Source organism: Streptomyces sp. NPDC047853 (assembly GCF_043204535.1).
Taxonomy (GTDB): domain Bacteria; phylum Actinomycetota; class Actinomycetes; order Streptomycetales; family Streptomycetaceae; genus Streptomyces.
Genome location: NZ_JBIDCI010000011.1, coordinates 1 through 115,027, shown reverse-complemented (window position 1 = coordinate 115,027; position 115,027 = coordinate 1). Strand labels below are relative to the sequence as shown.

At 73.1% G+C, this 115,027-nt stretch carries 96 protein-coding genes, 3 tRNA genes and 2 pseudogenes (1 of these 101 cut by a window edge); 55 read left to right on the top strand and 46 right to left on the bottom strand.

Annotation, left to right across the window (positions count from 1 at the left end; translation table 11 throughout):
• Both ACGF5T_RS21500 and ACGF5T_RS21495 read left to right on the top strand, forming a co-directional pair.
• Positions 1-687, top strand: the 3' portion of a protein-coding gene (locus ACGF5T_RS21500) for an iron chelate uptake ABC transporter family permease subunit (protein WP_361015876.1). 378 nt of this gene lie to the left of the window's left edge; only the last 687 of its 1,065 coding nucleotides appear in the window; its start codon lies off the left edge, out of view; it ends in the stop codon at positions 685-687.
• Positions 684-1,601, top strand: coding sequence for an ABC transporter ATP-binding protein (locus ACGF5T_RS21495; RefSeq protein WP_366766982.1), 918 nt, complete (start codon positions 684-686; stop codon positions 1,599-1,601). Before ACGF5T_RS21500 ends, ACGF5T_RS21495 begins: the two co-directional genes overlap by 4 nt.
• Before the next feature lie 49 nt (positions 1,602-1,650).
• On the opposite strand, the gene ACGF5T_RS21490 is transcribed toward ACGF5T_RS21495, so the two are convergent.
• Positions 1,651-2,307, bottom strand: a complete 657-nt coding sequence (locus ACGF5T_RS21490; protein WP_392888824.1) for a deoxynucleoside kinase — start codon at positions 2,305-2,307, stop codon at positions 1,651-1,653.
• Positions 2,308-2,857: 550 nt separating this feature from the next.
• Between ACGF5T_RS21490 and ACGF5T_RS21485 the strand changes: the two genes are divergently transcribed.
• Positions 2,858-4,363 (top strand): aldehyde dehydrogenase family protein, encoded by a 1,506-nt coding sequence (locus ACGF5T_RS21485; RefSeq protein WP_356605442.1) that lies wholly within the window; start codon positions 2,858-2,860, stop codon positions 4,361-4,363.
• 158 nt (positions 4,364-4,521) lie between these two features.
• Here ACGF5T_RS21485 and ACGF5T_RS21480 read toward each other — a convergent pair whose 3' ends face one another.
• Positions 4,522-5,148 carry a TetR/AcrR family transcriptional regulator gene (locus ACGF5T_RS21480; protein ID WP_356605444.1) on the bottom strand — a complete coding sequence of 209 codons (627 nt, stop codon included), beginning with the start codon at positions 5,146-5,148 and terminating at the stop codon, positions 4,522-4,524.
• A 127-nt stretch (positions 5,149-5,275) separates the two neighbouring features.
• On the opposite strand from ACGF5T_RS21480, the gene ACGF5T_RS21475 reads away from it, so the two are divergent.
• Positions 5,276-6,415, top strand: coding sequence for an acyl-CoA dehydrogenase family protein (locus ACGF5T_RS21475; RefSeq protein ID WP_366767000.1), 1,140 nt, complete (start codon positions 5,276-5,278; stop codon positions 6,413-6,415).
• Between the two features lie 99 nt (positions 6,416-6,514).
• Here the strand turns inward: ACGF5T_RS21475 and ACGF5T_RS21470 are convergent, their stop codons facing one another.
• From ACGF5T_RS21470 to ACGF5T_RS21445, 6 genes are all read right to left on the bottom strand, one after another.
• On the bottom strand, positions 6,515-8,335 hold the full coding sequence (locus ACGF5T_RS21470; protein WP_366766983.1) for an AMP-dependent synthetase/ligase: 1,821 nt from the start codon (positions 8,333-8,335) through the stop codon (positions 6,515-6,517).
• A 344-nt stretch (positions 8,336-8,679) separates the two neighbouring features.
• Positions 8,680-10,881 carry a 3-hydroxyacyl-CoA dehydrogenase NAD-binding domain-containing protein gene (locus ACGF5T_RS21465; protein WP_366766984.1) on the bottom strand — a complete coding sequence of 734 codons (2,202 nt, stop codon included), beginning with the start codon at positions 10,879-10,881 and terminating at the stop codon, positions 8,680-8,682.
• A gap of 48 nt (positions 10,882-10,929) precedes the next feature.
• Positions 10,930-12,144: an acetyl-CoA C-acetyltransferase gene (locus tag ACGF5T_RS21460; RefSeq protein ID WP_361015886.1), complete on the bottom strand. Its 1,215-nt coding sequence runs from the start codon at positions 12,142-12,144 to the stop codon at positions 10,930-10,932.
• A gap of 84 nt (positions 12,145-12,228) precedes the next feature.
• Positions 12,229-13,377, bottom strand: a complete 1,149-nt coding sequence (locus tag ACGF5T_RS21455; protein WP_392888817.1) for an acyl-CoA dehydrogenase family protein — start codon at positions 13,375-13,377, stop codon at positions 12,229-12,231.
• Positions 13,374-14,399, bottom strand: coding sequence for an LLM class F420-dependent oxidoreductase (locus ACGF5T_RS21450; RefSeq protein ID WP_356605452.1), 1,026 nt, complete (start codon positions 14,397-14,399; stop codon positions 13,374-13,376). The genes ACGF5T_RS21455 and ACGF5T_RS21450 overlap by 4 nt, the downstream gene beginning before the upstream one ends.
• Positions 14,399-15,553 (bottom strand): CaiB/BaiF CoA-transferase family protein, encoded by a 1,155-nt coding sequence (locus ACGF5T_RS21445; protein WP_356605454.1) that lies wholly within the window; start codon positions 15,551-15,553, stop codon positions 14,399-14,401. Before ACGF5T_RS21445 ends, ACGF5T_RS21450 begins: the two co-directional genes overlap by 1 nt.
• 263 nt (positions 15,554-15,816) lie before the next feature.
• Between ACGF5T_RS21445 and ACGF5T_RS21440 the strand changes: the two genes are divergently transcribed.
• From ACGF5T_RS21440 to ACGF5T_RS21425, 4 genes are all read left to right on the top strand, one after another.
• Positions 15,817-16,554 carry a TetR/AcrR family transcriptional regulator gene (locus ACGF5T_RS21440; protein ID WP_356605456.1) on the top strand — a complete coding sequence of 246 codons (738 nt, stop codon included), beginning with the start codon at positions 15,817-15,819 and terminating at the stop codon, positions 16,552-16,554.
• Between the two features lie 97 nt (positions 16,555-16,651).
• Positions 16,652-17,161, top strand: coding sequence for a DUF4334 domain-containing protein (locus ACGF5T_RS21435; protein WP_356605458.1), 510 nt, complete (start codon positions 16,652-16,654; stop codon positions 17,159-17,161).
• Complete coding sequence (locus ACGF5T_RS21430) at positions 17,158-18,249, top strand: NAD(P)-dependent alcohol dehydrogenase (protein ID WP_361015892.1); 1,092 nt, start codon at positions 17,158-17,160, stop codon at positions 18,247-18,249. Before ACGF5T_RS21435 ends, ACGF5T_RS21430 begins: the two co-directional genes overlap by 4 nt.
• A 262-nt stretch (positions 18,250-18,511) precedes the next feature.
• Entirely contained in the window at positions 18,512-19,708 is a 1,197-nt protein-coding gene (locus ACGF5T_RS21425; RefSeq protein ID WP_361015894.1) for a TetR/AcrR family transcriptional regulator, read from the top strand.
• Between the two features lie 156 nt (positions 19,709-19,864).
• Here the strand turns inward: ACGF5T_RS21425 and ACGF5T_RS21420 are convergent, their stop codons facing one another.
• A complete protein-coding gene (locus tag ACGF5T_RS21420) occupies positions 19,865-21,064 on the bottom strand; it encodes an oxygenase MpaB family protein (RefSeq protein WP_356605464.1) in 1,200 nt (399 codons plus the stop codon).
• 185 nt (positions 21,065-21,249) lie between these two features.
• Positions 21,250-23,148, bottom strand: coding sequence for an NAD-binding lipoprotein (locus ACGF5T_RS21415; RefSeq protein WP_366766985.1), 1,899 nt, complete (start codon positions 23,146-23,148; stop codon positions 21,250-21,252).
• Between the two features lie 289 nt (positions 23,149-23,437).
• On the opposite strand from ACGF5T_RS21415, the gene ACGF5T_RS21410 reads away from it, so the two are divergent.
• The 14 genes and pseudogenes from ACGF5T_RS21410 to ACGF5T_RS21345 all read left to right on the top strand — a co-directional run bounded on the left by ACGF5T_RS21410 (position 23,438) and on the right by ACGF5T_RS21345 (position 44,062).
• A complete protein-coding gene (locus ACGF5T_RS21410; protein WP_366766986.1) occupies positions 23,438-25,468 on the top strand; it encodes an FAD-dependent oxidoreductase in 2,031 nt (676 codons plus the stop codon).
• A gap of 151 nt (positions 25,469-25,619) precedes the next feature.
• Positions 25,620-26,513, top strand: coding sequence for an NAD-dependent protein deacetylase (locus ACGF5T_RS21405; protein WP_366766987.1), 894 nt, complete (start codon positions 25,620-25,622; stop codon positions 26,511-26,513).
• A gap of 265 nt (positions 26,514-26,778) precedes the next feature.
• Positions 26,779-27,423, top strand: a complete 645-nt coding sequence (locus ACGF5T_RS21400) for a bifunctional 4-hydroxy-2-oxoglutarate aldolase/2-dehydro-3-deoxy-phosphogluconate aldolase (protein ID WP_356605472.1) — start codon at positions 26,779-26,781, stop codon at positions 27,421-27,423.
• Positions 27,420-28,373 (top strand): sugar kinase, encoded by a 954-nt coding sequence (locus tag ACGF5T_RS21395; RefSeq protein ID WP_366766988.1) that lies wholly within the window; start codon positions 27,420-27,422, stop codon positions 28,371-28,373. Before ACGF5T_RS21400 ends, ACGF5T_RS21395 begins: the two co-directional genes overlap by 4 nt.
• A gap of 57 nt (positions 28,374-28,430) precedes the next feature.
• Positions 28,431-29,148: pseudogene (locus tag ACGF5T_RS21390) on the top strand (FadR/GntR family transcriptional regulator).
• 40 nt (positions 29,149-29,188) lie between these two features.
• Positions 29,189-30,142, top strand: a complete 954-nt coding sequence (locus tag ACGF5T_RS21385) for an endonuclease/exonuclease/phosphatase family protein (RefSeq protein WP_392888807.1) — start codon at positions 29,189-29,191, stop codon at positions 30,140-30,142.
• Positions 30,143-30,262: 120 nt separating this feature from the next.
• Complete coding sequence (locus ACGF5T_RS21380) at positions 30,263-31,273, top strand: LacI family DNA-binding transcriptional regulator (RefSeq protein WP_392888804.1); 1,011 nt, start codon at positions 30,263-30,265, stop codon at positions 31,271-31,273.
• A gap of 319 nt (positions 31,274-31,592) precedes the next feature.
• The gene (locus ACGF5T_RS21375) at positions 31,593-35,879 is read left to right on the top strand and encodes a discoidin domain-containing protein (RefSeq protein ID WP_366769440.1); all 4,287 of its coding nucleotides are present in this window, start codon (positions 31,593-31,595) and stop codon (positions 35,877-35,879) included.
• Between the two features lie 76 nt (positions 35,880-35,955).
• The gene (locus ACGF5T_RS21370; RefSeq protein ID WP_392888800.1) at positions 35,956-36,966 is read left to right on the top strand and encodes a LacI family DNA-binding transcriptional regulator; all 1,011 of its coding nucleotides are present in this window, start codon (positions 35,956-35,958) and stop codon (positions 36,964-36,966) included.
• 152 nt (positions 36,967-37,118) lie between these two features.
• Entirely contained in the window at positions 37,119-38,534 is a 1,416-nt protein-coding gene (locus ACGF5T_RS21365) for an extracellular solute-binding protein (protein ID WP_356611819.1), read from the top strand.
• A 67-nt stretch (positions 38,535-38,601) separates the two neighbouring features.
• Positions 38,602-39,558, top strand: a complete 957-nt coding sequence (locus tag ACGF5T_RS21360; protein WP_366768141.1) for a sugar ABC transporter permease — start codon at positions 38,602-38,604, stop codon at positions 39,556-39,558.
• Positions 39,559-39,574: 16 nt separating this feature from the next.
• Positions 39,575-40,450, top strand: a complete 876-nt coding sequence (locus ACGF5T_RS21355) for a carbohydrate ABC transporter permease (RefSeq protein ID WP_361018158.1) — start codon at positions 39,575-39,577, stop codon at positions 40,448-40,450.
• Positions 40,451-40,559: 109 nt separating this feature from the next.
• Positions 40,560-42,164 (top strand): glycoside hydrolase family 13 protein, encoded by a 1,605-nt coding sequence (locus ACGF5T_RS21350; RefSeq protein ID WP_356611825.1) that lies wholly within the window; start codon positions 40,560-40,562, stop codon positions 42,162-42,164.
• A gap of 116 nt (positions 42,165-42,280) precedes the next feature.
• The gene (locus tag ACGF5T_RS21345; protein ID WP_356611827.1) at positions 42,281-44,062 is read left to right on the top strand and encodes a SpoIIE family protein phosphatase; all 1,782 of its coding nucleotides are present in this window, start codon (positions 42,281-42,283) and stop codon (positions 44,060-44,062) included.
• A gap of 40 nt (positions 44,063-44,102) precedes the next feature.
• On the opposite strand, the gene ACGF5T_RS21340 is transcribed toward ACGF5T_RS21345, so the two are convergent.
• Positions 44,103-45,986, bottom strand: coding sequence for an ABC transporter ATP-binding protein (locus ACGF5T_RS21340; RefSeq protein WP_366768161.1), 1,884 nt, complete (start codon positions 45,984-45,986; stop codon positions 44,103-44,105).
• Positions 45,987-46,235: 249 nt separating this feature from the next.
• Here ACGF5T_RS21340 and ACGF5T_RS21335 point away from each other — a divergent pair, with 249 nt between their 5' ends.
• The 4 genes from ACGF5T_RS21335 (at position 46,236) to ACGF5T_RS21320 (ending at position 51,802) form a co-directional block, all read left to right on the top strand.
• Positions 46,236-47,135, top strand: coding sequence for a lysylphosphatidylglycerol synthase domain-containing protein (locus ACGF5T_RS21335; RefSeq protein WP_366768162.1), 900 nt, complete (start codon positions 46,236-46,238; stop codon positions 47,133-47,135).
• 297 nt (positions 47,136-47,432) lie between these two features.
• On the top strand, positions 47,433-48,512 hold the full coding sequence (locus ACGF5T_RS21330; protein WP_366768142.1) for a mechanosensitive ion channel family protein: 1,080 nt from the start codon (positions 47,433-47,435) through the stop codon (positions 48,510-48,512).
• A 142-nt stretch (positions 48,513-48,654) separates the two neighbouring features.
• A complete protein-coding gene (locus ACGF5T_RS21325) occupies positions 48,655-50,874 on the top strand; it encodes an NADP-dependent isocitrate dehydrogenase (protein ID WP_366768143.1) in 2,220 nt (739 codons plus the stop codon).
• 130 nt (positions 50,875-51,004) lie between these two features.
• The gene (locus ACGF5T_RS21320) at positions 51,005-51,802 is read left to right on the top strand and encodes an N-formylglutamate amidohydrolase (protein WP_366768144.1); all 798 of its coding nucleotides are present in this window, start codon (positions 51,005-51,007) and stop codon (positions 51,800-51,802) included.
• 10 nt (positions 51,803-51,812) lie between these two features.
• Here the strand turns inward: ACGF5T_RS21320 and ACGF5T_RS21315 are convergent, their stop codons facing one another.
• The 3 genes from ACGF5T_RS21315 to ACGF5T_RS21305 form a co-directional block, all read right to left on the bottom strand.
• Positions 51,813-52,334: a hypothetical protein gene (locus ACGF5T_RS21315; RefSeq protein ID WP_361018149.1), complete on the bottom strand. Its 522-nt coding sequence runs from the start codon at positions 52,332-52,334 to the stop codon at positions 51,813-51,815.
• Positions 52,331-52,906 carry an RNA polymerase sigma factor gene (locus ACGF5T_RS21310; RefSeq protein WP_053140199.1) on the bottom strand — a complete coding sequence of 192 codons (576 nt, stop codon included), beginning with the start codon at positions 52,904-52,906 and terminating at the stop codon, positions 52,331-52,333. Before ACGF5T_RS21310 ends, ACGF5T_RS21315 begins: the two co-directional genes overlap by 4 nt.
• Positions 52,907-52,977: 71 nt before the next feature.
• A complete protein-coding gene (locus ACGF5T_RS21305; protein WP_356611838.1) occupies positions 52,978-54,411 on the bottom strand; it encodes a S8/S53 family peptidase in 1,434 nt (477 codons plus the stop codon).
• Between the two features lie 178 nt (positions 54,412-54,589).
• Between ACGF5T_RS21305 and ACGF5T_RS21300 the strand changes: the two genes are divergently transcribed.
• On the top strand, positions 54,590-57,301 hold the full coding sequence (locus tag ACGF5T_RS21300) for a CHAT domain-containing tetratricopeptide repeat protein (RefSeq protein ID WP_366768163.1): 2,712 nt from the start codon (positions 54,590-54,592) through the stop codon (positions 57,299-57,301).
• A 10-nt stretch (positions 57,302-57,311) separates the two neighbouring features.
• Here the strand turns inward: ACGF5T_RS21300 and ACGF5T_RS21295 are convergent, their stop codons facing one another.
• The gene (locus ACGF5T_RS21295; RefSeq protein ID WP_361018146.1) at positions 57,312-59,129 is read right to left on the bottom strand and encodes a LuxR family transcriptional regulator; all 1,818 of its coding nucleotides are present in this window, start codon (positions 59,127-59,129) and stop codon (positions 57,312-57,314) included.
• A 72-nt stretch (positions 59,130-59,201) separates the two neighbouring features.
• Between ACGF5T_RS21295 and ACGF5T_RS21290 the strand changes: the two genes are divergently transcribed.
• Positions 59,202-60,281 carry a hypothetical protein gene (locus ACGF5T_RS21290; RefSeq protein ID WP_356611842.1) on the top strand — a complete coding sequence of 360 codons (1,080 nt, stop codon included), beginning with the start codon at positions 59,202-59,204 and terminating at the stop codon, positions 60,279-60,281.
• Positions 60,282-60,492: 211 nt separating this feature from the next.
• On the opposite strand, the gene ACGF5T_RS21285 is transcribed toward ACGF5T_RS21290, so the two are convergent.
• A tRNA-Pro gene (locus ACGF5T_RS21285) sits at positions 60,493-60,566 on the bottom strand.
• A gap of 190 nt (positions 60,567-60,756) precedes the next feature.
• Between ACGF5T_RS21285 and ACGF5T_RS21280 the strand changes: the two genes are divergently transcribed.
• Positions 60,757-61,725, top strand: coding sequence for a bile acid:sodium symporter family protein (locus ACGF5T_RS21280; RefSeq protein WP_356611844.1), 969 nt, complete (start codon positions 60,757-60,759; stop codon positions 61,723-61,725).
• A 39-nt stretch (positions 61,726-61,764) separates the two neighbouring features.
• On the opposite strand, the gene ACGF5T_RS21275 is transcribed toward ACGF5T_RS21280, so the two are convergent.
• Positions 61,765-62,211 carry a GNAT family N-acetyltransferase gene (locus ACGF5T_RS21275; protein WP_356611846.1) on the bottom strand — a complete coding sequence of 149 codons (447 nt, stop codon included), beginning with the start codon at positions 62,209-62,211 and terminating at the stop codon, positions 61,765-61,767.
• 230 nt (positions 62,212-62,441) lie between these two features.
• Here ACGF5T_RS21275 and ACGF5T_RS21270 point away from each other — a divergent pair, with 230 nt between their 5' ends.
• The 3 genes from ACGF5T_RS21270 (at position 62,442) to ACGF5T_RS21260 (ending at position 65,167) form a co-directional block, all read left to right on the top strand.
• Positions 62,442-62,789 (top strand): cupin domain-containing protein, encoded by a 348-nt coding sequence (locus tag ACGF5T_RS21270; protein ID WP_356611848.1) that lies wholly within the window; start codon positions 62,442-62,444, stop codon positions 62,787-62,789.
• Between the two features lie 106 nt (positions 62,790-62,895).
• On the top strand, positions 62,896-64,059 hold the full coding sequence (locus ACGF5T_RS21265; protein WP_356611850.1) for a Gfo/Idh/MocA family oxidoreductase: 1,164 nt from the start codon (positions 62,896-62,898) through the stop codon (positions 64,057-64,059).
• 103 nt (positions 64,060-64,162) lie between these two features.
• Positions 64,163-65,167: a Gfo/Idh/MocA family oxidoreductase gene (locus ACGF5T_RS21260; RefSeq protein WP_356611851.1), complete on the top strand. Its 1,005-nt coding sequence runs from the start codon at positions 64,163-64,165 to the stop codon at positions 65,165-65,167.
• Positions 65,168-65,195: 28 nt separating this feature from the next.
• Here the strand turns inward: ACGF5T_RS21260 and ACGF5T_RS21255 are convergent, their stop codons facing one another.
• The 5 genes from ACGF5T_RS21255 to ACGF5T_RS21235 all read right to left on the bottom strand — a co-directional run bounded on the left by ACGF5T_RS21255 (position 65,196) and on the right by ACGF5T_RS21235 (position 69,746).
• Positions 65,196-65,609 (bottom strand): VOC family protein, encoded by a 414-nt coding sequence (locus tag ACGF5T_RS21255; protein WP_356611853.1) that lies wholly within the window; start codon positions 65,607-65,609, stop codon positions 65,196-65,198.
• Positions 65,610-65,741: 132 nt separating this feature from the next.
• Positions 65,742-66,644, bottom strand: coding sequence for a sugar phosphate isomerase/epimerase (locus tag ACGF5T_RS21250; protein WP_356611854.1), 903 nt, complete (start codon positions 66,642-66,644; stop codon positions 65,742-65,744).
• 1 nt (position 66,645) lies between these two features.
• Positions 66,646-67,641: an ATP-binding cassette domain-containing protein gene (locus tag ACGF5T_RS21245; RefSeq protein WP_356611856.1), complete on the bottom strand. Its 996-nt coding sequence runs from the start codon at positions 67,639-67,641 to the stop codon at positions 66,646-66,648.
• A gap of 6 nt (positions 67,642-67,647) precedes the next feature.
• Positions 67,648-68,724, bottom strand: coding sequence for an ABC transporter permease (locus ACGF5T_RS21240; RefSeq protein ID WP_361018132.1), 1,077 nt, complete (start codon positions 68,722-68,724; stop codon positions 67,648-67,650).
• On the bottom strand, positions 68,724-69,746 hold the full coding sequence (locus tag ACGF5T_RS21235; RefSeq protein ID WP_356611859.1) for a sugar ABC transporter substrate-binding protein: 1,023 nt from the start codon (positions 69,744-69,746) through the stop codon (positions 68,724-68,726). Before ACGF5T_RS21235 ends, ACGF5T_RS21240 begins: the two co-directional genes overlap by 1 nt.
• Positions 69,747-70,001: 255 nt before the next feature.
• On the opposite strand from ACGF5T_RS21235, the gene iolC reads away from it, so the two are divergent.
• The 5 genes from iolC (at position 70,002) to ACGF5T_RS21210 (ending at position 75,579) form a co-directional block, all read left to right on the top strand.
• Positions 70,002-70,964 (top strand): 5-dehydro-2-deoxygluconokinase, encoded by a 963-nt coding sequence (gene iolC / locus ACGF5T_RS21230; protein ID WP_356611861.1) that lies wholly within the window; start codon positions 70,002-70,004, stop codon positions 70,962-70,964.
• 13 nt (positions 70,965-70,977) lie between these two features.
• Positions 70,978-71,865, top strand: a complete 888-nt coding sequence (locus ACGF5T_RS21225) for a deoxyribose-phosphate aldolase (protein WP_356611863.1) — start codon at positions 70,978-70,980, stop codon at positions 71,863-71,865.
• 110 nt (positions 71,866-71,975) lie between these two features.
• Positions 71,976-72,869: a 5-deoxy-glucuronate isomerase gene (gene iolB / locus ACGF5T_RS21220; RefSeq protein WP_366768145.1), complete on the top strand. Its 894-nt coding sequence runs from the start codon at positions 71,976-71,978 to the stop codon at positions 72,867-72,869.
• Positions 72,866-74,761 carry a 3D-(3,5/4)-trihydroxycyclohexane-1,2-dione acylhydrolase (decyclizing) gene (gene iolD / locus ACGF5T_RS21215; protein WP_356611866.1) on the top strand — a complete coding sequence of 632 codons (1,896 nt, stop codon included), beginning with the start codon at positions 72,866-72,868 and terminating at the stop codon, positions 74,759-74,761. The genes iolB and iolD overlap by 4 nt, the downstream gene beginning before the upstream one ends.
• A gap of 32 nt (positions 74,762-74,793) precedes the next feature.
• On the top strand, positions 74,794-75,579 hold the full coding sequence (locus ACGF5T_RS21210) for a GntR family transcriptional regulator (protein ID WP_356611868.1): 786 nt from the start codon (positions 74,794-74,796) through the stop codon (positions 75,577-75,579).
• 24 nt (positions 75,580-75,603) lie between these two features.
• Here ACGF5T_RS21210 and ACGF5T_RS21205 read toward each other — a convergent pair whose 3' ends face one another.
• Positions 75,604-76,158, bottom strand: a complete 555-nt coding sequence (locus ACGF5T_RS21205) for a quercetin 2,3-dioxygenase (RefSeq protein WP_356611869.1) — start codon at positions 76,156-76,158, stop codon at positions 75,604-75,606.
• A gap of 165 nt (positions 76,159-76,323) precedes the next feature.
• Here ACGF5T_RS21205 and ACGF5T_RS21200 point away from each other — a divergent pair, with 165 nt between their 5' ends.
• Positions 76,324-76,803, top strand: a complete 480-nt coding sequence (locus ACGF5T_RS21200) for a MarR family winged helix-turn-helix transcriptional regulator (protein WP_366768146.1) — start codon at positions 76,324-76,326, stop codon at positions 76,801-76,803.
• Positions 76,800-77,222, top strand: a complete 423-nt coding sequence (locus tag ACGF5T_RS21195) for an ankyrin repeat domain-containing protein (RefSeq protein WP_356611873.1) — start codon at positions 76,800-76,802, stop codon at positions 77,220-77,222. Before ACGF5T_RS21200 ends, ACGF5T_RS21195 begins: the two co-directional genes overlap by 4 nt.
• An 82-nt stretch (positions 77,223-77,304) precedes the next feature.
• On the opposite strand, the gene ACGF5T_RS21190 is transcribed toward ACGF5T_RS21195, so the two are convergent.
• A tRNA-Pro gene (locus tag ACGF5T_RS21190) sits at positions 77,305-77,378 on the bottom strand.
• A gap of 100 nt (positions 77,379-77,478) precedes the next feature.
• Between ACGF5T_RS21190 and ACGF5T_RS21185 the strand changes: the two genes are divergently transcribed.
• From ACGF5T_RS21185 to ACGF5T_RS21175, 3 genes are all read left to right on the top strand, one after another.
• Positions 77,479-78,018 (top strand): DUF309 domain-containing protein, encoded by a 540-nt coding sequence (locus ACGF5T_RS21185; RefSeq protein WP_366768147.1) that lies wholly within the window; start codon positions 77,479-77,481, stop codon positions 78,016-78,018.
• An 80-nt stretch (positions 78,019-78,098) separates the two neighbouring features.
• On the top strand, positions 78,099-78,872 hold the full coding sequence (gene cobF, locus ACGF5T_RS21180) for a precorrin-6A synthase (deacetylating) (protein WP_366768148.1): 774 nt from the start codon (positions 78,099-78,101) through the stop codon (positions 78,870-78,872).
• Between the two features lie 89 nt (positions 78,873-78,961).
• Complete coding sequence (locus tag ACGF5T_RS21175; RefSeq protein WP_356611879.1) at positions 78,962-81,040, top strand: MDR family MFS transporter; 2,079 nt, start codon at positions 78,962-78,964, stop codon at positions 81,038-81,040.
• Positions 81,041-81,109: 69 nt separating this feature from the next.
• On the opposite strand, the gene ACGF5T_RS21170 is transcribed toward ACGF5T_RS21175, so the two are convergent.
• A complete protein-coding gene (locus ACGF5T_RS21170) occupies positions 81,110-81,883 on the bottom strand; it encodes a sulfite exporter TauE/SafE family protein (RefSeq protein WP_356611881.1) in 774 nt (257 codons plus the stop codon).
• A 225-nt stretch (positions 81,884-82,108) separates the two neighbouring features.
• Here ACGF5T_RS21170 and ACGF5T_RS21165 point away from each other — a divergent pair, with 225 nt between their 5' ends.
• Positions 82,109-84,427 (top strand): FhaA domain-containing protein, encoded by a 2,319-nt coding sequence (locus ACGF5T_RS21165; RefSeq protein ID WP_366768150.1) that lies wholly within the window; start codon positions 82,109-82,111, stop codon positions 84,425-84,427.
• A gap of 69 nt (positions 84,428-84,496) precedes the next feature.
• Here the strand turns inward: ACGF5T_RS21165 and ACGF5T_RS21160 are convergent, their stop codons facing one another.
• Both ACGF5T_RS21160 and ACGF5T_RS21155 read right to left on the bottom strand, forming a co-directional pair.
• Positions 84,497-86,008, bottom strand: coding sequence for a long-chain fatty acid--CoA ligase (locus ACGF5T_RS21160; protein ID WP_361018122.1), 1,512 nt, complete (start codon positions 86,006-86,008; stop codon positions 84,497-84,499).
• Positions 86,009-86,116: 108 nt separating this feature from the next.
• Entirely contained in the window at positions 86,117-87,304 is a 1,188-nt protein-coding gene (locus tag ACGF5T_RS21155) for a thiolase family protein (protein ID WP_356611887.1), read from the bottom strand.
• Positions 87,305-87,494: 190 nt separating this feature from the next.
• Between ACGF5T_RS21155 and ACGF5T_RS21150 the strand changes: the two genes are divergently transcribed.
• The 6 genes and pseudogenes from ACGF5T_RS21150 to ACGF5T_RS21125 all read left to right on the top strand — a co-directional run bounded on the left by ACGF5T_RS21150 (position 87,495) and on the right by ACGF5T_RS21125 (position 91,994).
• Positions 87,495-88,304: a lysophospholipase gene (locus ACGF5T_RS21150; protein ID WP_361018119.1), complete on the top strand. Its 810-nt coding sequence runs from the start codon at positions 87,495-87,497 to the stop codon at positions 88,302-88,304.
• Between the two features lie 158 nt (positions 88,305-88,462).
• Positions 88,463-88,795 (top strand): DUF3140 domain-containing protein, encoded by a 333-nt coding sequence (locus tag ACGF5T_RS21145; protein WP_356611891.1) that lies wholly within the window; start codon positions 88,463-88,465, stop codon positions 88,793-88,795.
• Positions 88,796-88,797: 2 nt separating this feature from the next.
• On the top strand, positions 88,798-89,448 hold the full coding sequence (locus ACGF5T_RS21140) for an endonuclease (protein ID WP_366768151.1): 651 nt from the start codon (positions 88,798-88,800) through the stop codon (positions 89,446-89,448).
• 193 nt (positions 89,449-89,641) lie between these two features.
• Entirely contained in the window at positions 89,642-90,496 is an 855-nt protein-coding gene (locus tag ACGF5T_RS21135) for a hypothetical protein (protein ID WP_366768152.1), read from the top strand.
• Between the two features lie 167 nt (positions 90,497-90,663).
• Positions 90,664-91,386 (top strand): annotated as a pseudogene (locus tag ACGF5T_RS21130) (amidohydrolase family protein); the annotation flags it as partial.
• Positions 91,387-91,466: 80 nt separating this feature from the next.
• Entirely contained in the window at positions 91,467-91,994 is a 528-nt protein-coding gene (locus ACGF5T_RS21125) for an NUDIX hydrolase family protein (RefSeq protein ID WP_053140042.1), read from the top strand.
• A 13-nt stretch (positions 91,995-92,007) separates the two neighbouring features.
• On the opposite strand, the gene mnhG is transcribed toward ACGF5T_RS21125, so the two are convergent.
• The 19 genes from mnhG to ACGF5T_RS21030 form a co-directional block, all read right to left on the bottom strand.
• On the bottom strand, positions 92,008-92,373 hold the full coding sequence (gene mnhG / locus ACGF5T_RS21120) for a monovalent cation/H(+) antiporter subunit G (RefSeq protein WP_356611896.1): 366 nt from the start codon (positions 92,371-92,373) through the stop codon (positions 92,008-92,010).
• A complete protein-coding gene (locus ACGF5T_RS21115) occupies positions 92,370-92,657 on the bottom strand; it encodes a monovalent cation/H+ antiporter complex subunit F (RefSeq protein WP_392888920.1) in 288 nt (95 codons plus the stop codon). The genes mnhG and ACGF5T_RS21115 overlap by 4 nt, the downstream gene beginning before the upstream one ends.
• A gap of 26 nt (positions 92,658-92,683) precedes the next feature.
• Entirely contained in the window at positions 92,684-93,283 is a 600-nt protein-coding gene (locus ACGF5T_RS21110; RefSeq protein WP_356611899.1) for a Na+/H+ antiporter subunit E, read from the bottom strand.
• Complete coding sequence (locus ACGF5T_RS21105; RefSeq protein WP_366768153.1) at positions 93,280-94,959, bottom strand: Na+/H+ antiporter subunit D; 1,680 nt, start codon at positions 94,957-94,959, stop codon at positions 93,280-93,282. The genes ACGF5T_RS21110 and ACGF5T_RS21105 overlap by 4 nt, the downstream gene beginning before the upstream one ends.
• Positions 94,956-95,780 (bottom strand): Na(+)/H(+) antiporter subunit C, encoded by an 825-nt coding sequence (locus ACGF5T_RS21100; RefSeq protein WP_366768154.1) that lies wholly within the window; start codon positions 95,778-95,780, stop codon positions 94,956-94,958. The genes ACGF5T_RS21105 and ACGF5T_RS21100 overlap by 4 nt, the downstream gene beginning before the upstream one ends.
• Positions 95,777-98,692 carry a Na+/H+ antiporter subunit A gene (locus ACGF5T_RS21095; protein ID WP_366768155.1) on the bottom strand — a complete coding sequence of 972 codons (2,916 nt, stop codon included), beginning with the start codon at positions 98,690-98,692 and terminating at the stop codon, positions 95,777-95,779. Before ACGF5T_RS21095 ends, ACGF5T_RS21100 begins: the two co-directional genes overlap by 4 nt.
• 243 nt (positions 98,693-98,935) lie before the next feature.
• Positions 98,936-99,009 (bottom strand) — tRNA-Pro (locus ACGF5T_RS21090).
• A 133-nt stretch (positions 99,010-99,142) separates the two neighbouring features.
• Entirely contained in the window at positions 99,143-99,502 is a 360-nt protein-coding gene (locus ACGF5T_RS21085; RefSeq protein ID WP_356611906.1) for an MmcQ/YjbR family DNA-binding protein, read from the bottom strand.
• 30 nt (positions 99,503-99,532) lie between these two features.
• A complete protein-coding gene (locus tag ACGF5T_RS21080; protein ID WP_366768156.1) occupies positions 99,533-100,066 on the bottom strand; it encodes a GNAT family N-acetyltransferase in 534 nt (177 codons plus the stop codon).
• The gene (locus ACGF5T_RS21075) at positions 100,063-100,641 is read right to left on the bottom strand and encodes an XRE family transcriptional regulator (RefSeq protein ID WP_366768157.1); all 579 of its coding nucleotides are present in this window, start codon (positions 100,639-100,641) and stop codon (positions 100,063-100,065) included. The genes ACGF5T_RS21080 and ACGF5T_RS21075 overlap by 4 nt, the downstream gene beginning before the upstream one ends.
• A 46-nt stretch (positions 100,642-100,687) precedes the next feature.
• Positions 100,688-101,590 (bottom strand): LysR family transcriptional regulator, encoded by a 903-nt coding sequence (locus ACGF5T_RS21070; RefSeq protein WP_356611910.1) that lies wholly within the window; start codon positions 101,588-101,590, stop codon positions 100,688-100,690.
• A gap of 71 nt (positions 101,591-101,661) precedes the next feature.
• Positions 101,662-102,855, bottom strand: coding sequence for a glycine C-acetyltransferase (locus tag ACGF5T_RS21065; RefSeq protein ID WP_356611912.1), 1,194 nt, complete (start codon positions 102,853-102,855; stop codon positions 101,662-101,664).
• 39 nt (positions 102,856-102,894) lie between these two features.
• Positions 102,895-103,923, bottom strand: coding sequence for an L-threonine 3-dehydrogenase (tdh, locus tag ACGF5T_RS21060; RefSeq protein ID WP_356611914.1), 1,029 nt, complete (start codon positions 103,921-103,923; stop codon positions 102,895-102,897).
• A gap of 221 nt (positions 103,924-104,144) precedes the next feature.
• Complete coding sequence (locus ACGF5T_RS21055; RefSeq protein ID WP_356611915.1) at positions 104,145-104,720, bottom strand: GAF domain-containing protein; 576 nt, start codon at positions 104,718-104,720, stop codon at positions 104,145-104,147.
• A gap of 83 nt (positions 104,721-104,803) precedes the next feature.
• On the bottom strand, positions 104,804-105,427 hold the full coding sequence (locus ACGF5T_RS21050; protein ID WP_361018102.1) for an ATP/GTP-binding protein: 624 nt from the start codon (positions 105,425-105,427) through the stop codon (positions 104,804-104,806).
• A complete protein-coding gene (locus ACGF5T_RS21045; RefSeq protein ID WP_356611918.1) occupies positions 105,405-105,779 on the bottom strand; it encodes a DUF742 domain-containing protein in 375 nt (124 codons plus the stop codon). Before ACGF5T_RS21045 ends, ACGF5T_RS21050 begins: the two co-directional genes overlap by 23 nt.
• Before the next feature lie 2 nt (positions 105,780-105,781).
• Entirely contained in the window at positions 105,782-106,219 is a 438-nt protein-coding gene (locus ACGF5T_RS21040) for a roadblock/LC7 domain-containing protein (protein ID WP_356611920.1), read from the bottom strand.
• Positions 106,220-106,350: 131 nt separating this feature from the next.
• On the bottom strand, positions 106,351-108,249 hold the full coding sequence (locus ACGF5T_RS21035; protein ID WP_356611922.1) for an ATP-binding protein: 1,899 nt from the start codon (positions 108,247-108,249) through the stop codon (positions 106,351-106,353).
• 386 nt (positions 108,250-108,635) lie between these two features.
• Positions 108,636-109,697 (bottom strand): helix-turn-helix domain-containing protein, encoded by a 1,062-nt coding sequence (locus tag ACGF5T_RS21030; protein WP_366768158.1) that lies wholly within the window; start codon positions 109,695-109,697, stop codon positions 108,636-108,638.
• Positions 109,698-110,048: 351 nt separating this feature from the next.
• On the opposite strand from ACGF5T_RS21030, the gene ACGF5T_RS21025 reads away from it, so the two are divergent.
• The 6 genes from ACGF5T_RS21025 to ACGF5T_RS21000 form a co-directional block, all read left to right on the top strand.
• On the top strand, positions 110,049-110,354 hold the full coding sequence (locus ACGF5T_RS21025) for a hypothetical protein (protein ID WP_356611925.1): 306 nt from the start codon (positions 110,049-110,051) through the stop codon (positions 110,352-110,354).
• A 180-nt stretch (positions 110,355-110,534) separates the two neighbouring features.
• A complete protein-coding gene (locus tag ACGF5T_RS21020; RefSeq protein ID WP_356611927.1) occupies positions 110,535-110,702 on the top strand; it encodes a hypothetical protein in 168 nt (55 codons plus the stop codon).
• A 114-nt stretch (positions 110,703-110,816) separates the two neighbouring features.
• A complete protein-coding gene (locus tag ACGF5T_RS21015) occupies positions 110,817-111,995 on the top strand; it encodes a peptidase S1 and S6 (protein WP_392888758.1) in 1,179 nt (392 codons plus the stop codon).
• A gap of 155 nt (positions 111,996-112,150) precedes the next feature.
• Positions 112,151-113,437 carry a CHAP domain-containing protein gene (locus ACGF5T_RS21010; RefSeq protein ID WP_366768159.1) on the top strand — a complete coding sequence of 429 codons (1,287 nt, stop codon included), beginning with the start codon at positions 112,151-112,153 and terminating at the stop codon, positions 113,435-113,437.
• 245 nt (positions 113,438-113,682) lie between these two features.
• Positions 113,683-114,624, top strand: a complete 942-nt coding sequence (locus ACGF5T_RS21005) for a LysR family transcriptional regulator (protein WP_356611932.1) — start codon at positions 113,683-113,685, stop codon at positions 114,622-114,624.
• Positions 114,625-114,701: 77 nt separating this feature from the next.
• Positions 114,702-115,027: hypothetical protein (locus ACGF5T_RS21000; protein WP_392888754.1), on the top strand; the 326-nt coding region annotated here is incomplete at its 3' end.

The window sequence follows — 115,027 nt, the reverse complement described above, 5'->3', positions numbered from 1 at the left end:
GTCGTGATCGTCCTCGGCGCGGGCGGCGGCGCCCTGACCGTCTCCGGCGGCGCGTTCGTGGGTGCGCTCGGCTCGTTCGCGCTGGTGCTGCTGCTCAGCCACACGCTCGGCGGGACGACGGACCGCGTGGTGCTGTCCGGGGTGGCGGCGATGCAGCTGTTCGCCGCCCTGACGTCGTTCGTGGTGACGACGGCGGCCGACGCGGAGACCACCCGGGGTGTGCTGTTCTGGCTGCTGGGGTCCCTCAGCGGGGCCGACTGGACCGAGGTGGGGCTGTGCCTGGCCGTGCTGGTGCTCGCCCTGGCGCTGTGCCTCGGGTACGCCCGCACCCTGGACGCCTTCGCCTTCGGCCAGGATGCCGCGGCGACCCTGGGCGTCTCGGTCGCCCGGACCCGACTGGTGCTGCTGTGCGTGACCGCCCTGCTGACCGCCGCGCTGGTCAGTTCGGCCGGCGCGATCGGTTTCGTCGGCCTGGTCCTGCCGCACGGCGCGCGGGCCCTGGTCGGCCCGGGGCACGCCCGGCTGCTGCCCGTCACCGCGCTCGCCGGCGCGGTCTTCCTGGTCTGGGCCGACACCCTGGCCCGTACCGTCCTCGATCCCCAGGAAGTGCCGGTGGGCGTGGTGACCTCGCTGGTCGGCGTCCCGGCGTTCGTCCTGGTCCTCTACCGCACGAGGAGGACGCGATGACGGCCGGTACCGGGCAGGGGACCGACGGGCGGACGACCCACGGGCAAGCAGCCGACGGGCAAGCAGCCGACGGACAGGCGTCCTACGGACAGGCGTCCCACGGACGGGCGTCCGCGGGGCAGCCGCCCGCCGAGCCGTCCACCCTCGCCGCCGATCGTGTGAGCCGTGCCCTGGGCGGGCGGCTGGTCCTCGACGGCGTCGGCCTCGCCCCGCGACCCGGTTCCGTGACCGGGCTGCTCGGACCCAACGGCTCCGGCAAGTCGACGCTGCTGCGGCTGCTGTCCGGCGTCCTCGCCCCCACCTGCGGGGTCGTCACCCTCGACGGGCGTCCCCTCGGCGACTGGGGCCGCCGCGCCGTGGCCCGGCGGGTGGCCGTCGTCGAGCAGCATGCCGACACCCTCGTCGAGCTGACCGTCCTCGACGTCGTACGCCTCGGTCGCGTCCCGCACCGCCGCGCCTGGACCCCCGTGACCGCGGCGGACGAGCGGGCCGTACGCACCGCCCTGGAGCGCACCGGCCTCACCGACCGCGCCGACCGGCCCTGGCACACGCTCTCCGGCGGCGAGCGCCAGCGCGTGCAGATCGCCCGTGCCCTGGCCCAGGAGCCGCGCGAGCTACTGCTGGACGAGCCGACCAACCACCTCGACGTCCAGCACCAGCTCGACCTGCTGGCCCTGGTCGCCGAGCTGCCCGTCACCAGCGTGATCGCCCTCCACGACCTGAACCTCGCGGCCATGTACTGCGACCAGGTCGTGGTGCTGCGGCAGGGCCGGGTGGTGGCCGCCGGCACCCCCGGCGAGACCCTGACCGAGTCCCTGATCGCCGACGTCTACGGCGTGCGTGCCGCGGTCACCCGTCCCGGCCCCGGCGACCGGCCGCACATCCGCTTCCTGGGCACGGTGGCCGGGAAGTGACGGCGGGCGTGGTCCCGTGGCGCGGTGCCGGTGCCGGTGCCGGACGGCTTCAGAGACGGGACCTGGCCGCCGCCAGGGCCGTCTCGACCTCCCGCAGCACCCGGGCCGCGTCGTCGGGGTCGTTCACCACGTCGGTGTGGTTCATGTCGACGACGAGGACCTCACTGGCCGAGTAGTGCTCGTACACCCAGGCGTCGTAGCCGGACCACAACGTCCGGTAGTACTCGACGAGGCCTTCGTCCTGCTCGAAGTCGCGGCCCCGCAGCCCGATCCGACGCAGCACCGTCGCGAAGTCCGCCTTGAGGTAGACCATGAGATCGGGCGCCTTGCGGTACGGCAGGCCGTCGATCTCGCGCATCATCTCGTGGAGCAGCCCCTCGTACACCCGCATCTCGAGGGAGCTGATCCGCCCCAGATCGTGGTTGACCTTGGCGAAGTACCAGTCCTCGTGGAGGGAGCGGTCGAGGACGTTGTCGCGCTGCTTGTACGCCTCCTTGATCGAGGCGAACCGGGTCTGCAGGAAGTAGAGCTGAAGCAGGAAGGGGTAGCGCTTCGCCCGGATCTCCTCGGGGCTCGCCGTGTAGAAGAGCGGGAGGATCGGGTTGTCCTCGACGCTCTCGAGGAAGACCTGGCTGCCCAGGCCCTTGGCGAGCATTTCGGCCACGCTCGTCTTGCCGATGCCGATCATGCCGCCGACGCAGATCACGGACGTACCTCGCTTCTTTCTCGGAACCTCCCCGCCCGGGCCGTACCGGGCGTGTCCCGAGGGGCCGGAGCGACCGCTCCGACGGTGTCGCGCTGGGCGACGCGCCACCGCTCAGCAGGCGCACCGAAAGGATAGATGACGCCCTCGCCGCGCACCGGCCCGGGACCGTCACCGCGTCCCGGTGCCCCCGGGTGGCCGCCCGGCCGGGCGTCGTCGACGAGCTGACGCCGCCCTCTATGAAACAACGCGATGGTTTCGGTATCTTCGACTCACAGGGGCGCTCCCGTCAGGAGCGTCGTCACCGACCATCCGTGCGTGCCGCGTCACCCGGCTCGCCGGCGGTCTCGTCCGGTACCCCGTGGGCCGGGCGTCGCCGTGCCCGTGTGTTCCGCGCGCCGGGACGCCTGGCGTCCAGGGTGTCCGGGGCGGCAGCCGCGGGGCCTCGGGGCGCGCGGCTGCCACCCCTTCGGCAGGGTTCGCGCCCGCCGCACCGCCCCCGAAGGGTCCTTCGGCGCGTCTCTCCGCGCCACGCTCCCCGTCAGGAGACCCGATGACCGACACCACCCCGGCCACCGCACCGAGCGCCTCGACCTTCTCCACGTACTCCCCCGCGACCCGCGAGCCGATCGCCGCGCATCCGGTGGACGGGCCGGAAGAGGTCTCCCGCGCCGTCGACCGCGCCCGGGCCGTCCAGGCCGGGTGGGCGGCGCTGCCCGCGGCCCGGCGCCGAGACCATCTGCTGCGCTGGAAGAAGGCCCTCGCCACCGACCTGGACGCCGTGGCCCGCACCATCGCCGAGGAGACCGGCAAACCGGCCGGTGACGCCGCGCTGGAGATCGTCCTCACGCTGGAGCATCTGGGCTGGGCCGCCCGCAACGCCGAGCGCGTACTGCGGCGGCGGAGGGTCGGTACCGGCCTGTTCACCGTCCACCAGCGAGCCTCGCTGGTGCACCGGCCGCTGGGTGTGGTGGGGGTGATCGGGCCCTGGAACTATCCGCTGTACACCCCGATGGGCTCCATCGGCTACGCCCTGGCCGCGGGGAACGCCGTGGTCTTCAAGCCGTCCGAACTGACCCCGGGCACCGGCGTGCTGCTGGCCGGGCTCTTCGACGCCGCCGTGCCCGGGCACGCCGGGCTGCTCACCACCGTCACCGGCGCGGCCTCCACCGGGGACGCCCTGGCCCGGTCCGGGGTGGACAAGCTGGCGTTCACCGGGTCGCCGGGGACGGCCCGCGCCGTGATGGCGGTGTGCGCCGAGACGCTGACGCCGTTCCTCGCCGAGTGCGGCGGGAAGGACGCGGTGATCGTCACCGCGGACGCGGACCTGGACGCGGCCGCCGACGCGATCGTGTGGGGTGCGCTGAGCAACGCGGGGCAGACCTGCGCCGGGGTGGAGCGCGTCTACGCGGTGGACGAGATCCACGCGGCGCTGTGCGCACGGGTGGTCGAGCGGGCGGGGGCGCTGCGCCCCGGTGCCGGGCCGGACGCCTCCTACGGTCCGATGACCCTGCCGGGCCAGGTCTCGGTCGTCGAGCGGCATGTGACCGGCGCGGTCTCGGCGGGGGCGCGTGCGCTGCTGGGCGGGCCCGAGTCGGTGCGTGCCCCGTACGTCGCGCCGGTCGTGCTGACCGGTGTTCCGGAGGACGCGCCGGCCATGGCGGAGGAGACCTTCGGGCCGGTGGTGGCGATCAACGCGGTGGCCGACGTGGACGAGGCCGTGGAGCGGGCCAACGCCTCGCGCTACGCGCTGGGGGCCGCGGTGTTCTGCCGCGGCGGGCGCGCCGGTGCGGCGATCGCGGCGCGACTGCGGGCCGGGGCGGTGTCGGTGAACTCGGTGCTCGGCTTCGCGGCGGTGCCGGCCCTGCCGTTCGGGGGGTCGCGGGAGTCCGGCTTCGGACGGATCCACGGGGCGGAGGGGCTGCGGGCGTTCACGTCCGTGCAGTCGACGACGGTGCAGCGGTTCACCCCGCCGGTCGCCTTGACCTCCTTCGAGGTTCCGGCCGCCGCGCGGGAACGCGCGGTGCGGCTGGCCCGGGCCCTGCACCGGCGCCGCTGAGCGGCCGGACCGCGCACCGCCGACCGAGCGCCCCGACGGCCCCGACGGCCCCGACGGCCATGAGCGCCGCACCGCCCGGGCGGACGTCCGGCCGGTGCGGCCGGTGCGGCCGGTGCGGCCGGTGCGGCCGGTGCGGCCGGTGCGGCCGGTGCGGCCGGTCAGGCGTCCAGCAGCGGGGCCAGGTAGCGGCGGGCGAAGGACCGGGCCTGGTCCTCGTCCTCCATCTCGATGCAACTGGCCGGGTTGAGCAGGAAGGACACCGCGACCCGCACCATCAGTTCGGCGACCGGGCGCGCGTCCTCGTCGGGGCGGCCCTCGACCTGCTGCGCCCGGCGCAGGTGGACCGTGAGGTACTCGACGGTGGCGGAGAGCGAGGAGCTGCCCTGCACGGTCAGATAGGGCAGTACCACCTCGGGTTCCAGGCGCAGCAGGCCGCCGAAGAGCGGATGGGCGCGGGTGTGGCGCAGGGCGACCACGAAGCCCTCGACGACCCGCTCCTTCATCGTCGGCTGCGCCGCGACCGCCGAGTCCAGCCGCTGGAAGAACCTGCGCAGCTCACGCAGCAGCGTGTCCTCGACCAGCTTGTCCTTGGTCTGGAAGCGCCGGTAGACGGTGACCCGGGAGACGCCCGCCCGCTTGGCCACGTCGTCCACGGAGGAACGGCGCAGCCCCAGCAGGGTGAACTGCTCCAGCGCCGCGTCGAGGATCCGCTGCGCCGTGCCGTCCTCCGGCTCCGGCTGGGCGAGGGCTCGGCCGAGCCACGGGTCGTTCGTGTCAGTTGTCATGGTGCGTCTCACGATACCGGCGTACGTCTCCCGGTGAGACGCTGAAACACCTATCATTTCTTTGTAACTCACACCGTGTCCGCACGTGATCGAGCCGCCGACCGGCATCCGCACCCCGGAGGACCTGATGGGTAGTCGCCTCACCGAAGAACAGACCGCTTTCGCCGCGGCCGTACGCGATTTCGCCACACGCGAGTGCGGTACCCGGCAGCAGCGCGACGCGCTGACGGAGGGCGGCCGGGAGGCCCACCACCCGGGGTTGTACGGCCGGCTCGCCGACCTGGGCTGGCTCGGGGTGTGCCTGTCCGAGGAGTACGGGGGCTCCGGCGGCGGTCTGGCGGACGCCTGCCTCTTCCTGGAGGAGACCTCGTACGGGATGGTGCCGTGCGGAGGGTTCGTCACCACGGTCATCACCGCGAAGGCCTACGAGCGGTTCGGCACCGAGCGGCAGCGCAAGGAGGTGCTGCCCGGCGCCGTACGCGGTGACGTCCTGTCGATCGCCATGTCGGAGCCGGGTGCCGGGTCGGACGTGGGCGCCCTGCGCTGCCGGGCCCGTCAGGAGAAGGACGGCACGTGGGTGATCGACGGGCAGAAGACCTGGATCTCCAACGCGCACTGCGCACGGAGCATCCTGCTGGTGGCCCGCACCGGCGAGGACAAGCACGGCGGCCTGACCATGTTCCATCTGCCCGCCGCGACCCCGGGCGTGGAGGTGCGGGGCATCGACACCATGGGCGGCCGGGAGGTCAACGACGTCTTCCTCACCGGCGTACGGCTGCCCGCGGACGCCGTCGTCGGACAAGTGGACGAGGGTTGGCGGCAGTTGATGGCCGGTCTGAACTACGAGCGGCTCTTCCTGGCCGCGAACATGCTGGGCCTGGCACGCCGCGCCTTCGACGACGCCGTCGGCTACGTGCGCGAACGGGAGCAGTTCGGCCGGCCCGTCGGCTCCTTCCAGGCCCTGCGGCACCGGATCGCCGATCTCGCCACCGAGATCGAGTGCACCCGGCTGCTGGTGCGCGAGGTGGCCCTGGACTGCGACGCGCGGCCCGACGAGCTGTTCCCCCGCGAGGCGTCCATGGCCAAGCTGAAGGCCACCGAGGTCGCCAAGCGGGCCGCCCTGGAGGGCATGCAGATGATGGGCGGCTACGGCTACACCACGGAGTTCGACATGGAGCGCCACCTGCGGGCCGCGGTCGTCTCGACGGTCTACGGCGGGACCAGCGAGATCCAGCGGGACGTCATCGGCAGGACCTACGGGCTCTGAGCCCTCGCCCGGTGCGCGGCCGCCCACCCCTCGCCAGGGGTGGGCGGCCGTGACCCCGCGCGGTGGCCCGGGGGTCCACGGCCCGAGGGGGCCGCCCGCTCACTCCCGGTACAGCTCGGCCAACGCGTCGGCGTACTTGTCGCGGATGACGCGGCGCCGCATCTTCAGCGACGGGGTCAGCTCTCCGGTCGCCGGCCCCCACTCCTCGGTCAGCAGTTCGTACCGCTTGACCTGCTCGCTGCGGTTGAGCCGGGTGTTGGCGGCGGCCACCGCGCGCTCCACCTCCGCCCGGACGACGGGGTGCCGCGCCAGCCGGGCCGGGCCCCCCGCCGTCTCCACGCCGTGGGCCGCGGCCCAGGCCGGGGCGGTCTCCGCGTCGAGCACCAGCAGGGCGACCAGGTAGGAGTGCTCGTCGCCGTGCACCATCGCCTGTCCGATCAGCGGGTGTTCCTTGAGCGCGTTCTCCACCAGGGCCGGCGACACGTTCTTGCCGGTGGAGGTGATGATCATCTCCTTCTTCCGGTCGGTGAGCCAGAGGTAGCCGTCCTCGTCGATCCGGCCGATGTCGCCGGTGGCCAGCCAACCGTCGGCGTCCAGGGCGGAGCGCACCGAGCCGTCCGGCTGGAGGTAGCCGGAGAACACGGAGGTGCCCCGCACCAGGATCTCCCCGTCCTCGGCGACCCGGATCTCCACGGACTCCACCGGGCGCCCCACCGAACCGAGCCGGAAACCGGTCTTCGGGCTGTTGCTGGTGGCCACGCCGGTGGTCTCGGTCAGCCCCCAGGCATCCATGATGACGATGCCGAAACCGGCCCAGAACTCGACCACGTCGGCCGCCATCGGCGCCGACGCGCTGGCCGACCAGGTCACCCGGTCCAGCCCGCCCGCGGCCAGCATGGGCAGCAGCACGTCCTCGCGTACGCGGGTGTAGCGCTTCTCCAGCTCGGCGGGCGGCGTCTCGCCCCGCTCGCGGTACCCGACGTGCTCGCGGGCGACCTCGAAGGCCTCGTCGATGACCGCCCGCTGGTCGGCCGGCATCAGCGACAGCACGGCCCGCACGGCGGCGGACAGCTTCTCCCAGATCCTCGGCACCCCGAAGAACTGCGCGGGGCGCACCGTGCGCACCACCTCGCCGACGCGCGTCGGATCGGCGCAGAGGCGGACGTGCGAGGCCCGGTGACAGGGCAGGTAGATGCCCAGCATCCGCTCGGCGATGTGGGCGAACGGCAGGTAGCAGATGTGCTCGACGTGCGGGGGCAGTTCGACCACGGCGTCGAGGGCCAGGGAGTTGGACATCACCGCGCGGTGGGTGAGGACCACGCCCTTGGGTTCACCGGTGGTGCCGGAGGTGTACACGACGGTCAGCGGGTCCTCGGGGCGGGCTGTGTCCAGTTGCGCGTCGAAGCCCTCCGGCACCGGCTCGCGCAGTAGGCCGGCGTACGGGACGTGGGGTTCCCGCGCACCCGCCTGGGCCACCACCAGTCGCTCCAGCGGGGTGTCGGCGTCGGCCAGCAAGGGCTCCCACACCGCGACCTGGGCGGCCCCGTCCACCACGGCGAGGCGGGCCCGGCAGTTGCGGGCGATGTGGGTGATCTGCTCGGGGGCCGCGGTGTTGTAGACGCTGACCGGTACCGCGCCGAGGCGGACCAGCGCCAGGTCCGACAGCCAGTGCTCGGGCCGGTTGGTCATCATCATCAGCACGTGGTCGCCGCGGCGGACGCCGAGGGCGTGGTAGCCGGCGGCGAGGCGCCGGGTGTGCTCGTGGATCTCCGCCCAGCTGAACGTCGTCCAGTGGCCGTCCGCGTCCTCCGGCTGCCAGGAGAGGCCGGGGAGTCGCGGGTACTCGCGTGCGTTGCGGGCCAGCAGGTGCGGCAGGGTCCGGTCGGCCGGGTCGTCGGCGGTGCCGGGAGCTGATGTCATCGGGGCCTCCTTGCTGATCGGAAGGGAACGGCCGGCGGCGACCGGGGAGGGAGGGCCCCTGAGGGCGTGCCCGGTGAAGCCGGGGTGGAGCGGGGTGGAGCGCCCGCGGGCCCCCGAGGGGAGCGAGGGGCTGGAGGCGGGTCGGGGGCGAGGGGGGCGGGGCAAGGGCTGGGGGCGGGGCAAGAACCGGGAGCCAAGGGGCGGGAACCAGCAGCCGACCCCCGGGAACCACCCCACCCGACACCCGGGAACCCGCCCGACCCCCGGGAACCGCCCGACCTCCGAGAACCGGTCGGCAGCCGCGCTCCCCCGGCGGCGCCACCGGGCGGCCCCCTCCGTCGGGATCAGCGGTCGGTGAAGGTCTCTCCCCGCTCGGCCTTGCGCAGCAGCAGTTCGGGCGGGGCGAAGCGCTCGCCGTGTCGTGCGGCCAGCTCCCGCGCGCGGGCCACGCAGCCCGGCAGCCCGGTCCCGAACCGGGCGCCGCCGTCGTAGCCGTTGAGGTACTGCAGGACGCCGCCCGTCCACGGTGGGAATCCGATGCCGAGCAGCGAGCCGACGTTGGCGTCCGCGACCGAGGCCAGCACTCCCTCCTCCAGGCAGCGCACCGCGTCCAGGGCTTCGACGAGGAGCATCCGGTCCATCAGCTCGGTCAGGTCGGCCGGTTGCCCCGCCGGATCGGTGAAGTGTTCACGCAGCCCCGGCCAGAGCCCGGCGCGCCTGCCGTCGACGTAGTCGTAGAAGCCCGCGCCGCCGGACCGGCCGGGGCGGCCGAACTCGTCGATCATGCGGTCCACCACCGCGTCCGCGGGGTGCGGCTGCCACGTGCGGCCCGACGCCTCGGCCGCGCTGCGGTTCTCCTCGCGGATCCGGCGCGGGAGGGTGAGGGTGAGCTCGTCCATCAGGCCGAGGACCTTGGCCGGGTAGCCGGCCTGGGCGGCGGCCTGCTCGACGGAGGCCGGCTCGATGCCCTCCCCCACCATGGCGACGCCCTCGTCGAGGAAGCGGCCGATGACACGGGAGGTGAAGAACCCGCGCGAGTCGTCGACCACGATCGGCGTCTTGCCGAGCCGGCGCACCAGGTCGAAGGCCCGGGCCAGCGCCTCGTCCCCGGTCTCCTCACCCTTGACGATCTCCACCAGCGGCATCCTGTCGACCGGTGAGAAGAAGTGCAGGCCGACGAAGTCCCGCGGCCGCCGGACCCCCTCGGCGAGGACGGTGATGGGCAGGGTGGAGGTGTTCGAGGCCAGCAGCGCGTCCGGCGCGACGACCTCCTGCACCTCCTGGAACACCTTGTGCTTGACACCCGTGTCCTCGAAGACGGCCTCGATCACGGCGTCGCAGCCGGCCAGGTCCCGGAGGTCGGTGGTCGCGGTGATGCGGGCCAGCAGGGCGTCCGCCTGCTCCCGGGTGATCCGGCCGCTGGACACCGCTCGGGCGCACAGCCGCTCGGAGTGCGCCCGGCCCCGCGCCGCCGCCTCGGCGGAGACGTCCTTCAGTACGACGTCGAGCCCGGCCCGGGCACAGGAGTGGGCGATGCCCGCGCCCATCATGCCCGCGCCGAGCACGCCCACCCGGGTCACCCCGCGCGGTGCGACGCCCGCCGGCCGGCCGGCACCGGCGTCGACCGCCTGGAGATCGAAGAAGTACCCCTGGATCATGTTCTTGGTGATCTGCCCGGTGACCAGTTCCGTCAGGTACCGGGCCTCCACCACGAAGGCCGTGTCCAGGTCGACCTGGGAGCCCTCCACGGCCGCCGCGAGGATGCCGTGCGCGGCCGGGCACGGGGCGCCGCCCGTCTTCCTGGTCAGGAGCGCGGTCAGGGCGGGGAGCCGCGCGGCCAGCTCCGGGTCCGCGGGAGTGCCGCCGGGGATGCGGTGGCCGGGGGCGTCCCAGGGCTGCGTGGACCGCGGGTGCGCGTCGATGAAGGCCCGGGCCGCCGCGAGCAGTTCGCCCGGTCCGGTGGCGATCTCGTCGACCAGACCCGCCTCGAGGGCGTGCGCCGGACCGTACCGGGTGCCTTCCAGGAGCACCTTCCGCAGTGCGTCCACGACGCCGAACATACGGACCGTACGGGTCACTCCCCCGCCGCCGGGGAGCAGCCCGAAGGTGACCTCGGGGAGCCCGACCAGGGCGGCGGGGCTGTCCAGCACCACACGGTGGTGGCAGGCCAGGGCGATCTCGTAACCTCCGCCCAGCGCCGCGCCGTTGATCGCGGCCACCACGGGTGCGCCGAGGGTCTCCAGGACGCGCAGCGCGCGCTTGACGCGCATTCCGGCCTCGAAGGAGGCGCCCGCGGTCTCCGGTGTGACGGAGATCAGATCGCGCAGGTCGCCGCCGGCGAAGAAGCTCTTCTTGGCGGAGGTGACGATGACGCCCCGGACGGAGTCACGGCGTTCCGTCAGCCGCGCCGCGACGGCGTCCAGCGAGTCGATGAACGCGGCGTTCATGGTGTTGACGGACTGGTCCGGGTCGTCGAGGACGAGGGTGACGACGCGGTCGTCGCTCTCCTCCCAGCGGATGGTGGCGGGCCGTGCGGTGGTGTCCATGGCTGAGGTCTCCCGGGAAGGCGGACGACTACGGGTCCTGACGGCCGTTCAGAGGCGTTCGACGACGGTGGCGATGCCCATGCCGCCGCCGACGCACAGGGTGGCCAGCCCGTACCGCAGGTCGCGCCGCGCCAGTTCGTCGACGAGGGTGCCGAGGATCATCGCGCCGGTGGCGCCGAGGGGGTGCCCCATGGCGATCGCCCCGCCGTTGACGTTGACCTTGTCCGGACTCAGGCCCAGGTCCTTGACGTAGCGCAGGACGACGGCGGCGAAGGCCTCGTTGATCTCGACGAGGTCGATGTCGTCGATGGTCAGCCCGGCCCTGGCGAGCGCCTTGCGGGAGGCGGGCGCGGGTCCGGTCAGCATGATCGTGGGGTCGGCCCCGGACACGGCCGCGGAGACGATCCGGGCCCGTGGGGTCAGGCCGTGGCGCTCGCCGGCCTCCTTGCTGCCGAGGGCGACCAGAGCGGCGCCGTCGACGATGCCGGAGGAGTTGCCCGCGTGGTGGACGTGGTCGATCCGCTCCACCCAGTGGTACTTCTGCAGCGCCACCGCGTCGAAGCCGGCCGTTTCGCCCGGCCGCGCGAAGGAGGGGGTCAGCCCGGCCAGGCTCTCGGCGGTGGTGCCGGGCCGCATGTGCTCGTCCCGGTCGAGGACCAGCCGCCCGGTGCGGTCCCGCACGGGGACGACGGAGCGGTCGAAGCGCCCGTCCTTCCAGGCGGCGGCCGCCCGCTCCTGGGAGAGCGCGGCGTAGGAGTCCACGTCGTGCCGGGAGAAGCCCTCCAGCGTGGCGATCAGGTCGGCGCCGATGCCCTGCGGGACGAAGCCGGTGGCGTGCGCGGTTCGCGGGTCCAGGGCCCAGGCGCCGCCGTCACTACCCATCGGGACCCGTGACATGGACTCCACGCCGCCCGCCAGGACCAGGTCCTCCCAGCCCGAACGGATTTTCGCCGCCGCCAGGTTGACGGCTTCGAGTCCGGAGGCGCAGAAGCGGTTCTCCTGTACGCCCGCCACCGTGTCCGGCAGTCCCGCGAGGAGGGCGGCCGTCCGGGCGATGTCCGCGCCCTGGTCGCCCAGGGGGCTGACCACGCCGAGCACGATGTCGTCCACCGCCGCCGGGTCGAGGTCGGGGAAGCGGCGGAGGGTCTCGTGGATCAGGCCGACGACCAGGTCGACCGGTTTGGTGCCGTGCAGGGCCCCGCCGGCCTTGCCGCGTCCGCGCGGGGTGCGGATCGCGTCGTACACGTACGCATCGGTGCTCACCTTGGGTGCCTTCCGGGTCGGGTGGGTCACAGGTCGCGGACACCGCGTCCGGGTGACCGGCGGTGGTGCGGGTCCGGTGCGGACTCAGTGGAGCAGCGAGCGGCCGATGATCTCCTTCATGATCTCGGTGGTGCCGCCGTAGATGGTCTGGACCCGGCTGTCGAGGAACGCCCGGGCGACGCGGTACTCGCTCATGTAGCCGTAGCCGCCGTGCAGTTGGAGACAGCGGTCGACGACGCGCTTCTGCAGTTCGGTGGCCCACCACTTGGCCATCGAGGCGTGCACGGCGTCGAGCCGTCCCTGGCCGTGCTCGGTGACGCACCGGTCGACGAAGGTCCGGGTGACGGCGGTCTCGGTGGCCATCTCGGCGATCTCGAAACGGATGTGCTGGAGGCCGGACAGCGGTCTGCCGAAGGCCTCGCGTTCCTTGACGTACCGCGTGGTGACGTCGAGGATCTCCTCCGCCGCGGCGGCGGCGCCGATGGCGATGGCCAGGCGTTCCTGAGCCAGGTTGCCCATGAGGTAGGTGAAGGCCTGGTTCTCCTCCCCCAGCAGGTTCTCCTTGGGGACCCGCACGTCGTCGAAGAACAGTTCGGCGGTGTCCTGGGCCTTCTGGCCGATCTTGTCGAGGTTGCGGCCGCGTGCGAAGCCCTGCGTTCCGCGCTCGACGACCAGCAGGCTCTGGCCGCCGCTGCCGCCCTCGGGGGTGGTGCGGGCGACCACGACGACGAGGTCGGCGAGGATGCCGTTGGAGATGAAGGTCTTGGCTCCGTTGAGCAGGTAGTGGTCGCCCTCGTCGGTGGCGGTGGTGCGGATGCCCTGGAGGTCGGAGCCGGCGCCGGGTTCGGTCATGGCGATGGCGGTGACGAGGTCGCCGGAGGTGAAGCCGGGCAGCCAGCGGCGCTTCTGCTCCTCGTCGGCGAGCCGGGTCAGGTACGGGCCGACGATGTCGTTGTGCAGGCTCAGGGCCAGCCCGGAGGCTCCGGCGCGGGCGAACTCCTCGATGAGGACGGCGCTGTACCGGAAGTCGTCGGTGCCGCCGCCTCCGTACTCCTCCGCCACGGCCATGCCGAGCAGGCCCTGCCGGCCGGCCGAGCGCCAGACCTCGCGATCGACGACGCCTTCCCTCTCCCAGCGTTCGTGGTGCGGGGCCACCTCCTTGGTGAGGAAGGCCCGCACCGTCTCGCGGAATGCCTCGTGGTCAGGACCGTACAGACGGCGTTCCAGTGTCACAGCCAACTCCTCACGCGCTCGATCAGCCGAGCGGGGTCGGGACCGACGGGGGTGACGTTGAGCATCGTCACGCCCGCCTCGCGGAAGACCTCGACGCGGTCGCGGACATAGCCCTCCGGGCCGGCCAGGCACAGCCGCTCCAGCAGTTCGGCCGGGACGGCGGCCTCCGCGTCCTTCTTGCGGCCGGCGAGGTAGTGCTCCTGGACGGCGGCCGCGGCGGCCTCGTATCCGTAGGAGCAGACCAGGTCGTGATAGAAGTTGCGGCCCGGCGCGCCCATGCCGCCGACGTAGAGGGCGACGGTGGGACGCATCAGGTCGCGGACGGCCTCGGCGTCGTCGCCGACGGCGAGGAGCCCGCCCGCGACGACGGACAGCGGCCCGAGCGCGGGGTCGCGCCGCGCGGTGCCCTCGGCGAGTGGCCTGCCCCAGACCTCGGCGGCGTGCTCGGGGACGTAGAGGAAGGGCAGCCATCCGTCGGCGATCTCGGCGGTCATCCGGACGTTGGCCGGGCCGAGGGCGGCGACGTGTACGGGGACGGTGTCCCGGACCGGGTGGTTCAGCAGCTTGAGCGGCTTGCCGGCCGTGCCTCCCTTCTCCGGCGGCAGGGGCAGGTCGGTGATGCCGTGGTGCTCGATCACCTCGCGCCGCCAGATCCGCCGGGACAGCTCGATCACCTCGCGGGTGCGGCCCAGCGGGCGGTCGTAGCGGCGGCCGTGCCAGCCCTCGACGACCTGCGGCCCGGAGGCGCCGATGCCGAGCAGGGCGCGGCCGCCGGTGAGCGCGTCGAGTCCGGCGGCCGTCTGGGCGATCAGTGCGGGGGTGCGTGAGTAGACGTTGAGGATCGCCGAGCCGATCCGCATCCGCTCGGTCCGCGCGGCGAGGTACCCCATGACGGTCGGGGAGTCGAAGCCGTAGGCCTCGGCCACCCACACGGCGTCGAGGCCCGCGGACTCCAGGGCGGCGGCCCGGTCCGCGGCGGCGCGCGGATCGCCGGCGTAGGCGAGGGGGGAGGACAGTTCCATCAGCGGTGGTCCTTCAGCAGTTCGGGTACGTCCCAGTCGCGGGCCACGTCGGGGGTGTGGGCGCCGGGGACGGCCGGCGGGCGCCGGAGGGTGCCGGGGGTGCGGGAGAAGCGGGGGGCCGGGGCGGGCTGGGTGACGCCGAACGCCTCGGTGTAGGTACCGCGTCCGCTCAGGTGCGGGTGGCCGGCCGCCTCGTACAGCGAGAGCACGGGTGCGACACAGGCGTCGGTGCCTTCGAAGACGGCCGTCCACTCCTCTCGGGTGGCGGTCTTGAACCGCGCGGTGAACAGGGCCCGCAGCTCGGGCCAGTTGCGCGGGTCGGCGCGGTCGGGCAGCTTCTCGCCGTCCAGGCCCAGGAGGGTTACGTACACCGCGTAGAACTGCGGTTCCAGGGCGCCGACGGCCATCCAGCCGCCGTCGGCGGTCTCGTAGACGCCGTAGTGGGGGCAGCCTCCGTCCAGCAGGTTGCGGCCGCGCGCGTCGCGCCAGGTGCCCTCGGCGAGCATGCCCCAGAACATGGCGGTCAGGTGCGCGGCGCCGTCCACGATCGCGGCGTCCACCACCTGGCCGCGGCCGGTGGCACGGGCGGTGAGCAGCGCGGCGAGGACGCCGGTGGCCAGGTAGAGGGAGCCGCCCGCGTAGTCGCCCAGCAGGTTGACGGGGAGGGCGGGCGGCCCGTCCGGTGCGCCGATCATGGAGAGGGCTCCGGCGGTGGCGATGTACCCGACGTCGTGTCCGGCCCGGGGCGCGAGGGGCCCGTGCTGGCCCCAGCCGGTCATCCTGCCGTACACCAGCGCGGGGTTGACGGCCGTGCACTCCTCGGGCCCGATCCCGAGCCGCTCGGCGACACCGGGACGGTACCCCTCCAGCAGGATCTCGGCGCGTGCCGCCAGCGCCCGCACGGTCCGCGGGCCCTCGGGAGTCTTCAGGTCGACCACCACGGAGCGCTTGTTGCGGTTGGTCACGTCGTGGGAGGGAGCGCCGCCGAGCAGCGAGGGGCCGGGGCGGTCCACGCGCACCACGTCGGCGCCCAGGTCGGCGAGGAGCATCGCGGCGAACGGGCCGGGGCCGATCCCCGCCAGTTCGACCACGCGCACGCCGTCGAGCGGTCCCGCCGTGCGAGGGCCGGGAGGGTCGGGGCGGTGAGGGCTCATGGGTTCCTTTCCCGGAGCACGGCGGACGCACCGCCGACTCGACCGAGGACTTACTGAGCGTTCGCTAAAACGTAGGAGCGGGACGGCGACCGGTCAACTCCCCTGACAGATCGAGTTTTCGAGGGATCACGCCGGGGAAGTGACCTCAGGCGGAGGGAGGTTCGCCGGAGTTTCCTGATCGACCGCTAAGTAGCCTTGAGGGAGATTTTCCTGAGGAGCGGCCGTACCATGTGGCCGACCGCCGTCCGTCCCGAGGAGAGCCGTTGAACACCGAGCCGAGCCAGGACCCCACGCCCCCGGCGGCACACTGGCGCTCCTACGGACCGCTGGACCTGCACCCGATCCTGCTGCACGCCATGGAGGCCTTCAACGAGCAGGGCTACCACGGCACTTCGGTCCGGGACATCGCCGGCCGGGTCGGTGTCACCGTGCCCGCGCTGTACTACCACTACGCGAACAAGCAGGCCCTGCTGGCCACCTTGCTGGAGACCTCCATCAAGGACGTCCTGGACCGCTGCCGGTCCGCGGCCGGCGAGGGCGGGGACGACCCGCTGGCCCGCTTCAGCGGCATGGTCGAGTCGATCGTGCTGTACATGGCGCACCGACGGCGGCTGGCCTTCCTGGACACCGAGATCCGCAGCCTGGAGCCCGAGAACCGGGCACGCTACGTGGCCCTGCGCGACTACCTCGAGCACATGCTGCTGGACACGGTCGAGGCGGGCCGGGCGCAGGGCGTCTTCACCACGCCGATCCCGGCCGACGCCGTGCGTTCGGTGCTCATCATGTGCCAGGGCGTCGCCAACTGGTTCCGCGCCGACGGCCCCCTCAGTGCCGAGGAGGTCGCCGAACGCCACGTCCTGCTCAGCCTCGGCACCGTGGGCCACCCCGGCGTGGTCACCGGCGCCACGACGCTGCCGCTCCCCCGGCGCTCCTCGCCGCGCGCCCCCTCCCCCGCCCAGGCTCCCCCCGACCGGGACACCGCACCGCCCGTGCCGCGCTGAGGCACGGGACACCGCGCGTCCCGTCCCTCTTCCCCCCTTCCCCCCTTCCCGCCTTCCCCCCGAGACCCTCCGCGACTCCAGCCGAGAGGACACCCGCATGGACCTGCCCGAGGCCCGCGCCCGCTTCCAGCAGCTCAGGAGGGCGGACGGTCGCGTCGCCGCCGCCGAACTCGACGACATCTGGAAGGTGTTGCCCACCGCCCGCCCCGAGGAGATCCTCGGTGCGTGGAAGGGCGGCGAGTTCGACACCGGTCACCCGCTCAACGGCGTGCTGGCGCAGGCCGACTGGTACGGCAAGACGTTCACGTCCGTGCACGACGCCAAGCCGCTGATCTGCCGCGACGCGGAGGGCGCGCTGTACTCCAACCGCGAGCTGGGCCAGGGCGAGGCCAGCCTGTGGACCGTCGAGTTCCGCGGCGAGGCGACGGCCACCATGGTCTACGACGGCAGGCCGGTCCTCGACCACTTCAAGTGGGTGGACGACACCACGCTGATGGGCATCATGAACGCCAAGGGAGTTCCGGCCGAGGGCCCCTACTACTACTTCTTCCTCGAGCGCGCTCCGGAGCCCTCGCACGGGGGCGCACGGGCCGGCGCGGGCTCGTGAGACGCGTCCGCGCGGCGGTCACCGCGGCGCCGGGCGCCCCGTTCGCCGTCCGGGACGCGGACCTGGAGGACCCGCGGCCGGACGAGGTGCTGGTGAGGATGACCGCGGCGGGCGTCTGCCACACCGACCTGGGGATGCGGGACGCCTGGCCCCGCCGGCTCACCCCGATGGTCTTCGGACACGAGGGCGCGGGCCGGGTCGAAGCGGTGGGCACGGAGGTGACGGGGGTCGCACCCGGCGACCACGTCTGCCTCACCTTCGCCAGTTGCGGCGCCTGCGAGCAGTGCGCGGCCGACCAGCCGGCCTACTGCCACGACGCGCGGGCGAGGAACTTCTCCGGCGGCCGCCCGGACGGCACCACTCCGCTCTCCGTCGGCGGCGCACCGCTCCGCGCGGGCTTCTTCGGCCAGTCCAGCTTCGCGACCCACGCCGTCGTCCACGCCCGCGGCGTGGTCAAGGTGCCCGCCGATCTGCCCGCCTCGGTGGCCGCGCCGCTGGGCTGCGGAGGCCAGACGGGCGCGGGCACCGTACTCAACCGGCTGCGCCCCGAGCCGGGCTCCTCGCTGGTCGTCCTGGGCGCGGGCGGGGTCGGCCTCAGCGCGCTGATGGCCGCGGTGGCCGTGGGCTGCGACCCGGTGGTGGCCGTCGACCCGGTCGCCTCCCGCCGCGCCCTGGCCACCGGGCTCGGCGCCGCGGCGGCCCTGGCCCCCGGGGACGGTCTGGTGGCGGCCCTGCACGAGCTGACCGGCGGTGGCGCGCACCACGTCGTCGACACCACCGGCCGTCCCGAGACGGCCCGCCAGGCCGTCGGCGCGCTGCGCCCGCGCGGCGCACTGGCCCTCCTCGGCCTGGGTGGCGAGGTGGCGTTCGACGTGGGGACGCTGCTCGCCAAGGGTGTCCGGGTGCACGGGCTGATCGAGGGGGACTCCGACCCCCGCCGCTTCCTGCCCGAGCTGATCGGCCTGCACAGGCGTGGCCTCTTCCCCCTCGACCGGCTGGTCACCACGTTCCCGTTCGAGGACATCGGCGCGGCCGTGGCGGCCATGGAGGACGGGAGCGTGGTCAAGCCGGTCCTCACCTTCGCCTGAGGCACCGTCCGGTCGCCGGGAGCCGCGGTACCGGGGTGCGCGTCCCGGCCCGCCCTCGGACATCGGCACCGCGTCCTCCGGGCCCCGGACACCGCCCCCTCGCGGAGGCCACCGCCTTGCACCCCCCGCGGGCATCGACACACGCCCCGTAGCGGCCGGCACCGCACCTTCGTGACCGGCACGTGGTGGCCGTCGGGGCGTGCCCCGGGTGGTGCGTGCCGAGGGGGACGGGACGCTGACGGCGTGTGATTGACTGCTGCGCATGGCTCCCGCCTCCCCACCCGCCCGTCCCGGGGCGACCGCCGGTCCGGCCGCGGGCACGCGGCCCCGCAACCGCAAGCAGCTCATCGTCGACGCGGCGGGGCGGGCCTTCAGCGAGCGCGGCTATCACAAGGCGTCCATGGAGGAGGTCGCCGCCGGCGTGGGGATCACCGCGGCCGCTCTCTACCGGCACTTCCCCAACAAGTACGCGCTGTTCGCCGAGTGCGCCCACGTCATGGTGGACCGGCTGGTCGCCGCCCTCGACGAGGTGCCGGCCGAGGCGGCCCTGTCCGAGGTGCTCACCGCCATCACCCGGGTCGCCGTCGCGCACCGCGCTTCGGGCGGCGTGTACCGGTGGGAGGCCCGTTACCTCGACCGTGAGGACCGCCGGCGTCTCGGGGTGAAGTTCGCCCGCCTCGTCGGGCGGGTCGACGAGGCGGTCCAGCGCGAGCGCCCACTGCCCGACGAGCGGCTGCGGGCCATGGCGGCCCTCGGTGCGATCGGTTCCATCTCGATGCACCACACGTCCATCGCCGGGCGGCGGGCCGAGAGCCTGCTGCTGGCCTCCGCGCTGCGGGTGGCGGCGACCGATCCGGCGGCCGGCCGGCCGGCCGCGCAGTCCGTACGGCTGCCGGTCCGGCCGGTGCCGCGCACGCGCCGCGCGGAGATCCTCGCGGCGGCCATCCCGCTGTTCGCCCGGGACGGATTCGCCAACGTCACCAACGGGCAGATCGCCGAGGCGGTGGGGCTGACCCCCTCCGCGCTCTACCGCCACTACCCCGGCAAGGTCGACATCCTGGCCGAGGCCTGCCTCCAGGCGGCGGGACTGCTGGCCCAGGGGGTGGAGCAGAGCCTGCACGAGGTGACCGACCCGCACGACGCCGTCGTGGCGCTGGCGGCGACGTACGTGGCCTACTGCTTCGAGTGCACCGAGCTGAACAGCGTCGCCGAGGCCGAGCTGGCCGGCGTGCCGGCCGACCTGCGGCGGCCACTGGTCCTCGCGCAGCGCAACCACATCGCCGTCTGGGAGCAGCAGGTGCGGCTGACCCGGCCGGAACTGGATCCGCGCCAGGCCCGGGTGCTGGTGCACGCGGGGTTCGGGGTGGTGGTCGAGGCGGGGCGCAGACTGCGGTGGCGGGACAGCCCCGACCATCGTGCGGCCGTGACCGCCCTGGTCGTGGGCGCGCTGGGTCTGTGAACGCCCGTCGCGGCCAGGAGACGACAGGGCGGCGCGGGACGAGGACGGGGCGGCACGCGCGTGAGGCTCTCTCCCGCGCGAGCCACCCCGACGCCCGCCGCCGCCGCTGCCGCTGCCGCTGCACGGGTGCGGGTGCGGGTGGGTCGGACCGTCGGCTCAGCCCCGCCTGTTGCCGGTGGGGATCGTGATGGGGGTGGTCTTCCCCGAGGTCCCCTTGTTGAGGAACAGCATGGCCAGGGCGCGCACGAACTGGTCGAACATGTAGAAGGTGCCGGGCATCACGGGCGAGAGCCCTTCGCGGAAGAGGATGAACGCCGGCCACGCGGTGCGGACCAGGGCCGCCGACGCGTAGTCGCGCTTCAGCCCCAGCCAGTCGCCGACGTCGTCACTGAGGACGTAGCGCACGAACTCGTTCAGGAACCCGCGCGTGACACCGAGGTCGATCTGCGCGGTGAGTCCGAGCAGTTCCTCGGCCAGCGCGATGCCCTCGGTCGACGGCGAGAGGATCGGGGTGAGCAGCTGCGCCGACTGCTTCTCGGCGGCCGCCCAGGTCCGGGGGATGTGCTCGTAGGGCACCCCCAGCAGGTGGACCGCGACCTGCCACGAGTGCAGGAACGCCTCCTGGTCCGCCGCCGGGTACGGGATCCTCCAGTCGAGCAGCTTCCGGTGGACGTAGGTGCCGAGGCTGTGGAAGGTGACCAGGATGTCGGCGGCGCTGATCGGTATGGTCTCGTCGGCGACGGCCCGCCAGTGCGGCGACTGCGGCAGCAGGTGACGGACCGCGGCGTGCACCACGCGGGTCTTGTTGGCGGTGACGACGAACTGGCCCCTGGGCTCGAAGGCGCCCAACTCGGCCAGGTCGTAGCCGAAGGTGAACGTCTTGGCCGCCCGGTCCTGCATGTCGGCGCCGCCCGCCGACCAGTAGACGCTCTTGGCCTCGCGCGGGATCACGGTGCTCATGATGCCGCTGCCGAGGCCGTACAGCATGAAGAGGTACGTGTCCCTGCGCCGGTTGAAGTCGGCGGCGCGGGCCAGTTTGACGGGGTCCGCCCACGAGGGCAGCCGGTTGACCTGCCGCAGGTACGCGGTGAACTCGGCCGGCAGGCCCCCGGGCAGCGGGTCGTCGTTGTTGACCCAGGACGCCCACGCGGTGTTGATCGCCGGCACGTGTCCCTTGTCGAGCATCGAGGCCATCAGCGGATCCGCCGCCTCGTCCCAGATCCACTCCGGACCGGTCCCCGCGGCGGCTCTGCCCGCCGTCCCCGTCGACGCCCACGCCTGGACGGGGTTGGTCACGCCCACGATGCCGAGTGCGACGCCTAGCGACAGGGCCTTTCGCCTGCTGAGGTTCTCCATTGACTTACCTGCTTCCCTGAGGGGACAGATGGTTCCAGGTGCGCTCGCAGACCTGCGATATGCGCGTCCGAGGCGTGATGGCCCTCGCCGCACAGATGTGATTTCCGATTAACATAGCGAGGTGCGTTGCCGTCGGCAATGGTGATGACCGAGGGCTCCTCACCGGCGGTTCGCGCGGCCGTCCGTCAGTCCGCGCCGATGACGACCACTTCGTCCCCGGCCGCCCAGCGGCGCCTCTCGTCCTTGGGCGGATTGATCCGCACTCCGTAGCCGGGGCTCGTCGTCGAGCCGCCCCGGCTCCGGTAGCCGATGGCGCACTCGCCGCGGCGCCGTGCCGCGGCCACCACCGTGGCGAAGGTCGTCTCGCGCCCGGTCGGCACGTAGTCCTCGGCCGGCCGCAGCCGGACCCCCGCGCCGTCCGCGGAGAACAGTTCCTCGAACACCGCCGCCAGGTGCCGGTTCTGGGAGATCTGCGCCATGAGCAGGCCGATGAGCTTGCCGCTGATGATCACGTCGGCTCCCGGGCCGATGGGGGCCAGGGGCCGGTTGCGGTCATCGATCAGTTCGGTGACCACCGGCAGTTCACGCCCGCTGGTCTCCTCCAGCCGGCGCAGCAGCAGAAGGGTGACGAGCGTGCGGTTGTCGGGGTCCTCCGACGGCTGTCCGCGGTCGGGGTCCCGGCCGAGCACGATCACGCTGTCGTAGGAGTGGACGTCCAGGCGTCGCAGGGTCTCCGGGCGGGTGATGTCACCGTGGTGCAGCGTCAGGCTCAGGCCGGTGCCGCCCCCCTCGCCGGACTCCTCCACCTGACGGTCCGTCACCTCGCCGGGCTCCGCCACCACGTCGACGACGGATCCGGGCAGGGCGCGGCGGCGCAACTGGTCGACCATCAGCGGTGCCCGACGGTTCCAGCCGAGCAGGAGGACCCGCTCGGCCCGGGCCGGCGTCGGCGGTCCGGAGGCGATCGCCGCCTCCTCGACCAGCTCCGCGCAGTCGGCCGTCCAGGCCGTGTCGTCGTCCTCGGTGATGACGACGAGCAGGTCGCCCGGGGCGAGGGGCGTCTCGGGCGGCGGGCTCAGCAGCGGGGTACCCGCGCGCACCAGCCCGACCACGCTCGACGTGGGGTACGACAACAGCGCGTCACCGAACGGGCGGCCGGTCAGGGGCCCCGCGCCGACCAGGTAGAACTCGTCGCCGGCGAAGTCGAGGAGTTCCTGGTGGACGAGGGAGAGCCCGGGGCGGCGTGCGGCCTGGACGATCAGCCGGGCGGTGACGGTGTCGCTCTCCAGCACGATGCCGCCCGGCCCGGCGGCGAGACGGGCGGCCAGGCGGTACCGCTCGTCCCGGACGGCGGCGACGACGGGCGGCCGGTGCGCCACCCCCGCCAGGGCCGCCCTGAGCGCCAGCAGCGTCCTGACCACCTCGGCGTCGGCCTCGGGCTCGTCGTGCGGCAGGACCAGCACGACACCGGCCGTGGCCGGGCTGGTCAGGGGAAGCACGGTGGGGTCGGTGGGGGGACCGCTGCGGCAGATCAGCCGGGTACGGCCGGCGGAGCCCAGCTTCGTGCTCAGGGCCTCCTCCATGAGGGTCTTGTCGCGGTCGGCCAGCACCGCCACCGCGGCCCGCCGCTGGTTGGCGTTGGCGGCCACCAGTTCGCTCACCACGGTGAAGACCTGCTCCGACCAGCCCAGGACCACGGCGTGCCCGTGTTCGAGCACGGTGGAACGGCCCCGGCGCAACGCGGTGAGGCGCTCCGTGAGCGCCGTCGTGACCAGGCCGACGAGTGTCGAGACGTACAGCAGGGTGACCAGCGCGAGCAGCACCGACATCATCACCCGCAGCGGCGTGCCCGTCGCCCCGCCCAGCCGCAGGGTCTCCCCGGTGAGCTGCCACACCTCCGCCAGCCGGTCCGCCGGGGACGCCGGCGCGTCGGGGTCGGTCCACACCACCACCGCGCTGGCCGGTACGACGACGGCCAGGCACAGCAAGGCCATCCAGCCGACGAGAGCGGCGGCGCCGCGGGCCAGCGTGCTGTCGAACCAGTAGCGGGCTCTGTCGCCCAACGGAGTGCGCCGCTGCGCCACCCTTCCCCCTCCATCGCGTCGCCCTCCCGCGGGCCGCGTCGGCCTCGCGTACGCGATGTGCCGCGCAGGCCCGCCGGAGTGCACGGCCTCGGTCACACCCGTCGCAGTGTGCGGGACCGGCCACCGCGTCCGACGGCGTTCGCGCGGCGTTCATCCCTTCGGGTCTCCCGGGACCCCTCGCGGCGGCCGACCAGCCATGACGTCAGGGCCCGCCGCCGTTTAGCTCCTTCGTGTCAACGCCGGAGCGAAGGCCGGACGCCCTGGCACGGCCGCCGGTACAAAGGCCGCCATGACCGAAGATCACGCAGCGATGCGTTCAGACGGCGGCGTCTCCCGCAGGAGCTTCGCGGCGGTGGCCGGCGCGGCCACCGCGGCCACCGCCCTGACCGGCGGCGTCGCCGCGGCCCGGCCCGCACCGGCCGCACCGGCCGTCGGTGCCGCCCCCGCAGCGCCCGCCGTCCCTGCCGCCGGACGGGAGACCGACTTCGACCGGTGCCTGGCCGTCGCCCGCGCACTGCTCGTACTGGACGCCGACGACCGCCCGCTGGTCCCGCGCTACCGGAGCGTCCTCCAGAAGGGGCTGCCCGCTCAGCGGCGGACCCGACCGAAGAACGTCCTGGTCGTCGGCGCCGGCCCGGCCGGACTGGTGGCCGCCTGGCTGCTGCGGAACGCGGGCCACCGGGTGACGGTGCTGGAGGCCAACGGCAACCGGGCGGGCGGGCGCGTCAAGACCTTCCGCAGCGGGGGTCACGAGCGCGCCGAGCAGCCCTTCGCCGACCCCCGCCAGTACGCCGAGGCGGGTGCGATGCGCATCCCGGGCAGCCATCCCCTCGTGATGGAGCTGATCGACAGGTTCGGCCTGGAGAAGCGGCGCTTCCACTACGTCGACGTCGACAGCGAGGGACGTCCCGCCCACCGCACCTGGATCCACGTCAACGGCATCCGGGTCCGGCGCGCCGACTACGCCCGTGCGCCCCGGCGCGTGAACCGGTCCTTCGGCGTCCCCAAGGCGCACTGGGACACCCCCGCCGCCGCCATCCTGCGCTCCGCGCTGGACCCGGTGCGCGACGAGTTCAGTCACCTGGACCGCGACGGAAAGCGGGTCGACAAGCCGCTGCCGGAGCGGCTGCGGGGCTGGGCCCGGGTGGTGCAGCGGTTCGGCGACTGGTCGATGTTCCGCTTCCTGACCGAGGAGGCCGGCCTGGACGAGCGGACCATCGACCTGATCGGCACCCTGGAGAACCTCACCTCACGCCTCCCCCTGTCCTTCATCCACAGCTTCACCGGCTCCTCCCTCATCAGCCCCGACACCCCCTTCTACGAGCTGGAGGGCGGCACGGCCGTGCTGCCGGACGCCCTGCTGGAACGGGTGCGCAAGGACGTGCGCTTCGACCGCCGGGTCACGCGCATCCAGTACCACCACCCCGACCGCCCCTCGCCGGACGCCGGCCACGTCCGGGCCAAGGGACCGCACGTATGGGTGGACACGGTCTCAGAGGGCCGCGGCGGCCCCGTCGTGCGCGAGCAGTTCACCGCGGACGTCGCCGTGGTCACGGTGCCGTTCTCCGGGCTGCGCCACGTCCAGATCGACCCGCCGATGTCGTACGGCAAGCGGCGGGCGGTGTGCGAACTGCACTACGACAGCGCGACGAAGGTCCTGCTGGAGTTCAGCCGTCGCTGGTGGGAGTTCGACGAGGCCGACTGGAAAGGGGAGCTGCGGGCCGTCGACCCGGGGCTGTACGACGCCTACCGCACCGGTCGCGCCGCCGACGACGGCAGTCTGCTCGGCGCCCATCCGTCCGTGCCCTCGGGGCACATCACCGCGGGTCAGCGCACCCACTACGCCGCCAACCGCTCGATCACGCGCGAGCAGCCGGAGGCGGTCGACGTCGTGGGCGGCGGCTCGGTGTCGGACAACGCCAACCGGTTCATGTTCCACCCCTCCCATCCGGTTCCCGGCAGCGCGGGCGGCGTGGTCCTGGCCTCGTACAGCTGGGCGGACGACGCCCTGCGCTGGGACTCCCTGGACGACGACGCCCGGTACCCGCACGCGCTCTGCGGCCTCCAGCAGGTCTACGGCCGCCGCATCGAGGTCTTCTACACGGGCGCGGGCCGCACCCAGAGCTGGCTGCGCGACCCCTACGCCTACGGGGAGGCGTCCGTGCTCCTGCCCGGCCAGCACACGGAACTGCTGCCCGCCATCCCCGCCCGCGAAGGACCGCTGCACTTCGCCGGGGACCACACGTCGGTCAAGCCGGCGTGGATCGAGGGGGCCGTGGAGTCCGCCGTGCGCGCCGCGATGGAGATCCACACCGCATGAGCCGAGCGGCGTCCGTCCGGGGCCGCACGGCCGGACGCCGCCCGGGCCGCCCCGGCGACCGCCACCGGGCCGCGCGGGCGCCCCGCGCACCCCAGGGCGTCGGCAGGGCGACCGCGGAAGCGGGTCGCGGCCCGTTCCGTACCCTGGGTGCATGCGCATGCGTCCCACCTTGAGCTGGACCCCGACGGAGGGCCTGCCGCCGGGCACCGCGGACCTGGAACCGGTCGTCGAGGCACTGGGCGCCGGGGGCGTGCTCGTGCTCAGCGGGGCGGGGATCTCCACGGAGTCGGGCATTCCCGACTACCGCGGAGAGGGCGGCAGCCTGAGCAGGCACACCCCGATGACCTACCAGGACTTCACGGCCGGCGCCCAGGCCCGGCGCCGGTACTGGGCCCGCAGCCACCTCGGCTGGCGCACCTTCGGCCGCGCCCGCCCCAACGCCGGGCACCGGGCCGTGGCCGCGTTCGAGCGGCACGGCCTGCTCGGCGGGGTGATCACGCAGAACGTGGACGGTCTGCACCAGGCCGCCGGCGGCGAGGACGTCGTGGAACTGCACGGAAGCCTGGACCGGGTCGTCTGCCTCTCCTGCGACACCCTCAGCCCGCGCCGCGAACTGGCCCGGCGCCTGGAGGAGGCCAACGCCGGCTTCGCACCGGTGGCCGCCGGCATCAATCCCGACGGTGACGCCGACCTGACCGACGAGCAGGTCGGGGACTTCCGTGTGGTGCCCTGCGCGCGCTGCGGCGGCATCCTCAAGCCGGACGTGGTGTTCTTCGGCGAGGCCGTTCCCCCGGCGAGGGTCGAGCACTGCCGGGCGCTGGTCCGCCGGGCCACCTCGCTGCTGGTCCTGGGCTCCTCGCTGACGGTGATGTCCGGGCTCCGCTTCGTCCGCCAGGCGGCGCAGGCAGGGAAGCCCGTGCTGATCGTCAACCAGGACCCGACCCGGGGCGACGGCCACGCCCTCACCCGCGTCGCGCTCCCGCTGGGCGCAGCCCTCACCACCGTGGCCGACCGCCTGGGCGTCCCCGTCGACCCGGCGGCGTAGCCCGGGCCCGGGCGGCGGCAGGCGGCCCCTTGGCAAAACTCACTGATCAACATTTAATCGGGACGTTTGATCGTTCTTCTCCCGACCCGGTTCAGGACCCCCCATGAGGATCACCGCGTCGAGACCTTCGCCGTGCCGGGTCGAGACCGACGAGGGAAGGGCGGCACCCGGACGACTCGCTCGCCGAAGGGTGACGGCCTCGGTACGCCGACGCGCGCCCGGCCGTCCTCCCGCACCACACCGTCCCCTCGCACCGGAGCCCTTGATGGATCTCACCGACTTCACCACCCGTCTGAGCCGCGACCGGCTCGCCGCCATCGTGCGCGGTCGCTCGGCGGACGCCGCCCTGCGCACCGTGCTGACGCTCGTCGAGGAGGGGGTGGGCCTGGTCGAGGTCTCCCTCACCACCGAGGACGCCTGCGGCGTGATCGCCCGGGCGGCCCGCGCGGTGGGCGACGACGCGTTCGTCGGGGCCGGCACCGTCGTCACCCGGGACGACCTGCTGCGCGCCCGGGACGCCGGCGCGACCTGGGTGGTCACCCCCGCCGGCGGCGAGGCGGTCACCGCCGCCGTGCAGGAGCGGCTGCCCGTCCTGGCGGGCGCCCTGACCCCCACCGAGGCCGTCGCCGTCATGGCCGCCGGAGCCACCGCGGTGAAACTCTTCCCCGCCTCGGCCGGAGGGCCCGCCTACCTCAGGGCCCTGCGCGACCCGTTCCCCGACATGCCGCTGGTGCCCGTCGGCGGGGTCGACGCGGACCTCGCGGCGGAGTACCTCGCGGCCGGCGCCCTCGCGGTCGGCGTCGGGTCGCCGCTGGTCGGCGACGCCGCGCACGGCGGGGACCTGGACCTGCTCCGTGACCGGGCCCGCCGGTTCCGCGCGGTGTGCGGCGGACAGGAGCCGGGCGCATGAGGGCCGACGTCCTGACCTTCGGCGAGACGATGCTGTCCCTCCAGACCGAGGGCCCGCTGACCACCGGGAGCCCGGCCCGCACGGCGGTGGCCGGCGCGGAGTCCAACGTCGCCGTCGGCCTGGCCCGCCTGGGCCACCGCGTCTCCTGGGCGGGCCGGCTGGGCGCCGACGAACCGGCCCGCCTCGTCCTGCGCACCCTGCGCGGCGAGGGCGTCGACGTGCGGCACGCCACCACGGACCCCGAGGCGCCCACGGGCGCCCTGATGCGCGAGCGCCTCGCGGGGGACGTCACGCGCGTGCACTACTGGCGGGCCGGATCGGCCGCCTCGCGTCAGCGGCCCGAGCACCTGGCCGCCGCGCTGGCCGAGGGCGCGCGTGTCCTGCACGTCACCGGCATCACCTGCGCCCTGGGCCCCGGCCCGCTCGCGACGGTGGCCGACGCGGTCGCGTACGGGCGCGACCACGGCTGGACGGTGGTGCTGGACGTCAACCACCGGGCACGCCTGTGGGCGGCGGAGGAGGCGGCGCGGGTCCTGCGCCGGCTGCGCGGCGGCATCGACATCGTGATCGCCTCGGACGACGAACTCCCGCTGATCGCCGGCGACGACGACGCGGACGAGGCCGCGCGGGTGGCGGAACTGCTGGCCGCCGGAGCCCGCGAAGTGGTCGTCAAACGGGGCGGCGACGGCGCCGACGCGTACGGTGCCGACGGCCGGCACCTCCACCAGCCCGCCCACCGCGTGCCGGTCGTCGACACGGTCGGTGCCGGGGACGCCTTCTGCGCCGGGTACCTCTCCGGTCTCCTGGACGGCCTGGAACCGGCCGCCCGACTGCGACGCGCGGCCACGACCGGCGCTTTCGCGGTCACCGCACGGGGCGACTGGGAGGGGCTGCCGCACCGCGACGAACTCGCCCTGCTCAACGCCCCGCCCGGCAGCGCCCTACGCTGAGCCCCGGCGAGCACCCGCCGGCCCTCGTCGTCCCGAGTCCACCACCAGGAGATCCGCATGGCGTCCTCCTCCGGCCGGGGCGTGCACGGACAGGTCGTGCACCGGCTGGGCGCGCGCATCGTGGGGGGGCGCCTTCGCCGAGGGCGAGATCCTGGACGTCGGCGCCCTGGGGGCGGAGCTGGACGTGAGCCTGACCGTCATGCGGGAGGCGCTGAAGGTCCTGGCCGGCAAGGGGCTGACGGACGCGCGGCAGCAGCGCGGTACCCACGTCAGGGATCGGGCCCACCGGAACCTCCTGGACGCCGACGTGATCCGCTGGCGGACGGGGACCGGTGACGGCGCCCAGTTGCTGCGCGACCTCGCCGACGTGCGTTCCGTCGTGGAGCCCGCCGCGGCGCGTCGGGCCGCCCTGCACCGGACCGACGCGGACCTGACCGCCCTGCGGGCCGCCCTGGAGGCGCTGGGGCTGGCCCGGTCGGACTCCGCCGCGGTCGTCGAGGCGGACGCGGCCTTCCACCGGGCACTGCTCGCCGCCGGCGGCAACGAACTGCTCGGCCGGATGGGCCTCCTTCTCGAGCCCGGCCTCGGGGAACGCGACCGGCTGGTCCACGCGCACGGCGACGCCGACGACCCCGTGCCCAGTCACCGCGCGGTGCTCGACGCCGTCCGCGACCGGGACCCCGACCGCGCCGAGTCCGCCGTGCCGGCCCTGCTCGCCAAGTCCGCCGCGGACACCGACCAGCTCCTGCCGACCGCAACCCGACCCCCCGGATGACGCGTCCTGGGGACCAAGGACGAGCGGACGGGAACCGACGGTGCGGTGGAGACGGGTGCGGGACGGATCGCTCTGGTCGCGGGGGCGGGTGCCCGCCGGGTTCGCGGTGGTCACGGCGGCTGTGCTGCTGTGCCACGGGCTGGTTCCCAACGCGGTGCTGGGGCTGGGCAGTCTGCTGGAGTCGTTCCTGCCGTGGCTCGGCCTCGCGGTCGTGGTGCTGCTCGTCCTCGCGCTGCTGCGCCGGTCCGCGCTCGCGCTGGTCGCCGCACTGCTCCCCGCGGCCGCCTGGACGTACCTCTTCGGCGCGACGCTCCTGCCCGCGCCCGAGCCGGACGCCGCCGACCTCGTCGTGGTGCAGCACAACGTCAGCGACGAGAACACCGACCCCGCGGGCACGGCCCGGGCCCTGGCCGACGCGGGGCCCGACCTCATCGCCCTCCAGGAGCTGGTCTCCCCCGCCCTCGGTGTCTACACCGAGACCCTGGCCGCGCGCTACCCGTACCGGGCGGTGCGGGGCACGGTGGGCCTCTGGTCGAAGCACCCGCTCACCGACGTCCGGCCCCTGGACATCAAGCCGCGCGGCCTCACGCGGGAGTGGAACCGCGGACTGCGTACGGTGGTCCGAACGCCGCGCGCCGAGATCGCCGTGTACGTCGCGCACCTGCCCTCGGTCCGCGTCGGGGCCGGCGGCCTCGCGGCGTCCCTGCGCGACGAGAGCGCCGGTCTGCTGGGTGACGCCGTAGCGGCCGAGAGGCTGCGCCGGGTGGTTCTGCTGGGCGACCTCAACGGCACGGTGCACGACCGGGCGCTGAAGCCGCTGACCTCGCGGCTGGAGGTGGCCAGGCGGGGGACCGCCCTCAGCTTCCCGGCCTCCTTCCCGCTGGCCCGGATCGATCAGGTCATGGCCCGTTCCGCGACCGTCGGCCACATCCGGACCCTGCCCGCCACCGGCAGCGATCACCTCCCGGTGGTCGCCCGCGTCAGGATCGAGTGACCCCTCGTGACCCTTCGTCACCAGCCGGACCGCGGCGGCACACGCCGCACGACGGAACGTGGCGACCTCGCTCCGACCGACGAGCAAGCCGCTTGCGGGGCTTGCGTTAGCCTTGCGCCTGTGACGCGACGACTTGCTCAGGTGGCGAAGAAGGTCGGGGTCAGCGAGGCCACGGTCAGCCGGGTCCTCAATGGCAAGCCCGGGGTGTCCGAGGCGACCCGGCAGTCCGTGCTGAGCGCGCTGGACGTCCTCGGGTACGAGCGCCCGACGCAGCTGCGGGGCGAGCGGGCCAGGCTGGTGGGGCTGGTCCTGCCCGAGCTGCAGAACCCGATCTTCCCCGCGTTCGCCGAGGTCATCGGGGGCGCGCTGGCCCAGCAGGGGCTGACGCCGGTGCTGTGCACGCAGACCAAGGGCGGCGTCTCCGAGGCCGACTACGTCGAACTGCTCCTCCAGCAGCAGGTGTCGGGCGTCGTCTTCGCCGGCGGGCTCTTCGCCCAGGCCGACGCCCCGCACGACCACTACCGCCTCCTCGCCGAACGCAACATCCCGGTCGTACTCATCAACGCCTCCATCGAGAACCTCGACTTCCCGTGCATCGCCTGTGACGACGCGGTGGCCGTCGAGCAGTCCTGGCGGCACCTCACGTCGCTGGGCCACGAGCGCATCGGGCTGGTGCTCGGCCCCGGCGACCACATCCCCTCCCGCCGGAAGCTGGCTGCCGCGCGGGAGGCGGCGCAGGCCCTGGGCGCCGCACTGCCCGAGGAGTTCGTCGAGCGCTCGATGTTCTCCCTGGAGGGCGGGCAGGCAGCCGCCTCCCGCCTCCTGGAGCGCGGGGTCACCGGCATCATCTGCGCCAGCGACCCCCTCGCCCTCGGCGCCGTCCGCGCCGCCCGCCGACGCGGCCTGCACGTACCCCACGACGTCTCCGTCGTCGGCTACGACGACTCCGCCTTCATGACCTGCACCGAACCACCCCTCACCACCGTCCGCCAACCCATCGAGGCCATGGGACGCGCCGCCGTCGACCTCCTCTGCGCCCAGATCCAGGGCACCGAAGTCCCCCACGGCGAGCTGCTCTTCGAACCGGAACTCGTCGTCCGCGGCTCCACCGCCCAGGCCGCCCCCGAGTAACGGGTCCCTGCCCGCGATCTCCGCGCGTCGCAAATTTCTTGCAGGAACTGGCAGTGGCTTGCGGCCGTCCGACGCGGTCGGCGAAAGTCCCTGATCCAGGCCAGTGCCTGGGCACCCGCATGTCCTCACGCGGACCGACGCGCCCTGCTCGGCGCTGATTCTCCCTGCCCGTCCTGTGGACGACTGGACAGTTCTCTGCAACTCTCTGAGCGCTTTCGCGTAAATGCCGAAGAACTTCAAGTGTCCACCTGATGAGCGCATCCGACTGAGCCGTGCCTCGTGGCCCTGCGGCGCGAGGCGGAGATCGGGGACAGAACAGATGAGAATCCGGAACTGGAGATCGCGTGCCCTGTGCGCCGTGGTCGCCACCAGTCTCCTGGCGCTGGGAGGGCCGCTGCTGTCGGCCTCGGCGGCCGGGGGTCCCAACATCGCCGTGGGGGACCCCGCGTCGGCGAGCAGCTCGCACGGCGAGTACGGCGCGGCCAACGTCACCGACGGCAACCAGGGCACGTACTGGCAGAGCGGCGGCGGCAGCCTGCCCCAGTGGGTCCAGACCGACCTCGGCACCACCGAGCGGATCGACGAGGTCGTCCTGCGCCTGCCCGCCGGCTGGGAGAGCCGCTCCCAGACCCTCTCCGTGCAGGGCAGCGCCGACGGCACCAGCTTCGGCACGCTGAAGGGCTCGGCCGCCTACACCTTCAGTCCGGGGACGGGCAACACGGTCACCGTGTCCTTCCCCGCCACCCGGACGCGCTACGTGCGGGTCGAGATCACCGCGAACACCGGGTGGCAGGCGGCCCAGCTCTCCGAGCTGGAGGTCCGCGCGGCGGACGAGTCGTCCGCGAACCTCGCCGCGGGGCGCACCCTGACGGCCAGCAGTTCCAACGGCCCGTACACGACCGGCAACGGCAACGACGGGAACCGGGCCACCTACTGGGAGAGCGCCAACAACGCTTTGCCGCAGTGGCTCCAGGCCGACCTCGGCTCCTCCCGCCGCGTCGACCGCGTCGTGCTCCGGCTGCCGGACGGCTGGCCCTCCCGCAGCCAGACCCTGAAGCTCCAGGCCAGTGCGAACGGCTCCACGTTCACCGACCTCACCGCGGCCCAGGCCCACACCTTCAGCCCGGCCGGCGGCCAGTCCGCCACCCTCACCTTCGACGCGACGACCACCCGGTACCTGCGCGTCCTGGTGACGGCGAACACGGGGCACCCCGCGGCGCAGTTCTCCGAGCTGGAGGTGTACGGCCCGGCGACCGGTGACACCCAGGCACCCACCGCCCCCGCGAACCTCGCCCTCACCGAGCCCGCCACCGGCCAGATCAGGCTGACCTGGAACCGGGCGACCGACGACACCGCCGTCACCGGCTACGACGTCTACGCCGACGGCGAGCTGCTGACCTCGCTCGCCGGTGACGTGACCACGTACACCGACACGCGGCCGGCCGGGACGACGGTCACCTACTTCGTGCGGGCCAAGGACGCGGCAGGCAACCAGTCGGCCAACAGCAACTCGGTGACCCGGCGCGCCGACACCGGTGACACCCAGGCGCCCACCGCGCCCGCGAACCTCGCCCTCACCGAGCCCGCCGCCGACCGGATCAGGCTGACCTGGAGCGCCTCCACGGACGACCGGGGCGTCACCGGGTACGACGTCTACGCCGACAACCAGCTCCGCGGGAGCGTCGCCGGGGACGTCACCACCTACACCGACACCCAGCCCGCCTCCGCGAACGTGACCTACTTCGTACGGGCCAGGGACGCCGCCGGCAACCGGTCCGGCAACAGCAACTCCGTGACCCGCACCGGCAGCGGAAGCGGATCGAACCTGGCCGTCGGCAAGCCGATCAGCGCCTCGTCCGTCGTGCACACCTACGTCGCCCAGAACGCCAACGACAACAGCACGTCGACCTACTGGGAGGGAGCACCGGGCAGCTATCCGAACACGCTCACCCTGAAGCTCGGCGCCGACGCGGACGTCAGCCGCGTCGTGCTCAAGCTCAACCCGGACGCCGCCTGGTCGAAGCGCACCCAGACCGTCCAGGTCCTCGGCCGGGGACAGGACGCGTCCGGCTTCACCGGGCTGGTGGCCGCCAAGGACTACGTCTTCGACCCGGCGAACGGCGGCAACAGCGTGTCCATACCGGTCGAGGGCCGGGTGGCGGACGTCCAGCTCAGGTTCACCTCCAACACGGGATCGACGGCCGGGCAGGTCGCCGAGTTCCAGGTCATCGGCACCCCCGCGCCGGGCCCCGACCTGGAGGTGACGAAGCTGACCACCTCGCCCGCCTCCCCCGTGGAGTCGGACGCGATCACCGTGTCCGCCACCGTCCGCAACAGCGGTCCGGCCGACGCCCCGGCCGGCGAGGTCGCCCTGCGGCTGGGCGGCACGAAGGTCGCCACCGCCGAGGTGGGTGCCCTGCGGGCGGGCGCCGAGACCACGGTCGGCGCGTCCGTCGGGGCGCGCGAGGCGGGCTCCTACGAACTGAGCGCGGTCGCCGACGAGGCGAACGAGATCGTCGAGCAGAACGAGACCAACAACACCTACACCCGGCCCGAACCGCTGGTGGTCGCGCCGGTCCAGAGCTCCGACCTGGTGGCCGCGGTGACCACCTCGCCCTCCGGCCCGGCCGCCGGCGACGACGTGAGCTTCAAGGTCGCGCTGAGGAACCAGGGCACCCGGGACTCCGCGGGCGGTGGCCACGCGGTCACCCTCACCCTGGTCGGCTCCGACGGCACCACGGTCAGGACCCTGACCGGCACGCACACCGGTGTCATCGCCGCCGGCAGCACGGCCCCCGCCCTGACCCTCGGCCCCTGGAAGGCGTCCAACGGCTCCTACACCCTGAAGGTCTCGGTCGCCGCCGACGCCAACGAACTGCCGGTCAAGCGGGAGAACAACACCTCCACCCAACCCCTGTTCGTCGGGCGCGGCGCCAACATGCCGTACGACATGTACGAGGCGGAGGACGGCACGGCCGGCGGCGGCGCGAAGGTGGTGGGCCCCAACCGCACCGTCGGCGACCTCGCGGGCGAGGCCTCCGGACGCCGGGCCGTCCACCTCGACGCGACGGGCGAGTACGTCGAGTTCACCACGAAGGCCGCCACCAACACCCTGGTGACGCGCTTCTCCATCCCGGACGCTCCCGGCGGCGGGGGCATCGACTCCACGATCAACGTCTACGTCGACGGCGTCCTGAAGAAGGCGCTCCCGCTCACCTCGAAGTACGCCTGGCTGTACGGGAACGAGGCCGCGCCCGGCAACTCCCCCGGCGCCGGCGCGCCGCGCCACATCTACGACGAGGCGCACCTCATGCTCGGCGAGACCGTCCCGGCGGGCAGCCGGATCCGGTTGCAGAAGGACGCCGCGAACACCACCCACTACGCCATCGACTTCGTCAACCTGGAGCAGGTCGCGGCGGTTCCCAACCCCGACCCGGCGGCGTACACGGTGCCGGCCGGCTTCACGCACCAGGACGTGCAGAACGCGCTCGACCGGGTCCGCATGGACACCACCGGCAAGCTGGTCGGCGTGTATCTGCCGCCCGGCGACTACCAGACGTCGAGCAAGTTCCAGGTGTACGGCAAGGCGGTGAAGGTCGTGGGCGCGGGACCCTGGTTCACGAAGTTCCGCGCGCCCTCGACACAGGACAACACCGACATCGGCTTCCGGGCCGACGCGAGCGCGAAGGGCTCGTCGTTCGCGAACTTCGCCTACTTCGGCAACTACACCAGCCGCATCGACGGGCCGGGCAAGGTGTTCGACTTCTCCAACGTGTCGGACATCGTGATCGACAACATCTGGAACGAGCACATGGTGTGCCTCTACTGGGGCGCCAACACCGACCGGGTCACGATCAAGAACTCCCGGATCCGCAACATGTTCGCCGACGGCGTCAACATGACCAACGGTTCGACCGACAACCTCGTGTCCAACAACGACGCCCGGGCGACCGGTGACGACAGCTTCGCGCTGTTCTCGGCGATCGACGCGGGCGGCGCGGACATGAAGAACAACCTCTACGAGAACCTGACGACGACGCTGACCTGGCGCGCCGCGGGTCTGGCCGTCTACGGCGGCTACGCCAACACCTTCCGCAACATCCACATCGCGGACACCCTGGTCTACTCGGGCATCACGATCAGCTCCCTGGACTTCGGCTATCCGATGAACGGCTTCGGCACCGATCCGACGAGCTTCGAGAACATCTCGATCGTGCGGGCCGGCGGGCACTTCTGGGGCGGCCAGACCTTCCCCGGCATCTGGGTGTTCTCGGCGTCCAAGGTGTTCCAGGGCATCCGGGTCACCGACGTGGACATCGTCGACCCGACCTACAGCGGGATCATGTTCCAGACGAACTACGTGGGAGGCCAGCCGCAGTTCCCGATCAAGGACACGGTCTTCACCGACGTCTCCGTCACGGGCGCGCGCAAGAGCGGTGACGCGTTCGACGCCAAGTCCGGTTTCGGTCTCTGGGCCAACGAGATGCCCGAAGCGGGGCAGGGGCCGGCCGTCGGCGAGGTCACGTTCAACGGGCTGAGGCTCGAGGGCAACGCCGTGGACGTCCGGAACACGACGTCCACCTTCAAGATCATCCGCAATCCGTAGTCCGACGCGTTCTCCTGTCGGGCAGTTCAACGATTGGCGCAAGCTCCTTGCAGGAGCTTGCGCTAGTCTTGCATTCGTGACGCGACGACTTGCTCAGGTGGCGAAGAAGGTCGGGGTCAGCGAGGCCACGGTCAGCCGGGTCCTCAATGGCAAGCCCGGGGTGTCCGAGGCGACCCGGCAGTCCGTGCTGAGCGCGCTGGACGTCCTCGGGTACGAGCGCCCGACGCAGCTGCGGGGCGAGCGGGCCCGGCTGGTGGGGCTGGTCCTGCCCGAGCTGCAGAACCCGATCTTCCCCGCGTTCGCCGAGGTCATCGGGGGCGCGCTCGCCCAGCAGGGGCTGACGCCGGTGCTGTGCACCCAGACCAAGGGCGGCGTCTCCGAGGCCGACTACGTCGAACTGCTCCTCCAGCAGCAGGTGTCGGGCGTCGTCTTCGCCGGCGGGCTCTTCGCCCAGGCCGACGCCCCGCACGACCACTACCGCCTCCTCGCCGAACGCAACATCCCCGTCGTACTCATCAACGCCTCCATCGAGAACCTCGACTTCCCGTGCATCGCCTGTGACGACGCGGTGGCCGTCGAGCAGTCCTGGCGGCACCTGGTCTCCCTCGGGCACGAGCGCATCGGGCTGGTGCTCGGCCCCGGCGACCACATCCCCTCCCGCCGGAAGCTGGCTGCCGCGCGGGAGGCGGCGCAGGCCCTGGGCGCCGCACTGCCCGAGGAGTTCGTCGAGCGCTCGATGTTCTCCCTGGAGGGCGGGCAGGCAGCCGCCTCCCGCCTCCTGGAGCGCGGGGTCACCGGCATCATCTGCGCCAGCGACCCCCTCGCCCTCGGCGCCGTCCGCGCCGCCCGCCGACGCGGCCTGCACGTACCCCACGACGTCTCCGTCGTCGGCTACGACGACTCCGCCTTCATGACCTGCACCGAACCACCCCTCACCACCGTCCGCCAACCCATCGAGGCCATGGGACGCGCCGCCGTCGACCTCCTCTGCGCCCAGATCCAGGGCACCGAAGTCCCGCACAGGGAACTGCTCTTCGAACCGGAACTCGTCGTTCGGGGATCGACGGCACAGGTGGCCGCCCGATAGCGAGAACCTCAACATCTTCAACGGGCTGTCGAGCAATTACGAAATCAGCGCGAGATATTGCGTTCACTTGTTCACGGTGGTTGAGTGTGCGGCGCCCCACAACGCATCGGCGGTGGGGCGCCTTCCTCGTTCATGCCCGAAGGGGACCACCCATGAGAAGTGCTCGGTTCCGCCGTACCCGCCGTGCCGGCGCCATCACGCTCGTCTCCGCTCTCACCCTGACCGCTCTGGCCGCCTGCGGCACGAGCAGCAGTGATGACGGCGGCGGTTCCGAAGGCGGCAGCGGGTCCTCCGACCCGGCCGCTCCACTGGACCCGAAGACCAAGGTGACGATCACCATCGACTGCATGCCCCCGGCGGCGAAGGCGGCCGAGCTGAAGGAGTGGAAGGAGGACGTCAAGGCGTTCAACAAGATCTACCCGAACGTCACCATCGACGGCCGCTCCACCCCGGGCCAGTGTCTGGAACCGCCGCGCTTCACCGCGATGCTCAAGGCCAAGTCCCAGCCCGACGTCTTCTACACGTACTTCACCGACCTGCCCCAGGTACTGGACAACGACGGCGCCGAGGACATCACCGCGTACGTCAACGACAAGACGGTCCCCGCGCTCAAGGACATCGACCCGAACGTCATCGGTCAGCTCAAGCACGCCAACAAGCTCTACGGGCTCCCGGAGAGCAACTACACGATGGGACTGCTGGTCAACCGGGGGCTCTTCGAGAAGGCCGGCCTCGACCCGGACAGCCCGCCGCGTACCTGGGCCGAGGTGCGCACCGCAGCCGAGAAGATATCCGGCCTGGGCGACGGCATCGCCGGTTTCGGCGAGTACAGCGCCGGCAACACCGGCGGCTGGCACTTCACCGCGCAGATGTACAGCCTCGGCGGCGAGGTCGTCGACGAGAGCGGCAGGAAGGCGGCGTTCAACGACGCGATCGGCAAGCAGGTCGCCGAGAACCTCCACGCCATGCGCTGGGAGGACGAGAGCATGGGCAAGACCCAGCTGCTCAAGTGGGGCGACCTCCAGAAGCAGATCGCCACCGACAAGCTCGGCATGTTCCTCGCCGCGCCCGACGACATCACGTACATGGTGCAGCAGCTCGGCGCCGACTACGAGAACTTCGGCATGGGGCCGATCCCGGGCACGAAGAACACCCTCGCCGGCGGCAACGGCTACATGATCAAGAAGGGGATCTCCGCCGACAAGATCAAGGCGGCCGTCGCCTGGCTGAACTTCAAGAACCTCACCGTCGGCAAGGGCCAGTTCGACTGGGCCCGCAAGAAGGCCGACAAGCTGCCGGTCGGGCTCCCCCAGCCCAACTTCTGGCTGAACGGGTCGAAGACCGAGGACGACGCGGCCCGCATCGAGCACGCCACCATGCCGGTCGCGAACTTCAAGGCGTTCATGGACGCCCCGGTCCCGGGCAAGGCCGAGCCGCCGAAGGCCCAGGAGGTCTACAAGGTCCTGGACAACGTGATGTCCGGCCTCCTCACCAACGAGGACGCCGACATCGACAAGCTGCTCTCCACCGCCGAGCAGCAGGTCGACCAGGTCCTGGCCACGCAGTGACCGGCTCCCTCGGGGGGCGGGCCGCACCGCCCCCCGGGGCCCATGAGATCAGTCCCAAGGAGCGACGATGTCGGCCCCCAGCCTGACCCCGAGCAAGGTGGTGGGATCCCGCCACCCCCAGCCGCCGCCGGACCGCGCGCCCGCGCCCGGGTCCTTCACCAGGAGCCTGCGGCGCAACCTCACCGCGCACGGCTTCCTCATCGGCGCGGTCCTGTGCTTCGCGTTCTTCTCCTGGTACCCGATGGTCCGGGAGTTCCTCCTCGCCTTCCAGACGACGGACCAGGGCGAGGTCTCCTGGGTCGGCCTGGACAACCTGCGCACGGTCTTCGACGACCCGGCCTTCTGGCAGGCCTGGCGCAACACCCTGCTCTTCACCGTCCTGGCCCTCGTCCTCGGCTTCGCGGTGCCCTTCGTCGTCGCGCTGGTCATCAACGAACTCCGGCACGGCAAGGGCTACCTGCGGCTGCTGGTCTACCTGCCCGTGATGCTGCCGCCGGTCGCCGCCGTCCTGCTCTTCAAGTACCTGTACGACCCCGGCTACGGCCTGCTCAACGAGCTGCTCGGTTCCGTCGGCCTGCCGGAGCAGCAGTGGCTCCAGGACCCGGACCTGTCCATGCTCTCCGTCGTCGTCGCCTCGACGTGGATGAACATGGGCGGCGCGGCCCTCATCTACCTCGCCGCGCTCCAGGGCATCCCCGGCGAGCTGTACGAGGCGGCCGAACTCGACGGCGCCGGCCTGCTGCGCAAGATCTGGCACGTGACGATCCCGCAGACCCGGCTCATCCTCGCGCTGATGCTGCTCATGCAGGTCATCGCCACCATGCAGGTCTTCGTGGAACCCTTCCTGCTCACCGGCGGGGCCGGCCCCGAGGGCTCGACCACCACCGTCGTCTACCTGATCTACCAGTACGCCTTCAACTTCAACAACTACGGCGCCGCGGCCGCCCTCGGTCTGCTGCTTCTCGTACTCCTCGCCGGTGTCTCGGCGGTCTACGTGAGGCTGACCCGCGCCGAGGACGAGTAGGCCGGGGGAAGAACCGATGTCCACACGCACCCTCATCTCGCCGGCCGTGCTCGCCCGGCCACGCGGCAAGCGCCTGTACTGGCTCTCCTTCGGCCTGGTCGTCACGGTGTTCACCGTGGTCTTCCTCGGCCCGATGTACTGGATGGTGTCCAGCGGCTTCAAGGACACGCAGGAAGCGGTCCGCACCCCGCCGACGCTGATCCCCGAGTCCTTTGAGTCCGACAACTACACGCAGGCCTGGAACGTCATGGACCTGGCGGGCCTGCTCGGGAACACGCTGTACTACGCCTTCGGCGCGCTCGCCTTCCAGCTGGTGTTCGACGTGGCGGCGGCCTACTCGCTGTCCAAGCTGCGCCCGGTCCTCGGCAAGGCCATCCTCGGCATGATGCTGGCGACGCTGATGATCCCGGCGACAGTGCTGGTCGTACCGCAGTACCTCACGGTGCTCGACGTGCCGATCTTCGAGCGCAACCTGCTGAACACCCCGTGGGCGATCTGGCTGCCGTCGGTGACCAACGCCTTCAACATCTTCCTGCTGAAGCGCTTCTTCGACTCGATCCCGAGGGAGCTGCTGGACGCCGCGTCCATGGACGGCGCCTCGCCGCTGCGTACGCTCCGGTCGATCGTCCTGCCCATCTCGCGGCCGATCCTCGGCGTGGTCTCCATCTTCGCGGTCGTGGGCGTCTGGAAGGACTTCCTCTGGCCCATGCTGACGCTGCCCGACCCCGCCAAGCAGACGCTGAACGTCGGCATCTACTCCCTGTCCAACGGTGTGCCCGTCAACGTGCTGATCGCCGCGCTGACCATGGCCTCGCTGCCGACCCTGATCATCTTCCTGATCTTCCAGCGCAACATCATGAGCGGACTCACCGCCGGCGGACTCAAGGGCTGAGGCCCCACCCGTCCGGACCGTCCCCGTCAGCCTTCGCCGCCGGCCCGTCCGACGCCCCGCCCTGTCCGGGCCGGCGGCGAAGATCCACCCTGCCCGAAAGGACCGTCACGTGGCAGCCCCCAACCCGCCCCGCACCGCCGACTGGTGGCGCGACGCCGTCATCTACCAGGTGTACCCCCGCAGTTTCGCCGACGGCGACGGCGACGGCACCGGTGACCTCGCGGGCGTCCGGGCGAGACTGCCCTACCTCGCCGAACTCGGCGTGGACGCGGTGTGGTTCACCCCCTGGTACGTCTCCCCGCTCGTCGACGGCGGCTACGACGTCGCCGACTACCGCACCATCGACCCGGCCTTCGGCACCCTCGGCGAGGCCGAGAAGCTGATCGCCGAAGCCCGGGAGCTGGGCATCCGCACCATCGTCGACATCGTCCCCAACCACGTCTCGGACCAGCACGCCTGGTTCCGGGAGGCGCTGGCCGCCGGGCCCGGCAGCGCCGAGCGGGAGCGGTTCCACTTCCGGCCCGGCCGCGGCCCGGGCGGCGACCTGCCGCCCAACGACTGGCCCTCCCAGTTCTCCGGCCGCACCTGGACCAGGGTCCCGGACGGCGAGTGGTACCTGCACCTGTTCACCCCGGAGCAGCCCGACCTCAACTGGGCCCACCCCGAGGTGCGCCGGGAGCACGAGGACGTGCTGCGCTTCTGGTTCGAGCGCGGGGTCGCGGGGGTGCGCATCGACTCCGCCGCGCTGCTGGCGAAGGACCCCGCGCTCGCGGACTTCGAGGAGGGCGTCGACCCGCACCCGTACATCGACCAGGACGAACTCCACGACATCTACCGCTCCTGGCGGACCGTCGCCGACGCGTACGGGGCGGTCTTCGTGGGCGAGGTGTGGCTGCCCGACGCCGAGCGCTTCGCCCGCTACCTGCGCCCCGACGAACTGCACACGGCCTTCAACTTCAACTTCCTCTCCTGCCCCTGGGAGGCGGACCGGCTGCGCCGCACCATCGACGACACCCTGGCCGAGCACGCGCCGGTCGGCGCCCCCGCCACCTGGGTGCTCTGCAACCACGACGTCACCCGCACCGTGACCCGGTACGGCCGCGAGGACACCGGTTTCGACTTCGCGCGGAAGGCCTTCGGCACGCCCACCGACCTGTCCCTGGGCACCCGGCGGGCCAGGGCCGCCGCGCTGCTGACGCTGGCCCTGCCCGGGTCCGTCTACGTGTACCAGGGGGAGGAACTCGGTCTGCCCGAGGCCGACGTCCCGCTGGACCGCATCCAGGACCCCATGCACTTCCGCTCCGGCGGCGTCGATCCGGGCCGGGACGGCTGCCGGGTCCCGCTGCCGTGGTCGGCCGACGCACCGTACTGCGGCTTCGGCTCGGAGACGGAGCCGTGGCTGCCGCAGCCGGAGGGCTGGTCGGCGTACGCGGCCGACCGCCAGGAAGCCGATCCGGAGTCGATGCTGTCCCTCTACCGCCGGGCACTGCTCCTGCGGCGCTCCACCGACGGTTTCGGCGACGGCCCGCTGCACTGGCTGCCGGCGCCGCACGGCGTCCTCGCGTTCCGGCGGGCGGCGGGCCTGACCTGTGTCGTCAACCTGTCCGCCGAGCCGGTGGCGCTGCCCGCACACGGCGCGCTCCTGCTGGGCAGCGGACCCCTCGACGAGCACGGGCGGCTGCCGCGGGACACCGCGGTGTGGCTGCGCGACTGAGGTGCTGCCGGTGGGCCCTCCCGGGCGGGCGGGTCCACCGGGCCGGTCCTCGCCGTCGCCGGTCTTCCGCAAGCAGGGCAGAATCGGGGGGAGGAGGCCCTGGGAGGAGGCGACGCGTGCGGGAACGATCCTGGCTGCGCGGGGCCCGTCGGCCAGCCGAGCCCTTCTACGGCCGTCGCCGCGCGCTGAAGGCCGCGCTGCACCCGGTGACCGAGGCGGTGCGCGCCCGGCGCCGGCTGGCCTGGCTGAACGAGGCCGGCATGCGCATCGGGACCACCCTGGACCTGCGCCGGACGGCCGAGGAACTGGCCGGCTTCACCGTGCCGGAACTGGCCGACGGCTGCGCGGTGGACCTGCTGGAGTCCGTGCTCCGGTTCCAGGAGGTCGACCGCTTCGAGGGCTCGACCGGCACGCCCGAGCTGCGGGCCATGGCGGTCTCCGAGATCCCGGGGCTGGATCTCGCGCCGGACCTGGTCGGTGAGCTGTCCGTGTACACCGCCGACCGGCTGGTGCGTACGTGCCTGACCACGCGCAAACCCGTCCTGGTCGCGCGCATGCGGCCGTCGGACTTCGACGCGGTGGCGCCCAGCCGGAAGGCGGCCGACCTGATGCGCCGCGCCGGCGTGCACTCGTACCTGGCGGTGCCGCTGATCGCCCGGGGGGTGCTGCTGGGCCTGGCCGACTTCGTCCGGGCCGGCAGCCGGACACCGTTCACCCAGGCCGACGTGGCACTGGTCACGGAGCTGGCGTCGCGGGCCGCCCTGTACATCGACAACGCCCGGCTCTACGGGCGCGAGCACGAGCACGTGGTCACGCTCCAGCGGGCCCTCCTCCCCCGGTCCAGTCCGAGCACACCCGGACTCGACGTGTCCTCGTGCTACGACCCGGCCGGTGATCCGGCCGCCGTGGGCGGCGACTGGTTCGACGTCGTCGCCCTGCCCAGCGGCCGGACCGCGCTGATGGTGGGCGACGTCATGGGCCGCGGCCTGGCCGCCGCCGCGACGATGGGCAGGCTGCGCACGGTGGCCCGGACGCTGATGGCGCTCGACATCGCGCCCGAACGGCTGCTGGCCCGGCTGGACCTGGCCGCCCGCGACCTGGAGGAAGACCAGGTCGCCACCTGTCTGTGCGCGGTCTACGACCCGTACGGCAGCACGTTCCGCATCGCCAGCGCCGGTCACCCACCACCGCTGCTGACCGGGCCCGACGGCATCGCCTCGTTCCTGGACGTACCCGTCGGGGCGCCGCTGGGCGCGGGGGTGATCCCGTACGACCCGGTCGACTGCCCCGTGCCCGAGCGGGGCCGGCTGACGCTGTACACGGACGGTCTGATCAGGTCGCGCGCCGCCGATCTCGAGACGCGGCTGGACCGGCTGCGCGAGGCGGTCGGGGGTGGTGCGCCGGGGGACGGCACGACGGGCCGGTCGATCATCGAGCGGGTCGGCGGCGACCGGTCCGACGACGCGATCGTCCTGGTCGCCGGCGCCCGGCCGCTCGGCCCCGACGGCGCCGTGTACGTCCGGACGCTGCCGCCGGACGGCAAGGCCGCCGGGCAGGCCCGTACCGCGGTGCGGGAGCAGTTGGCGAAGTGGGGCCTGCACGACCTGGTCGACACGACGGAGCTGGTGGTCAGCGAGCTGGTCGGCAACGCCCTGCGGTACGGGAACGCCCCCGGTGAGCTGCGGCTGCTGCGCGACGAGCGTCTCTCGGTGGAGGTCTCCGACTCCGGGCCGGACCTGCCGCAGATCCAGCACGCCGACGTGGGCGACGAGAGCGGGCGCGGCCTCCAGCTGATCAACATGCTGTGCCGGCGCTGGGGCTCCTGCCGTACGCCCCAGGGGAAGGTCGTCTGGGCCGAACAGGACCTGCCGGTGCGGGCCGGGGCGGCCGGCTCCTGAGAGCGGCCGCCCCGGCCCGGGCCCGCGCGGGCCCGGCCCCTCAGGCCGCCTGCTCCGCCTCGTCCGGTGTCCGCCGTCCGAACTGGGTGCGGTGCAGCTGGGCGTAGCGGCCGCCGGCGGTGACGAGTTCGTCGTGGGTGCCGCGTTCCACGATGCGGCCGGCCTCGACCACCAGGATCTGGTCGGCCGCCCGGATCGTGGACAGCCGGTGGGCGATCACCACGGCGGTCCGGTCCGCCAGGGCTTCGGTCAGGGCCTCCTGGACGGCCGCCTCGGAGGTGTTGTCGAGGTGGGCGGTGGCCTCGTCGAGGATGACGACGCGCTGGCGGGCCAGCAGCAGCCGGGCGATCGTCATGCGCTGGCGCTCGCCTCCGGAGAGGCGGTAGCCGCGCTCGCCGACCACGGTGTCGAGGCCGCCGGGCAGGGACCGTACGAGATCGACCAGACGGGCGCGGCCCAGCGCGTCCCACAGCTCGGTGTCGGTGGCCCCGGGCCGGGCCAGCAGCAGGTTGGCGCGGACCGTGTCGTGGAAGAGGTGGCCGTCCTGGGTGACCATGCCCACGGTGTCGCGCAGGGAGCGCGCGCTCAGGTCGCGGACGTCGACGCCGCCGACGCGCACGGTTCCGCCGTCGGTGTCGTACAGGCGCGGCAGCAGCTGGGCGATGGTCGACTTGCCCGCGCCGGAGGAGCCGACGAGCGCGACGGTCTGGCCGGGCTCGGCGCGGAAGGAGAGGCCGTGCAGGACCTCGGCGCCGCCGCGGGTGTCCAGGGAGGCGACCTCCTCGAGGGAGGCCAGGGAGACCTTGTCGGCGGACGGGTAGCCGAAGCGGACGTCGTCGAACTCGACGGCGACCGGGCCCTCGGGGACCGGGCGGGCGTCGGGCTTCTCGTCGATGAGCGGGGTCAGGTCCAGTACCTCGAAGACCCGCTCGAAGCTGACGAGGGCGCTCATCACCTCGACGCGGGCGCCGGCCAGCGCGGTGAGCGGCGCGTACAGCCGGGTCAGGAGCAGCGCCAGCGCCACGACGGCGCCGGCGTCCAGGGTGCCGCGCAGGGCGAGGAAACCGCCGAGTCCGTAGACGAGGGCCAGGGCGAGCGCGGAGACCAGCGTGAGCGCGGTGATGAACGCCGCCTGGGCGGTGGCGGTGCGCACGCCGATGTCCGCGACGCGGCGGGCGCGTTCGGCGAACTCGACCGACTCGTCCTCCGGACGGCCGAAGAGCTTGATCAGGGTGGCGCCGGGGGCGGAGAAGCGCTCCGTCATGCGGGTGCCCATGGCGGCGTTCAGGGTGGCGGCCTCGCGTTGCATGCGGGCCATGCGGCGGCCCATGTGCCGGGCGGGGAGCACGAACACCGGGAGCAGCACCAGCGCGAGCAGGGTGATCTGCCAGGACAGGGTGAGCATGACGGCCAGGGTGAGCAGCAGGGTGACGAGGTTGCTGACCACGCCGGAGAGGGTGTTGCTGAAGGCGCGCTGGGCGCCGATGACGTCGTTGTTGAGACGGGAGACCAGGGCTCCCGTACGAGTACGTGTGAAGAACGCGACGGGCATGCGCTGCACATGATCGAACACAGCCGTGCGCAGATCGAGGATGAGCCCCTCCCCGAGCACCGCCGACAGCCTGCGGGAGAGGATGCCGAGGGCCGCCTCCGCGACCGCGATGAGCGCGATCAACAGGGCCAGGCGCACGACCGTGCCCTCGTCGTCACCGGCCACGATCGCGTTGACCACCCGTCCGGCCAGGACGGGGGTGGCGACGGCGAGCAGCGCGGTGGCCACCCCGAGCAGGACGAACCGGGCGATGCGGCGGCGGTGCGGGTGGGCGAAGGCGATGATGCGGCGCAGCGTGGCGCGGGCGAGGGGCCGGCGTTCCTGCTCGGCGTTCATGACGCTGTACATCTGGGTCCAGGCTGTGGTCTCCATGCTCATACCGGGGACCGTAGGACCTCAATCTTCCTTGAGGTCAAGGGCGCGGGGGCGAACCCGTCGCCCGCGGTCCGTAAGCCCTCGTCCGCGCGTCGGCCATCCGTAGTTGGCGCGGCTGGGGGAATCTCTTGTGGTGTGACAGCGGTACGAATCCCCGGGAAGCCCGTCCCCGGCCTCCTCCCCGCCCCCGTCCCGGCCCCCGTGCGCCGGGAGGGCCGTACCCGCCTGGCCCGGCGGATCTTCTGTCTGCTCCCCCTGCTGCTGGTGGCCGTGGTCGCGGTGCGGCACCTGCCGGTCCTCTCCGAGGGCTTCGGCCATCTCGCCACCGCCCGCTGGCCCTGGCTGCTGGCCGCGGCCTGCGCGACCTGTCTGACCTGGGTCGCCGCGGCCTGCACCCGGCAGGGCGCCGTGGTGGAACGGCTGCCCCGCCGGCGCCTGGTCGCCACGCAGTTCGCCGCGGGCGCGGCGAACCACCTGCTGCCGACGGGGCTGGGCGCGAGCGCGGTCAACCTGCGGTTCCTGTCGGTGTGCGGGCTGTCGCTGGCCCGTTCCTCGGCCGCCCTCGCCCTGTACCTGCTGGCGGAGAGCGTCGGCCGGGTGGCCCTGCTGGGCGTCCTGCTGATCGCGTTCCCCGACGCGCTGCGGCTGGGCACCCTGCTGCCCGAGGGGGCCGTGCAACCGCTGCTGCTCGCCGTCGGCGCCGTGCCGGTCGTGGCGGCGGGCGTGCTGGTGCTGGTGCCCCGGGTGCGCGGGACGGTGGAGTCCTTCCTGCGGACGGCGCTCGGCGAGGCGCGCTCGGTGCACGCCCGCCCGGCGCGGGCGCTGGCCCTGTGGGGCGGCGCGCTGGCCTTCCCGGCGCTCCAGGCGGCGGCGCTGGTCCTGGTGGGGCGGGCGCTGGCGCTGCCGGTGCCGGTCGCACTCATGGCGGTCGCCTATCTGGCGGCGACCGTCGCGGTCGCGCTGGTGCCGACGCCCGGCGGTATCGGTTCCGTCGAGGCGGCGCTGGTGGTGGCGCTGGTCGCGGCGGGCGGCCCGGCGGCCGTGGCCACGGCGGTGGTGCTCGCCTTCCGGCTCCTCACGGTCTGGCTGCCGCTGCTGCCGGGGGCCCTGACCCTGGCAGCGCTGGTGCGGATGCGGGTGATCTAGGGCGGTGGGCCCGGTCGCCCGCCGGGCGGCTCGGGGCCACCGTCGGTCCATGGGCTCGAACGCGCCCGGCGGCGGGGTGCGCGGGAACGCGGTGGGCGGGGGTACGGCCGCCCGCTCCCCCGAGCGGTGCGAACCACCGCCTCGGATACGGCAGGATGAACGCTCGCGCCGGTCGAACTGTCTTGCGGACCGGTGTGATCGCACACCCCGGAATCGAGCAGGTGACGACGTGACGCAACTTCACATCCGGCTGTCGGCGAGGGCCTTCGCCCGCGCCGTATCCCCTGGAGGCGACCGGTGACGGACGACCTGACCGTGGACCACCTGGTGCCCGCCGCGATCGCGCTGGCCGCGGGCCTGGCGGGGGCGTTTCTCCTGCGCATGGCGCTGCGCTGGCTGGCCGGTCACGCCGACCGCACCCGGTGGGGCGGGGACGACGTCATCGTGGCCGCCCTGCGGACGGTGGTGCCGTGGGCGACCGTCTCGGCCGGCGTGGCGGGTGCCGCGGCGGCGCTGCCGCTGAAGCGCGCGGTGCAGCACGGCACCAACCAGATCCTGACGGTCCTGTTGATCTTCGTGGCGACGGTGACGGCCGCCCGGGTGATCGCCGGCCTGGTACGGACGGTGACCTCGTCCCGCTCCGGGGTCGCCGGCTCGGCCACGATCTTCGTGAACATCACCCGCATCCTGGTGCTCGCCATCGGCTTCCTGGTGATGCTGCAGACCCTGGGCATCTCCATAGCGCCGCTGCTCACCGCCCTGGGCGTGGGCGGTCTGGCGGTCGCGCTGGCCCTGCAGGACACCCTGGCCAACCTCTTCGCCGGCATCCACATCCTGGCCTCGAAGACCGTGCAGCCGGGTGACTACATCCAGCTCAGCAGCGGGGAGGACGGCTACGTCGAGGACATCAACTGGCGGCAGACCACGGTCCGCGACCTGTCCAACAACCTGGTCGTGATCCCGAACGGCAAGCTCGCCCAGTCGAACATGACCAACTTCATGCGGCCCGAACAGCAGCTGACCATCATGGTCCAGGCCGGTGTCTCCTACGACAGTGACCTGGAGCACGTGGAGCGGGTGACGACCGAGGTGGTCGCCGAGGTGATGACCGAGATCGCCGGGGCGGTGCCGGAGCACGAGCCGGCGGTGCGGTTCCACACCTTCGGCGACTCGCGGATCGGGTTCACCGTGATCCTGGGCGTCGGCGAGTTCAGCGACCAGTACCGGATCAAGCACGAGTTCATCAAGCGCCTGCACCGGCGCTACCGCGAGGAGGGCATCCGTATTCCGGCACCCGCCCGGACGGTGGCGCTCCAGCAGGGCGCGGTGGTCTTCCCGCAGCAGCGAACGGGCGAGGACGCCGTTCCTTTCGCCTGACCCCGTACCGTTTCGTTCCCTTGTTCGACAGGGGCCCGTGCGGCCGGTTGTCCGGAATCACCGTGCGACCCCTGTCGAGCCGAGGTCGGTCACGAGATATCTTGATGTCGAGCAATGTTGCAGACGTGGAGCGGAGCACCCGGTGACTGACTCGACCATCATCTATACGCACACTGACGAGGCCCCGGCCCTGGCGACGTATTCGTTCCTGCCGGTGATCCGGGCGTACGCCTCGCAGGCGGGTGTCCCCGTCGAGACCCGCGACATCTCGCTGGCCGGCCGGATCATCGCCCTGTTCCCGGAGTACCTGACCGAGGACCAGCGCATCCCGGACGCCCTCGCGGAGCTCGGCGAGCTGGCCAAGACCCCCGCGGCCAACATCATCAAGCTGCCGAACATCTCGGCGTCCATCCCGCAGCTCAAGGCCGCGATCGCCGAGCTCCAGGACCAGGGCTACGCGCTGCCGGCCTACCCGGACGACCCGAAGACCGACGAGGAGCGCGACATCCGCGCCCGCTACGACAAGGTCAAGGGCTCCGCGGTCAACCCGGTCCTGCGCGAGGGCAACTCCGACCGCCGCGCCCCGGCCTCGGTGAAGAACTACGCCAAGAACCACCCGCACCGCATGGGCGCCTGGACCGGCGAGTCGAAGACGAACGTCGCGACCATGGGCGAGAACGACTTCCGCTCCACCGAGAAGTCCGTGGTGATCGCCGAGGACGGCGCGCTGCGGATCGAGCTGGTCGGCGACGACGGCACCACCACGGTGCTGCGCGAGTCGGTACCGGTGAAGAAGGACGAGGTCGTGGACGCCTCCGTGCTGCGCGTCGCCGCGCTGCGCGAGTTCCTCACGGCGCAGGTCGCCCGCGCCAAGGCCGAGGGCATCCTGTACTCGGTGCACCTGAAGGCCACGATGATGAAGGTCTCCGACCCGATCATCTTCGGCCACGTGGTCCGCGCCTTCTTCCCGAAGACCTTCGCGCAGTACGGTGAGGCGCTCGCCAAGGCCGGCCTCACCCCGAACGACGGTCTGGGCGGCATCTACAAGGGCCTGGAGTCCCTGCCCGAGGGCGCCGAGATCAAGGCCTCCTTCGACGCCGAGCTCGCCGAGGGCCCGGAGCTGGCCATGGTCGACTCCGACAAGGGCATCACCAACCTGCACGTGCCCTCGGACGTCATCATCGACGCCTCCATGCCGGCCATGATCCGCACCTCCGGCCACATGTGGGGCCCGGACGGCCAGGAGCACGACGCGCTCGCCGTCATCCCGGACTCCTCCTACGCCGGTGTCTACCAGGCCGTCATCGAGGACTGCCGCGCCCACGGCGCCTACGACCCCTCCACCATGGGCTCGGTGCCGAACGTCGGCCTCATGGCGCAGAAGGCCGAGGAGTACGGCAGCCACGACAAGACCTTCGAGATCCCGGCCACCGGCACGGTCCGCCTGGTCGACGCCGACGGCAACGCCGTCCTGGAGCAGACGGTCTCCGCCGGCGACATCTTCCGCGCCTGCCAGACCAAGGACGCGCCGATCCGCGACTGGGTGAAGCTGGCCGTCACCCGCGCCCGCGCCACCGGCGACCCGGCCGTCTTCTGGCTGGACGAGGGCCGCGCCCACGACGCCAACCTGATCGCCAAGGTGAAGGCGTACCTGCCGGAGCACGACACCGAGGGCCTGGACATCAAGATCCTGTCCCCGGTGGAGGCGACCAAGCTGTCCGTGGAGCGCATCCGCCGTGGTGAGAACACCATCTCCGTCACCGGAAACGTGCTGCGCGACTACCTGACCGACCTCTTCCCCATCCTGGAGCTGGGCACCAGCGCCAAGATGCTGTCGGTCGTCCCGCTGATGGCGGGCGGCGGCCTCTTCGAGACCGGCGCCGGCGGCTCCGCGCCCAAGCACGTGCAGCAGCTCGTGAAGGAGAACTACCTGCGCTGGGACTCCCTCGGCGAGTTCTTCGCGCTGGTGCCGTCCCTGGAGCAGTACGCCGAGGTCACCGGCAACACCCGCGCCAAGGTCCTCGCCGACGCCCTCGACCGCGCCACGGCGACCTTCCTCAACGAGGACAAGTCCCCGACCCGTCGCGTCGGCGGCATCGACAACCGCGGCAGCCACTTCTTCCTGTCCCTGTACTGGGCGCAGGAGCTGGCCGGGCAGAGCGACGACGCGGACCTGGCCAAGGCCTTCGCGCCGCTCGCCGAGACGCTCTCCGCGAACGAGCAGAAGATCGTCGAGGAGCTGAACGCCGTCCAGGGCGAGCCGGCCGAGATCGGCGGCTACTACCAGCCCGACCCGGCCAAGGCCGCCCAGGTCATGCGCCCGTCGGCCACCTGGAACGAGGCGCTGGCGTCCCTCGCCTGATCCTCGAGGCCGGACGCACGTCCCGGCGGGCACCCCGTTTCCGCGCGGCGGAGACGGGGTGCCCGTCTGTGTGCACCCCGCTGCGTCCACCCCGCCGTGTCGACCCCGCGACCCACGACGGAGCGGCCCCATGACCGACGCCCCGCCCACCTTCGAGCTGCTGCCCGGCGCCGCGACGTCCCCCGTGATCCTCCACGTGCCGCACTCCTCGCGGGAGATCCCGGCCGACGTCCGCACCGGCATCGTCCTGGACGATCCGGCGCTGGAACGGGAGCTGGACCACATCACCGACGCGCACACCGCGCGGATCGCCGAGGCGGCGGCCGCGCTGGCCGGGGTCACGCCCTGGCGGTTCGTGAACCTGGCGTCGCGGCTGGTCGTCGATCCGGAGCGGTTCCCGGACGAGCGGGAGGAGATGACGGCCGTAGGGATGGGCGCCGTGTACACGCGGACCACGCACCGCGAGGTCCTGCGGGCCGAGGGCACCGACCCGGCGCCGCTGATCGAGCGGTTCTTCCGCCCCTACGCACGCGCGATGACCGGCGCGGTCGCCCAGCGGCTCGCCGCCACCGGACGGGCCGTGATCGTCGACGTGCACTCCTACCCCACCGCGCCCCTCCCCTACGAGTTGCACGGTCGCGGCCCGCGCCCGCCGGTATGCCTGGGCACCGACCGTTTCCACACCTCGCCCGAGCTGCTCGCCGCGGCCCGGGCGGCGTTCGCCCCGTGCGGGGAGACCGGCCTGGACAGCCCGTTCAGCGGGACGTACGTGCCGCTGGAGTTCCACGGGCAGCGGCGCGAGGTCGGCGCGCTGATGGTGGAGATCCGCCGGGACACCTATATGAGCGAACCGGGCGGCCCGGCCGGGCCGGGACTGTCCCGCCTCGCCGCCTCGCTGGCGGCACTCGTGGACGCCGTCTCGGCCTGACCACCGCCCCTCAGGCGCGCAGCCACTGCGTCACGACCACCTCGCGGCCGGTGGCCAGTCGCAGCGCGAACGGGCCGCTGGGCGGGGCCTCGCCGGTGAAGCGGCCCATGGCGTCGGCGGTCAGCCGTGCGTGGGACCGGGGGCCGCTGAGCACCTCGATCCGGGCCGGGCCCGGCGGCAGCACCTGTCCGATCAGCCCCTCCGCCGTCACCTCGACGTCGACGGTCACCTCGTCCACGCTGAAGGTCAGCATGCGGGGCGGGTCGCTCGCGCCTCTGACCGGGATGGCGTCGACCAGCGAGTCGAAGGTCAGCTCGGCGACGCGGGCGTCCAGGTCGTGCAGGGCGAAGGCGTCGACGGCGATCCGCCGCAGCTCCGTCGGGACCGGGTCGAGGATCGCGGCCGCCTGCCGCAGTTCCTCCTCCAGCAGTCCGGTGTCCCACTCGCCGTCCGGGAAGGCGCCGTCGCCGGACCCTGCACCGGGCCCTTCGAAGGGCCCGTCGTCGTAACCGTCGTCGTGCATGTCGCTCATGATGTCCCCCGTGCCTCGAGTCGGGCCCGCAGCCTGCGCAGACAGCGCTGGCGCATCGGCCCGATGCTGCCCACCGCGATCCCCAGCGCGGCGGACACCTCCTGATAACTGGGTGGTGGCGAGGAGATCAGTACCCGGAGCAACTGGCGGCAGCGCTCGCCCAGTTCCTCGAACTCCTGCCACAGTCGCCGCACGCGCTCGGTCTGCGCGGCGGCCTCCTCGGAGTCGAGCACCGACTCCTCCGGTGTGCGTTCCTCGCTCGGCCGGTCCAGCAGCTGCGGATCGTCGGTCGGTGTCCACCGCTTCGAGGCCCTGATCAGCTTCAGGCACTCGTGCCGTGCCGTACTCGCCAGCCAGGAGCCCGTCTTCTCCGGTTCGCGGATGCGCCCCAGGTGCTGGGCGAAGCGGAACCAGGCGGTCTGGTACACCTCGTGCGCGTCGGCGTCGGACAGCCCGTGGGCCCGCACGACGGACCACACCAGCGGGCCCAGCCCGTCCACCAGTGACTTCCACGCCGCCGCGTCCCCGTCGGCGGCCAACTGGACGAGCACCCCGACATCTGCACGGTCCACGGTCCCACCCCTCGTGTACGACACGTCATCGTACGCCGCGGAGCAGGTGGTTCCGCCCGGCACGGGGCCGCTCACGCCCCGCCGGCCGGTGCCTCGACGGTGACCGGGTGCCAGGTGGGCGGCAGCAGCGCCGGCACGTGCGCCCCGCGTACCTCCGCGTACTCGGAGTTGGCCGCGAGCAGTTGCCTCCGGGCCGCGCGCGGGTCCCGCTCCTTGTGCGCCGTCATGTGGGAGGCGACCAGGCCCGCGACCACGGGGGTGGCGAAGGAGGTGCCGCTCCACTGGGCGTGCCCCTCGAACATCACCTGGTCCGGCTTGGCGGGCGCCTCGCCGGGCTCGCTCAGCACCCCGTTGTGCCGGGGGTACTGGCAGGTGCAGGCGTAGGCGAAGCCGTACCGGCAGGCGTCGTAGGTGGAGTGCTGGTAGACGTACGGCACGGGCGTGCCGAAGCCGGTGAGGGCGCTGGTGAGCCGCTCGCCGGGGGCGTAGACCTTCACCCAGCCGCCGTGGTTGCTGAAGCAGGCGCCGAACTCGCCGTCGGCGCGCAGCGCGCCGACCGACAGCACGGACTTCTCCCAGCCCGGCAGGTCGGCGTAGGCGGCGGGCCAGAACGGGGTGGCGCTGGCGTTGTTGCCGGCGGCGGCGACCAGCAGGGTGCGCTGCTCGCGCAGTTCCTCCATGAAGGCGTGCACGCCGAGCAGCCCGTCGGTGCGGCCGTTGGAGGTGCCGGCGGAGAGGCTGAGGACCTCGGGCCAGCCGCCGCGGTCGACGGCCTCGAACAGCTTCTCGCCCAGCTCGGACTCCAGGATGGCGCCGGCGTCGTTGAGCGTGTTGCGGACGGTCACGTCGGTGTTGGGCGCGACAGCCGCGACGAGCCCGGCGATGAAGGTGCCGTGGCCGACGTACTGCTGGAGGACGCCGTCGTCGTCGCACTCCCTGAGCTGGGCGTCGCCGTCGGTGTGCGCGAGCAGCGGGTAGGACCGGTAGTCGCCCATGAGGCCCGTGTCGATGACGAGGACGCCGACGGCGGTCCCCTCGTCGTAGGGGGTCTCGGCGGCGGCCGGGTTGGGCGGCTCGCTGATCGGGACGGGGATGGGCTCGTCCCCGGGGCAGGCGTTGACCGCGATGGAGACGACGTGGTTGCGGCTGATCAGCCGGCGGCCGGCCCGCCCCTCCATCGTCCGCAGGGAGCGCAGGGCGTTGGCCACGGCGACGTCGCCGCTCCGGTCGCCCTCGCCCGGGTCGGCGACCCGGATGCGGGTGATGCCGGTGCGGTTGGTCTCGGGGCTCGTCCGGCGTACCTGGTCCGGGGTGAGACCCGCGAAGGTGGTGAAGTGGTCGCGCACGGTGTCCTCGACGAGGCGGGCCTCCTCGCCGTCGCGGGCGAGGACGACGCCCTTCTCGTAGAAGAACTCGGCGGAGTCGTCCGGCCCCATCACCAGCGGGACGTCCGGCATCGAGCGCTGGATCTGGTCGAACTGCTCGCGGAATCGCTGTGGTGCCATGGCATGTCCTCCACTGAGGCGGCGGCGGTGACGGTCGTGGCTGCGGTCGTCGCCGGGTCGTCAATCAGAGTCCCGGGGTGGCTGATTGATACAGACACCCACCTGTGGGGCGTGGTTCCGGAGCACTACCATCCGTGGAGTGACAGCGGGAAACGAGTCGGTTCTCCAACTGCTGCCGATGGTGTTCGCCGCCCCCAACGAAGCGCTGACGCGGGCGGAGGAACTGCTCGGGGCCGAGCCCGCGCCGCTGCACGCCTCGATCGCCCATCAGGTGATCGGCATCTGGCAGCGCGACTTCGGGGACACCCGGCAGGCGCTGGCCCATCTGCGGCGCGCCCGCGACCTGGCGGCCCGGGCGGACTCGGCCGAGCGGGAGGCGGACGTGCTGGCCACGCTCGGGGTGGCGCTGGTGCACTCCGGCCGCACCCGCGAGGGGCTGGCGGCGTTCGAGCGGGGCGTGGCGCGCGGCAGCGGGCACACCCGGGCACGGGTGCTGTACCGGCGGGCGTACGTGTGGTGGGTGCTGGGGCGCCACCGGGAGGCGCTGGAGGACGTACGGCGGGCGATCCCGGTGCTGCGGCAGGCGGACGACGTGATCTGGACGGCGCGGGCCCTCACGCTGCGGGCCACGGTGCACCTGGCGCTCGGCGCGGTGGAGCGGGCGGACGCCGACTTCACCGAGGCGGAGGCGCTGTGGGACACCACCGGCCAGGAGCACGACAAGGCCGACGCGGTGGAGAGCCGCGGCCTCGCGGCGTTCCGCTCGGGTGATGTGCCGACGGCGCTGCGGCTGCTCGACGAGGCCGAGGAGCGGTACGCCAAGCTGGGCACGCCGACGTTCATGCTCACCATCCGGCGCTGCGAGGTCCTGATGGCGGCGGGGCTGGCCACGGAGGCGCTGGCCGAGGCGGACGGGGCGATCGCGGCGCTGGACGGGATCGGCGGGCAGTCCACCCGCAAGGCGGAGCTGCTGCTGGTCGCCGCCCGCGCGGCCCGGCTGGCGGGTGAGGCGCAGACCGCGCTCGCGCGCGCGGCCGTCGCGGTGCGGCTCTTCGCGGGGCAGCGGCGCACCTGGTACGAGACGCACGCCCGGCTGGTGCTGATCGAGGCCCGGGTCGCCACGGGGCACGGGTCGGGCCGGCTGGTCGCGGACGCGGCGGCGGTGGCGGAGCGGCTGGCCGCCTTCGGTGCGCCGGCCGCCCCGGAGGCGTCGCTGCTCGCGGGCCGGATCGCGCTGGACCTGGGCTGGACGGCGGACGCGGAGCGGCATCTGGCGGTCGCCGCGCGCAGCCGGCACGGCGGGCCGCCGCTGGCGCGGATGACGGGGTGGGCGGCGCAGGCGCTGCGGGCGCGTGCGGCGGGTTCGGCGCGGGGGGTGCTCGAAGCGTGCCGTCGTGGCCTCGACGTCCTCGACGACCACCGCATGACACTGGGCGCCTCGGAGCTGCGGGCCCGGGCCACCGCGCAGGGCGCGGAGCTGGCCGCACTGGCGCAGCGGGCGAGTCTGGTCTCGGGCGGGCCGCGGCGGCTGCTGGTGTGGAGCGAACGCTGGCGGGCGACGGTGCTGACGGCGCCGCCCACCCGGCCGCCGGCCGATCCGGTGCTGCTCAGCACGATGACGGCCTTCCGGGAGCTGGCCGCCCGTGTGGACGACGCCCGCACGGGCGGCGGTCGGCCCGTCCCCGCCCTGGAGCGCGAACAGCGGCGCCTGGAGCGGGAGATCCGCTCCCGCACCCTGCACATGCGGGGTGAGGCCCCGGGCGACGGCGACCGCTTCGACGTCGGGCGGCTGCTGGACCGGCTCGGTGACGACGTACGCCTGGTGGAGCTGGCCGTGCTCGACGGGCGGGTGCACGTGCTGCTGTGCGGGCAGGGGCGGGTGCGGCGGTTCGAGGCCGGGCTGCTGGCGGAGGCGGAGGCGGAGGCCGAGCACGTACAGGCCGGTCTGCGGCGGCTCGCCCACCCCGGGGCGGAGGCCCGGCTGCCGCTGGTGGAGGCGGCGGGCGCGCGCCTTCAGGAGCTGCTGCTCGGCCCCGCCGCGGCGCATCTCGGCTCCGGTCCGGTCGTGGTGGTGCCGCCGGGCCGCCTGCACCGCGTGCCGTGGGCCCTGCTGCCCGTCCTGCGCGAACGGGTCCTGAGCGTCTCCCCGTCGGCGAGCAGCTGGCTGCGCGCCAGGGAGACCGCGCCTCCGCCCGGCGGCCGTCAGGTCCTGGTACGCGGGCCGGGACTGGCGAGCGACGGTGCCGAGGTATCCGAACTCGCCGACCGCTACGGCGCGCGGCGCCCCACCGGAACGGTCGCACGGGACGACGGCGTCCGGCACGCCGGGCCCCGGGACAGCACAGCGCGGGACGAGGGCGCGGGAGACGGCCGGGGCGCCGGGGGCGGTGTGCCGCGGGCGCCGGTGCGGATGGGCCGGCCGACCGTGCTGGAGGGCGACGAGGCGCGGGTGCCGCGGGTGTTGCGGGAGCTGGACGGGGCGGCGTCGGCGCACATCGCCGCGCACGGCACCTTCCGTGCGGACAGCCCCTTGTTCTCGTCGTTGCGGATGGCGGACGGTCCGCTCATCGTGCACGACTTCGAGCGGCTGGACCGCAGTCCGTACCGGATCATCCTGTCCTGCTGCGACACCGCCCGGTTCGCCTCGGTCGGCGCGGACGAGCTGCTCGGCCTGGTCACCGCGCTGCTGCCGCTGGGCACCGCCGGGGTGGTGGCGTGCTGTGCGCCGGTCAACGACGCCGCGGTGGTGCCGCTGATGCTCGCGCTGCACAAGGGCCTGGACGCCGGGCTGTCCCTGGCGGAGGCGCTGCGCGACGCGCGGGCCGCGCTGCCGGGCGACGCGGTGCACCAGGCGACGGGGTGGGCGTTCTCCGCGTTCGGCGCGGCCTGACGCCGGCGGCTCACGCGGGCTGGGGTTCGGGCAGCTCCATCAGCCACGGCAGCGCGCCGCGGTCGCCGGCGCCCAGGCGGGTGTACGCGCCGTAGAGGTGGTTGCCGACGGTGCGGACGGAGAGGGTGAGCCGCTCCGCGATCTGCCGGTTGCTCAGTCCGGCGGCGGCGAGCGTCACGATCTGCCGCTGCCGGGCGGTGAGTTCGCCGAGGGCCAGGCCGGAGAGGGCCGGGGTGCGGGCGCCCTCGCAGCGCCGGGCGAGGGCGACGGCACGGGTACGGGCGGTGCGGGCGGCGCCGGGGTCGCGGTGGGCGCCCGCCGCCTGGGCGCGGGCCTCGGCGGCGAAGAGCAGGAAGCCCCGCCGCTCCAGTTCTCCGGCCACCTCGTCCAGTGCCGGTCCGTCGCCCCGCGCGAGCGCGTCGGCGTGCGCGGCGAAGACGCCGGTCAGCCGGCCGGCCGCCCGCTCGGGGGCACCGAGCCGGACGGCGTCGTACGGATCGCCGGCGGTGGCCAGCCGGACCGCCGCGTCCAGGTCACCGCGCGCGGCGGCGGCCCAGGCGGCGGCCGCGCCCCCGTCGTTGGCCGAGGTGTCGCCCGACTGGGCCGTCGCCAGGGCGAGTTCGTCCCGGCAGGACGCGTCGGCGGGGCTGGTCCGCAGCCCTTCGCGGGCCCAGGCCGCGGCCTCGCGGAGCAGACCGCCGAGGCGCGCGAGGCGGGCCCGGGACGCCGCGTACCGTGCCGGGACGGGCAGGCCCTCGGCCGCCAGCCACTCCCCCACGGGTGCCTCCGGCGCCCGTACGTCCCCCCGCTCGACGCACTGCGCCAGCAGGGCCTCCTCCGCCGCCAGGGCGGGGCCGCACCGGTCCGGGGTGCGGGACAGGCGCCGGGCCCGCAGGCGGCCCGCGGCGGCGCGCAGCACCGGGCCGTGCAGGGGGTGGGCGAGCCGGCTGCCACCGTGGTCGTCGACGGCGACCAGGCCCTCGGCCTCCAGGCGTTCCAGGACACCTGTGTCGAGGGCGTCCGCGTCGAGGGGCAGCGGCTCGGCGAAGGCGAGGCGTTCGAGCGTCTCCCGCTCCACCGGGAGCGCGCGGTCGAGGACGTGTGCGGTGCGCTCCCGTACGGCCGCCGTGACCGGCACCGGGCCGCGCCACACCCGCCGGTCCGTGTCCGGGACCGGTTCGAGCAGGCCGCGCTCGCGCACCGCGGTCAGCAGTTCGCGCAGCAGCCGCAGGTCCCCCCGGCACAGGCGGTGCAGCCGGTCGGTGGTGAGCGGCTCCAGGGCGCCGCCCGCGCCGGCCGTGAGCAGTTCGGCGGTCTCCTCGCGGGGCAGCGGCCCCAGGGCGAGCCGCGGCAGCAGCTCGCCGGACCACAGCCGGGACACCGCCCCCGGTACGGGGACCCCCTCCGCGGCGACGACCAGGAGCCGGGTGCGGCCGTGCACGGCCAGCTGGTGCACGAGGGCGGCGGAGGCGTCGTCGAGCAGGTGCGCGTCGTCGACCACCAGGAGCCGCACGCCGGACAGGACGCGCACCGCGTCGTGCAGGGTGACGGTGCCGGGCAGCAGGTGGGCGAAGGCGGCGAAGGGAATGCCCCGGGTCTCGGGCGTCCCGGCCGCGACGGCACGGTCGGTGCCGCGGACGGCCTCGGTCACGAGGCGGGACTTGCCGCAGCCCGCCGGGCCCGTGACCACGATGCCGTTGCGTCCGGCGGTCAGGGACCGGCGCACCCGTTCCAGTTCGTCCGCGCGTCCGGTGAACGGCCAGGCGGTCTCCAGCGTCTGCGCGTCCCGCAGTGAAATCGTCACGGCAACATGAGTCGGCGTACTCATCCCTGATACAGGGTGACTTGAGTAGCCCCCGACTCAGGCGCCCGGAACGGCCGGGACGGCAATCTGGGGGCCATGACCGCACGTTACTGCTCGCTCGCGCAGCAGCCGGAGCCCGCGTTCGCGCCGGGGCTGGCCGCCGAGCGCCTCTCCGCGCTCGTGGGCGGGCAGCGGATGTGGGTCAACGGGACGGTTCTGCACTACTGCTTCCTGGGCGGCGACACCGACTCCTCCGTCGTGCCCATGCCGGGCACCGGCCGACCGCGGCGGGCGTCCTGGGTGGGAACCGAGGAGCAGCGGGACGTGGTGCGCGACTGTTTCCGGGAGTGGCGCGACCTGGGCATCGGACTGGTGCTCACCGAGGTCGGCGACCGTTCGGAGGCGGAGCTGCGCATCGGCTTCCGGCCCGGCGACGGTTCCTGGTCGGCGGTGGGCAGGGACGCGCTCCGGGTGGGTCTGAACGACCGGACGATGAACTTCGGCTGGGACCTGACCGCGCCCGGGGAGCGCGCGACGGTGCTGCACCAGATCGGGCACGCGCTCGGCATGCTGCACGAGCACCAGAGCCCGTTCGCCGGCATCCTCTGGGACGACGAGGCCGTGTACGCCGAGTTGGCGGGTCCGCCGAACCACTGGAGCCGGGATCTGACGTACCACAACATTCTACGCAAGCTCGACACCGACGAGGTCAACGGCCCGGTCTGGGACCCCCAGTCGATCATGGAGTACCCGTTTCCGTCGGGGCTGATACTGGAGCCCGAGCACTACCGGTCCGGTCTGCACCCGCCGGGCACCCTCTCGGCGGCCGACAAGGAGTTCGCGCTGCGCTGGTACCCGCCGGTCAACCGGCCGGGGCCGCTGGTGCCGTTCCGCTCGGTTCCGCTGGGTCTCGGGCCGGGCGAGCAGGCCGACTTCCGCGTGGACCCGCCGGAGACCCGCGAGTACACCGTGGGCACCTTCGGTGACAGCGACGCCGTCGTCGTGATCTTCGAGGTGCGGGACGGGGAGCCCCGCTACCTCGCGGGACGGGACGACGGGGGAACACCCCGCAACGCCACGATCAGGGCCCGTCTCGTCAAGGGCCGCCGCTATGTGGTCCGGGTGCGCCTGTACTCCTCGTGGGGTGCGGGGGAGACGGCGGTCATGTGCTGGTGACCGCGCGGCTCCGCGGCGCCCGGGCACCGCGGCCACAGACCGGCGCCGGGGACGGCCGGGATGCGTCACCTTCGGGGGACGGTGTCCTCGGACACTGAACAGGGGTGACGCCCTCGGCCGACCGGGCCCGCCGCTTCGGGGGAGGCGGCGGGCCCGGTCACACGACGGAGGGCCCTCGCGAGCTGCTGCTCGCGAGGGCCCTCCGTCACCGTCGGGACGACAGGATTTGAACCTGCGACCCCTTGACCCCCAGTCAAGTGCGCTACCAAGCTGCGCCACGTCCCGGTGCGCGCCGCACGGCTGGTACATCCCCGGTTGCCCGGTTTCCGTGTGATCGCGCTGGTCAAGCCTACCTCATCCGCGCCTCGGGGCGGCGCCGCCGCGGCCTTCCGACGGTCGCTGACGCGAACCGTCCCGATGATCACATCGCGAGACGGCTTTGCGTCACGCCGCCCGCCAGGCGTTTCCTCGCACCGTGCGAACCGAACGACCCGAACACCTCAGCAACGACAGCAACGACGCCACCGGTGACCGCTCCGCGCGGCGCGCCGTGACCGTGTTCCCGATCCTCGTTCTCGCGGCCGGCGCCCTGGGCCTGCTGCTGCCCGGCGGTTTCAGCGGGTGGGGCGAGTCGGTGCCGTACCTCCTGGGCGTGGTGATGTTCTGCATGGGCATCACCATGACCCCGGAGGACTTCCGCGGGGTCGCCAGGCGTCCCTGGGCGGTGGCCCTCGGGCTGGTCGCGCACTACGTCATCATGCCGGGGCTCGGCTGGGCCGTCGCGCACCTGCTCGACCTCCCGCCGCAGCTCGCCGCCGGTGTGATCCTCGTCGGGTGCGCGCCCAGCGGCACGGCCTCCAACGTGGTGACGTACCTGGCCCGGGGCGACGTCGCCCTGTCGGTCTCCGTCGCGACCGTGTCGACGCTCGTCGCCCCACTGGTCACCCCGCCGCTGACGCTGCTGCTCGCCGGTGAGTACCTCCCGGTGGACGCCGGGTCCATGGTCACCGACATCCTCAAGACGGTGCTGCTGCCCGTCCTCGCGGGGCTGGCCGTACGGCTGCTGGCGGGCCGGTACGTGGAGCGGGCGCTGCCGGCGCTGCCGTGGCTGTCGGCGCTGACGATCTCGGTGATCGTGGCGGTGGTCGTGGCGGGCAGCGCCGATGCCATCAAGTCGGCGGCCGGGCTGGTGTTCGTCGCCGTGGTGCTGCACAACGGCCTCGGGCTGGCGCTCGGTTACGGCGCCGGCCGCATGGCCCGGCTCGGCGAACCGGCGAGCCGGGCCATGGCCTTCGAGGTCGGCATGCAGAACTCGGGCCTCGCGGCCTCCCTGGCCACCGCCCACTTCAGCCCGCTGGCGGCGCTGCCGGCCGCGGTCTTCTCCGTCTGGCACAACGTCTCCGGTGCCGTGACCGCCGCCTGGCTGTCGCGCCGCGGGCGGTGACCGTGGTCGAGCGGGACGGGCGGGGCCCGGGGACGCCGGTCAGGTCCGGGCCGGCGCGCGCACCATGAACACGTCCACCGGGGTCTCGGTCTCGACGGTGAACCCGTGCCGCTCGTACAGCCGTCGGGCCGCACTGCCCCGCAGCACGTTCAACCGGACCCGGTCGCCGCCGCGGTCGCACCGGTCGAGCAGCGAGCGCAGCACTCCGGAGCCGATGCCACTGCCCTGGAGGCCGGGGGCGAGGTAGAAGTGCTCCAGCCACCGGGCGTCCGCGGCCGGCCGCAGCGCCACGCAGCCGGCGAACGCGCCCTCGACCTCGATCACCCGGGTGTGCGTCGGGTCGAAGCCGTCCCGCAGCCGCTGTCGCACCCGCCGCTCGTCGTAGCGTCCGAGCCGCTCCAGGTCCGCCCTGAGTACGACAGCCCGCAGCTCCGCGACCGCATCGACGTCCGACTCCGCCGCCGGCCGCACCTCCCACCGCGCCATGGCCGCCACGCTACAGCGCGGCGCCGCCCACTCCGGAGGCGGTGACGGCGACCGCCTCCGCTGCCCGAGCTGCTCCGCCTGCTCTCGGTGCCCGGGCGGGCCGGGTTCGGCGTGACCGCCCCCCCCTGAGCGCCCACACGGCACGGCACGACGAAGTGTCCGCGCGTGCGGACCGACACGCCGCACTCTGTCGCCCCCGGAACACCGCGGGCCCCCTCTAGCGTCACGGCATGACCCACAGCTTCGTTGTCCACGTCCCCGACGCCGAGCTCGAACCCGAGCCCCTCTCCCCCGAACAGATCGTGTCCGGCGCCCCCGAGGTGACCGGCAAGGTGCTCTGGGAGTCGGCGGACGGCCGCCAGGTGCGCGGCGTCTGGCAGATCACCCCCGGGACCGTCACCGACACCGAGGCGGACGAGATGTTCGTCGTCCTCAGCGGTTCGGCCACCATCGAGGTCGCCGGCGGTCCGACGCTGACGGTCGGCCCGGGCGACCTGGCCGTGCTGCGGGAGGGCGACCGGACGACGTGGACGGTGCACGAGACGCTGCGCAAGGCGTACGCGATCACCCTCGGGTGAACGCGCGGCCGGGCCTGACTTTGTCCTGTCAAAAGGTTGACATGATGCCTGCGCTCCGCCCAGGGTGGGCGGGACAGAGCAGGGACCGGTCCGTAGAGGGGCTCTCATGGTGGACGCACTCGGTGTCGCCGTCGTCGGTTTCGGCTGGATGGGCCGGGTGCACACCCAGGCGTACGCCCGGGTCCGCCACCACTACCCGGACCTGGCCGTGCGCCCGGAGCTGGTGACGGTCGCCGAGGAGGTGCCGGGTCGGGCCGAGGAGGCCGCCGCGCGGTTCGGGTTCGCCTCGACCACCCGCGACTGGCGCGAGGTGGCCGCCGACCCCCGGATCGGGGCGGTCAGCATCACCGCGCCGAACTTCCTGCACCGCGAGATCGCCGTCGCGATGGCCGAGGCCGGCAAGCACCTGTGGATCGAGAAGCCGGTCGGCCTGACCGCCGACGACGCCCGGGCGGTGGCGGACGCGGTCGCCAAGGCCGGCGTCCAGGCCGCGGTCGGCTTCAACTACCGCAACGCGCCCGCCGTGGAGGCCGCCCGCGACCTGATCACGTCCGGCGCGATCGGCACCGTCACCCACGTCCGCATCCGCCTCTTCAGCGACTACGCGGCCCACCCGGAGTCCGCGCTGACCTGGCGCTACGAGCGGGAGCGCGGTGGCAGCGGGGTGCTCGGCGACCTGGCCTCGCACGGCGCCGACCTGGCCCGGTTCCTGCTCGGCGACCTCGCGTCCCTGACCGCCGACACGGCGGTCTTCGTGCCCGAGCGGGCCCGTCCGGCCACCGCGACGGCCGGTCACTCCCGCGCCGCGGGCGGTGAGCGCGGCCCGGTCGAGAACGAGGACTACGTCAGCTGCCTGCTGCGCTTCGCCTCCGGCGCCCGGGGTGTCCTGGAGGCCTGCCGGGTCTCGGTCGGCGAGCAGAACAACTACGGCTTCGAGGTGCACGGCACCACCGGGGCGGTCTTCTGGGACTTCCGCCGCATGAACGAACTGGGCGTCAGCCGCGGCACGGCGTACCAGGACCAGCCCGTCAGCACCGTGCACGTCGGCCCAGGGCACGGCGACTTCGCGGCCTTCCAGCCGGGTGCCGCGAACGCCATGGGCTACGACGACCTGAAGGTGGTCGAGGCCCACCGCTTCCTGCGCTCGATCGCCGAGGGCACCCCGTACGGCGCCACCCTGGTGGACGCCGTGCACAGCGCGGCGGCCCTGGACGCGATGGCGCGGTCGGCCGAGCGGGGCGCCTGGGTCGACGTGCGACCGCAGGGGTGAGGCCGCGACACCCGGCTGGGTGCCGCCGGTACGCCCGCCCGGTCGGCACGACATGTTCCACGCGCTCGTCGAGCGGCCCGACTCATCAAGGAGCAAGACCCGTATGCGCATCGGAATCCTCGGCCTCGGCCGCATCGGCGCCTTCCACGCCGAGACCCTCGCCGGACTCGCCGCCGTCGAGTCGCTCGTCGTCGCCGACCCCTTCGCGCACGCCGCCAAGACCGCGGCCGAGCGGTTCGGGGCCGACGTGGCGGACTCGCCCGAGGCGCTGCTGGCCGCGGGGGTCGACGGAGTGGTGATCGCGGCGGCGACCGACGCCCACCCGGGCCTGATCCTGGCCGCCGTGGAGGCAGGCCTGCCCGTCTTCTGCGAGAAGCCCGTCGCCCGCACCATGGCGGAGGGCGTCGAGGTGCTCAAGGCGGTGGCGGGCCGCGACGCGCCGGTCCAGATCGGGTACAACCGCCGCTTCGACGCCGGGTTCGTCGCCGCCCGGGCGGCCGTGCAAGGGGGTGAGCTGGGCAAGCTGCACACGGTGCGGTCGACCACGCTGGACCCGGCGCCGCCACCGGCCGGGTACATCGCCGCGTCCGGGGGCATCTTCCGCGACTGCGCGGTGCACGACTTCGACGCCATCCGCTGGGTGACCGGCCGCGAGGTGACCGAGGTCTACGCCGTCGGCGGCAACCGCGGCGCCGACTTCATCAAGGACGCCGGCGACGCCGACACCGCCGGCGCGGTCCTCACCCTGGACGACGGCACCATCGCCGTGGTGTCCAACAGCAGGCACAACGCGCGCGGTTACGACGTCCGGATGGAACTCCACGGCTTCGCGGACTCCGTCGCGGTCGGTCTGGAGGAGAAGCTGCCCCTGCGCTCGGTCGAGCCCGGCGTGACCTTCCCGGGCGGTGCCCCGCACGACTTCTTCATGGACCGCTTCGCCGCCGCCTACCGCGCCGAGCTGACCGCGTTCACCCAGGTGGTCGCCGGGTCGCGGCCCTCCCCCTGCACGATCGAGGACGCCCTGGAGGCGGGCTGGATCGCGGAGGCGTGCACCCTGTCGGTGCGGGAGCACCGTCCGGTGACGATCGCGGAGGTGCGACGGGGCTGAGCGGGGGCGGGCGCGGCGGGCCCGGGCGTCAGCTCGTCGGCTCGCCGATGTTCACCATCCAGGGGACGCCGAACCGGTCCGTGCACATACCGAAGACGTCGCCCCACATCTGCTTCTCCAGCGGCACGGTGACGGAGCCGCCCGCGGACAGCTTCTCCCAGTACCCGCGCAGCTCGGCCTCGTCGTCGCCGCTGAGGCTCACGGCGTGGGTGTTGCCCGGGCGGTGCTCCTCCCCCGGCGGCATGTCGGCGCCCATCAGGGTGAAGCCGCTCGGGGTCTGCAGCATGCCGTGCATGATGTGGTCGGCCTGCGGGCTGTCGGCCATGCCGGCCGCGCCGAACGTGTTCAGCGCCAGGGTGCCGCCGAACACCTGCTCGTAGAACTCCATCGCCTGTCGGGCGTCGCCGTCGAAGCTGAGGTAGGGATTGAGACGTGAGGTCATGACTGCCTCCCGGAACGGGACGAAGTGCCAGTCCCTGCACGCTAGCGCGCAGCACTGACAACGGCCCGCCGAGCGGCGCGCCGGCGGGACCCGCGCCCCGCCGGCCCGCTCGCCTCAGGTGCCCCGGACGTCTCAGGCGCCGCAGGAACGCAGGAACCTGCGGGTGCGCACCGCGATGGGGAGCGGCCGGTCCGGCTCGCAGGGGTACATGTCCTGCTCCACGATGGCGAACAGGTCCACGCCCAGCTTCTGGGCGGCGGTCAGCACCGGGCCCAGCTCGGGCACCCCGGCGGGCGGTTCGCACATCACCCCGCGCTGCACGGCCGGTCCGAACGGCACCCCGCCCGCCCGCACCTCGGCGAGGATCTCCGGGTCGACCTGTTTGAGGTGCAGGTAGCCGATGCGCTCGCCGTAGGTCTCGATCAGCTTGACGCTGTCGCCACCGCAGTAGGAGTAGTGGCCGGTGTCGAGGCAGAGGTTGACCAGGTCGGAGTCGGTGGAGTCCAGGAAGCGCTCGACGTGCTCCTCGGTGTCGATGTGGGTGTCGGCGTGCGGGTGGACGACGATGTCCAGGCCGTACGTCTCCCGTACCTGGTGGCCGAGGCGTTCCATGCCCCGGGTGAGGTGCGCCCACTGCTCGCCGGTCAGCTCCGGGGGCTCCAGGATCTCGGCGGTCCTGTCGTCGCGCCAGAAGGACGGGATGACGACGAGGTGCTTCGCGCCCATGGCCCGGGTGAGGGCGGCGACGCGGCCGACCTGTTCCCAGGTCGCGTCCCACGCCGAGGGGCCGCGGTGCAGGCCGCAGAAGATGGTGCCGGCGGAGACCCTGAGACCGCGCCGGGCCACCTCGTCGGTGAGCCGGGCCGGGTCGGTGGGCAGGTAGCCGTAGGGGCCCAGCTCGATCCACTCGTAACCGGCCTCGGCGACCTCGTCCAGGAACCGCTCCCAGGGCACCTGCCGGTCGTCGTCCGGGAACCAGACGCCCCAGGAGTCCGGAGCCGAGCCGACGCGGATGCGGTCCAGGGCAGCGGTCATGTCAGGCCTTCCCTTCGGCGGATGCGGTGGAGTCGGTGGCCGCGGTGGAGTCGGCGGACGCCGCGGAACGGGGGGCTGCCGCGGGTCCGGCGGCCTCGTGCGCCGCGCCGCCGGGCGCGCGTACCTCCGGCGCCGCCCCCGGCAGCGCGCCGACGTCGACACCGCCGTCCTGCGCCAGCTCGTGCTTGAGGGCGGCGAGTTCGGCGCCGCCCGCCATGTGGTGGGTGAGTTGTTCGAGGGTGATGTCGGCGCGGGCGGCGCTGAGTTCGAGGGTGCCCAGGCGCAGCACGCCGAAGTGGTCGCCGACCAGGTAGGCGTGGTGGGGGTTGTGGGTGATGAAGATGACGCCGAGGCCGCGTTCGCGGGCGGCGGCGACGTACTTGAGGACCACGCCGGACTGCTTGACGCCCAGGGCGGCGGTGGGCTCGTCGAGGATGAGGACGCGGGCGCCGAAGTGGACGGCCCGGGCGATGGCGACGCACTGGCGCTGTCCGCCGGAGAGGGTGCCGATGGGCTGTTCCAGGTCGTCGAGGACGATGCCCATGTTGCGCAGCTCCTCGTCGGCGGTCCGCTTCATGCGGGCGATGTCGAGGCGGCGGACGGGCCAGGGGCCCTTCGTCATCTCGGAGCCGAGGAAGAAGTTGCGCCACACCGGCATCAGGGGCACCGTCGCGAGGTCCTGGTAGACGGTGGCGATGCCCCGGGCGAGGGCGTCTCGGGGCGTGGCGAAACGCACCGGTTCGCCGTCGACGAGGAGCTCTCCCTCGGTGTGCTGGTGCAGCCCCGAGATGATCTTGATGAGGGTGGACTTGCCGGCCCCGTTGTCGCCGAGCACGCAGGTCACCCGGCCGGGGTGGACGGCGAGGTCGACGCCGTGCAGGGCGCGGATGTTGCCGTAGGCCTTGCCGGCGCCGCGCAGTTCGACGATCGGCCGGTCCCGCTCGGGCGGGGTGTCCGCGAGGACGGCTCCGTGGGTGCCGGTGGTCTTGCTGGTCATTTCCGATCACCTCCGGGTCGCCGCGCGGCGGACCCACAGATTGATGAGGACGGCGCCGATGAGCATCACGCCGAGGAAGGCCTTGAACCAGTCGGGGTTCCAGCCGGCGTAGACGATGCCCTGGTTCACCATGCCGAACATGAAGGCGCCGAAGACCGGGCCGACGGCGGAGCCGTAGCCGCCGGTGAGCAGGCAGCCGCCGATCACCGCCGCGGCGATGTAGATCAGTTCCTGGCCGACGCCCTCGCCGGACTGCACGGTGTTGAAGGAGAACAGCTGGTGCATGCCGACGAACCAGGCGCCGAAGCCGACCAGCATGAAGAGCGTGATCTTGGTGAACCTGACGGGAACGCCCACCGCGCGGGCGGACTCCTGGTTGCCGCCGACCGCGAAGATCCAGTTGCCGTACTTGGTGCGCAGCAGCACCCAGGTGGCCAGCGCCGCGAAGACCAGCCACCACACCACCGTGATCTTCACCTGGACGCCGCCGACGTCGAAGGAGGAGGCGAAGACCGCCTCGGCCTGGTCGAAGCCGTCCATGTCGCTGATGTCGTCGGTGGCGACGTTCCCGGTGACCAGCTTGGTGACCGCGAGGTTGACGCCCTGGAGGATCAGGAACGTGCCGAGCGTGACGAGGAAGCTCGGCAGTCCGGTCTTCATCAGCACCCAGCCGTTGAAGGCGCCGACGGCGAGGGAGACCACGAGGGCGACGATCACGCCCATCCACACGTTCATGGTCAGCTGGTAGCTGAGCATGCCCGCGGTGAGCGCCGAGGCGACCACGGCGACACCGGCCGACAGGTCGAACTCGCCGCCGATCATCAGCAGGGCCACCGGCAGCGCCATGATGCCGATGGTGGACGACTGGTACAGGACCGTCGCCATGGAGCTGCCCTCGCGGACCGAGGGGGCGGCGATCAGGAAGAAGACGAAGACGGCGACGGCGCCGAGGAAGACCCCGACCTCGGGCCGGGCGAGCAGGCGCAGCGCCATGGAGCGCTGCCGGGTCCGCCCGTCGGCCTCCTGGGGGCCGGGGGCCGGCGGTGGGGTCACCGCCGGCTCGGCCTGCTGGGCCGTGCTCATCACCGGGTGCCCTTCGAGGCGAACTCGGCGACGGCCTTCACGTTGGACTCGTCGACGAAGGCCGGGCCGGTCAGCACCGGCTGCTCGCCGCCACCGCTGTAGTTGCCGTTGTTCTTGTAGAGCCACAGGCCGTCGACGGCCAGGTAGCCCTGGAGGTAGGGCTGCTGGTCGACGGCGAACTCGATGTCGCCCTTCTCGATGGCCCCGGTCAGTTCCTTGTTGAGGTCGAAGGTGGCGACCTCGGCCTCGCTGCCGCCCTCGTCCACCGACTGCACGGCGGTCATGGCGAAGGGCGCGCCGAGGGTGACGAGGTGGTCGATGTCGCCGTCCTGCTTGAGCTTGGCGGTGATGGTCGACTTCACCGAGGGCATGTCGGTGCCGTTGACGTAGAGGTTCTCGATGGAGCCCTCGAAGGTGTTCTTCACGCCCTCGCAGCGCTGGGTCAGGCCGACGTTGCCCTGCTCGTGGATCACGCAGACGGCCTTCTTCGCGCCGTCCTCGTTCAGCCGCTTGCCGAGCGCCTCGCCGGCCACGGTCTCGTCCTGGCCGAAGAACTCCATCAGGCCGAGCTTCTTCCAGTCCGCGAGGCCCGAGTTGAGCCCCACGACGGGTATCCCCGCCTTCTCGGCCTTGCCGAGGACGCCGCGCAGGGCGTCCGGCTTGGCGAGGGTGACGGCGATGCCGTCGACCTTCTGGTCGATCGCGTTCTGCACCAGGTTGGCCTGGTTGCCCGCGTTCGGGTCGGCGGAGTAGACGAGCTTGACGTTGTCCTTGGCCGCGGCGGCCTCCGCACCCTTGCGGACGATGTCCCAGAAGGTGTCGCCCGGCGCCTGATGGGTGACCAGGGCGACGGTCATGCGCGGGGTGTTCGCCTTCCCGGCGGAGCCGCCCGAGCCGCCCTCCTCGTCGGCCTTCTTCCCTCCCGAGCTGCTGGAGCAGCCGGCGAGGGTCAGGGCCGCGGCGGCGGCGAGGGCCACGGCCGGAGCGAATCCACGGGGGCGGGCGTGCGAAGAGCGGTCCATCTTTCCTGCACCTCACTGTGCGACTGTGCGACGGGGAAGCCGTGTGCCAGACCAGGCAACGACGTCGATCGCGCTGGGACGACGTCTGTTGCGCTGGTCCCGGATACAAGCCCTTGAGACGCCCGCTGTCAATACTTTGTCAAGACATCATTTCACGAACAGGTCCGAATGTAAGTACAAACTATTGACACGGTCGCCTCGGAGTCATACACCTGGGAGGCGGCAGGCCCCCGCCCAGCCCGAGGAGCGTCGCACATGGCCGAGTCAGTCCCGCGTTTCGATCTGATCACGATGGGCCGCATCGGGGTCGATCTCTATCCCCTCCAGACGGGTGTACCCCTGGCGGAGGTGGAGAGTTTCGGGAAGTTCCTCGGCGGTTCGGCCAGCAACGTGGCGGTCGCCGCCGCCCGTCTCGGCCGTGCCGCGGCCGTCGTCACCCGCACGGGCGACGACCCCTTCGGCGCCTATCTGCACCGGGCGTTGCGGGAGTTCGGCGTCGACGACCGCTGGGTCACCCCGGTCGCCGCGTACCCCACCCCCGTCACCTTCTGCGAGATCTTCCCGCCGGACGACTTCCCGCTGTACTTCTACCGCCACCCCAAGGCCCCCGACCTGGAGATCCACCCCGAGGAGCTGGATCTCGACGCGATCCGCGCGGCCCGGGTCTTCTGGGTCACCGGCACCGGACTCAGCGAGGAACCGAGCCGCACCGCCACCCTGACCGCCCTCGCCCACCGCGCCAAGTCCAGCGCCACGGTCTTCGACCTGGACTGGCGCCCCATGTTCTGGGCCGACCCCGGCCAGGCCCGCCCGCACTACGCCGAGGCGCTGCGGCACGCGACCGTCGCGGTGGGCAACCTCGACGAGTGCGAGGTCGCCACGGGTCTGCGCGAGCCGCAGGCCTGCGCCGAGGCGCTGCTCGCGGCCGGCGTGGAGCTGGCCGTGGTCAAGCAGGGCCCGAAGGGCGTGCTCGCCGTGCACCGCGACGGCCGCCGGGCCGAGGTGGACCCCGTACCGGTCGAGGTGGTCAACGGCCTGGGCGCCGGCGACGCGTTCGGCGGCTCGCTCTGCCACGGTCTGCTCTCCGGCTGGGAGCTGGAGAGGACCGTGCGGTACGCCAACGCGGCCGGCGCCCTGGTCGCCTCCCGACTCGCCTGCTCCTCCGCGATGCCCACCGAGGCGGAGGTCGACGACCTCCTCGCGCGAGCCACCCCCTGAACGGAGCCACGTCTTGTCCCTCAGCATTCCCGACCTCACCGCGGTCAGAGCCCGGCATCCGGAGGCCATCGCGGAGGCAGCGGCCCGCCGGACACGCCGCCCGCTGATCGGCGGTTCCGGCCGCCTGATGATCGTGGCCGCCGACCACCCGGCACGCGGCGCGCTCGGTGTCGGCGACCGCGGGCTCGCCATGGCCAACCGGGCCGACCTGCTCGAACGCCTGTGCACCGCGTTGTCCCGGCCGGGCGTCGACGGGGTGCTCGCCACCGCCGACGTGCTGGAGGACCTGCTGCTGCTCGGGGTGCTGGAGAACAAGGTCGTCATGGGGTCGATGAACCGCGGTGGACTCGCGGGCGCGGCCTTCGAGATGGACGACCGCTTCACCGGCCACCGCGCCGAGGACCTCGCCCGGCTGCGCTTCGACGCGGGGAAGCTGCTGCTGCGCATCGACTACGACGACCCGGGCTCCCTGGCCACCATGGAGGCCGGCGCCCGTGCGGTCGACGCCATGGCCGAGCGGCGGCTGCCGCTCTTCGTCGAGCCGTTCATCTCCCGCCGCGTCGAGGGCCGGGTCCGCAACGACCTGTCGGCCGAGGCCGTCACCCGGTCCGTCGCCATCGCCTCGGGCCTGGGCGGGACCTCCGCCTACACCTGGCTGAAACTGCCCGTCACCCACGACCCCGACGACATGGGCGAGGTCCTGGAGACCTCCACGCTGCCCGCCGTCCTGCTGGGCGGCGACATAGGAGGCTCGCCCGCCGACCAGGCCGCCGCCTACGAACGCTGGCGCAAAGCGCTCAGGTTGCCCACCGTGCAGGGCATGGTGGTCGGCCGCTCGCTGCTCTACCCGGCCGAGGGCACCGTGGAGCAGGCGGTGGACACCGCCGTGGGACTGCTGTGACGAACCGGGACCTCGGCGGCCGAGGAGCCCGAGAGGACCGAGGAGCCCGAGAAGACCGAGGAGCCCGAGAAGACCGAGGAGCCCGAGGGAACCGAGGAGAGGACGCGGAGATGACGTACCACCTGCCGGCCGGCCGGGCCGCGAGCGCCGACTGCGCCGTGGACCTGACGCCCGAGAGGGCCGGCTGGGACCACGCCGGCCTGCGCGTGCTGCACCTGCCGCCCGGCGGCGCCCACACCTTCGACAGCGGCGACAGCGAGTGGATCGTGCTCCCCCTCAGCGGCGGCTGCACGGTCGCCACGGCCGACGACTTCGGCCAGGAGACCTTCGAACTCACCGGCCGCACCGACGTGTTCAGCGGCGTGAGCGACTTCGCCTACGTGCCGCGGGACGCCCGTACGACCGTGACCTCCACGGGCGGTGGCCGGTTCGCGCTCACCGGAGCCCGCTGCACGCGCCGTCTGCCCGCGCGGTACGGCCCGGCCTCGTCGGTGCCGGTCGAACTGCGGGGCACCGGGAACTGCTCGCGGCAGGTCAACAACTTCGGCGCGGCGGGGGTGTTCGAGTGCGACCGGCTGATCGCGGTCGAGGTGCTCACACCGGGCGGCAACTGGTCCTCCTTCCCGCCGCACAAGCACGACGAGCACCGCCCCGGCGAGGAGTCGGTGCTGGAGGAGATCTACTACTTCGAGTTCGCCGGCCACGACGGCACCCCGGGCCTCGGCTACCAGCGGGTCTCCCCGTCCGGGCGGGGGCGGGGCACGGACGTGCTGGCCGAGGTGCGCGACGGGGACGTCGTCCTCATCCCCGACGGATGGCACGGACCGTCGATGGCCGTCCCCGGTCACGACATGTACTACCTCAACGTCATGGCGGGCCCCGAGGCCGAACGTGCCTGGCTGATCTGCGACCACCCCGACCACGCCTGGATCCGCGACACCTGGCCGGACCGCCCCGTCGACCCCCGGCTCCCCCTCTACACCGCACCGGAGAGGTCCGCATGAGCGCCCCCACCCGCCGACTGACCACCGCCCAGGCCCTGGTGCGCTTCCTGGCCGCCCAGTACACCGAACGCGACGGCGTGCGGCACCGCCTGATCGCGGGCTGCTGGGGCATCTTCGGCCACGGCAACGTGGCGGGTCTGGGCGAGGCCCTCGTCGAGCACGCCACCGTGCCCGACGGGGGGACGGCTCCCGCGATGCCGTACCACCAGGGCCGCAACGAGCAGGCCATGGTGCACGCGGCCGTCGGGTACGCGCGGCACCTCGACCGCCTGTCCGCACAGGCGGTGACGACGTCGATCGGCCCGGGCGCCACCAACCTGGTCACCGGCGCCGCCCTCGCCACGATCAACCGCATCCCGGTCCTCCTCCTCCCCGGCGACTACTTCGCCTCGCACGCCGCCGACCCCCTGCTCCAGCAGCTGGAGCACCCGACCGAGGCGGACGTGTCCGTCAACGACACCCTGCGCCCCGTCTCCCGGTACTTCGACCGGATCAGCCGCCCCGAGGCCCTGATCGCCTCGGCGCTGCGGGCGATGCGGGTGCTCGCCGACCCGGCGGAGACCGGCGCGGTCACCCTGGCGCTGCCCCAGGACGTGCAGGTGGAGGCGTACGACTGGCCGGAGGAGTTCTTCGCGGACCGGGTCTGGCAGGTGCGGCGCCCGGTGCCCGACCCGGTGGAGCTGGCCGGGGCGGTGCGGGCGATCCGCGCCGCCGGTCGCCCGCTGATCGTCGCGGGCGGCGGCGTCCACCACAGCCGGGCCGAGGAGGCGCTGCGGTCACTTGTGGACGCCACCGGCATCCCGGTCGCCTCCACCCAGGCCGGCAAGGGCGCGCTGCCCCACGACCACCCGGCCGACCTGGGCGGCATCGGCCACACGGGCACCGCCGTCAGCGACGGCCTCGCCCGCACCGCCGACCTCGTGATCGGCGTCGGCACCCGCTACTCCGACTTCACCACGGCCTCGGGCACCCTCTTCCAGCGACCGGACGTGCGTTTCCTGAACCTCAACATCACGGCCTTCGACGCCCACAAGCTCGCCGCCGACACCCTGGTCTGCGACGCGCGGGCGGGGCTCACGGCGCTGGCCGGGGAACTGGCCGCGTACCGGGTCGACGCGGCGTACGAGGCCGAGTACCGGGTGGGCAAGAGCCGTTGGGACGAGACGGTCGGGTCGGCCTTCCGCGCGGACGACGACGGCGCCGTACCGACCCAGACGCAGGTGCTGGGCGCGCTGGACGCGGTGGTCGGCGACACGGACGTGGTGATCAACGCGGCCGGTTCGCTGCCGGGCGACCTGCACAAGCTGTGGCGCGCCCGGTCCCCGCGCCAGTACCACCTGGAGTACGGCTACTCGTGCATGGGCTACGAGATCCCGGCCGCGCTGGGCGTCCAGCAGGCCGCGCCCGGCACCCGCGTGTGGGCCCTGGTCGGCGACGGCACCTACCTGATGAACCCGACGGAGATCGTGACGGCGGTGCAGGAGAACCTGCCGGTCAAGCTGGTCCTGGTCCAGAACCACGGCTACGCCTCCATCGGCGGCCTCTCCGAGTCGGTGGGCGCCGAGCGCTTCGGCACCGACTACCGCCACCGCGCCGCCGACGGCACCTTCACCGGTGCCCCGCTCCCCGTCGACCTCGCCGCCAACGCGGCCAGCCTGGGCATGGAGGTGCTGCGCGCCAAGACGGTCCGCGAGCTGCGCGAGGCGCTGGCGGCGGCCCGTGCCGCGACCCGCCCGACCTGCGTCCACGTCGAGACCGATCCGACGCCGACCGCTCCCCCGGCGGAGGCCTGGTGGGACGTGCCGGTGGCCGAGGTGTCCGCCCGCGGGCCGGCCACCGACGCCCGCGCGCAGTACGAGCGGGCCGTCGCCGACCGCCGCCACCACCTCTGACCGCCCGTCACCCACTCATGGGAGGTACGTCCATGGCGAGAACCGGCGACCACGCGCGAGCCGTGACCGCCTCCGCGCTCGGCGCCCTGGACTTCACCCTGGACCGCGGCAGCCCCGTGCCCCTCTACCACCAGCTCGCCCAGCAGCTGGAGGCGGCGATAGCGCACGGCGCCCTCGCCCCGGGGAACCTCCTGGGCAACGAGGTCGACCTGTCCGTCCGCCTCGGCCTGTCCAGGCCGACCGTCCGCCAGGCCATCCAGTCCCTGGTCGACAAGGGACTCCTGGTCCGGCGGCGCGGGGTCGGCACCCAGGTGGTGCACAGCCAGGTCAGGCGGCCAATGGAGCTGAGCAGCCTCTACGACGACTTGTCGGCGGCCGGGCAGGGGCCCTCCACGCGGGTGCTGCGCAACGAGGGCGTCCCGGCCGGCCCCGACGTGGCGGCGGCCCTCGGCGTCCCGGAGGGCACCGAGGTCACCGTGGTGGAGCGGCTGCGCCTCACCCACGGCCGGCCGGTGGCCCTGCTGTGCAACCACCTGCCGGCCGCGCTGCTGGACCTGGACACCGCCCGGCTGGAGTCGACCGGCCTGTACCGGATGATGCGCGCCCGCGGCATCACCCTGCACAGCGCCCGCCAGACCGTCGGCGCCCGCACCGCCGGCCGGGAGGAGGCGGCACGTCTCGACGAGGAGGAGGGCGCCGCGCTGCTGACCATGCGGCGTACGGCGTACGACGACACCGGACGGCCGGTCGAGTACGGCACCCACCTCTACCGGGCGTCGTGCTATTCGTTCGACTTCCAGCTGCTGGTGCGCGGTTAGCCGGGCCCGTACGCCACCGCGGGTTCAGCTTCCCGTGTGCCACCGGTGGTCGGGCAGGAAGGTCACGTCGTACTGCCGCGGCACGGCGGCGAACCGGTGCGGTTCGGGTACGAACGGGCGCTGTGGGAGGCCGAGTTCGTCGGTGGCGGTGCCGAGGGTCTCGAAGAACCGCTCGAAGGTGCCGCCGGGACCGGCCGCGACACCGACGATCTGGCTGTGGTGGCGCTCGATGCGGTAGGCGTGCGGGCAGTTCTTCGGTACGAAGCCGAAGTCGCCGGCGGTGAGCAGCCGCTCCTCCTGCTCGCCCCGCAGGTCCTCCACGAACAGGCGGACCGCGCCCTGCGTGACGAAGAAGACCTCGTAGGTCTCGGGGTGCGAGTGGGCCGGGATGATGTCGCCCTTGGGGCCCTCGCAGGTGAAGAAGTTGAAGGTGTTCTCGGTCTGCGGGCCGCCCGCGTAGACGGTGACGAGGTCACCGAAGAGGTGGGCGCGGTCGCCCATGCCCTTGTCGATGAAGTACGGCGTGCCCGGTTCGGCGGGAATGAGGGAGGGGGAGCGCCTGGCGAATTCGATGGTCATGGAAGCCTCCGGCTCGACGCGGCACAGGACGGAAGCGTCAGGCAACCTGACGCCGCAACGTCAGGCTACCTGACGACCAAGAGGCCGATCGGCCCCCCGCAGGAAAAAGGTCGAGGGCTCCGCGCGGCCGCGCCGTATGCTCGGGGCCGAGACGTCCGAGGAGCCATGACGCGAGCCGAGCGAGCCGAGCAACCCGACGCACCCGAGGAAGCGGTGCGGAACCTGCCCCTGCTGCTGGCCGGAGCCAGGCGCTGGTTCGACGACGCCCTGACGGCGAGCATGCGGGCGGCGGGCGAGCAGCCGCTGAGCAGCGCCCAGGGTCAGGTCTTCGCCCTCCTGGACGCGCAGGGCACCACGGTCGCCGAACTGGCCCGGCGTCTCGGCGTCACCCGCCAGACCGCCCACCAGGCCGTACACGGACTGCTCGCGCTGGGGCTGCTCGAACAGGTCCCCGACCCGACTTCCGCACGCAACCGTCTGATCCGCATCACCGCGGAGGGGGCCCGCGTCCACCGGCGCGCGCAGGCGACCCTCGCCGTCGTCGAGGAGGTCCTGGCCGACCGCATCGGCTCCCGGGAGGCCTCCGCGCTGCGCGCCGCCCTCACCCTGCCCCGCGGCGAGCCGCCGGTCGTGGTGGCCCCGTGACCAGGCGACGTCGCAAGAAGCTGTCCCGGCGGCTCGTCGTCGCCGCACTGGTCGGCGACCTCGCGGGGGTGCGAGCGGCGCTGCGGGCCGGGGCTCCGGCCGAGACGACGGACACCGCGGGCTCCACTCCGCTGTACCTGGCCTCCGTGAACGGCACCGCCGACATCGTCCGCGTGCTGCTGGCGGCGGGCGCCTTCCCCGACACGGAGAGCGGGATCGGCTCGGAGGGCACGCCCCTGTGCGGGGCGGCCGCCTGGGGACACACCGAAGCCGTGCGCGCGCTCCTCGAAGGAGGCGCCGACCCCGATCTCCGGGAGGACCACGGCACCGGCCTCGCGCCGCTCGACTGGGCGTCGAGAGGGCCGTACCCGGAGACGGTCGACCTGCTCGTGGCCGCCGGGGCTCACCCCAGTCGGTGAACGGCGGGGCACCGGCCCCGAAACAGCTGAGAGGCCGTCCCAGATTCCTCTGGAACAGCCTCTCACCAGCGACTCTCTCGAGTCGGGACGACAGGATTTGAACCTGCGACCCCTTGACCCCCAGTCAAGTGCGCTACCAAGCTGCGCCACGTCCCGGTGTGCTCACGCACGGCGAACCGCGCGATCACGCGGACTGCACTTTACCCCACACTCCGGGGCACGCCTAAGCGGGCTGGACCGGGGGACAATCGGACCCATGAACAGTCCTGCCGACAGCTCCATGGACAGCACGGCCCCGGACCGGCCCGTGGGCGCCCGGGACCGCGACGACGAGGGCCGCGCGCGCAACGCGAGGCCGCGGGACGGGCTGGGACGCCCGCTGCCGTACGGCGCGGACGGCGTCCCCCGCCAGCCCGAGGGGGTGGTACGGGCGCCCGAGGAGACGGTGGCGCAGGCACAGCGGCTGCTGGACGAGGGGAAGCCGTTCCACGCGCACGAGGTCTTCGAGGACGCCTGGAAGTCGGGGCCCAAGGCGGAGCGGGAGCTGTGGCGGGGGCTGGCCCAGCTGGCCGTCGGCCTCACGCACGCGGCCCGCGGCAATGCCACCGGCGGGGCCAGGCTGCTGCGCCGCGGGGCCGGGGCGGTGACGGACTGGTCGGCCTCGGCGTCCGGGCAGCGGCGGCCGTACGGGATCGACCTGGGCGAAGTCGCCGACTGGGCCCGGCGGCTGGCGGGGGACGTGGAGGGCGGCGTCGCCGTGGACGCGGGGGCGCGGGCGCCCCGGCTGCGGGGCTGAGAGGGCGGCCGGGCGCAAGCGGCACAGGACCGGGCCCGGGCGGCCGGAGCGTCGCGGCCGGCGTACGGCAGACTCGTGGCGTGCGGACCATTCACGTGATCGGTATCGGTGCGGGCGACCCCGACCAGCTGACCCTTCAGGCGGTCAGGGCGCTGCGGGCCACGGACGTCTTCTTCGTCCTGGACAAGGGCGAGGTGAAGGCCGACCTGGTGCGGGCGCGCCGGGACATGCTGGAGACGCACCTGGCGCGGGGGACGTACCGGATCGTCGAGGCACGCGACCCCGAGCGGGACCGGGAGGCGGGCGGCGCGGCGTACTCCCCGGCCGTCGGGGACTGGCGCGGCGCCCGGGCCGACGTCTACGCGCGGCTGATCGCCGAGGAGTTGGGCGAGGACGAGAGCGGCGCGTTCCTGGTCTGGGGCGACCCCGCGCTGTACGACAGCACGCTGGGCATCCTGGAGGAGATCCTGGAGCGCGGTGAGGTCGCCTTCGAGTACGACGTCGTGCCGGGCATCAGCAGCGTCTCCGCACTCGTCGCCCGGCACCGGACCGGGCTGAACCGGGTGGCGCGGCCGGTGCAGATCACCACCGGGCGGCGACTCGCGGAGGGCTTCCCGGAGGGCGTGGACGACGTGGTGGTGATGCTCGACGCCCACCAGGCCTTCCGGCGGTACGCGGACCAGGACATCGACCTCTACTGGGGCGCCTATCTGGGCACCCCGGACGAGATCCTGGCCTCCGGTCCGATCGCCGAGGCCGGGCCCCGCATCGAGCGGTTGCGGGCCGAGGCCCGGGAGCGCAAGGGCTGGATCATGGACACGTACCTGCTGCGCCGCAACCCGGGCGACGGCTAGCCGGGGGGGGGCCGGTCCCCGGTGGAGCCGCGCACCCGGGCGGACCGCCCCCGCATGCGTGGCCGCTGCACCGGTGTGATCGTGACCGTGTGACAGTCGCCGAGGGAACGCCACCGACCGCCACCGCCCAGCCGCCCGTGCTGGACCGGCGCCGCCGCAACGTCGTCTTCGTCACGATCATGCTGGGCATGCTGCTCGCGGCCCTGGACCAGACGATCGTCGGCACCGCGCTGCCGACGATCGTGTCGGACCTGGGCGGCGGCGAGCACATGTCGTGGGTGGTGACCTCGTACCTGCTCGCGGAGACCGTGGCGACGGTACTGGTCGGCAAGTTCGGCGACATGTTCGGCCGCAAGGTCGTCTTCCAGGTCTCGGCGGTCGTGTTCATCACGGGCTCGTTCCTGTGCGGGCTGGCCACGAGCATGCCGCTGCTCATCCTCTGGCGCGCGATGCAGGGCGTCGGCGCGGGCGGGCTCATGGTGACGTCGATGGCGCTGATCGCGGACGTCATCCCGCTGCGGGAGCGCGGCAAGTACCAGGGCGCCATCGGCGCGGTGTTCGGCGTGGCCACGGTGGTCGGCCCGCTGCTGGGCGGGCTCTTCACCGACCACCTCTCCTGGCGCTGGGCCTTCTACGTGAACGTGCCCATCGCGATCGTCGTCGTCATCGCCGCCGCCCGCACCATCCCGGTCGTGAAGTCGGCCGCCCGGCCCGTCATCGACTACCTGGGCATCGCGCTGGTGGCGGTCGGCGCGAGCGCGCTGATCCTGGCGACCAGCTGGGGCGGCAACGAGTACGGGTGGGGCTCGGTCGTGATCATCGGCCTGTTCGCGGGGGGTCTGCTCGCGCTGGGGCTGTTCTGCTGGGCGGAGACCCGGGCGGCCGAGCCGATGCTGCCGATGCGGCTGTTCGGCAATCCGGTGTTCCGCGTCTGCTCGATCCTCAGCTTCATCGTGGGTTTCGCGATGCTCGGCGCGCTGACGTACCTGCCGACCTACCTCCAGTACGTCGACGGCGACTCGGCCACCGTCTCGGGCGTGCGGACGCTGCCGATGGTGGCCGGGCTGCTGATCGCGTCGGTCTTCAGCGGGAGCGTGGTCAGCAGGACCGGGCGGTACCGGCTGTTCCCGATCGCGGGCACCCTGGTGATGGGCGTCGGTCTGTACCTGATGTCGCTGATGGGGCCGTCCACGGGCGCCTGGCTGGAGTCGCTGTTCATGTTCGTGCTGGGCACGGGCATCGGCCTGTCCATGCAGGTGCTGACCATCGCCGTGCAGAACACCGTCGACTACTCCGACCTCGGCACCGCGACCTCCGGCGTCACCTTCTTCCGCACGCTGGGCAGTTCCTTCGGCACCGCCGTCTTCGGCACGATCTACGCCAACGCGCTCGGTCCCAACCTGCGCGACGGCGTGTCGGAGGCGGCGCGGACCGGGGCCGCGGATCCGACCGTGATCAGCGGGGCGGCGAGCAGTCCGGAAGGCGTGCACCGGCTGCCGTCGGAGGCCTCGGCGCCGATCGTCGGCGCGTACGCGGACACCATCCAGACCGTGTTCCTGTGGACGGTCCCGGTCGCGGCCCTCGGTCTCCTCGTCGCCCTGTTCCTCAAGCAGGTCCAGTTGCGCGACAGTGCCCGCGCGGGCTCCACCGACCTGGGCGAGGGCTTCGCCTCACCGCACGACGCCAGCAGCAGGCGGGCGCTGGAGGCCGCCGTGGGGAAGATCATCGGCCGTACGGAGCTGGACACCGCCCGCCGGATCGTGGCCGGCAGCGACACCCGGCTGGACGTCGCCGGCGCCTGGGCCGTCATGCAGGTCGAGCTGTTCACTCGGCTGGTCGGGCATGCGAGCCTCGGTCTGATCGCGGCCCGTCGCCGGATGCCGCCGGAGGTGCTGCTGCCGGTCTTCGACCGCATGGTCGAGGAGGGTTTCCTGACCCGTCACGGCTCGCTCCTGTCCCACACCGACGCGGGCGCCCGCGAGGCCCTGGTGATCGGCCGGGCCTGGTCGGCCTGGCTGGAGGACCGGGTGGAGCAGGACATCGGCCGTCCCTCGGACGCGGAGCTGCGGGTGGCGCTCGACGCGATCGCCAAGCGCCTGCTGGTCGAGGACCTCGGCAACGGCTTCCCCGAGCGGGTGCGGCAGGCGGTCGGCGCCGGGGCCCGCTGACGCGGCGGCGCCCGACCCACCGGCGCGCCGGGACGGTGTCCTCCGGCGCTCACCCGCCACGCCGACGGGTCAGCCCAGCAGCAGTTGGAGGCCGCCCAGCACGGTCGCCGCGATCACCAGGCGCTCGAACAGGACCTGGTCGATCCTGCCCACGGCCCAGGTGCCGAGGAAGGCGCCGGGCACCACGAACACCAGGAGCGCGGCGTCGAGCAGCAGCGAGCGGCCGTCGATCAGGCCGAGGCCGGCGCTGAAGGGCAGTTTGGCGACATTGACGATCAGGAAGAAGATCGCCGACGTTCCCAGGAAGCCGAGCTTCCTGAAGCCCGCGGAGAGCAGGTACATCGACATCACCGGCCCGCCCGCGTTGGCCACCATGGTGGTGAAGCCGCCCAGGACGCCGTAGGCGCGGGCTTTGGTCCGGCCGGCCCTGGAGGTGACCTCGCCCGGTTGCCCGGCCTGGTCCGCCCGCCGTCGGCGCCACACCGTCACGGCGGCCATCAGCAGGAGGATGGCGCCGATGGACGTCCGCACGATCGCGTCGTTCGCCCACACGAGGAAGACGGTGCCGACGACCACGCCGGCCCCGACCGCCGGGAACAGCCGCCACAGCGTGGGCCAGTGCGCGTGCCGCCGGTAGGTGAGGACCGCCAGGAGGTCGCCCGCGATCAGGACCGGCAGCAGGATGCCGGTCGAGGCGCGGGCGGGCAGGACCATCGCGAAGATCGCGAGGCTGACGGTGTTCGCCCCGCTCACGGCGGTCTTGGAGAAGCCGACGAGCAGCGCGGCGAAGGCGAGCGCGGCGAACTCCCAGCCGGTCAGGTTCCACAGTGTCATCGTGTTCATGGCGATGATCGATGCTATGCGCACCTGGCCGGTGCCTGGCCCCGGCCCTCGCGGAGGACCCGATCGGGGCGTCCGGAACCGGTGGGACACAGGACGGTGCGACCGATCCGGTGAAATGCGGCGACACACCGAGGCCGGTTACCCAGCGTGGCTATATACGTATTATCTGCCACTCCTTCGCCCCTTCTGAGTGCATTGCGGCAGATCGTCACACCGGAGGCCGCAGTGAGAACGTTCACCAGGATCGAGCAGCGTTTCGAGTCTCTGATCAACGGCACTTTCGCCAAGGTTTTCCAGTCCGCGGTCCAGCCCATGGAGTTCATCGGCGCGCTTCGACGCGAATGCGACGTCAACGCCAGGATCTGGAACCGGGACTCCACCATCGCGCCCAACGGCTTCATCGTGGAGCTCAGTCCGGGTGACCACGAACTGTACGGCGCGTGCCTCGTCATGATCGGTGAGGACCTGGTCCAGAGACTGCGCGAGTACGCCGAGCAACAGAACTACACGTTCGTGGGCCCGTTGAAGGTGCAGTTGCAGCGGTCGGAGAGCCTGAGGGCCGGCCGGTTCCGCGTGCGCAGCCGCCTCGAGGTGCCACCGGACGTCCAGTACGCCGTGCGGGCCGGCCGGCTCCACGGTGCGGCGTACGCGATGCCGGTCGGGCCCAGCGCCGACGAGGCCGCGGCCGTGCCCGCGGGGGCGCTCGTCCGGCGGGGGGACAAGCAGGTCCTGACGGCGGCGCAGTTCATATCCATGGGGCTGACGTTCGCCGAGGACGGCACGCTCGTCCGCGCCGACCCGCCGATCGCCCTGACCACGCCGCCCGGGCCGTCGCGGCTCGTCCGCCCCGCGGTGGACGACGCGACCCCGGCCGCCCTGTGCCGCGGGGAGCACGAGCCGCTCGCCCTTCCCGCGGGACCGGTCGGGCCTCCCGTGCTCACCTCCCGGGGACACCGGACGCACCGGTTCGGGCGCGGTCCCGGCCGCCCGCTGACCGTCGGCTCGCCCGAACCGCCGGTCGGGGACCTGGCCTCGGCCCGCTCCCCGCTCACTCCCGTTCCGGCCGGCGGTCTGCGCCGCGCCGAGGCCCCAGGCATGTGGGCCGGTGGCCGCACCGGGCCGCCGGCCGGCCGGCACGATCCTCGGCGCGTCACCGACCCGGTGCCCGTCGGCTTCACCGTCTTCTCGAAAGGACTCATCGTGACCACCGATCGCGACATCTCCGTCGACCACTCTCCGCCGCCCGGGGCGCAGACGGCGCCGACGGACCCGGCCGCGCACCGGCCGGCCCCCGGTCCGTACGCCGCCGACGGTTCCCGGGGAGCCGGGCCGGCCGAGCCCGGTCCCGGCGCCCCGGTGGCCCACCAGGCCGTGCCGCACCACGGTGCGACGGAGTACCACCCCTCGGCGCCCGTCATGCCCGGGCCCGCCGTGCAGCCCCTGTCCAACCCCGATGCGCGGCGGGCACACCTGCCGCAGGGCGCCTCCGCGGCGCCGCCGCACCTGCGTCCGCCGACACCCCACAACCCCGCGCTCTGGCCGCCCGCGGACTCCGGCCGTATCGGTCACAGCGCCTCGGTCGAGCTCTCCTCCGAGCGCCTGCTGCGCGGCCGGTCGGGCGAGCGTCGAGGGCTCAGCCGGCTGAAGATCTTCGGCAGGTCCGCGGAGCGGGAGCGCGAGCAGAAGCTGGCCGTCCTCCGCACTCCGGTGATGAAATGCCACAGGATCGCCGTCATCAGCCTCAAGGGTGGTGTGGGCAAGACGACCACCACGACCGCCCTCGGCGCCATGCTCGCCACCGAGCGCCAGGACCGGGTGGTCGCCATCGACGCGAACCCGGACGCGGGCACCCTCAGCCGCCGGGTACGCCGGGAGACCGATGCCACGATCCGCGACCTGGTGGCCGAGATCCCGGCCATCGACAACTACATGGCCCTCCGGCGGTTCACCTCCCAGTCCCCGAGCGGCCTGGAGATCCTCGCCAACGAGGCCGACCCCACCCTGTCCACCGCGTTCGACGACGAGGACTACCGCCAGGTGGTCGGCTGCCTCGGGCAGCACTACCCGATCATCCTGACCGACTCGGGAACGGGCCTGCTGCACAGCGCGATGCGCGCCGTCCTGGACCACGCCGACCAGCTGATCGTGGTCGCCACACCGACCGTGGACGGCGCCACCAGCGCCAGCACCACCCTGGACTGGCTCAACGCCCACCACTACGAGGACCTGATGCAGCGGAGCATCACGGTGATCTCCGAGGCCCGCAACAAGAGCAAGAGGGTCAAGGTGAACGACGTCCTGGACCACTTCCGGGCCCGCTGCCGGGGCGTGGTCATGGTCCCGTTCGACGAGCACCTCGCCACGGGCGCGGAGGTCGACCTGGAGCGGCTGAAGCCGCGCACCCGTGAGGCCTACTTCGACCTGGCGACGCTGGTGGCCGCCGACTTCCCCCGCAGCCAGCCCGAGGCCGTGGGCTGGGGCGCCACCTACCCGCACTCGGGATACAACGCGGCCAGCATGTTCGCCGCTCCCGCGTGGGGCTGACCCGCCGCGCGCCACGGAGCACCCCGCCCCGCCCCGGCCCTCCGACGGGTCCGGGGCGGGGCGGCCCGTCTAGCCCGCCGCGTACCGCACGCGCAGTTCCCGCTTGAGCACCTTCATGCTGGGGCCGAGCGGCAGCTCGTCCGCGAACTCCACGCGGCGGGGGTACTTGTACCTGCCGAGGTACTGCTTGGACCACTCGGTGATCCCGTCGGCGTCCCGGGCGGCGTCCGGCGCGGGGACGACCACGGCGCACACCTCCTCGCCGTGCAGCTCGTCCGGCAGCCCGATGACGGCGACCTGTGCGATGCCGGGGTGGCGCATCAGCACCTCCTCGACCTCCCGCGGGTAGACGTTGTAGCCGCCCCGGATGATGACGTCCTTCTTGCGGTCGACGATCCTGAGGAACCCCTCGTCGTCCTTGGTGCCGAGGTCCCCGGTGCGGAACCAGCCGTCGACGAGCGCCTCGGCGGTGGCCTCCGGCCGGCCCAGGTAGCCGGAGAACACGTTGTGGCCGCGGACGACGACCTCGCCCAGCTCCCCGGGCGGCAGCAGCTCGATCCGCCCCTCGACCTCGGCGCGGGCGATCTCCACGTCCACGCCCCACAGGGGGTGGCCGATGGTGCCGGGCCGGGCGCCGAACACGGGCTGGTTCACGGCCGCCGCCGGGGAGGTCTCCGACAGCCCGTACCCCTCGTAGATCTTCGCCCCGAACGCCTCCTCGAAGCGCTCCAGCACGGCGACGGGCAGGGAGGCGCCACCGGAGACGCACACCCGCAGGTCGGGCAGGGCGTCGGCACCGCCCGCGGCGGCGGCGAGGGCGACGAACATGGTCGGCACACCATGGAAGGTGTTGACCTTCTCCTTCACCATCAGCTCGATCGCCCGCGCGGCGTCGAAGCGCGGCAGCAGGACGAGGGTGGCTCCGGCGCGCCAGGTGGAGTTCAGGGAGACCGTCTGCCCGAAGGCGTGGAAGAGCGGCAGCGCGCCGAGCGCGACGTCGTCGGGCCGGATGTCGTTGGCGTCGAAGGCGTTGACGGTCGCGTTCATGACCAGGTTGAAGTGGCTGAGCACCGCGCCCTTGGGCACGCCGGTGGTGCCGCTCGTGTAGAAGACGACGGCCGGGTCGTCGGCGTCCCGGGTGACGTACGAGTGCAGCGGCTCGGCGTCCGCCGCCAGCTTGTCGAACTCGTCGCCGAGGGCAACCATGCGTACGCCCGCCTCGCGCGCGGCGGCCGCTCCGGTCTCCGCCTGGGCGGGGTGGCACAGCAGCAGCGTGGCGCCGCTGTCGCGCAGGACGTGCTCGACCTCTCCCGCCGACAGCAGCAGGTGGACCGGCACGACGACGCCGCCGGTCGCGGCGATCGCGTAGTACGCCTGCGGGAACTCGGCGGTGTTGGGCGCCATCAGCGCGACCCGGTCGCCCGGCCGCACGCCCAGGCCGGTGAGGGCGCCGGCCTGGGCCCGGGCCCGCCGCCAGACCTCGGCGAAGGTCAGCCGCAGGTCGCCCTCGACCAGCGCCTCCTTCTCGGGACGGCGCCGGGCGTTCTCGGCGAGGACGGCGGCGACGGAGAGGGTTGCCATGGAGTGTTGCTCCGTTCCTTGCTGCGGCTGTGCGAGGTGGGTGGCGTACGGGCCCGTCCGGCCATTCCCGCCTGCCTCGGGGCGACGACGCGAATGGCCGGACAGGCCCTAGTGCCGTTCGACGAGCACCGCGCTGCCCTGCCCCACGCCGACGCACATCGTGGCGAGCCCGCGGGCTCCTCCCGTGCGGCGCATGCGGTGGAGCAGCGTGGTCAGGATGCGGGCGCCCGAGCAGCCGAGCGGGTGGCCCAGCGCGATGGCGCCGCCGCTGGGGTTGACCAGGCCGGGGTCGATGCCCAGCTGGTCGACGCAGGCGAGGGCCTGGGCGGCGAACGCCTCGTTGAACTCGGCCTCCGCGAGGTCGTCGACGCTCCAGCCGGCGCGAGCGAGGACCTTGCGGGTGGCGGGGACCGGACCGATGCCCATCACGTCCGGGTGCACGCCGGCCGAGCCGCCCGCGACATAGCGGCCGAGGGACTCCAGGCCCAGCTCGTTCAGTGCCTCCTCGCTGACCAGGAGGAGACCGGCGGCCCCGTCGTTCATCGGGGAGGCGTTGCCCGCGGTGACGGTGCCGCCGGGGCGGAAGACCGGCTTGAGCCGGGCGAGCTTCTCCACGGAGGTGTCCTCGCGGACGCACTCGTCGGCGTCGACGATCACGCCGTCGGGGCGCTCGACCGGGAGCAGCTCGTCCTCGAAGTGGCCGTTCTTCCTGGCCTCGGCGGCCAGGCGGTGGCTGCGCAGGGCGAACTCGTCCTGGCGGTCGCGCGGGATCCCGTACCGCTCGGCGACCTCCTCGGCGGTCTCGCCCATGGCCAGCAGCCCGTGCAGCTCCTTCATGGCGGGGTTGACCAGGCGCCAGCCGAGCCGGGTGTCGGCGGTCTCGATGCGGTGCGGCAGCGCCTCGTCGGGGCGGGGCAGCACGAAGGGGGCGCGGCTCATCGACTCCGAGCCGCCCGCGAGCACGATGTCGGCCTCGCCCGCGGCGATGGTGCGGGCGGCGGTGGTGACGGCCTCCAGCCCGGAGGCGCACAGGCGGTTCACCGTGGCACCGGGCACGCTCTCGGGCAGGCCGGCCAGGAGGGCCGCCATCCGGGCGACGTTGCGGTTGTCCTCGCCGGCCTGGTTGGCGGCGCCCCAGTAGACGTCGTCGATCCGGGCGGGGTCGAGCGCGGGCACGTCGGCGATCAGGCCCCGGATCACGGTGGCCGCGAGATCGTCGGGCCGCACGCCGGACAGGGCACCGCGGAGCTTGCCTATCGGGGTGCGGCGGGCGGCCGCGAAGTGGACGGGACGCACGAGAGCTCCTGACCGTCGTCGCTCGGTCGCCGGGCGGTACACCACCGTCCGGCGGGCCTCCACCCGGCTGGACCCGGGAGGCGGGAGCCGCGGAGGCCGTTAATTAGCACTGCTAGTTTTGGACTATAGACCGTCGGCGCCCTCCCTGGGAAGATCCTCGGGTACCTTCACCGACCCGGCCGGAGGAGACATGACCGAGGTCCGCGAGCACGTCCTGACCGGCACGCGGGGGCGGCTCGCCACACGCGAGTGGGCCGCCGGGACGCCGCGGTACGTGGCGCTGCTGGTGCACGGGTACGGCGAGCACGCCGGCCGCTACGACGAGGTGGCGGGCGTCCTGACGGCGCACGGTGCGGCCGTGTACGGCGTCGACCACACCGGGCACGGGAGGTCGGACGGCGAACGGGTGCTGATCGAGGACTTCGAGGACGTGGTCACCGACGTGCACACCGTGGCGGAGCGGGCCAGGGCCGCTCACCCGGGGCTGCCGGTGGTCATGATCGGCCACTCCATGGGCGGCCTGATCGCCTCCCGCTACGCCCAGCGCCACGGCGGCGGGCTGACCGCGCTGGTGCTGTCGGGGCCGGTCATCGGCGACTGGGAGCTGCCGCGCCGACTGCTCGCCCACGACGAGATCCCCGACCTCCCCATCAGCCCGGCCGCGCTCTCCCGCGACCCCGCCGTGGGAGCGGCGTACGCGGCGGACCCGCTGGTGTGGCACGGCCCGATGAAGCGGCCGACCCTGGAGGCGTTCGTACGGACCCTCGCGACCGTGGCCGAGGGCGGCGACGTCGGGCGGCTCCCGCTGCTGTGGGTGCACGGCGACGACGACCGGCTGGTGCCGCTGCCCGGCAGCCGGGTCGGCGTCGAAGCGCTCAGCGGCGGTGACCTGACCGTGCGGATCTGTCCGGGGGCCCGGCACGAGGTGTTCCACGAGACGAACCGGGCCGAGGTCTTCGCGGACCTCACGGGCTTCCTCGACGACGTGCTCGCCCGCTGAGGACGCACCGGCGTTTGCACCGGCCGCCCCACGGGCACCCGCGGCCCCGTGGAGCGGCCGGGCCGTGCCTTCTCTCCGGGACGGACGCCCCGCTCCGCTCCGCTCCGTGCGGAAGGTCACGGAGTACGCACGTACGCACGACGGAATGAGGGGCCCTGATGGCCGACGCCCTCGAACTCGACGCGCTGTGGGAGGACTTCCACCGCGTGGTGAACATGACCTCCGCGGAACTCGCGGACTGGCTCCGGGTACGCGACTCCGGCGAGCTGGCCGAGCCGCTGCCGGACGACGCCGGCCCGCCGCTCGGCCGGCACGTCCTGGCGATCCTGCAGAAACGGCGCACCGACCTGACGGACGACGACCTCCGCGCCATGGCCGAGGTCGTGGAGACCGTGACGGCGCAGGCCGACCTGGAGAACGAGCCCCGCGCCGAGGACGCCGGGCTCCGGCACCGGCTGATGACGGTCGGTCACGACCCGCTCAAGCCCTGACCGTGACCCGCGACCCGGGGCGCGTCCTGCGTGAGCTCCTCGACGCGCACGGGCGGACGTACGCCGAGGAGGCGGGCATCCGGCTGCGGGACACCCCTCAGCCGCTGTACCGGCTGCTGGTCCTCGCCCATCTGCTCAGCGCCCGCATCCGCGGCTCGATCGCCGTGGCGACCGCCCGCGCCCTGCACGAGGCGGGCCTGCGCGACCCGCGCCGCATGGCCCACGCCGACTGGCAGGAGCGGGTGGACGCCCTCGGCCGCGGCGGCTACCGGCGCTACGACGAGCGGACCGCCACCCAGCTCGGCGAGGCCGCCAAGCTGCTGACCGAGCGGTGGGGCGGGGATCTGCGCCGGCTGCGCGAGCAGGCGGGCGGCGAGGTCCCCGAAGTGCGGCGGCTGCTCCAGGAGTTCCCCGGGATCGGCCCGACCGGGGCGGACATCTTCCTCCGCGAGGTCCAGCGGGTCTGGCCCGCGACCGCTCCGTACCTGGACCGCAAGGCCCTTCAGGGCGCGGAACGGCTCGGTCTGCCGGACGATCCCGACCGCCTGCTCGACCTCGCGGGGCCGGCCGATCCCGCCGTCCTCGCGGCGGCGCTCGTCCGCGCGTCGGTGGACCGTGCCGTCCTGCGGGACGCCCTCGACCGCGCCGGGTGAGCCGTCGGGGGCGGCACACGGGCGCACACCGGTGCGGGGTCGGCCACCGCGGTGCGGGGTCGGCCCGCGCACCGTCGCCGCCGCGGTGGGTCCCGCTCCGGGACGGTCACCCGGACAGCCCCGTGCGCTGGTGCGCGCGTGGGCGCGGTGATGCGCTGAGGACACCGTTCCCCGTCCCAGGAGGCATCCCGCGATGAGCCGTCGTCCGTCCCGCCCCGTCCGTCTCCTGGCCTCCGCCCTGGCGGTGGGCGCGCTGCTGACCACAGCGGCGTGCTCGGACGGGGGAGGCGACTCGGAAGCCGCCCCGGACACCGCCGCCGCCCGGGCCGCCGAGCGGGACCGGGCGGAGCAGGCGCCCACCGGCTCTCCCACCGGCTCCGCCAGTGCCTCCCTCGCCACCCTCACCGAGTCCGGTGCGAAGGCCGCCCTGCTCACCGAGGCCGACCTGGAGGGCGGCTGGAACCAGGTGCAGGACGCGGACAGGTGGCGCGACCGGCTCCTCGTCGGCGAGGTCGACGTGTCCGACTTCCTCACCGCGAAGACCGACGCCACGGACTGCCAGGAACTGCTCGACGGGCTCTACCGCGACAGCCTGCTGGGCGAGCCGTCCGGACCGTCGGCGCTCACCGGCTTCGAGCAGGGCGACTCCCGCCTGCTGGAGCAGGTCGCCGGCTACGACCGCGCCGGACTGGACGCCCGTCTGAAGTGGATGGGCACCCTGCCGGACACGTGCGACCAGTTCACCGCGACCGGCTCCGCGGGCGGGACGCGCACGGTCCAGGTGACCGAGGCGTCGGTGCCCGGGACCGGCGACGCCCGGCAGGGCCTGCGCGTGACGGTGCAGGGGGACGCCGCCGACAACCCGGCCACGCTCACCCTGGACATCGCCGCCGTGCGCGTCGGCACCTCGGCCCTCACCGTCACCGGCGGCGGCCTGGACGGTGGCCAGGAGTCCGCCGTGGAGCAGGCGGTGCGCCAGGGCACCGAGCGGCTGAAGACCGTCCTGGACGGCGGGACCCCGTCGCCGCAGCCCACCCCCGTGGACTGACCGCCCCGCACAGCCGGCTCCGCCACCGGGCTCCGCGGTGCACCGCCCGGTCCCCCGCGATGTGCGCTTCCCGGGTGAAACCCGGACAGGACGATCACCGAACGGCACAATGGTGCGCGTCGGACGGCGCACGCGCGAAGGAGCCGAGACGTGAGCGAGAGCGACCCCGTCCCGTCGAACCGGACGCGTACGCGGAGGCGTTCCGCACGGCCGCCGGGGAGGCGGTGGCGCGACCGGGCGTCGTCGGCGTGAAGTCGGTGGCGGCCTACCGCACCGGTTTCGACCTGGACCCGGCCCGCCCCTCGCCCGAGCGGGTCACCGAGGCCGCCCGGCGGTGGTTCGCCCGCGGCGGCCGGCTCGACGACCCGGTGCTCGCGCGGCACCTGCTGTGGACCGCGGTGGACCTGGGGCTGCCGCTGCAACTGCACACCGGCTTCGGCGACCGCGACATCCGCCTGCACCACGCGGACCCCGCCCGCCTCACCGACTGGCTCCGGCTGACCGCCGGCACGATCCCGGTCCTGCTGCTGCACTGCTGGCCCTACCAGCGCCAGGCGGCCTATCTGTCGGCGGTCTTCGAGAAGGTGTACCTCGACGTGGGGCTCACCCTCCACCACGTCGGCCCCGCCCGTGCGGGCGCGGTCCTGGCGGAGGCGCTGGAGATCACCCCCTTCCGCAAGCTCCTGTACAGCTCCGACGCCTACGGACTGGCCGAGTTCCATCACCTGGGAGCGCTGGCCTTCCGCCGGGGGCTGGCCGGACTGCTCCAGGAACGGCTGGACGCCGACGAGATGTCCCTGCCGGACGCGCTGCGCCTCGCGCGCTGGGCGGGGCGCGACAACGCCCGACGGGTCTACCGGCTGCCCGGCGGCCCGGCCGACGACGGCTGAGCGGCGTGGGACCCGTCACAGTCCCGGAGCGCCGCCCGGGAAGCAGGAACGGCTGAAAGTATGATCAAGCGATGTCTGACATGACCGAAACCACGCCGGGCTGGCTGACGACCGACGAGCTCGAGATGGCCCGCGCACGCATGCCGATCCTGTACGTCGAGGCCGTGCCCGTACGCGTCGACGACAGCGGAGAAGTCACGAGCGTCGGCCTGCTCCTGCGCATCGGGCCGGACGGGACGGTCAGCCGGACGCTGGTCTCCGGCCGGGTGCTGCACCACGAGCGGGTCCGGGACGCCCTGCTGCGCCACCTGGAGAAGGATCTCGGCCCGGTGGCGCTGCCCCGGGTGCCGTCCTCGCTCCAGCCCTTCACGGTGGCCGAGTACTTCCCCACGCACGGTGTCACGCCGTACCACGACCCCCGCCAGCACGCGGTCTCGCTCGCCTACGTCGTGCCGGTGACCGGCGACTGCCGGCCCCGCCAGGACGCGCTGGACCTGGTGTGGTTCAGCCCCCAGGAGGCGCTGTCCCCGGCGGTGCAGAGCGAGATGCCCGGCGGGCACGGGGTGCTGCTCAAGCAGGCGCTGGCGCACGTGGGCTGCGTGCTCTGAGCGGCGTCCGGAGCTAGTCCTCGGGCCGCTCCCCGGGGCTCAGCTGCGGGTCGAGGTCGTCCCGCAGCAGGCCCCGGGACCCGGTCTGCCCGGTGCGGTAGGCGGAGCGTGCCACCAGGTGCGAGGCGACCGGGCTGGTCAGGAACTGGAAGAACACGATGAGCGCGAGGGTGCCCAGATCGATGCCGTGCCGCAGCCGCAGCGCCACCCCGGTCAGCACCAGGAGGATGCCCAGGGTCTGCGGCTTGGTGGCGGCGTGGCTGCGGGAGAGCACGTCGGGGAAGCGCAGCATCCCGATCACACCGAGCAGGCACTGGAAGCAGCCGAGCAGCAGCAGCGCCGCCCCGACCAGGTCGGCGGCCTCGGCCCAGGCGCTCACCGGTGGTCCTCCGTGCCGTCCGCCCGCAGCGAGGGCCGGTCGCGTACGGCGATGAACCGGGCGATGCCCACGGAGCCCGTGAAGCCCAGGAAGGCGAGCACCAGCATCACCGGGAAGTAGAAGGAGTCACCGTCCTGGGCGGCCTTGACGCCGATGCCGGCGATGATGAGGGCCGCCGCCACGTCCAGGGCGACGGCGCGGTCCAGCATCGACGGCCCGTACCAGATGCGGTACAGCAGCAGGGCCCCGGCGATGAGGACCATCACCACGGAGGCGGCCAGCATGGCGTCCTCCACGGCGTTCAGGGTGGTCACGGTGAGGAGTCCCCTTCCGGTACGGGCCGGGCGGCGTGGGCGATGTCCTCGGCGGTGCCGAAGGCGCGGGCGACGAGCTCCTCCATGCGCCACACCGACCGCCGGGCGCTCTCGATCTCGCCGGGGTCGTCGGCGTCGAGGACGTGCAGGAACAGGGTGGCCGTCGACCGGCGCACCTCGATCACGGAACCTCCGGGGACGTTGGAGACGGCCACGGCGGTGGCGGTGAGCATGAGGTCGCTGCGCACCCGCAGCGGGACGGCGACGACGGCGGCGTGGTACGGACCCTTGGCGAAGATCTGCCGGGTGACCTCGACGCTGGAGGAGAACATGTCGTACAGCAGGTAGGCCACCAGCCGCAGGATGCCCAGCGGGCGCAGCCGCAGGCCGATGTCCACGGCGGGCAGCGGGAAGGCGAGGCACAGGCACACCGCGACGAGGACGCCGTTGACGAGGTTGGCCCAGGACGGGGTGCCCCACAGCAGGGCCCAGACGACGGCGAGCCAGGCGACCAGGGGCAGGTCGAGGACGCGCCGGCCGCGGCCCAGGCGGAAGGACCAGCTGTAGGGGGAGCGGTCGCGGAAGAGGTTGCTCACCGGCCGAGCACCGCCTCGATGTAGGGGGTACGGGCGAGGAGTTCGGCGGCGGCGGCCTCGGTGAACGTGGTGAGGGGGCCGCCGAGCACGGTGTAGAGCAGGCCGAGGGAGACGGCGGCACTGGTCGCCACCAGCATCGGCCAGGGCAGCCGCTTGGTGGTGGTGATGGACTGCCCGAGGAAACCGGCGGGGACGACCGCGCCGGCGGGCACCGGCAGTCCGGAGCCGGCCGCCGCGCCGCGCCCGCCCGTCGCCTCCCCGGCCTCGCCGTCGCTGCCGTCGCTGTCGTCGCTGCCGTCGTCGTCCGGCTCGTCCTCCGCGGACTCCAGCACCACGCCCTCGTGCTCGGCGCCGGGCGGCGCGTCGCGCCAGAACGCGAGGTTCCAGACCTTCGCCATGACGTAGAGGGTGAGCAGGCTGGTGGCGGCGGACCCGGCGACCAGCGCCCAGGCCCAGCCGCCGCCGTTGTCGACGCCCGCCCGCATCAGGCCGAGCTTGCCGATGAAGCCGGAGAGCGGCGGGATGCCCGCGAGGTTCATCGCGGGCACGAAGAACAGCACGGCGAGCAGCGGTGCCGTCCTCGCCAGGCCGCCGAGGCGGGTGAGTTCCGTGGTGCCGTCGCGCCGCTCGATGAGCCCGGCGACGAGGAAGAGGGTGGTCTGCACGGTGATGTGATGGGCCACGTACACGATCGCCCCGCTGATCGAACCGCGCCCCGCGAGCGCGATCCCGAAGACCATGTAGCCGATGTGGCTGATGAGGGTGAAGGAGAGCACGCGCTTCAGGTCGGTCTGGGCCACCGCCCCCAGGATGCCGATCACCATGGAGGCGAGCGCGGCGAGCATCAGCAGGTCGCCGAGACGGTGCCCGGGGAAGAGCAGGGTCTGGGTGCGCAGCATCGAGTACACGCCGACCTTGGTGAGGAGGCCCGCGAAGACGGCGGTGACCGGCGCGGGCGCGGTCGGGTAGGAGTCGGGCAGCCAGGCCGCGAGCGGGAACACCGCCGCCTTGATCGCGAAGACCGTCAGCAGCATCGCCTCCAGCAGGGTGCGCACCCCGACCGGTACCTCCTGCAGCCGCACCGCGAGCTGGGCGAGGTTCACGGTCCCCGCCACCGCGTAGGTCATGGCGATGGCGACGAGGAAGAGCACCGAGGAGAACAGCGAGATGATCACGTACGTGGATCCGGCCCGGACACGGGTCGCGGTGCCGCCGATGGTGAGCAGGACGAAGCTCGCCACGAGCATGATCTCGAAGCCGACGTAGAGGTTGACGAGGTCTCCCGCCAGGAAGGTGCAGGAGACGCCCGCCACGAGGATCAGGTAGGCGGGGTGGAAGACGCCGACCGGCGTCCGGTCGTCCCGGTCGGCCATGCCTTGGCCCAGCGAGTACAGGTTGACGAGCAGGGTGACGGCGCTGGACACGGTCAGCATCAGCCCCGCGAGCCGGTCGGCGACCAGGGTGATGCCGATCGGCGGTGCGAAGTCGCCGAGGTGCACGGTGAGCGGGCCGTGGCGGTCGGCGGCCACCATGAGGAGTACGGAGAGCACGAGGACCGCGCCCAGCACGGCGAGGGTGATGAAGCGCTGGAACCGCTGGAGTCTGGGGCCGATGGCCAGCTTCAGGCCCGTGACGCACAGGGGCAGCAGGACGGGGAGCGGGACGAGCGCGTTCACCTGGGGTCCTCCGTGCCTTCCGTGCCGTCGGTGCCGTCGGTGCCGTCGGTGCCGTCGGTGCCCTCGATGCCCTCCGTGCCCGCGCCCCCGGGGTCGTCGGGCTGGTCGGGCACCGGGTGGCAGGAGTCCTCGCCGGGGTGCGAGTCGGGTTCGCGGCCGGTCTCCTCGGGGTCGTTGGAGGGCCCCGCGTCGCGGGCCGGTGCCGGCGCCGGCCTGCCCGCCGCGTCGGTGGAGCCCCGTTCCCGGCCCTCGCGGTAGTCCTCCGGGTCGGCGCCGAGGATGTCGTTCCACAGGTTCCCGGAGACGTCGTTGGCGCGGGCCTGGTAGGCGCGTTCCTCACGGACCCGCCTGCGCAGCCGTCTGCGGGCGGCGCGGTAGCGGGCGCCCAGCTCGGGGTCGGTGCCGGGCTCGGCGCGGGCCTCGCGGTAGCGGTCGCGCAGTTCGCTGCGCCGGTCGAGGAACTCGGCGCGCAGGGCGACCAGCCGGTCCTCGGTGTCGTCGCTGATCTCGTCGGAGCCGGTGACCTGATGGCTGCGGTAGGCCATGGCGAGCAGGAACGCCGTGGTGGCGAGGGTGATGACGATCGCCGTCAGGGCGATGGCCTGGGGCAGCGGGTCGGTGACCCGGTTGCGGATGACGTTCGGGTAGAGCAGCGGCGCCTCGCCCGCGCTGCCGGTCGAGGCGAGCACCAGCAGGTTGACGCCGTTGCCGAGGACGACCGCGCCGAGCAGGATCCGGGTCAGGGACCGGGTCAGCAGCAGGGTGGCGCCGACGGCGGCGAGGACGGCGGCGGTCACCAGCAGGGCGAGGCTGACGGTCATGCGGGGTCCGCCTCTCCGTGCGGGGCGCTGCGCGCCGCGGCCCGCTCGATGTGCCGGTCGATGCGTCCGCCGAGGGCCCGCACGATGTCCAGGACCACGCCGAGGACGAGGAGGTAGACGCCGCAGTCGAAGAGGACGGCGGTGGACAGGTGGGCGTCGCCCCACACGGGCAGGTGCCCCTTCCAGGTCCAGCCGTGCAGCACCGTGCCCTCGGCGAGGCCGCCCAGCGCTACACCGGTAGAGACGAACAGGCCGAGCCCGGTGAACAGGCCCGGTTTGAAGGGCACGGCATCGGCGAGTTCGTGCCGGCCGCCCGCGAGGTAGCGGGTGATGAAGGCGACGCCCGCGGTCAGGCCCGCGACGAAGCCGCCGCCCGGCAGGTTCTCCGCGCACATCAGCAGGTAGACGGAGAGGACCAGGATGGGGTGGAAGATCAGCCGCGCGACCACCTCCAGGACGAGGGAACGGCGCTCGGGGGCCAGCGTGGAACTGGCCGCCAGCCAGGTCCGCTCCGGCCCGCCCTCGTGACCGCTGGGCAGGCCCGCCGATTCGTACGGGGTCGCCCGCCACGCGGTGCGCAGGCCGGCGTGCGGGTGGTCCCCGGGCAGGGGCAGCACGGGCTGCTCGGCGCCCTCGGTGCGGCGGTGCAGGTAGATGAGGCTGGTGACGCCGATCGCGGCGGCGGCGAGCACCGCGGACTCCCCCATCGTGTCCCAGGCCCGCAGGTCGACGAGGATCGTGGCGACGACGTCCTTCAGACCGTGGTGGGCGGTCTCCTCGACCATCGCCGCCCCGGCGCTGTCGGCCCGGCGGTGCCCCGCCATGATCCAGACGACGACGGCGACGCAGGCGCCGCCCGCGAGCGCCACCGGCATCCGCAGCAGGCGCCGCGACCGGCTGTAGTTCTCCTCGAAGAGCACCGGCATGCGGCGCAGCACCAGCACGAAGACGATCATCGAGACGGTCTCCACGCAGAACTGGGTCAGCGCGAGGTCGGGGGCGCCCTGGAGGACGAAGAGCAGCGCGGTGCCGTAGCCGGTGAGCCCGGCGAGCACGACGGCCTTCATCCGGCGCCGCACGCCCAGGCACAGCAGGGCCGCGGCGCAGGTCAGCACCGCGACGCCGGCCTGGGCCGGGTGGTCCCACCCGCGCGGGGCGGGCACCGAGGTCCAGGGCTCGTCCGCGAGGAGCACGGCGAGCTGACCGGCGAGGACCACGCTCATGGTCGTCACCAGGTACACCGACAGCGAGCCGCGCTGCACGAAGCCGGTGCACTGCAGAGCGGTGCGCTCCAGGGCGAGCAGGCACCGTCCGAAGACCCGGTCGGCGGAGCGCCAGGCGAGGACCTGTCCGACCCGCAGGACGGGGTGCGCGGCGAGGAAGAGCAGGACACCGCCGGCCCAGGCCGCGCAGGACAGGCCGAGGGCGAGGCCCGCCCCGTGCCACAGCGCCAGGTGGTAGGGGTGGTCGGGCGTGGGGAACTGCCCGGCGTAGGTGCCGAGGAGGCCCTGGAGCCAGGACACGCCGGGTCCGAGGACGAGGCAGGCCAGGGCCAGGACGGCGGGCGGTGCGAGGAAGGCCGCCGGGACGGCGTGCGCCTGTGTGTCCGGGACGCCGGGTTTGCGGGCGAAGGCGCCCCAGAGGTAGCGCAGGGTGTAGGCGGTGGTCAGGGCGGAGCCGACGACGGTCGCGGCGAGCGCCCAGCGGTCGGCGGTGTCGCCGTCCAGGAGGGACTGGAAGGCGGCCTCCTTGGCGGTGAAGCCGAGCAGCGGCGGCACGGCGGCCATGGACAGTCCGGCGGTCGCGGCCACGGCGCACACGGCGGGCAGCCGGCGGCCGAGCCCGGAGAGCCTGCGCAGGTCGCGGGTGCCGGTGGCGTGGTCGATGATCCCGGTGACCAGGAACAGCGGGGCCTTGAACAGGGCGTGGCCGAGGATCATGGCGGTCGCCGCCAGGCCGGTGTCGTGGCGGCCCGCGCCGGTGAGGACGGTGAGGAAGCCGAGCTGGCTGACGGTGCCGTGGGCGAGGACGAGCTTCAGGTCGTTGAGGCGCAGCGCCCGCCAGCCGCCCAGCAGCATCGTCGCGGAGCCGAGGACGAGCAGGAGCGGCCGCCAGGGCGTGACCTCCGCGAACGCGGGGGCGAGCCGGGCGATGAGGTAGACGCCGGCCTTCACCATCGCGGCGGCGTGCAGATAGGCGCTGACCGGGGTGGGGGCGGCCATGGCGTTGGGCAGCCAGAGGCTGAACGGCCAGATCGCGGACTTGGAGAGGGCGCCGACGAGGATCAGCACGATCGCCGTGGACAGGGCCGCCGACGCGGCGGGCGGGTCGGCGAGGATCTCGGAGATCCGGTAGGTGCCCGCCTCGTGACCCAGGATCAGGAACCCGACGAGCATGGTCAGTCCGCCGAGTGTGGTGACCGTCAGGGCCTGCAGGGCGCTGCGCCGGTTGCGTTTGTGGTCGCTGCTCTGGCCGATCAGCAGGTAGGAGAAGACGGTCGTCAGTTCCCAGAAGATGTAGAGCAGGACGAGGTCGTCGGCGAGGACCAGGCCGAGCATGGCCCCGGCGAAGGCGAGGAGGGTCCCGGCGAACCTGCCGAGGTGCCGCGACCGCTCGTCGAAGTAGGAGGCGCAGTAGAGCAGGACGAGCGTGCCCACCCCCGCGGCGAGCAGCACCATGAGTTCGGCGAGGGCGTCCAGCCGCAGCGCCCAGTCCACGCCGTAGGCGGGCAGCCAGGCCCACTCGGTGGTGTCGGCGCCGCCCGCGGCCGTCGTGCTCCACCGGGTGGCCGCCCAGAGGGCCGCCGCCGCGGGTGGCAGGGCCAGCACGAGGAAGGCGCGCGTTCCCCAGCGCCTCACCAGCGGCGCGGCGAACAGGGCCAGCCCGAAGTGGCACAGGACGAGCGTGGTCATGCGGGTCCGCGCGAGGGCGGGTTCACAAAAGGTGAATAATCAGGCCAAGAGGGACAGGGCACCTGACAGTGATATATCGGGCACCCCGGCTGGGCGCCCAGGCACGCCGCAGCGGCGGGACGACACCTGTTCGCACGGTCGCCGCACCGGCTGCCGCGCCCGGACGACTCACCGGCGGCGGAAAACGATCGAGGGCGGCTCCGGATCTCTCCGGAACCGCCCTCGACCCGCGACCGTCTCCAGTCGGGACGACAGGATTTGAACCTGCGACCCCTTGACCCCCAGTCAAGTGCGCTACCAAGCTGCGCCACGTCCCGTTGCCCGTCTGACCTGGGGTTTCCCCCGGTCGAACGCGCAGGAAAACCATACCGCACTCGGGCCGGTGGTCGCGCATCGCTTTCCGGGCTCCTCGTCTCCGCCGGACGCTCTCGAGCGGTCCTCCGGCGGGCCTCAGCCCCCGCTCGGCAGTCCCAGCCGGGGATGCGCGTCCAGCAGCCGGGTCGGGGCCGCCTGGCGCCAGGAGTCGGCGAGGATGTCGCGCAGCTCGTCCTCGCCCTCCAGGACGGCGAGCCGGGCCCGTACCCAGGCGAACTGGGCCTCGTGGCCGGCGATCCAGAACTTCTCCGGCTCGGCCAGCACCAGCTCGTCCCGCTCCTCCTTGGGGCACCGCACCGCCAGGGAGGTCTCGTCCTCGGGCAGGGTGGCGAACATCTTCCCCGCCACCCGGAACGTGGGCATGTTCCAGGCGGTCTTCTCCGTCGTGTCCGGCAGGGACAGGGCGATACGGCGTACGTCTTCTGCGTCCGGCATGTCAGGCACCGTAGCCGTCGCCACTGACATTCACCCGGCGGCCGCGGGCGCGCCGATCCGCTTGAAGTAGAGCGTCGTGGGGCGCAGTTCCCCGTGCGGGTCCGCCGCGTAGTCGGGAATGGTTCCGGCGCGGGTCCATCCGGCGGACCGGTAGAGGTGTTCGGCGGGGCTGCCCGTCTCGGTGTCGAGGTGGAGCAGGGTGATGCCGGCGGCCGCGGCCGCCTCCTCGGCGGTGGTCAGGAGCCTGCGACCGAGGCCCAGGCCGCGCGCCTCCCGGCGGACCATGAGCTTGACCAGCTCGGCACGGTGCCGGCTGTTGGGCTTGTCGGGCAGGGCGAGGCTCACCGTTCCGGTCACCCGCTCCCCCTGGTGCGCCACCCAGACGGCGAGGCGCCCGGCGGCCACGGCGGCGGACCGGTCCCGCCACCAGGCGAGGGCCTCCGCCCGGCCGAGCGGCGCGAGGAAGCCGACGGAGGCGCCGCTCTCGACGGTGTCGGTCAGCAGGCCGGCCAGGGGCGCGAGCAGTGCCGTCAGCCGGTCGGCGTCGACGCGGGACACGGTCACGGCAGCACCACCGCCAGCGCGTAGCGCGCGCCCTCGGGTCCGGCGCACCGGAACCTCGTCGGCCCCCACACCCGCATCCGCAGGCAGTCCCCGGCGCCGAGGTGGTGCTCGACGTCCTGGGCCGTCACCTCCAGGGCTCCCTCGAGCACCCAGACGTGCTGCTCCAGACCCGGTACGGGGGGCCGGTCGTAGGCGAGGTCGGCGCCGGCGGTGAGGCGGCCCTCGACGAGTTCGCCGCGCAGCCCCGCGTGCGGCGGGGACACGGAGCGGCGGACGAACCCCGCGGACCGGTCCTCCCACCGCGGCTGCTCGGCCGCGCGCACCAGCAGGGCGGGTTCCGCCTCGACCTCGCTGAGCAGCCGGGACATGGTCCGCCCGTAGACCGCGCACAGGCGGTTGAGGAGGGAGGCGGTCGGGCTGGTCTCCGCCCGCTCGGCCCGCGACAGGGTGGACCGGCTCACCCCGCTGCGCTCCGCCAGCTCCCCCAGCGACCATCCGCGTTCGGCCCGCAGCTCGGCCAGCCGGGCGGCGAGCCGGGCGTCCACGGGGTCCGGGGCGTCGTCCGTGTCTCTCATGCGCGGCACGTTATCCCGTATATGAGACGTTCCTGTTACGGGAGGCTCACGCCCGGGCGGCCTGGTCGAGTGCGTCCAGGACGGGACGGATCAGCGGGTGCTCCTCGGCCCCCCGGCGTACGGCGGCGAAGACGCGGCGGGTGGGCGCGACGCCGTCGACCGGCCGGACGACCACGCCCGTGAGGTCCGTGCCGTGCAGCGCGGAACGCGGGACGAGCGCCACGCCGACGTCGGCCGCGGCGAGGGACACCACCGCGCGGAAGTCGTCCGACGAGTGCTCCATACGGGGCTGGAAGCCGGCGCTCTCGCAGGCCAGGACCACCACGTCGTGGCAGGGGTTGCCCGGGTAGGGGCCGATCCACGGGTCCTTGGCCAGCTCCGCGAGCGGCACCTCGGCGGCGTCCGCGAGGCGGTGGGCGACCGGGACGACCGCGTCGAAGGGCTCCGCGTACAGGGGTACGTGGGTCAGGCGCGGGTCGTCGGCGGGCGGCGCCCCGCGGTACTCGACGGCCACGGCCACATCGACCCGCCGGTCGAGGACCATCGGCAGGCTGGCGTCGCCCTCGGCGTCCTGGACGCGGATGCGGATGCCGGGCGCCGACTCGGCGAGGCGGCCCAGCGCGGGCGCCACGACCAGGGCGATGCCGGTCGCGAACGAGGCCACCGTCACCGTCCCGGCGGCGCCCGAGCCGTACGCGGCGAGTTCCGCCTCGGCCCGCTCCAGCTGGGCGAGTACGGCGTTGGTGTGGCTGAGCAGGATCTCGCCAGCCGGGGTCAGCCGGACGCCCCGCGCGCCGCGCTCGACCAGGCGGTGGCCGGTCTCCTGCTCCAGGGCGGCCAACTGCTGGGAGACCGCCGACGGGGTGAGGTACAGCGCGGCGGCAGCCGCCGTCACGGTGCGGTGGTCCGCCACCGCCCGGAGGATGTGCAGCCGCCGCGCTTCGATCACGGGATCGATTCTCTCAGGTCAGGCGGCCGTGGGCCCGACGCGGGCCGGGCCGGGCCCGAGCCGGGCGGGTGTCACGCGTCCAGCTCCGCGCGCGCCGCCACGAAGGCGTCCACCGCGCGGTCGACGTCCTCGGTGGAGTGGGCGGCGGACAGCTGGACGCGGATACGCGCCTGCCCCTGCGGGACGACCGGGTAGGAGAAGCCGATCACGTACACCCCGCGCTCCAGCAGCAGCTCCGCCATGCGGCCCGCCCGCGAGGCGTCGCCGATCATCACCGGTGCGATGGCGTGGTCGCCGGGGAGGATGTCGAAGCCCTCCTCCACCATCCGGCGGCGGAACAGGGCGGTGTTCTCGGCGAGCCGCACCCGCAGGTCGTCGGCCGACTCCAGCAGGTCGAGCACCTTGAGGGACGCGGCGGCGATGACCGGGGCGAGGGTGTTGGAGAACAGGTACGGCCGGGAGCGCTGGCGCAGCAGGGCGACGATCTCGGCGCGGGCGGCGACGTAGCCGCCGGAGGCGCCGCCGAGGGCCTTGCCGAGGGTGCCGGTGATGATGTCGACGCGGTCCATCACGCCGTGCAGCTCGGGGGTGCCGCGCCCGCCGGGGCCGACGAAGCCGACGGCGTGCGAGTCGTCGACCATGACCATGGCGTCGTAGCGGTCGGCGAGGTCGCAGATCTCGCGCAGCGGGGCGACGTAGCCGTCCATGGAGAAGACGCCGTCGGTGACGATCAGGCGGCGCCGGGCGTCGGAGGCGTCCTTGAGCTGTCGCTCCAGGTCGGCCAGGTCGCGGTTGGCGTAGCGGAGGCGGCGGGCCTTGGAGAGCCGGATGCCGTCGATGATCGAGGCGTGGTTGAGGGCGTCGGAGATCACCGCGTCCTCGGGGCCGAGGAGGGTCTCGAACACGCCTCCGTTGGCGTCGAAGCAGGAGGAGTAGAGGATCGTGTCCTCCTGCCCGAGGAACGCGGAGAGGCGGGCCTCCAGCTCCTTGTGGACCTCCTGGGTGCCGCAGATGAAGCGCACGGACGCCATGCCGTAGCCCCAGCGGTCCAGGGCCTGGTGGGCGGCGGCGACGACCTCGGGGTGGTCGGCGAGGCCGAGGTAGTTGTTGGCGCAGAAGTTGAGGACCTCGCCGGGGCGGCCGCCGGCCGTGACGGCGACGGTGGCGGACTGCGGGGTGCCGATCACGCGCTCGGGCTTGTGCAGGCCGGCGGCGCGGATCTCGTCGAGGGTGGCGCGCAGGTCGTCGCGCACGGAGTCGAACATCTCAGAAGCTCCTAGGAAAGCTGATGGCTCGCGCGTGACTCACGCGGTCCAGTCGAGGATGACCTTGCCGCCCCGGCCGCTCGCCGCGTCGGCGAACGCGGCCTCGTGGTCGCGGTGGCTGTAGCGGCCGGTGATGACGGGGGCGAGGTCGAGGCCGCCTTCGAGCAGCACCGACATGGCGTACCAGGTCTCGAACATCTCGCGGCCGTAGATGCCCTTGATCGTGATCATCGAGGTGACGATCCGGGCCCAGTCGACGGGGAACTCCTCGGACGGCAGGCCCAGCATCGCGATCCGGCCGCCGTGCGTCATGTTGGCGATCATGTCGCGCATGGCCTCGGCGCGGCCGGACATCTCCAGGCCGATGTCGAAGCCCTCGCGCAGGCCGAGTTCGCGCTGCCCGTCGGCGATGCTCGCCTTGGACACGTCGAGGGCGAGGCTGACCCCGACCTTGAGGGCCAGGTCCAGGCGTTCCTGGCTCACGTCGGTGATCACGACGTTGCGGGCGCCCGCGTGCCGGGCCACCGCGGCGGCCATCAGGCCGATCGGTCCGGCGCCGGTGATCAGGACGTCCTCGCCGACCAGCGGGAAGGACAGCGCGGTGTGCACGGCGTTGCCGAAGGGGTCGAAGATCGCGGCGACGTCGAGGTCGACGGGCACCCGGTGCACCCAGACGTTGGTGGCGGGCAGGGCGACGTACTCGGCGAACGCCCCGTCCCGGCCCACGCCGAGCCCGACCGTGGCGCGGCACAGGTGGCGCCGGCCGGCCAGGCAGTTGCGGCACTTGCCGCAGACCAGGTGGCCCTCGCCGCTGACCCGGTCGCCGGTCTTGATGTCGGTGACGTCCCGCCCGGTGTCGACGACCTCGCCGACGAACTCGTGCCCGACGACGAGCGGGGTGCGGATGGCCTGCCGCGCCCATCCGTCCCACGCCCGGATGTGCAGGTCGGTGCCGCAGATGCCGGTGCGCAGCACCTTGATGAGGACGTCACCGGGTCCGATGACCGGCTCGGGGACGTCCGCGAGCCACAGCCCGGGCTCCGCCTTCTCCTTGACCAGCGCCTTCAACGCTACGGCTCCTGACGGGTGAGGTCCCGGCACCGGGCATGCGAGGCAGCCCGCGTCCGGGAAGGGGAGGGGAATCGCACAGCAATCTGCCGTACGACACCACCCCGGGTCCATCGAGCCTTTCTTAAGCCCGGCCGCAGCTTTCCTTCACGCCCCGCGGACCCGCCCCGCGCGCCCGCCCCGCCGGCCCGCCCCGTGCCAGCGTGCCGGTGACCGGCGGCTCACAGCGGAAGCCCGTCCTCCGCGCTGCGTTCGATGCGCCGCACCAGGTCGGCCGCGGTCGACTTGATCGTCGCGAGGCCCGCCTGCCCCCAGGTCCGGGGCCGTACGTCGGACGCGGCCACCGTGCCCAGCACCGTGCCCGTGCTGTCGATGAGCGGGGCGCCGAGGTAGGAGCGGATGCCGAACTCGTCGACGACCGGGTTGCCCGCGAAACGCGGGTAGTCGCGCACGTCCTCCAGGACCAGGGCCTTGCCCCGGACCACCACGTGCGGGCAGAAGCCGTGGTCGCGGGGCTGGACGCGGCCGAACTCCGGGCTGGTGCCGTCCCCCCGCGTCACCGGCGGGAACTCCGGCACCCGCAGGCCCGCGAAGAACTGCCCGCCCTCCACGAGGAAGTTGACCATCGCGTACGGCGACTCGGCGAGCCCGGCGAGCTGTGCCGCGAAGGCGTCGAGGGCCGGGTCCGGGCGCTGCGCCAGGCCGAGCCGGCGCAGCCGCCGCACCCGGGCGGGCGCCTCCCGGTCCTCGGGCGTGAGCAGCAGGCGTCCGGCCGGGCGCGGCGGGTCGTAGCTCATGGGCGGGCTCCGTCGCTGTGGACGTGCGTCATGTGCGGCTCCAGGGCGGTGCGGGCGTGGGTCACCTGGGAAAAAACCGGGATTCACCTGTGGGCGCCGAACCCCGTCGCGGGGGCCGGAGTGTGGGCGATGAGGTGGCGTACGAGGGTGAGCAGCGTCTGTACGCCGGAACTGGAGATCCGGGCGTCGCAGCGCACGATGGGGATCTCGGGGTGGAGGTCCATGGCGGCCCGCACCTCCTCGGGGTCGTAGCGGTAGGCGCCGTCGAACTCGTTGACGGCGACGATGAATCCGAGTCCTCGTTCCTCGAAGAAGTCGACGGCGGCGAAGGACTCCTCCAGCCGCCGGGTGTCGGCGATGATCACGGCGCCGAGAGCGCCCTCGCACAGCTCGTCCCACATGAACCAGAACCGTTCCTGGCCGGGTGTCCCGAACAGGTAGAGCACGTGCTGCGGGTCGAGGGTGATGCGGCCGAAGTCCATGGCCACGGTCGTCTCGAGCTTGTTCTCGATCCCGTCGAGGTTGTCGGTCGCGGCGCTGACCGTGGTGAGCAGTTCCTCCGTGCTCAGCGGCGCGATCTCGCTCACCGCGCCGACGAAGGTCGTCTTGCCCACTCCGAAGCCGCCGGCCACGAGGATCTTCAACGCGGTGGGGAACGGATCGGTGCCGGCGGCGTGGCCGTAGTCAGAGCTGTCGTCGTAGTCCATCGAGCACTGCCTCCAGAAGGGCCCGGTCCGTGGGGTTGTGGTGGAACGCGGCGGGGGGTTTCGTGGTCAGCGCGCCGCAGTCCACCAGGTCCGACAGCAGCACCTTGGTGACTGCCACCGGAAGCCTCAGATGAGCGGCGAGCTCGGCGACCGGGAGGGGCGCCCTGCACAGGTCCAGTGCCTGCGCGTGCTCGGGTCCCAGGTAGCCGAGGGGGGTCGCCCCGGTGGCCATCACCTGGGACATCAGGTCGAGCGCGACGGTCGGCCGGGTACGGCCGTTGCTCACGGTGAAAGGGCGCACCAGCCGTCCGGCGGCGTCGTCGAGCCAGGGCCCGTCGCCGGCCGCGGCCACCCTCAAGGCCTCATCGCCGGGGGTTCGACGGCGTACTGCCGGGGCGCGGTGACCAGGTACGGGCGGACGCTCTTGACGAGCATCGCCATCTCGTAACCGAGCACGGCGGCGTCGGCCTCGCGGCCGGCCAGCACGGCGAGACAGGTGCCCGAGCCGGCGGTGGTGACGAAGAGCAGGGTCGAGTCGAGTTCCACGACGACCTGCCGTACGTCGCCGCCGTCGCCGAAGCGGACGCCGGCGCTGCGGCCGAGGGAGTAGAGGCCGGAGGCCAGGGCGGCCATGTGGTCGGCGCTGTCCGCGTCGAGGCCGTGGACGGACTTCACCAGTCCGTCGCAGGACAGCAGCACCGCGCTGGTCGTGTGCGGTACGCGCTGCACGAGGCCGCTCATCAGCCAGTCGAGGTCGGACACGTGGCCGGTCGTCGGCGCATCGCTCGCCATGGTGGATCGACTCCTTGGGGTACGAAGGTCTGCGGGAGCGCGGGTCGTGGTGGTGGGGGTGGGGGTGGGGATGGGGGCGGAGAAGGGGCTCGGGGTGGTCGTGGGGGTGGCGGTGGGGGTGGTCACGGCTCTCATCCGGCCGGGTCCCGGTGGTTCTGCTCCGCCGGGTGCGGCTCCGTGTACCGGGGCACCGGCTCGTCGTGCGCCGGTCCCGGCCGGGGCGGCTCCACGGACGTCGGCTCCAGGTGCTGCTGGGCCTCCGCGAGTCCGATGCCGCGCTGGAAGGCGGCCATCAGTCCGGGGTCGTGCCCGGTGTGCTCCTCGGGTTCCTGGCGGGGTGCGGGGCCGCCGCGGAGCTGGGGCGCGATGTGCTCCTGGGCCCGGCGCCGGGGCAGGTGGGGCTTGCCCATGGTGCCGCGCACCGCGCTGTGGCGCGGCACGGGCGGGGCGGCCGCGTGTTCGGCGATCACGCCCCGGTCCTCGGGCCGGACGCCGGGCACCGCGGCGGCCGGCGTGGGCCGGTCCGGGCGGGCGCCGCGCACGGGCAGCGGTACGGGTCCGCCGTCGGCCCGGTGGGAGGGTGCCCGCACGGGCGCCTCGGGGGCGGGGGGCGGGGCGAAGGGCTCGGGAGGGGCGGGAACGGCCGCCGGAGTGGCGGGGGCGGCGGGGACGGGGGCGGGAGTGTCGAGGGCGGCTCCGGCGGGCGCAGGCGGCGTCGCGTCGCCCGTGGGGCGCGGTTGCTGCCGGGGCGGTGGCGGCAGGGGCACCGGCCCGGTCCCGGTGACCTGGTCCGGCCGGGCCTCGCCCCCGGGGGCGGCACCCGGCTCCGGTCCCAACAGGGCCTGCGGCACGACCAGGACGGCCTGGACACCGCCGTAGATGTTGGTCTGGAGCCGGACGGTGATGCCGTGCCGCTTGGCGAGCTGCGAGACGACGAACAGCCCGATGCGCCCGTCCGCGAGCAGGCGGGCGACGTTGACCTGGTCGGGGTCGGCGAGCAGCGCGTTCATCCGGCTCTGCTCGGCGACGGGCATCCCGAGTCCGCGGTCCTCGACCTCCACGGCGAGGCCCGAGGTGACGAGGTTGGCCCGCATCAGCACCTGGGTCTGCGGGGCGGAGAACAGGGTGGCGTTCTCGACGAGTTCGGCCAGCAGGTGGATGACGTCGGCGACGGCGTGGCCGCGCAGGGTGCCGTCGATCGGGGGGACGAGCCGGACCCGGGAGTACTGCTCCACCTCGGCGATGGCCGAGCGCAGCACCTCGGTCATGTCGACCGGGTTGCTCCACTGCCGGCGGGAGACGGCGCCCCCTAGCACGGCGAGGTTCTCGGCGTGGCGGCGGATGCGGGTGGCGAGGTGGTCGACGTGGAAGAGGCCCTTGAGGAGGTCGGGGTCCTCGATCTCGTTCTCCAGCTCGTCCAGGATGGAGATCTCGCGGTGCACCAGGGACTGCAGGCGCCGGGCGAGGTTGACGAAGACCTCCAGCTTCTGTTCGCTGCCCGCCTGACTGGAGAGCTGGGCGGCCCGGACGACCGCGGTGACGGCGCCGTCGTGGGCGCGCGACAGGTCGGCGGCGAGCAGGTCGAAGTCGTCGGCGTCGTCCGGCGGTCCGCCCCGGGGTGGGCGGTGCGGCGGGGTCTCGCCGCGGCGCAACGCCTCGACGACGCCCCGCAGTTCGCCCTCGCCGCGCGCGGTGCTGCGGCGCAGGGCGCCGACCCGGTCGTGCACGGACCGTGCGGCGCGGTCCGCCGCGACGGCGGCGATGGCGACCGCGGCGAGGGTCACCGAGACCGCCCCGGCGAGGACGGCCCACAGCACGGGGCCGGGGCGGGCGCCGGTGGACCGGACGGTGAACAGGACGACCGCGCAGGCGCTGAGGGCGACCGCGACGGGCGGCAGCACGGCCAGACGCAGCAGTTGGGGCCGTATGTGGGTCTCGGGCAACGCGAGGGCGGTACGGGAGGCCGGCCGGCCGTGCCGCCCGCCCTCGCGGCGGTCTGCTCGCGCGGCCGGGGCGCGGAGGTGAGACATCGGGGGTCCTCGTACTGGTCCGTTGGCCCGTCGGGCCTGGGTGCTCGCGCGTGGTGGCGGACACCACGCGGACACGCGACGCCACGCGGGCACGCGCCGTCGCGATGTCGGCCGAGCGGACCGGGGATCCGGTCTACGTAGCCCGACGGACACTGACAGTAGTCGCCTGTGCATCATGTGCGGTGGGCAGTTGCCAAAGTCCCTCGGACAACGTCCCGCTCTGGTATGAGACCTCGTACGACAGACCGATAAGCCGGTGAAGCACATGCTCCGAGGCGTCCGAACCCGGTCCCACCCGATCAGAAACGGTCCCGGACGGTTGGGGCCACCGGAGCCGGTCGAGGCGGGGCCGGGGCATCTCCCCGCGGTCGACCCCGGCTCGCGGACTACCCCGCTGCCGACCCGATCGTGTCGTCCTCCGGTGTCCTGCGGCTGCTGTCGAACCGGTCACGCGCCGCGTCCGCGGGCAACCAGCCCTGCTGCACCGCGCGGACACCTGCCTCGAAGCGGCTGCGTGCTCCCAGGCGTTCCATCAGCTCGGAGGCGGTGCGCCGGGCCGTGCGGGAGGACACGCCCAGCCGCTTGGCGATCGCCTCGTCCGTGTGGCCCTCGGCGAGCAGCCGGACGACCGTGGACTGCTGCCCGGTCAGCCCCTGCGGGTCCGGGGCGACGGTCTCACCGAGCGGTTGCGCTGCGGCCCACGTGGCCTCGAAGAGCGCGCACAGGGCGGTGAGCGTCTCGTGTCCGGTCAGGACCACCGCCCCGGCGGCCGTGTCATCGCCGCTGAGCGGGATCATCGCGGTCCTGCGGTCCATGAGGATCATCCGCGTGGGCAGGGACGGCACCGTGCGCACCTGTGCGCCCCGGGACGAGAGCCAGTCGGCGTGTTCGACGGTGGCCCGGTGAGTGCGCACGCTGTCGAGGTAGACCGTCCGCATGCGGACGCCGCGGTCGAGCAGGTCCGCGTTGAGGGGCCGGGACGCGGCCATGTTCTGCACCGTCTGCGGTCCCCCCGGGGCGAACGTCAGGAACTCCTCGGCAACCTGCCGGGAGAGGACGGCGAGCCGGTCCCGTACCTGGTCCAGGCCGATCAGCTGCTCCGTCTCCGAGGAGTGCCGGGTCTCCCGGAGTCCGGCGTACTCCGACAGGAGCTGGGTCGCCGCTGCGCGCGACGCCTCGACCCGTTGCCGGGCGGCCGCGAGTTCGGCCTGCTGCCGGGTCAGAATGATCTCCATGCCGATGTCGGGGGCGACCGCGCGCAGGTGACCCCCGGCTTCCGCCGAGGGCCGGACGAGGGCGAGCTCGCTCAGCGTGTCGAGCGCGTCGCGTATCCGCTCCTGCGGCATGCCGAGTCGCGCGGCGATCTCCGCCACGCCGGCTCGGGGGTGCGTCAGCATCACCCGGTACGTCTTCTCGGTCGCCGCGTCCAGTCCCAGTGCGGTCAGCATCGGTCTCCCCCAGAGCCCTGTGGTACCGCTCTCCCTCGACGCGCCCTCGGTTGGTCGCACGCGGCCGTCGTCGATCGGCGCCTCGAAGCAGCGCATGAGCGTGTTCCTGTACCCGACGGCTGCGCCGCGGGCGACGAACAGGATGGCTGACGCGCAATCAGCGAACAACGCCGACTCCGGTGCGGGACTCATAAGCGCGGATGATGAATGGCCGGCGACCGCCCCTCCCCGTCAGGGCCCTCCGCACCCACGTGAGGGCGGCCCACGAGACGTGGGCCGGAACAGGCCATGGCCGCAAGTGGCCGTTTACGCGGCGCCGTTCCCCGTGCGTGGGCGGGGATCGTGGCAGTCATGCATCTGGTCCACGTACATCTGCGACTCCCGCGGCACGCACAACTCCCCTCCGGCGCACGGGAGATGATGCGGGCGGCGATCCGGACCGACGACCTGGTGGAGCACCTGGCGGTGCACGCCGGGCCCGCCCGCCGGCTCACGCTCGGCTTCTTCCTCGTCGCCGACCTGCTGGAGGAAGCCGAAACGCGTGCGGTACACGTGAGCCTCCGGTTGTCCCGGGAAGTGCCCGCCCTGGACGGTGCCCAGTTGCTGGACGCGGGTGTGCCCCTGATGGAGCTGGCATTCGAACAGCCCTCTCGCTGAACGGGCCGGGTCCCCTGCGGCTGGACACAACCGTCCAGGTCCCCTTCCGGCCACCGGGAACGGCTTCCTGAGTGCCGGGCCAGCGGCGAAGCTGTTGTCCGTCAACCGGACCGAGCGTCGACACGAGACGCCCCCGCCGGTGGGACAGCTCGTCACCGGCACGGAGGAAATCGAACATTCATGACCCGCACTCACGTCACCCCGACCACCGCGGCCATCGCCCTCAGCCTCACGGCGGCGCTCGCGGGCCCGGTCCCCGGTCCGGGCTCGGCAGGCGCAGGCACACGCAACTCGGCCGACGCGGGCTGGCAGGTCGCCGAGGGAGGCGCCCTCCACCGGCTGCCGTGAAGCCGACGACCCGCGGCGCGGCTTTGCACGGGCCCTCCCACCGGCCCGGGCCGCCCACGGCACCGCGCTTCGCCCACGTTTCACCTCCCCACCACGATCAGGAGTCTCCGCAGCATGCGCACATACAAGAAGTCCGGTGTCACCGTCGGCGCCCTGCTGGCCGGTTCGCTGGCCCTGAGCCTCCTGACCGGGTCACCGGAGGCGACGGCCGACACGGTGACCGAGTGCTCGGGAACGGCGTCGGTCTACGGCGTCCTCGCCGACGGGCGGCTGACATTCAGCGACATCGATCCGGCCAACGGGAACCGGACCAGGACGCGCGTCGGCCCGTCGCTCGGGTTCACCCCGAAGGCGATGGCGACGCTCAACTTCAACACGCTTCTGGTGACCTCCACCGAGGGGGCCCTGTACCGGGTCGACATCCGCACCAATGACGAGACGCTTCAGCTCATGGGCACGCCCACGAGAATCGCGGCGAGCGGATGGACCCACGACAAGCTGACCTACGACGGCCACGGCAGCCTCTACGGCACCACCAGCGCGGGTTCTCTCCTCACGTACGTCATCCGGACCGCCAAGCCGGCCTCCGTCCCGACGGGCAGCAAGGTCGGCGACGGCTTCGTTCTGGAAACCCTCACGTCGGTGGGCCGCGACCGTCTCGTCGGCACCACGGACGCCGGAAAGCTGATGGGGTACCAGATCACGGCGTCCGGCTGGGAAGGTGCGGTGCTGCGCCAGGAGGCATGGGGCGGCTTCGAGCAGCTGGTTTCCCCCGGCGGGGGCGTGTACTACGGCGTCACCGAATCCGGGGGCATGTACTGGTACAAGGACGCCGACCCGACGGACGAGTCGGGCTCGGACATCACCGCGCACCCCAATGACGCCGTAGACACCGCGGGCTGGAGCCAGGTCGCCCTCTCCGCCGCTCCGGGCACGTACTCCTGCACCACCTCGACCACCCTCGACCGGGACGACATCGCCCAAGTCAAGGCAGCCGGACGTCAGTTGATGAACCAGCACAACAGCGCCTGGGCCAACGCGACGCAGTGGAACTGCCTGGAGAAGCTCTGGGACCACGAGAGCGGATGGCGCTGGGACGCCGACAACCCGTACTCCGACGCCTACGGCATCCCACAGGCCCTGCCCGGGGGCAAGATGTCCTCCGCCGGAGCCGACTGGGCGACCAACCCCCTGACCCAGATCAAGTGGGGCCTCGACTACATCGAAGAGCGCCCCGCGTACGGCTCGCCCTGTGCCGCCTGGAACTTCTGGCAGGCCAACCACTGGTACTAGGCCGGCCGACCGGGTGCCGCCGTGACCGTACGGAGCCGCTGCACCCGCGTCACGGGGGCGCCCCGGCCGTGCCCGCCCCACCACGTCGCAGCCTTCCGCCGCTCGACCCCATCCACCCTTCCCACCCGTCCTCGCACCTCTTCAGGAGCATCATCGTGTTCAAGAACACCAAGACACTGCGGACCGCCGTCACCACGCTGGCCGCCGGGGCGCTCTCGCTCGGGCTGCTGACCACGGCCACCGGCACCGCTCAGGCGGCGCTGGTCTGCGACGGCACCGTGTCCGTCTACGGCGTGCTCGCCGACGGCCGACTCACCTTCAGCAGCATCAACCCCGAGAACGGCAACCGCATCAAGACGCTCATAGGGCCCGACCTGGGCTTCACGCCGAAGGCCCTGACCGCGTTGAACTTCAACACCCTGCTCGTCACCTCCAACCAGGGGGCCCTCTACCGGGTCGACGTCAAGACGAACAACACCACGCTCGAACTGGCCGACACCAACCCCGTCACCAGAATCGAGGCAAGCGGCTGGACCCACGACAAGCTCACCTACGACGGCTTCGGCCACCTCTACGGCACGACGGCCGCCGGCACCCTGCTCCAGTACCCGGTGACGGCGAGCAAGCCCGCCTCCATCGCCGCCGGGAAGACGATCAGCGAGGGATTCGTCCTCAACACGCTCACCTCGGCCGGCAAGGACACCATCGTCGGGACCAGCGCCGACGGCAAGCTCCTCAGCTACAAGATCATCGGAACCAAGTGGACCCGCCAGGACCTGCGGACGTCCGCCTGGGGCGGCTTCGAACAGCTGGTGACGCCAGGCGGCGGCCTCTACTACGGCGTCACCGCGTCCAAGGGCATGTACTGGTACAAGGACACCAATCCGCTGAACAACTCCGGCGGGGACATCGTCGACCACAACGACGACCCGGTGGACACCTCCGGCTGGTCCCAGGTCTCCCTCTCCGCGGTGCCCAAGACCTACTCCTGCAGCTCCGAGTCCACTCTCGGGCAGCGCATCGCCGAACGGGCCGAGGCCGAGGTCGGCAGCAACTTCGGCGACTACGACTTCGATCACAGCCGTGCCTGGTGTGCCGAGTTCGGCGACTACATCTGGTCGAGTGCCGGCGTCTCGGGCACCTCGCAACTGAACGCCGCCGCGATCAGCTTCCGCAGCTACGGCCTCACCCACGGCACCTACCGGACCGGCGCCCCCAAGGTCGGCGACGCCGCCCTCTACGACACCGACCACAGCCTGACCGACGGCGAGGCCAACCACATCAACCTGGTCGTCGAGGTCTCCGCCGACGGCAAGCAGATCCGCACCGTCGGCGGGAACGAGAGCGGAGCCGTGCAGAAGAGCGGGTGGTTCAACTGGGACACGGCCGCCAGCCCGATCGGCGCGGGCCCCGTCCTCGCCTTCATCTCGCCGGTGGACTGATCTCGCCGGGGACCTGAGGCGCGTCCGCGTGACGGGCTGATCGGTGCGAGCCACCAGGGCCCTGTCGCTCCCTCCGGGGAAGCGACAGGGCCTCGTCACGTCCCCGCCTCCGCCGGCCTCCTCGTCCGTGCTGGTCACGGCCCCGGGCGTGCGCGTGCAGTCCCGCCCTTCGCCTAAGCTGGCAGGCTGAACACCATCGGTTCCCGCTGGACACGACGAGCGGGAATGATCAGTCGGGGGATGCAGTGGAACTGCGGGACATCGAGATCTTCCTGACCCTCGCGGAGGAACTGCACTTCGGTCGGACCGCGGAGCGCCTGCATCTCTCGCAGGCGCGGGTCAGCCAGTCGATCCGTCAGCAGGAACGCCGCTTGGGCGGTGCGTTGTTCGACCGCAGCACCCGGACCGTCACGTTGACGCTTCTCGGGCAGCGGCTGCGAGAGGACCTGACGCACGGCTTCGGATTGATACGGGCAGCGGTGGACCGGGCAGCCGCGGCGGCTCAAGGCTGCTGCGGAACCGTCCGGCTGGGAGCGATGGGGGCCCTGCCCTCCGAGCTGGCCTGGCTGGCCGATGCCTATCGGACCCGGTATCCCGAGTGCGCCATCGACTTCGTGGAGTTCCATTTCAGCGACCCGTTCGCGAAGCTGCGTACCAAGGAAGTGGATCTCCAGCTCATGTGGCTCCCCGTGCGCCGGAACGGGCTGTCGTGCGGCCCGGTCGTCCTGAGGGAGGGCCGCGTCCTGGCGGTCGCCGACGACTCGCCCCTGGCTGCACGAGAAAGCCTGTCCATGGAGGACCTGGCCGGCCAGACGATGCTCGACCCCGGGGAACGGGTACCGATGGACTGGTTCCAGGCCATGAGCCCCGACCACACGCCCGGCGGGCAGCCGATTCACCGCGGGCCGAAGGCCCGGACCTTCCACGAAGTGCTCGCCCTGGTCGCCGCCGGGCGCATCGTCTGCCCCCTCAACGGCCATGTCCCCCGCTACTACAGATACCCCGGTGTGACGCTGGTGCCCATCGAGGACGCCCCCCTCACCGAGTGGGCGCTGGTTCGGCCGGACAGAACGCCCCCGCCCCACGTCCAGGCTTTCATCGACACGGCCCGGGTCCTCGGTGCCCGCCGGGTCGACGACCACACCACCGTCGCCAAGGGCAGCAGCGCTCTCTCCACGGTCTCCTGACGAGCCCGGACACGGTGGGCGGTGAGACGTCACCCCGCCGGACCCCGAGTCGCGCGGACCGCACGAGAGTCGGGGGCGTGGGCGCCGGTGAGGCGCTGGTTCGCGAAGACCTCGTGCTGCGGGAGGGCTTCGCGTCGGAGCGGCATCTGCACCGGCTGCACAACTGGGACATCGGCGTCGCCGCGGGCACGATGTCGCTGCGGCCCGCGGGGCAACACCTCCCCATTACCTTCTTGGTGGCCCCGCGACGGGGTCGCCCGGCCTTCGGAGTTGGCATGACTGTCTCCCCCTGTCGAGTTGATGGCTTGGGGGGTGGTGTCACCAGCTCCGGAGGCATCGACAGACCGCTGATTAGGGGCATGACCACCGGCTTCTTCGCAGGTCGGGAGGCTCTTCGTAATGT

Bases quoted from the DNA above. Each gene is read 5' to 3' on its own strand.
- ACGF5T_RS21495 (WP_366766982.1), top strand. From the start codon at position 684: ATGACGGCCGGTACCGGGCAGGGGACCGACGGGCGGACGACCCACGGG.
- ACGF5T_RS21485 (WP_356605442.1), top strand. From the start codon at position 2,858: ATGACCGACACCACCCCGGCCACCGCACCGAGCGCCTCGACCTTCTCC.
- ACGF5T_RS21480 (WP_356605444.1), bottom strand. From the start codon at position 5,148: ATGACAACTGACACGAACGACCCGTGGCTCGGCCGAGCCCTCGCCCAG.
- ACGF5T_RS21475 (WP_366767000.1), top strand. From the start codon at position 5,276: ATGGGTAGTCGCCTCACCGAAGAACAGACCGCTTTCGCCGCGGCCGTA.
- ACGF5T_RS21470 (WP_366766983.1), bottom strand. From the start codon at position 8,335: ATGACATCAGCTCCCGGCACCGCCGACGACCCGGCCGACCGGACCCTG.
- ACGF5T_RS21465 (WP_366766984.1), bottom strand. From the start codon at position 10,881: ATGGACACCACCGCACGGCCCGCCACCATCCGCTGGGAGGAGAGCGAC.
- ACGF5T_RS21450 (WP_356605452.1), bottom strand. From the start codon at position 14,399: ATGGAACTGTCCTCCCCCCTCGCCTACGCCGGCGATCCGCGCGCCGCC.
- ACGF5T_RS21445 (WP_356605454.1), bottom strand. From the start codon at position 15,553: ATGAGCCCTCACCGCCCCGACCCTCCCGGCCCTCGCACGGCGGGACCG.
- ACGF5T_RS21435 (WP_356605458.1), top strand. From the start codon at position 16,652: ATGGACCTGCCCGAGGCCCGCGCCCGCTTCCAGCAGCTCAGGAGGGCG.
- ACGF5T_RS21425 (WP_361015894.1), top strand. From the start codon at position 18,512: ATGGCTCCCGCCTCCCCACCCGCCCGTCCCGGGGCGACCGCCGGTCCG.
- ACGF5T_RS21420 (WP_356605464.1), bottom strand. From the start codon at position 21,064: ATGGAGAACCTCAGCAGGCGAAAGGCCCTGTCGCTAGGCGTCGCACTC.
- ACGF5T_RS21410 (WP_366766986.1), top strand. From the start codon at position 23,438: ATGACCGAAGATCACGCAGCGATGCGTTCAGACGGCGGCGTCTCCCGC.
- ACGF5T_RS21405 (WP_366766987.1), top strand. From the start codon at position 25,620: ATGCGCATGCGTCCCACCTTGAGCTGGACCCCGACGGAGGGCCTGCCG.
- ACGF5T_RS21400 (WP_356605472.1), top strand. From the start codon at position 26,779: ATGGATCTCACCGACTTCACCACCCGTCTGAGCCGCGACCGGCTCGCC.
- ACGF5T_RS21395 (WP_366766988.1), top strand. From the start codon at position 27,420: ATGAGGGCCGACGTCCTGACCTTCGGCGAGACGATGCTGTCCCTCCAG.
- ACGF5T_RS21375 (WP_366769440.1), top strand. From the start codon at position 31,593: ATGAGAATCCGGAACTGGAGATCGCGTGCCCTGTGCGCCGTGGTCGCC.
- ACGF5T_RS21365 (WP_356611819.1), top strand. From the start codon at position 37,119: ATGAGAAGTGCTCGGTTCCGCCGTACCCGCCGTGCCGGCGCCATCACG.
- ACGF5T_RS21360 (WP_366768141.1), top strand. From the start codon at position 38,602: ATGTCGGCCCCCAGCCTGACCCCGAGCAAGGTGGTGGGATCCCGCCAC.
- ACGF5T_RS21355 (WP_361018158.1), top strand. From the start codon at position 39,575: ATGTCCACACGCACCCTCATCTCGCCGGCCGTGCTCGCCCGGCCACGC.
- ACGF5T_RS21340 (WP_366768161.1), bottom strand. From the start codon at position 45,986: ATGGAGACCACAGCCTGGACCCAGATGTACAGCGTCATGAACGCCGAG.
- ACGF5T_RS21320 (WP_366768144.1), top strand. From the start codon at position 51,005: ATGACCGACGCCCCGCCCACCTTCGAGCTGCTGCCCGGCGCCGCGACG.
- ACGF5T_RS21315 (WP_361018149.1), bottom strand. From the start codon at position 52,334: ATGAGCGACATGCACGACGACGGTTACGACGACGGGCCCTTCGAAGGG.
- ACGF5T_RS21305 (WP_356611838.1), bottom strand. From the start codon at position 54,411: ATGGCACCACAGCGATTCCGCGAGCAGTTCGACCAGATCCAGCGCTCG.
- ACGF5T_RS21300 (WP_366768163.1), top strand. From the start codon at position 54,590: ATGGTGTTCGCCGCCCCCAACGAAGCGCTGACGCGGGCGGAGGAACTG.
- ACGF5T_RS21295 (WP_361018146.1), bottom strand. From the start codon at position 59,129: ATGAGTACGCCGACTCATGTTGCCGTGACGATTTCACTGCGGGACGCG.
- ACGF5T_RS21290 (WP_356611842.1), top strand. From the start codon at position 59,202: ATGACCGCACGTTACTGCTCGCTCGCGCAGCAGCCGGAGCCCGCGTTC.
- ACGF5T_RS21275 (WP_356611846.1), bottom strand. From the start codon at position 62,211: ATGGCGCGGTGGGAGGTGCGGCCGGCGGCGGAGTCGGACGTCGATGCG.
- ACGF5T_RS21270 (WP_356611848.1), top strand. From the start codon at position 62,442: ATGACCCACAGCTTCGTTGTCCACGTCCCCGACGCCGAGCTCGAACCC.
- ACGF5T_RS21265 (WP_356611850.1), top strand. From the start codon at position 62,896: ATGGTGGACGCACTCGGTGTCGCCGTCGTCGGTTTCGGCTGGATGGGC.
- ACGF5T_RS21260 (WP_356611851.1), top strand. From the start codon at position 64,163: ATGCGCATCGGAATCCTCGGCCTCGGCCGCATCGGCGCCTTCCACGCC.
- ACGF5T_RS21255 (WP_356611853.1), bottom strand. From the start codon at position 65,609: ATGACCTCACGTCTCAATCCCTACCTCAGCTTCGACGGCGACGCCCGA.
- ACGF5T_RS21250 (WP_356611854.1), bottom strand. From the start codon at position 66,644: ATGACCGCTGCCCTGGACCGCATCCGCGTCGGCTCGGCTCCGGACTCC.
- ACGF5T_RS21245 (WP_356611856.1), bottom strand. From the start codon at position 67,641: ATGACCAGCAAGACCACCGGCACCCACGGAGCCGTCCTCGCGGACACC.
- ACGF5T_RS21240 (WP_361018132.1), bottom strand. From the start codon at position 68,724: ATGAGCACGGCCCAGCAGGCCGAGCCGGCGGTGACCCCACCGCCGGCC.
- ACGF5T_RS21235 (WP_356611859.1), bottom strand. From the start codon at position 69,746: ATGGACCGCTCTTCGCACGCCCGCCCCCGTGGATTCGCTCCGGCCGTG.
- iolC (WP_356611861.1), top strand. From the start codon at position 70,002: ATGGCCGAGTCAGTCCCGCGTTTCGATCTGATCACGATGGGCCGCATC.
- iolB (WP_366768145.1), top strand. From the start codon at position 71,976: ATGACGTACCACCTGCCGGCCGGCCGGGCCGCGAGCGCCGACTGCGCC.
- iolD (WP_356611866.1), top strand. From the start codon at position 72,866: ATGAGCGCCCCCACCCGCCGACTGACCACCGCCCAGGCCCTGGTGCGC.
- ACGF5T_RS21210 (WP_356611868.1), top strand. From the start codon at position 74,794: ATGGCGAGAACCGGCGACCACGCGCGAGCCGTGACCGCCTCCGCGCTC.
- ACGF5T_RS21205 (WP_356611869.1), bottom strand. From the start codon at position 76,158: ATGACCATCGAATTCGCCAGGCGCTCCCCCTCCCTCATTCCCGCCGAA.
- ACGF5T_RS21200 (WP_366768146.1), top strand. From the start codon at position 76,324: ATGACGCGAGCCGAGCGAGCCGAGCAACCCGACGCACCCGAGGAAGCG.
- ACGF5T_RS21185 (WP_366768147.1), top strand. From the start codon at position 77,479: ATGAACAGTCCTGCCGACAGCTCCATGGACAGCACGGCCCCGGACCGG.
- ACGF5T_RS21170 (WP_356611881.1), bottom strand. From the start codon at position 81,883: ATGAACACGATGACACTGTGGAACCTGACCGGCTGGGAGTTCGCCGCG.
- ACGF5T_RS21160 (WP_361018122.1), bottom strand. From the start codon at position 86,008: ATGGCAACCCTCTCCGTCGCCGCCGTCCTCGCCGAGAACGCCCGGCGC.
- ACGF5T_RS21150 (WP_361018119.1), top strand. From the start codon at position 87,495: ATGACCGAGGTCCGCGAGCACGTCCTGACCGGCACGCGGGGGCGGCTC.
- ACGF5T_RS21145 (WP_356611891.1), top strand. From the start codon at position 88,463: ATGGCCGACGCCCTCGAACTCGACGCGCTGTGGGAGGACTTCCACCGC.
- ACGF5T_RS21135 (WP_366768152.1), top strand. From the start codon at position 89,642: ATGAGCCGTCGTCCGTCCCGCCCCGTCCGTCTCCTGGCCTCCGCCCTG.
- ACGF5T_RS21125 (WP_053140042.1), top strand. From the start codon at position 91,467: ATGACCGAAACCACGCCGGGCTGGCTGACGACCGACGAGCTCGAGATG.
- ACGF5T_RS21115 (WP_392888920.1), bottom strand. From the start codon at position 92,657: ATGCTGGCCGCCTCCGTGGTGATGGTCCTCATCGCCGGGGCCCTGCTG.
- ACGF5T_RS21100 (WP_366768154.1), bottom strand. From the start codon at position 95,780: ATGACCGTCAGCCTCGCCCTGCTGGTGACCGCCGCCGTCCTCGCCGCC.
- ACGF5T_RS21095 (WP_366768155.1), bottom strand. From the start codon at position 98,692: ATGACCACGCTCGTCCTGTGCCACTTCGGGCTGGCCCTGTTCGCCGCG.
- ACGF5T_RS21085 (WP_356611906.1), bottom strand. From the start codon at position 99,502: ATGCCGGACGCAGAAGACGTACGCCGTATCGCCCTGTCCCTGCCGGAC.
- ACGF5T_RS21075 (WP_366768157.1), bottom strand. From the start codon at position 100,641: ATGAGAGACACGGACGACGCCCCGGACCCCGTGGACGCCCGGCTCGCC.
- ACGF5T_RS21065 (WP_356611912.1), bottom strand. From the start codon at position 102,855: ATGTTCGACTCCGTGCGCGACGACCTGCGCGCCACCCTCGACGAGATC.
- ACGF5T_RS21055 (WP_356611915.1), bottom strand. From the start codon at position 104,720: ATGAGCTACGACCCGCCGCGCCCGGCCGGACGCCTGCTGCTCACGCCC.
- ACGF5T_RS21050 (WP_361018102.1), bottom strand. From the start codon at position 105,427: ATGGACTACGACGACAGCTCTGACTACGGCCACGCCGCCGGCACCGAT.
- ACGF5T_RS21040 (WP_356611920.1), bottom strand. From the start codon at position 106,219: ATGGCGAGCGATGCGCCGACGACCGGCCACGTGTCCGACCTCGACTGG.
- ACGF5T_RS21035 (WP_356611922.1), bottom strand. From the start codon at position 108,249: ATGTCTCACCTCCGCGCCCCGGCCGCGCGAGCAGACCGCCGCGAGGGC.
- ACGF5T_RS21030 (WP_366768158.1), bottom strand. From the start codon at position 109,697: ATGCTGACCGCACTGGGACTGGACGCGGCGACCGAGAAGACGTACCGG.
- ACGF5T_RS21025 (WP_356611925.1), top strand. From the start codon at position 110,049: ATGCATCTGGTCCACGTACATCTGCGACTCCCGCGGCACGCACAACTC.
- ACGF5T_RS21020 (WP_356611927.1), top strand. From the start codon at position 110,535: ATGACCCGCACTCACGTCACCCCGACCACCGCGGCCATCGCCCTCAGC.
- ACGF5T_RS21015 (WP_392888758.1), top strand. From the start codon at position 110,817: ATGCGCACATACAAGAAGTCCGGTGTCACCGTCGGCGCCCTGCTGGCC.